This window comes from Geodermatophilus nigrescens, from assembly GCF_900129495.1.
Lineage (GTDB): Bacteria > Actinomycetota > Actinomycetes > Mycobacteriales > Geodermatophilaceae > Geodermatophilus > Geodermatophilus nigrescens.
Genome location: NZ_FQVX01000001.1, coordinates 56,047 through 170,666, shown reverse-complemented (window position 1 = coordinate 170,666; position 114,620 = coordinate 56,047). Strand labels below are relative to the sequence as shown.

The 114,620-nt window shown below is 76.9% G+C and carries 102 protein-coding genes and 1 tRNA gene (2 of these 103 only partly in view); 39 read left to right on the top strand and 64 right to left on the bottom strand.

Features of this window, described 5'->3' with window-relative positions; genetic code table 11:
- Positions 1-807: the 3' portion of a glucosyl-3-phosphoglycerate synthase gene (locus BUE37_RS00795; RefSeq protein ID WP_073417950.1), read on the top strand. 162 nt of this gene lie to the left of the window's left edge; the window shows 807 of its 969 coding nt (coding positions 163-969); its start codon lies off the left edge, out of view; the stop codon is at positions 805-807.
- Here the strand turns inward: BUE37_RS00795 and BUE37_RS00790 are convergent.
- Positions 764-3,760: an acetoacetate--CoA ligase gene (locus BUE37_RS00790; RefSeq protein WP_073417948.1), complete on the bottom strand. Its 2,997-nt coding sequence runs from the start codon at positions 3,758-3,760 to the stop codon at positions 764-766. The two genes, BUE37_RS00795 and BUE37_RS00790, sit on opposite strands and share 44 nt — an antisense overlap.
- Positions 3,757-4,443, bottom strand: coding sequence for a 4'-phosphopantetheinyl transferase family protein (locus BUE37_RS00785; RefSeq protein WP_073417946.1), 687 nt, complete (start codon positions 4,441-4,443; stop codon positions 3,757-3,759). The genes BUE37_RS00790 and BUE37_RS00785 overlap by 4 nt, the downstream gene beginning before the upstream one ends.
- Positions 4,444-4,707: 264 nt before the next feature.
- Between BUE37_RS00785 and BUE37_RS00780 the strand changes: the two genes are divergently transcribed.
- Entirely contained in the window at positions 4,708-5,670 is a 963-nt protein-coding gene (locus BUE37_RS00780; protein ID WP_073417944.1) for a glucosyl-3-phosphoglycerate synthase, read from the top strand.
- An 8-nt stretch (positions 5,671-5,678) separates the two neighbouring features.
- Complete coding sequence (locus tag BUE37_RS00775; protein WP_073419424.1) at positions 5,679-6,836, top strand: glycosyltransferase; 1,158 nt, start codon at positions 5,679-5,681, stop codon at positions 6,834-6,836.
- A 13-nt stretch (positions 6,837-6,849) separates the two neighbouring features.
- Here the strand turns inward: BUE37_RS00775 and BUE37_RS00770 are convergent, their stop codons facing one another.
- Positions 6,850-7,800 (bottom strand): Gfo/Idh/MocA family protein, encoded by a 951-nt coding sequence (locus tag BUE37_RS00770; protein ID WP_073417942.1) that lies wholly within the window; start codon positions 7,798-7,800, stop codon positions 6,850-6,852.
- Between the two features lie 29 nt (positions 7,801-7,829).
- Positions 7,830-8,945 carry an NDMA-dependent alcohol dehydrogenase gene (locus BUE37_RS00765; protein WP_073417940.1) on the bottom strand — a complete coding sequence of 372 codons (1,116 nt, stop codon included), beginning with the start codon at positions 8,943-8,945 and terminating at the stop codon, positions 7,830-7,832.
- Positions 8,946-9,200: 255 nt separating this feature from the next.
- Between BUE37_RS00765 and BUE37_RS23555 the strand changes: the two genes are divergently transcribed.
- On the top strand, positions 9,201-9,902 hold the full coding sequence (locus tag BUE37_RS23555; protein WP_073417938.1) for a TetR/AcrR family transcriptional regulator: 702 nt from the start codon (positions 9,201-9,203) through the stop codon (positions 9,900-9,902).
- A gap of 10 nt (positions 9,903-9,912) precedes the next feature.
- Here BUE37_RS23555 and BUE37_RS00755 read toward each other — a convergent pair whose 3' ends face one another.
- From BUE37_RS00755 to BUE37_RS00740, 4 genes are all read right to left on the bottom strand, one after another.
- Complete coding sequence (locus BUE37_RS00755) at positions 9,913-10,509, bottom strand: TetR-like C-terminal domain-containing protein (RefSeq protein WP_073417936.1); 597 nt, start codon at positions 10,507-10,509, stop codon at positions 9,913-9,915.
- Positions 10,510-10,660: 151 nt separating this feature from the next.
- Positions 10,661-10,993 (bottom strand): hypothetical protein, encoded by a 333-nt coding sequence (locus BUE37_RS00750; RefSeq protein WP_073417934.1) that lies wholly within the window; start codon positions 10,991-10,993, stop codon positions 10,661-10,663.
- 28 nt (positions 10,994-11,021) lie between these two features.
- On the bottom strand, positions 11,022-11,912 hold the full coding sequence (locus BUE37_RS00745) for a 1,4-dihydroxy-2-naphthoyl-CoA synthase (protein WP_073417932.1): 891 nt from the start codon (positions 11,910-11,912) through the stop codon (positions 11,022-11,024).
- A gap of 53 nt (positions 11,913-11,965) precedes the next feature.
- Positions 11,966-12,745 carry a hypothetical protein gene (locus BUE37_RS00740; RefSeq protein ID WP_073417930.1) on the bottom strand — a complete coding sequence of 260 codons (780 nt, stop codon included), beginning with the start codon at positions 12,743-12,745 and terminating at the stop codon, positions 11,966-11,968.
- 130 nt (positions 12,746-12,875) lie between these two features.
- On the opposite strand from BUE37_RS00740, the gene BUE37_RS00735 reads away from it, so the two are divergent.
- Positions 12,876-13,679 (top strand): endonuclease/exonuclease/phosphatase family protein, encoded by an 804-nt coding sequence (locus tag BUE37_RS00735; RefSeq protein WP_245794221.1) that lies wholly within the window; start codon positions 12,876-12,878, stop codon positions 13,677-13,679.
- A gap of 4 nt (positions 13,680-13,683) precedes the next feature.
- Here BUE37_RS00735 and BUE37_RS00730 read toward each other — a convergent pair whose 3' ends face one another.
- A complete protein-coding gene (locus tag BUE37_RS00730; protein WP_073417928.1) occupies positions 13,684-14,175 on the bottom strand; it encodes an NUDIX domain-containing protein in 492 nt (163 codons plus the stop codon).
- Between the two features lie 66 nt (positions 14,176-14,241).
- On the opposite strand from BUE37_RS00730, the gene BUE37_RS00725 reads away from it, so the two are divergent.
- The gene (locus BUE37_RS00725; protein WP_073417927.1) at positions 14,242-14,700 is read left to right on the top strand and encodes a MaoC family dehydratase; all 459 of its coding nucleotides are present in this window, start codon (positions 14,242-14,244) and stop codon (positions 14,698-14,700) included.
- Positions 14,700-15,263: an LOG family protein gene (locus tag BUE37_RS00720; RefSeq protein WP_073417924.1), complete on the top strand. Its 564-nt coding sequence runs from the start codon at positions 14,700-14,702 to the stop codon at positions 15,261-15,263. Before BUE37_RS00725 ends, BUE37_RS00720 begins: the two co-directional genes overlap by 1 nt.
- Here the strand turns inward: BUE37_RS00720 and BUE37_RS00715 are convergent.
- Positions 15,260-15,817 (bottom strand): DinB family protein, encoded by a 558-nt coding sequence (locus BUE37_RS00715; protein WP_073419422.1) that lies wholly within the window; start codon positions 15,815-15,817, stop codon positions 15,260-15,262. The two genes, BUE37_RS00720 and BUE37_RS00715, sit on opposite strands and share 4 nt — an antisense overlap.
- A gap of 73 nt (positions 15,818-15,890) precedes the next feature.
- On the opposite strand from BUE37_RS00715, the gene BUE37_RS00710 reads away from it, so the two are divergent.
- Positions 15,891-17,000, top strand: a complete 1,110-nt coding sequence (locus tag BUE37_RS00710; protein WP_083628118.1) for an NAD(P)/FAD-dependent oxidoreductase — start codon at positions 15,891-15,893, stop codon at positions 16,998-17,000.
- A gap of 109 nt (positions 17,001-17,109) precedes the next feature.
- On the opposite strand, the gene BUE37_RS00705 is transcribed toward BUE37_RS00710, so the two are convergent.
- From BUE37_RS00705 to BUE37_RS00665, 9 genes are all read right to left on the bottom strand, one after another.
- Complete coding sequence (locus BUE37_RS00705) at positions 17,110-17,946, bottom strand: substrate-binding periplasmic protein (protein ID WP_175562761.1); 837 nt, start codon at positions 17,944-17,946, stop codon at positions 17,110-17,112.
- Between the two features lie 75 nt (positions 17,947-18,021).
- Positions 18,022-18,678, bottom strand: a complete 657-nt coding sequence (locus BUE37_RS00700; protein WP_073417922.1) for an amino acid ABC transporter permease — start codon at positions 18,676-18,678, stop codon at positions 18,022-18,024.
- Positions 18,675-19,313 (bottom strand): amino acid ABC transporter permease, encoded by a 639-nt coding sequence (locus BUE37_RS00695; protein WP_083628114.1) that lies wholly within the window; start codon positions 19,311-19,313, stop codon positions 18,675-18,677. Before BUE37_RS00695 ends, BUE37_RS00700 begins: the two co-directional genes overlap by 4 nt.
- A complete protein-coding gene (locus BUE37_RS00690) occupies positions 19,313-20,077 on the bottom strand; it encodes an amino acid ABC transporter ATP-binding protein (RefSeq protein ID WP_073417918.1) in 765 nt (254 codons plus the stop codon). The genes BUE37_RS00695 and BUE37_RS00690 overlap by 1 nt, the downstream gene beginning before the upstream one ends.
- Positions 20,074-21,234 (bottom strand): aminotransferase class III-fold pyridoxal phosphate-dependent enzyme, encoded by a 1,161-nt coding sequence (locus BUE37_RS00685; protein ID WP_217651089.1) that lies wholly within the window; start codon positions 21,232-21,234, stop codon positions 20,074-20,076. Before BUE37_RS00685 ends, BUE37_RS00690 begins: the two co-directional genes overlap by 4 nt.
- A gap of 53 nt (positions 21,235-21,287) precedes the next feature.
- Positions 21,288-22,823, bottom strand: coding sequence for an aldehyde dehydrogenase family protein (locus tag BUE37_RS00680; protein ID WP_073417916.1), 1,536 nt, complete (start codon positions 22,821-22,823; stop codon positions 21,288-21,290).
- Positions 22,824-22,854: 31 nt separating this feature from the next.
- Positions 22,855-24,021, bottom strand: coding sequence for an NAD(P)/FAD-dependent oxidoreductase (locus BUE37_RS00675; protein ID WP_281248058.1), 1,167 nt, complete (start codon positions 24,019-24,021; stop codon positions 22,855-22,857).
- Positions 24,022-24,297: 276 nt separating this feature from the next.
- Positions 24,298-25,062, bottom strand: coding sequence for a cache domain-containing protein (locus BUE37_RS00670; RefSeq protein WP_073417912.1), 765 nt, complete (start codon positions 25,060-25,062; stop codon positions 24,298-24,300).
- On the bottom strand, positions 25,059-25,832 hold the full coding sequence (locus tag BUE37_RS00665) for a FadR/GntR family transcriptional regulator (RefSeq protein WP_073417910.1): 774 nt from the start codon (positions 25,830-25,832) through the stop codon (positions 25,059-25,061). The genes BUE37_RS00670 and BUE37_RS00665 overlap by 4 nt, the downstream gene beginning before the upstream one ends.
- An 84-nt stretch (positions 25,833-25,916) precedes the next feature.
- Here BUE37_RS00665 and BUE37_RS00660 point away from each other — a divergent pair, with 84 nt between their 5' ends.
- Positions 25,917-26,816 carry an MBL fold metallo-hydrolase gene (locus BUE37_RS00660; RefSeq protein ID WP_073417908.1) on the top strand — a complete coding sequence of 300 codons (900 nt, stop codon included), beginning with the start codon at positions 25,917-25,919 and terminating at the stop codon, positions 26,814-26,816.
- A 25-nt stretch (positions 26,817-26,841) separates the two neighbouring features.
- Here the strand turns inward: BUE37_RS00660 and BUE37_RS00655 are convergent, their stop codons facing one another.
- The 4 genes from BUE37_RS00655 to BUE37_RS00640 are packed head-to-tail and all read right to left on the bottom strand — an operon-like array spanning position 26,842 to position 29,804.
- Complete coding sequence (locus BUE37_RS00655) at positions 26,842-27,888, bottom strand: GGDEF domain-containing protein (RefSeq protein ID WP_245794220.1); 1,047 nt, start codon at positions 27,886-27,888, stop codon at positions 26,842-26,844.
- A 58-nt stretch (positions 27,889-27,946) separates the two neighbouring features.
- Positions 27,947-28,363 carry an arsenate reductase ArsC gene (locus BUE37_RS00650; protein WP_073417906.1) on the bottom strand — a complete coding sequence of 139 codons (417 nt, stop codon included), beginning with the start codon at positions 28,361-28,363 and terminating at the stop codon, positions 27,947-27,949.
- Positions 28,360-29,469, bottom strand: a complete 1,110-nt coding sequence (arsB, locus tag BUE37_RS00645; RefSeq protein WP_073417904.1) for an ACR3 family arsenite efflux transporter — start codon at positions 29,467-29,469, stop codon at positions 28,360-28,362. The genes BUE37_RS00650 and arsB overlap by 4 nt, the downstream gene beginning before the upstream one ends.
- The gene (locus tag BUE37_RS00640) at positions 29,466-29,804 is read right to left on the bottom strand and encodes an ArsR/SmtB family transcription factor (RefSeq protein WP_245794219.1); all 339 of its coding nucleotides are present in this window, start codon (positions 29,802-29,804) and stop codon (positions 29,466-29,468) included. Before BUE37_RS00640 ends, arsB begins: the two co-directional genes overlap by 4 nt.
- Positions 29,805-29,923: 119 nt before the next feature.
- On the opposite strand from BUE37_RS00640, the gene BUE37_RS00635 reads away from it, so the two are divergent.
- Positions 29,924-30,334: an ArsI/CadI family heavy metal resistance metalloenzyme gene (locus BUE37_RS00635; protein WP_073417900.1), complete on the top strand. Its 411-nt coding sequence runs from the start codon at positions 29,924-29,926 to the stop codon at positions 30,332-30,334.
- Between the two features lie 54 nt (positions 30,335-30,388).
- On the opposite strand, the gene BUE37_RS00630 is transcribed toward BUE37_RS00635, so the two are convergent.
- Together BUE37_RS00630 and BUE37_RS00625 are read right to left on the bottom strand one after the other, a co-directional pair.
- On the bottom strand, positions 30,389-32,914 hold the full coding sequence (locus BUE37_RS00630) for a putative bifunctional diguanylate cyclase/phosphodiesterase (protein ID WP_083628110.1): 2,526 nt from the start codon (positions 32,912-32,914) through the stop codon (positions 30,389-30,391).
- A gap of 90 nt (positions 32,915-33,004) precedes the next feature.
- A tRNA-Ser gene (locus BUE37_RS00625) sits at positions 33,005-33,091 on the bottom strand.
- A 146-nt stretch (positions 33,092-33,237) separates the two neighbouring features.
- Here BUE37_RS00625 and BUE37_RS00620 point away from each other — a divergent pair.
- Positions 33,238-35,043, top strand: a complete 1,806-nt coding sequence (locus BUE37_RS00620) for a helicase-related protein (RefSeq protein WP_083628108.1) — start codon at positions 33,238-33,240, stop codon at positions 35,041-35,043.
- Positions 35,044-35,095: 52 nt separating this feature from the next.
- On the opposite strand, the gene BUE37_RS00615 is transcribed toward BUE37_RS00620, so the two are convergent.
- From BUE37_RS00615 to BUE37_RS00585, 7 genes are all read right to left on the bottom strand, one after another.
- A complete protein-coding gene (locus tag BUE37_RS00615) occupies positions 35,096-35,848 on the bottom strand; it encodes an MIP/aquaporin family protein (protein WP_083628106.1) in 753 nt (250 codons plus the stop codon).
- 97 nt (positions 35,849-35,945) lie between these two features.
- The gene (locus tag BUE37_RS00610; RefSeq protein WP_217651088.1) at positions 35,946-37,043 is read right to left on the bottom strand and encodes an ABC transporter ATP-binding protein; all 1,098 of its coding nucleotides are present in this window, start codon (positions 37,041-37,043) and stop codon (positions 35,946-35,948) included.
- Positions 37,040-38,038: an ABC transporter ATP-binding protein gene (locus BUE37_RS00605; protein ID WP_073417896.1), complete on the bottom strand. Its 999-nt coding sequence runs from the start codon at positions 38,036-38,038 to the stop codon at positions 37,040-37,042. Before BUE37_RS00605 ends, BUE37_RS00610 begins: the two co-directional genes overlap by 4 nt.
- The gene (locus tag BUE37_RS00600; protein ID WP_073417894.1) at positions 38,035-38,976 is read right to left on the bottom strand and encodes an ABC transporter permease; all 942 of its coding nucleotides are present in this window, start codon (positions 38,974-38,976) and stop codon (positions 38,035-38,037) included. Before BUE37_RS00600 ends, BUE37_RS00605 begins: the two co-directional genes overlap by 4 nt.
- The gene (locus tag BUE37_RS00595; protein WP_073419416.1) at positions 38,973-39,914 is read right to left on the bottom strand and encodes an ABC transporter permease subunit; all 942 of its coding nucleotides are present in this window, start codon (positions 39,912-39,914) and stop codon (positions 38,973-38,975) included. The genes BUE37_RS00600 and BUE37_RS00595 overlap by 4 nt, the downstream gene beginning before the upstream one ends.
- Complete coding sequence (locus tag BUE37_RS00590; protein WP_073417892.1) at positions 39,911-41,443, bottom strand: ABC transporter substrate-binding protein; 1,533 nt, start codon at positions 41,441-41,443, stop codon at positions 39,911-39,913. Before BUE37_RS00590 ends, BUE37_RS00595 begins: the two co-directional genes overlap by 4 nt.
- Before the next feature lie 103 nt (positions 41,444-41,546).
- Positions 41,547-42,623, bottom strand: coding sequence for an ABC transporter ATP-binding protein (locus BUE37_RS00585; RefSeq protein ID WP_073417890.1), 1,077 nt, complete (start codon positions 42,621-42,623; stop codon positions 41,547-41,549).
- A gap of 255 nt (positions 42,624-42,878) precedes the next feature.
- Here BUE37_RS00585 and BUE37_RS00580 point away from each other — a divergent pair, with 255 nt between their 5' ends.
- Both BUE37_RS00580 and nagA read left to right on the top strand, forming a co-directional pair.
- Complete coding sequence (locus tag BUE37_RS00580) at positions 42,879-44,339, top strand: glycoside hydrolase family 3 protein (protein ID WP_073417888.1); 1,461 nt, start codon at positions 42,879-42,881, stop codon at positions 44,337-44,339.
- A complete protein-coding gene (gene nagA, locus BUE37_RS00575) occupies positions 44,336-45,466 on the top strand; it encodes an N-acetylglucosamine-6-phosphate deacetylase (protein ID WP_073417887.1) in 1,131 nt (376 codons plus the stop codon). Before BUE37_RS00580 ends, nagA begins: the two co-directional genes overlap by 4 nt.
- Before the next feature lie 10 nt (positions 45,467-45,476).
- On the opposite strand, the gene nagB is transcribed toward nagA, so the two are convergent.
- The 9 genes from nagB to BUE37_RS00530 all read right to left on the bottom strand — a co-directional run bounded on the left by nagB (position 45,477) and on the right by BUE37_RS00530 (position 55,418).
- Positions 45,477-46,259 (bottom strand): glucosamine-6-phosphate deaminase, encoded by a 783-nt coding sequence (gene nagB / locus BUE37_RS00570; protein WP_073417886.1) that lies wholly within the window; start codon positions 46,257-46,259, stop codon positions 45,477-45,479.
- A 19-nt stretch (positions 46,260-46,278) separates the two neighbouring features.
- Positions 46,279-47,244 carry an ROK family protein gene (locus BUE37_RS00565; RefSeq protein WP_073417885.1) on the bottom strand — a complete coding sequence of 322 codons (966 nt, stop codon included), beginning with the start codon at positions 47,242-47,244 and terminating at the stop codon, positions 46,279-46,281.
- On the bottom strand, positions 47,241-48,158 hold the full coding sequence (locus BUE37_RS00560) for a carbohydrate ABC transporter permease (protein ID WP_073417884.1): 918 nt from the start codon (positions 48,156-48,158) through the stop codon (positions 47,241-47,243). The genes BUE37_RS00565 and BUE37_RS00560 overlap by 4 nt, the downstream gene beginning before the upstream one ends.
- Positions 48,155-49,141: a carbohydrate ABC transporter permease gene (locus BUE37_RS00555; protein ID WP_083628104.1), complete on the bottom strand. Its 987-nt coding sequence runs from the start codon at positions 49,139-49,141 to the stop codon at positions 48,155-48,157. The genes BUE37_RS00560 and BUE37_RS00555 overlap by 4 nt, the downstream gene beginning before the upstream one ends.
- 62 nt (positions 49,142-49,203) lie before the next feature.
- Positions 49,204-50,529 carry an extracellular solute-binding protein gene (locus BUE37_RS00550; RefSeq protein WP_073417883.1) on the bottom strand — a complete coding sequence of 442 codons (1,326 nt, stop codon included), beginning with the start codon at positions 50,527-50,529 and terminating at the stop codon, positions 49,204-49,206.
- Positions 50,530-50,594: 65 nt separating this feature from the next.
- Positions 50,595-51,776 (bottom strand): ROK family transcriptional regulator, encoded by a 1,182-nt coding sequence (locus BUE37_RS00545; protein WP_217651087.1) that lies wholly within the window; start codon positions 51,774-51,776, stop codon positions 50,595-50,597.
- Between the two features lie 131 nt (positions 51,777-51,907).
- A complete protein-coding gene (locus BUE37_RS00540; protein ID WP_073417881.1) occupies positions 51,908-52,759 on the bottom strand; it encodes a MaoC family dehydratase in 852 nt (283 codons plus the stop codon).
- Positions 52,759-54,114 (bottom strand): 3-oxoacyl-ACP reductase, encoded by a 1,356-nt coding sequence (locus tag BUE37_RS00535; protein WP_073417880.1) that lies wholly within the window; start codon positions 54,112-54,114, stop codon positions 52,759-52,761. The genes BUE37_RS00540 and BUE37_RS00535 overlap by 1 nt, the downstream gene beginning before the upstream one ends.
- Before the next feature lie 14 nt (positions 54,115-54,128).
- Positions 54,129-55,418 (bottom strand): acetyl-CoA C-acetyltransferase, encoded by a 1,290-nt coding sequence (locus tag BUE37_RS00530; RefSeq protein ID WP_073417879.1) that lies wholly within the window; start codon positions 55,416-55,418, stop codon positions 54,129-54,131.
- Between the two features lie 90 nt (positions 55,419-55,508).
- Between BUE37_RS00530 and BUE37_RS00525 the strand changes: the two genes are divergently transcribed.
- Both BUE37_RS00525 and BUE37_RS00520 read left to right on the top strand, forming a co-directional pair.
- Positions 55,509-56,168 (top strand): TetR family transcriptional regulator, encoded by a 660-nt coding sequence (locus BUE37_RS00525; RefSeq protein ID WP_073417878.1) that lies wholly within the window; start codon positions 55,509-55,511, stop codon positions 56,166-56,168.
- A complete protein-coding gene (locus BUE37_RS00520; protein ID WP_073417876.1) occupies positions 56,165-58,216 on the top strand; it encodes an acyl-CoA dehydrogenase family protein in 2,052 nt (683 codons plus the stop codon). Before BUE37_RS00525 ends, BUE37_RS00520 begins: the two co-directional genes overlap by 4 nt.
- A gap of 54 nt (positions 58,217-58,270) precedes the next feature.
- Here BUE37_RS00520 and BUE37_RS00515 read toward each other — a convergent pair whose 3' ends face one another.
- Positions 58,271-59,197: an ABC transporter substrate-binding protein gene (locus tag BUE37_RS00515; protein ID WP_073417874.1), complete on the bottom strand. Its 927-nt coding sequence runs from the start codon at positions 59,195-59,197 to the stop codon at positions 58,271-58,273.
- A complete protein-coding gene (locus BUE37_RS00510) occupies positions 59,194-61,191 on the bottom strand; it encodes a putative bifunctional diguanylate cyclase/phosphodiesterase (RefSeq protein WP_073417872.1) in 1,998 nt (665 codons plus the stop codon). Before BUE37_RS00510 ends, BUE37_RS00515 begins: the two co-directional genes overlap by 4 nt.
- Before the next feature lie 101 nt (positions 61,192-61,292).
- Between BUE37_RS00510 and BUE37_RS00505 the strand changes: the two genes are divergently transcribed.
- Both BUE37_RS00505 and BUE37_RS00500 read left to right on the top strand, forming a co-directional pair.
- A complete protein-coding gene (locus tag BUE37_RS00505) occupies positions 61,293-62,024 on the top strand; it encodes a trimeric intracellular cation channel family protein (RefSeq protein ID WP_073417870.1) in 732 nt (243 codons plus the stop codon).
- Between the two features lie 27 nt (positions 62,025-62,051).
- Complete coding sequence (locus BUE37_RS00500) at positions 62,052-63,275, top strand: saccharopine dehydrogenase family protein (RefSeq protein ID WP_175562758.1); 1,224 nt, start codon at positions 62,052-62,054, stop codon at positions 63,273-63,275.
- Here the strand turns inward: BUE37_RS00500 and BUE37_RS00495 are convergent.
- On the bottom strand, positions 63,254-65,998 hold the full coding sequence (locus BUE37_RS00495) for a SpoIIE family protein phosphatase (protein WP_073417866.1): 2,745 nt from the start codon (positions 65,996-65,998) through the stop codon (positions 63,254-63,256). The two genes, BUE37_RS00500 and BUE37_RS00495, sit on opposite strands and share 22 nt — an antisense overlap.
- Positions 65,999-66,083: 85 nt before the next feature.
- Between BUE37_RS00495 and BUE37_RS00490 the strand changes: the two genes are divergently transcribed.
- The gene (locus tag BUE37_RS00490; protein ID WP_245794217.1) at positions 66,084-67,259 is read left to right on the top strand and encodes an EAL domain-containing protein; all 1,176 of its coding nucleotides are present in this window, start codon (positions 66,084-66,086) and stop codon (positions 67,257-67,259) included.
- 10 nt (positions 67,260-67,269) lie between these two features.
- Here BUE37_RS00490 and BUE37_RS00485 read toward each other — a convergent pair whose 3' ends face one another.
- Positions 67,270-68,193 (bottom strand): aldo/keto reductase, encoded by a 924-nt coding sequence (locus BUE37_RS00485; protein ID WP_073417865.1) that lies wholly within the window; start codon positions 68,191-68,193, stop codon positions 67,270-67,272.
- 226 nt (positions 68,194-68,419) lie between these two features.
- Between BUE37_RS00485 and BUE37_RS00480 the strand changes: the two genes are divergently transcribed.
- Both BUE37_RS00480 and BUE37_RS00475 read left to right on the top strand, forming a co-directional pair.
- Positions 68,420-68,704, top strand: coding sequence for an HU family DNA-binding protein (locus BUE37_RS00480; protein WP_073417863.1), 285 nt, complete (start codon positions 68,420-68,422; stop codon positions 68,702-68,704).
- Positions 68,705-68,849: 145 nt separating this feature from the next.
- Positions 68,850-70,106, top strand: coding sequence for a serine hydrolase domain-containing protein (locus BUE37_RS00475; protein ID WP_073419412.1), 1,257 nt, complete (start codon positions 68,850-68,852; stop codon positions 70,104-70,106).
- Between the two features lie 74 nt (positions 70,107-70,180).
- Here the strand turns inward: BUE37_RS00475 and BUE37_RS00470 are convergent, their stop codons facing one another.
- A complete protein-coding gene (locus tag BUE37_RS00470; RefSeq protein WP_073417861.1) occupies positions 70,181-70,642 on the bottom strand; it encodes a MaoC family dehydratase in 462 nt (153 codons plus the stop codon).
- Between the two features lie 75 nt (positions 70,643-70,717).
- Between BUE37_RS00470 and folP the strand changes: the two genes are divergently transcribed.
- The 3 genes from folP (at position 70,718) to BUE37_RS00455 (ending at position 73,885) form a co-directional block, all read left to right on the top strand.
- Entirely contained in the window at positions 70,718-71,578 is an 861-nt protein-coding gene (gene folP, locus BUE37_RS00465) for a dihydropteroate synthase (protein ID WP_083628096.1), read from the top strand.
- Between the two features lie 193 nt (positions 71,579-71,771).
- On the top strand, positions 71,772-72,197 hold the full coding sequence (locus tag BUE37_RS00460; RefSeq protein ID WP_073417859.1) for a PaaI family thioesterase: 426 nt from the start codon (positions 71,772-71,774) through the stop codon (positions 72,195-72,197).
- An 89-nt stretch (positions 72,198-72,286) separates the two neighbouring features.
- Positions 72,287-73,885, top strand: a complete 1,599-nt coding sequence (locus BUE37_RS00455; protein ID WP_073417857.1) for a 4-coumarate--CoA ligase family protein — start codon at positions 72,287-72,289, stop codon at positions 73,883-73,885.
- 57 nt (positions 73,886-73,942) lie between these two features.
- Here the strand turns inward: BUE37_RS00455 and BUE37_RS00450 are convergent, their stop codons facing one another.
- Both BUE37_RS00450 and BUE37_RS00445 read right to left on the bottom strand, forming a co-directional pair.
- On the bottom strand, positions 73,943-74,671 hold the full coding sequence (locus BUE37_RS00450) for a hypothetical protein (protein ID WP_073417855.1): 729 nt from the start codon (positions 74,669-74,671) through the stop codon (positions 73,943-73,945).
- A 63-nt stretch (positions 74,672-74,734) separates the two neighbouring features.
- Entirely contained in the window at positions 74,735-75,739 is a 1,005-nt protein-coding gene (locus BUE37_RS00445; RefSeq protein WP_245794216.1) for an AraC family transcriptional regulator, read from the bottom strand.
- 154 nt (positions 75,740-75,893) lie between these two features.
- Between BUE37_RS00445 and BUE37_RS00440 the strand changes: the two genes are divergently transcribed.
- Positions 75,894-76,667 carry an NAD(P)-dependent oxidoreductase gene (locus BUE37_RS00440; RefSeq protein WP_073417853.1) on the top strand — a complete coding sequence of 258 codons (774 nt, stop codon included), beginning with the start codon at positions 75,894-75,896 and terminating at the stop codon, positions 76,665-76,667.
- Positions 76,612-77,604 carry an NAD(P)H-quinone oxidoreductase gene (locus tag BUE37_RS00435; protein ID WP_073417851.1) on the top strand — a complete coding sequence of 331 codons (993 nt, stop codon included), beginning with the start codon at positions 76,612-76,614 and terminating at the stop codon, positions 77,602-77,604. Before BUE37_RS00440 ends, BUE37_RS00435 begins: the two co-directional genes overlap by 56 nt.
- Positions 77,605-77,614: 10 nt before the next feature.
- Here the strand turns inward: BUE37_RS00435 and BUE37_RS00430 are convergent, their stop codons facing one another.
- Positions 77,615-78,838 (bottom strand): cysteine desulfurase-like protein, encoded by a 1,224-nt coding sequence (locus tag BUE37_RS00430; protein ID WP_073417849.1) that lies wholly within the window; start codon positions 78,836-78,838, stop codon positions 77,615-77,617.
- A 112-nt stretch (positions 78,839-78,950) separates the two neighbouring features.
- Between BUE37_RS00430 and BUE37_RS00425 the strand changes: the two genes are divergently transcribed.
- Positions 78,951-79,493 carry a bacterial proteasome activator family protein gene (locus BUE37_RS00425; RefSeq protein ID WP_139252774.1) on the top strand — a complete coding sequence of 181 codons (543 nt, stop codon included), beginning with the start codon at positions 78,951-78,953 and terminating at the stop codon, positions 79,491-79,493.
- A 69-nt stretch (positions 79,494-79,562) separates the two neighbouring features.
- Here the strand turns inward: BUE37_RS00425 and BUE37_RS00420 are convergent, their stop codons facing one another.
- From BUE37_RS00420 to serS, 4 genes are all read right to left on the bottom strand, one after another.
- Positions 79,563-81,182: a methyl-accepting chemotaxis protein gene (locus BUE37_RS00420; RefSeq protein WP_073417845.1), complete on the bottom strand. Its 1,620-nt coding sequence runs from the start codon at positions 81,180-81,182 to the stop codon at positions 79,563-79,565.
- Between the two features lie 85 nt (positions 81,183-81,267).
- Entirely contained in the window at positions 81,268-82,071 is an 804-nt protein-coding gene (locus BUE37_RS00415; protein WP_083628092.1) for an HAD hydrolase family protein, read from the bottom strand.
- Positions 82,064-82,990: an HAD family hydrolase gene (locus BUE37_RS00410; protein ID WP_083628090.1), complete on the bottom strand. Its 927-nt coding sequence runs from the start codon at positions 82,988-82,990 to the stop codon at positions 82,064-82,066. Before BUE37_RS00410 ends, BUE37_RS00415 begins: the two co-directional genes overlap by 8 nt.
- Positions 82,987-84,282: a serine--tRNA ligase gene (serS, locus tag BUE37_RS00405; protein WP_073417841.1), complete on the bottom strand. Its 1,296-nt coding sequence runs from the start codon at positions 84,280-84,282 to the stop codon at positions 82,987-82,989. Before serS ends, BUE37_RS00410 begins: the two co-directional genes overlap by 4 nt.
- Positions 84,283-84,407: 125 nt before the next feature.
- Between serS and BUE37_RS00400 the strand changes: the two genes are divergently transcribed.
- From BUE37_RS00400 to BUE37_RS00380, 5 genes are all read left to right on the top strand, one after another.
- A complete protein-coding gene (locus BUE37_RS00400; protein WP_073417839.1) occupies positions 84,408-85,124 on the top strand; it encodes a hypothetical protein in 717 nt (238 codons plus the stop codon).
- Positions 85,125-85,165: 41 nt separating this feature from the next.
- The gene (locus BUE37_RS00395) at positions 85,166-86,611 is read left to right on the top strand and encodes a GuaB1 family IMP dehydrogenase-related protein (RefSeq protein ID WP_073417838.1); all 1,446 of its coding nucleotides are present in this window, start codon (positions 85,166-85,168) and stop codon (positions 86,609-86,611) included.
- Positions 86,608-86,955, top strand: coding sequence for a metallopeptidase family protein (locus tag BUE37_RS00390; protein WP_073417836.1), 348 nt, complete (start codon positions 86,608-86,610; stop codon positions 86,953-86,955). The genes BUE37_RS00395 and BUE37_RS00390 overlap by 4 nt, the downstream gene beginning before the upstream one ends.
- Positions 86,956-86,976: 21 nt before the next feature.
- Positions 86,977-87,312 carry a GroES family chaperonin gene (locus tag BUE37_RS00385; RefSeq protein WP_244274091.1) on the top strand — a complete coding sequence of 112 codons (336 nt, stop codon included), beginning with the start codon at positions 86,977-86,979 and terminating at the stop codon, positions 87,310-87,312.
- Positions 87,313-87,408: 96 nt separating this feature from the next.
- Positions 87,409-87,921, top strand: a complete 513-nt coding sequence (locus BUE37_RS00380; protein WP_073417834.1) for a DUF6624 domain-containing protein — start codon at positions 87,409-87,411, stop codon at positions 87,919-87,921.
- Between the two features lie 45 nt (positions 87,922-87,966).
- On the opposite strand, the gene BUE37_RS00375 is transcribed toward BUE37_RS00380, so the two are convergent.
- Positions 87,967-88,422 (bottom strand): MarR family winged helix-turn-helix transcriptional regulator, encoded by a 456-nt coding sequence (locus tag BUE37_RS00375; RefSeq protein WP_073417832.1) that lies wholly within the window; start codon positions 88,420-88,422, stop codon positions 87,967-87,969.
- Between the two features lie 59 nt (positions 88,423-88,481).
- Here BUE37_RS00375 and BUE37_RS00370 point away from each other — a divergent pair, with 59 nt between their 5' ends.
- A complete protein-coding gene (locus tag BUE37_RS00370) occupies positions 88,482-90,578 on the top strand; it encodes an MMPL family transporter (RefSeq protein WP_073417830.1) in 2,097 nt (698 codons plus the stop codon).
- A gap of 18 nt (positions 90,579-90,596) precedes the next feature.
- Here the strand turns inward: BUE37_RS00370 and pheA are convergent, their stop codons facing one another.
- Positions 90,597-91,532 (bottom strand): prephenate dehydratase, encoded by a 936-nt coding sequence (pheA, locus tag BUE37_RS00365; RefSeq protein WP_073417828.1) that lies wholly within the window; start codon positions 91,530-91,532, stop codon positions 90,597-90,599.
- Positions 91,533-91,639: 107 nt separating this feature from the next.
- Here pheA and BUE37_RS00360 point away from each other — a divergent pair, with 107 nt between their 5' ends.
- Positions 91,640-93,358: a GGDEF domain-containing protein gene (locus BUE37_RS00360; RefSeq protein ID WP_083628088.1), complete on the top strand. Its 1,719-nt coding sequence runs from the start codon at positions 91,640-91,642 to the stop codon at positions 93,356-93,358.
- 116 nt (positions 93,359-93,474) lie between these two features.
- Positions 93,475-96,084, top strand: coding sequence for a diguanylate cyclase domain-containing protein (locus BUE37_RS00355; RefSeq protein ID WP_245794215.1), 2,610 nt, complete (start codon positions 93,475-93,477; stop codon positions 96,082-96,084).
- A gap of 56 nt (positions 96,085-96,140) precedes the next feature.
- Here BUE37_RS00355 and BUE37_RS00350 read toward each other — a convergent pair whose 3' ends face one another.
- Complete coding sequence (locus BUE37_RS00350) at positions 96,141-97,265, bottom strand: MFS transporter (RefSeq protein WP_073417824.1); 1,125 nt, start codon at positions 97,263-97,265, stop codon at positions 96,141-96,143.
- Between the two features lie 323 nt (positions 97,266-97,588).
- Between BUE37_RS00350 and BUE37_RS00345 the strand changes: the two genes are divergently transcribed.
- Positions 97,589-98,188: a TMEM165/GDT1 family protein gene (locus BUE37_RS00345; protein ID WP_245794214.1), complete on the top strand. Its 600-nt coding sequence runs from the start codon at positions 97,589-97,591 to the stop codon at positions 98,186-98,188.
- A 61-nt stretch (positions 98,189-98,249) separates the two neighbouring features.
- The gene (locus tag BUE37_RS00340; protein WP_073417822.1) at positions 98,250-99,680 is read left to right on the top strand and encodes a diguanylate cyclase domain-containing protein; all 1,431 of its coding nucleotides are present in this window, start codon (positions 98,250-98,252) and stop codon (positions 99,678-99,680) included.
- Here BUE37_RS00340 and BUE37_RS00335 read toward each other — a convergent pair.
- The 4 genes from BUE37_RS00335 to BUE37_RS00320 form a co-directional block, all read right to left on the bottom strand.
- On the bottom strand, positions 99,661-100,470 hold the full coding sequence (locus tag BUE37_RS00335) for a GDSL-type esterase/lipase family protein (protein ID WP_073417820.1): 810 nt from the start codon (positions 100,468-100,470) through the stop codon (positions 99,661-99,663). The two genes, BUE37_RS00340 and BUE37_RS00335, sit on opposite strands and share 20 nt — an antisense overlap.
- Entirely contained in the window at positions 100,467-101,582 is a 1,116-nt protein-coding gene (locus BUE37_RS00330; protein ID WP_073417818.1) for a glycosyltransferase, read from the bottom strand. The genes BUE37_RS00335 and BUE37_RS00330 overlap by 4 nt, the downstream gene beginning before the upstream one ends.
- Entirely contained in the window at positions 101,579-102,712 is a 1,134-nt protein-coding gene (locus tag BUE37_RS00325; RefSeq protein WP_217651086.1) for a glycosyltransferase family 4 protein, read from the bottom strand. Before BUE37_RS00325 ends, BUE37_RS00330 begins: the two co-directional genes overlap by 4 nt.
- Positions 102,713-102,800: 88 nt before the next feature.
- Positions 102,801-103,691, bottom strand: coding sequence for a haloalkane dehalogenase (locus BUE37_RS00320; protein ID WP_073417814.1), 891 nt, complete (start codon positions 103,689-103,691; stop codon positions 102,801-102,803).
- 170 nt (positions 103,692-103,861) lie between these two features.
- Here BUE37_RS00320 and BUE37_RS00315 point away from each other — a divergent pair, with 170 nt between their 5' ends.
- Positions 103,862-104,614, top strand: a complete 753-nt coding sequence (locus BUE37_RS00315) for a MerR family transcriptional regulator (protein WP_073417812.1) — start codon at positions 103,862-103,864, stop codon at positions 104,612-104,614.
- Between the two features lie 40 nt (positions 104,615-104,654).
- On the opposite strand, the gene BUE37_RS00310 is transcribed toward BUE37_RS00315, so the two are convergent.
- Both BUE37_RS00310 and BUE37_RS00305 read right to left on the bottom strand, forming a co-directional pair.
- On the bottom strand, positions 104,655-105,458 hold the full coding sequence (locus tag BUE37_RS00310) for a methyltransferase domain-containing protein (RefSeq protein WP_175562757.1): 804 nt from the start codon (positions 105,456-105,458) through the stop codon (positions 104,655-104,657).
- Between the two features lie 40 nt (positions 105,459-105,498).
- Positions 105,499-107,016: a glycerol-3-phosphate dehydrogenase/oxidase gene (locus BUE37_RS00305; protein ID WP_073417810.1), complete on the bottom strand. Its 1,518-nt coding sequence runs from the start codon at positions 107,014-107,016 to the stop codon at positions 105,499-105,501.
- Positions 107,017-107,054: 38 nt separating this feature from the next.
- Here BUE37_RS00305 and BUE37_RS00300 point away from each other — a divergent pair, with 38 nt between their 5' ends.
- On the top strand, positions 107,055-108,761 hold the full coding sequence (locus BUE37_RS00300) for an FAD-binding oxidoreductase (protein WP_073417808.1): 1,707 nt from the start codon (positions 107,055-107,057) through the stop codon (positions 108,759-108,761).
- A gap of 174 nt (positions 108,762-108,935) precedes the next feature.
- On the opposite strand, the gene BUE37_RS00295 is transcribed toward BUE37_RS00300, so the two are convergent.
- Positions 108,936-110,351 (bottom strand): FAD-binding oxidoreductase, encoded by a 1,416-nt coding sequence (locus BUE37_RS00295; RefSeq protein ID WP_083628084.1) that lies wholly within the window; start codon positions 110,349-110,351, stop codon positions 108,936-108,938.
- A 141-nt stretch (positions 110,352-110,492) separates the two neighbouring features.
- On the opposite strand from BUE37_RS00295, the gene BUE37_RS00290 reads away from it, so the two are divergent.
- Positions 110,493-113,933, top strand: a complete 3,441-nt coding sequence (locus BUE37_RS00290; RefSeq protein WP_073417806.1) for an ATP-binding protein — start codon at positions 110,493-110,495, stop codon at positions 113,931-113,933.
- Here BUE37_RS00290 and BUE37_RS00285 read toward each other — a convergent pair whose 3' ends face one another.
- Positions 113,934-114,620: the 3' portion of an SDR family oxidoreductase gene (locus tag BUE37_RS00285; protein WP_073417804.1), read on the bottom strand. Its footprint extends 81 nt past the window's final position; 687 of the gene's 768 nt are visible here — the last part of the coding sequence; its start codon lies beyond the right edge, outside the window; it ends in the stop codon at positions 113,934-113,936. It lies immediately after the preceding gene.

Genomic DNA, 114,620 nt, shown 5'->3' with positions numbered 1-114,620 from the left:
GTCGCCGACCTGGTCGAGCGCTGGGTGCGGCTCGTACCGCTGGTCGACGAGGTGCTGGTGGTCGACTCCGACTCGGGCGACCGCACCGCCGAGGTGGCCCGCGCCGCCGGGGCCGACGTCGTCGCCGCCGCCGAGGTGCTGCCCGCGCACGGCAGCCGGCCGGGCAAGGGCGAGGCGCTGTGGAAGTCGCTGGCCGCCACCACCGGCGACCTGCTCGTCTTCCTCGACGCCGACCTGCTCGGCGACGTCTCCCACTACGTCCCCGGCCTGCTCACCCCGCTGCTCACCGACCCCCAGGTCGGCTACGTGAAGGGCTGCTACACCCGCCCGCTGGAGGTCGACGGCCGCAGCACCCCGGCCGGCGGCGGGCGGGTCACCGAGCTCACCGCGCGGCCGCTGCTCAACGCGCTGTGGCCCGAGCTCGCCGGGTTCGTGCAGCCGCTGGGCGGGGAGTACGCCGGCCGCCGCGCGGCCCTGGAGCAGGTGCCGTTCGTCTCCGGCTACGGCGTGGAGGTGGGCCTGCTCGTCGACCTGCTCGGGCTGCTCGGCCTGAACGGGCTGGCGCAGGTCGACCTCGGCGTGCGCCGGCACACCTCCCAGGACCAGGAGGCGCTCGGGCGGATGGCCGGTCAGGTGGTGTCGGCGGTGCTCGCCCGCGGCGGGGCCGGCTCGGCGGCCGGCCTGCTCACCCAGTTCCGCAGCGACGGCGCCGGCTTCGTCCCGGTCAGCACGGGCGTCGGGGTCGACGAGCGCCCGCCGATGGTCACCGTCGGCGAGTACCTCGCCGAGCGCGCCGGGGCCATGTGACGCCGGCTCCTCCGCCGGCTCCCTCGATCGCCGCCGACACCCGCGCCCCCAGAGTCGCCGCGTACCGGCCGGCCAGCAGGTCGTTGTGCGTGCCCGGCACCGGCACCACCCGCAAGTCGGGCAGGTGCCGCCGCCAGACCGCCATCTGGTGGGCGAGCACCGGCACGCGCCGGCGGATCCGGAAGTAGGTCACCGGCCCGGCGTGGTCGGGCAGCGGGAACGCCTCGTACAGCGCGGCGGAGTCGCGCAGCACCCGGCGGTCGGCCGGCAGCTCCGCGCTGCGCCGGTCGGCCAGCGCCGTGCGCACGCTCTCGTCGCTGAGGCCGGGGACGACGAGGGCCAGCGCGCCGGCCACCTTGCGGGCCAGCCTCCGCCCGCGGCCGAGCTCGGCGTAGGGCGGGCGGCAGTCGAACAGGCCGAGGAAGTCGACGTCCCGCCCCGCCGCGGTGAGCCGCCGGGCGACCTCGAGGGCCACGACGCCGCCGAAGGAGTACCCGGCCAGCCGCACGGGGCCCGCGGGCGCCCGGGCGGTCACCGACGCGACGTGGCGCGCGGCGAGCTCGTCGACGGAGAACCGCGACCCGTCCGGCCGCGCGAGCGGGCCGACCAGCCCGACGACCTCGCCGGGCACCGTCAGCTCGGCGACCAGGGCGTGCCAGCTGTCGAGGTCGCCGTGCGCGCCGTGCACCAGGAACAGCGGCGGCGCGGCCGGGTCGCCGTCGCGCAGCGTGCGGGTGTCGGGCTCGGCGCCGTCGCGCCCGGTGAGCAGCGCGGCCAGCGCCCCGACCGTGGACGCCTCGGCGAGGTCGGCGATCTCCACCGGGCGGCCGAGCTCCTGGCGCAGCCGGCGCAGCAGCGTCATCGACTGCCGGGACGTGCCGCCGAGGTCGGCGAAGGCGACGCCGTCCGGCACGGGCCGGCCGAGCACCTCCGCGAACACCCGGGCGACGACGGCCTCGACGCCCTCCCCCTCCGGGACCGGCGCGGCGGGCTCCTGGGCCCGGGCCGCCGCGCGGATGGCGTCGAGGCAGGCCGGGTTGCGCAGCGACTGCAGGTTGGCCGCCGGCCGCCCGTCGAGGGCGTCTCGGGCGGCGCGCTCGGAGGGCTTGCCGTTGTGCGTGCGCGGCACCTCGGGCACGGCGAGGACGACGGCGGGCACGTGCGCGGGCGAGGCCTCCCGGCGCAGCGTCGCGCGGATCCGCCCGGCCAGCTCCTCGTCGAGCCGCAGCCCCGGCGCGAGGACGACGAGCAGCACCAGCCGGCTGCTGCCCCGCGCCCGCGTGTCGCGCTGCTCGAGCGCCATCGCGTCGACGACGCCCGGGATGCGCCGCACGACCGCGTAGATCTCCGACGGGCCGATGCGGACGCCGTCGACGTTGAGCACGCCGTCGGAGCGGCCCAGCACCCGGGCGGTGCCGTCGGGGTGCACCTCCACCCGGTCACCGTGGGTCCAGACGCCGGGGTGCTGCGCGAAGTAGGCCCGCTCGTAGCGCTCGCCGTCGGGGTCGTCGAGCACGCCGACCGGCCGCGAGGGGAACGGGTTGCGGCAGACCAGCTCGCCCTCCCGGCCCAGCACCGGGCGGCCGTCCTCGTCGACCGCGGCGACGTCGAGGCCGAGGCTCAGCGCCTGCGAGCGGCCGCGGACCACCGGCAGCTCCGGGTGGCCGAGGACGAAGCAGCCGACGATGTCGGTGCCGCCGGAGATCGACTGCAGCGGCACGTCGCCGACCGCGTCGCGCACCCAGTCGAACTGCCACTCGTGCAGCACCGCGCCGGTGGACATGACCGCGCGCAGCCGGGAGAGGTCGGCGGCATCGCGCGGGCGGAAGCCGGCGTCCTGGCACATCTGCAGGTACGCCGGGCTGGTGCCGAGGACGGTGACGCCGTGCCGGGCGGCCAGCGCCCACAGCGTGTCCGGGCCGGTGACCGGGCCGTCGTAGAGGACGACGTGCGCGCCGACGGCCAGGGCCGACAGCTGCCAGTTCCACATCATCCAGGCGGTCGTGGTGTGGAAGTAGAGCGTGTCCGCCGGCGTCAGGTCGCCGTGCAGCCGGTGCTCCTTGACGTGCTCGAGCAGCGCGCCGCCGGCGCCGTGCACCAGCGCCTTGGGCGGCCCGGTGGTGCCCGACGTGCTCATGACCCACAGCGGGTGGTCGAAGGGCAGCCGCGGCCAGTCCGGCACGCGCACCGGGTCGGGCAGCGCGGCGACGTCGTCGGCCAGGCGGGCGACGGTCACGCCGGGGCCGAGGTCGGGCGGCGGGGCGTCGTCGAGGAGCAGCACCAGCCGCAGCGAGGGGAGCTGCGCGGTGAGCTCGGCGAGGGCGGCCTCGGCCTCACCCCGCCCACCCAGGTCCCGCCGGTCCACGAGCAGGGTGCCCGGGCGCAGCTGGCCGAAGCGGCCGAGCAGGGTGGGCACGCCCATGTCGGGCGTGGCGGTGGCCAGCGTCGCGCCGAGCGCGGCGACGGCGAGGGCCGCGACGAGCACCGGCGCGGAGTTGGCGCCCACGGCCGCGACGCGGCCGCCGGTCCGGACGCCTCGGGCGGCCAGCGCGGCCGAGGCCCGCTCGACCGCATCGCGCAGCTCCGCCCGGGTCAGGACCTCCGCCGGGCGGCCGGCGTGCACCGCGGTGAGCGCGGGCGCGCCCTCGTCGACCCCGGGCAGCGGCCGCAGCAGGTTCTCCGCGTAGTTGAGGCAGACGCCGGGGAAGAAGCGCGCCGTGCGGACGTCGGCGCCGGTGCGCACCGGCTCGGCGACGCCCTCCCAGGCGAGGCCCGACCAGTCGAGCAGGGCGCGCCAGAACAGGTCCGGCTCGTCGACCGAGAGGCGGTGCAGCTCTGGGGCGGCCGAGAGGTCGCGGCCGGTGCGGCGCTCGAGCAGCGCGCGGAACGCGGCGAGCTGGGGCCGGCGCCCGGACCCGGCACGGACCGCGGTGCGGGGGGCGACGGCGGTCACCGGAGGCGCTCCGGCGTCAGCGGGCGCACGCGCACCCGCGCCGGGTCCCAGCGGCGGTCGAGCGCGGCGGTGGCCACCCAGCCGGCGGGCACGGGCAGCGGCGCGAGCCACCAGGAGCCGAGACGGCCCCGGCCACCGGCGGGGGTGACGACCGTGCGCGGGTCCCGCCGCAGCCCGGTCCCCTCCGCCTTCAGCACCGCCTCCTTGGCCGTCCAGGCCCGGGTGCGCTCGATGCCCTCACCCGTGCCCTCACCCGCGCGCCCGGCGAGCCGGGCGAGCTCGGGGGCGGCCAGCCACTCGTCGCCCTCGGGACCGGGGCCGGCGGGCTCCAGGTCGATGCCGAGGCCGGCGCGCGGGGCCACGGCGACGAGCGCGAGGCCGCCGGCGGTGGAGCAGCTGACGCCCGGCCCGCGGCGGGCGGACCGGACCAGCGGCCGGCCCCCACGGACCTCGAGGGGGACGTCGGCCGGCGCCAGCCGGAGCAGGTCGCCGAGGACGGTGCGCAGCACGGCGCGCACGAGCACCCGGCGACGGCGGACCGCGGCGACGCCCCGGTCGGCCGCGGCGCGCTCCCCGGGCGTGAGCCGCGCGGCCGCGGCGTCCTCGTCCCAGCGGTCGTCGGTGAGGTCGACCGACCAGACGCGCAGAGGGGCGGACAGTGGGGCGCACAGGGACGTCGGCACCGCTCCTCCTCCCGGTCGTGGCCCGGCCACAGGTGCCCGGTCGGGATCTCGACGGACCGACGGTACGTCACGCTGCGTAGCCGTTCCAGGGGAACGACGCGTGAACGCCCAGGTGCGTCGCGGCGTGACGCTGCGCAGCGTGACCGCTTCGGAGACGGACCGCAATGGGCGTTGACGACCCCACGGACGTCCGGAGTCGTGCATCCTGTCGCGACGGGGGTCCCGTGCCGGCAGAAGAGCCGGCCCACGACCATGGGGAGCGGCATGCGCCCTGACGTCTCCCGCTGGCTGCGCCGGCGGACCTTCAGCGCGGCCACGTGGTGCGCCGCCGAGCTCGCCGAGGCCAAGTCGGCCCGGGGCTCCACCGTCAGCGTCGTACTGCCGGCGCTCGACGAGGAGCCCACCGTCGGGACGATCGTCGGCACGATCCGGCGGGCCCTGGTGGAGGAGGCCCCGCTGGTCGACGAGGTGGTCGTCGTCGACAGCGGGTCGGTCGACCGCACCGCCGCGGTCGCCGCCGAGGCCGGGGCCACCGTCGTCGACACCGCCACCGTGCTGTCGGCCCACGGGCGGGTGCCGGGCAAGGGCGAGGCGCTGTGGAAGGGGCTGCACGCCACGAGCGGCGATCTCGTCGTCTTCGTCGACGCCGACCTCGTCGGGTTCGACCCGCAGTTCGTCGTCGGGCTGCTCGGCCCGCTGCTCACCGACCCGGCGATCGGCTACGTCAAGGCGCTCTACGACCGGCCGCTGCACACGCCCGAGGGCATCGTCCCCTCCGGCGGCGGGCGGGTCACCGAGCTGCTCGCCCGGCCGCTGCTCAACGCCTGGTGGCCGGAGCTCGCGGGCTTCGTGCAGCCGCTGTCCGGGGAGTACGCCGGCCGCCGGGAGCTGCTCGAGCGGGTGCCGTTCGTCTCCGGCTACGGCGTCGAGTTCGGCCTGCTCGTGGACCTCGCGGGGCTGGCCGGCGTCGACGCGCTCGCCCAGGTGGACGTCGGCACCCGCCGGCACAGCCACCAGTCCGACGCGGCGCTCGGGCGGATGGCGGGGCAGATCCTGTCCACCGCGATCGCCCGCCGGCCGGGCGCCGGGCGGCCGTCGTCGGAGCTGCTGCAGTTCCTCCGCACCGCCGACGGCGTGGAGGCGGTGAGCTGGGACGTCGGGGTGAGCGAGCGGCCGCCGATGCGCACGGTCCGCGCGGCCGCCGGCGAGCCCGGGCCCCTGTCGTGAGGGTGCTCATGGACGCCGGCCCGTGGCTGCCGGTGCCGCCGCCGGGCTACGGCGGGCTGGAGAACGTCGTCGCCACGCTCACCACCGCGCTGCGCGAGCGCGGGCACACCGTCGTGCTGGCCGCCTCCGGCGACTCCCCGCTCCCGGTCGACGGCCTGGTCAGCGCCTTCCCCACCGGCCGGTTCGAGCGCCTGGGCCTGCCGTACCCGCAGGTGGTGGGCGACGCGCACGCCCACGCGCTCGCCGTCGCCGAGGCGGTGGCGGCGGAGCCGTTCGACGTCGTGCACACCCACCTCGAGGTGGTCGGCCCCGCGGTGCTCGGCGCCCTCGGCCCGGCCGCCCCGCCCGTGCTCGCCACGCTGCACTGGGACCTGCGCCGCAACGCCTCGTTCTACGAGCGCTTCGACGGCCGCGGCCGGGTGTTCTTCGCCGGGGTGTCCGACAGCCAGGTGGCCCGCGGGCCCGACGCGCTGCGGCGCCAGACGCTGGCCGCGGTGCCGCTGGCCGTCCCGGTGGACGGCCCGCCGCCGCTACCCCGGGAGGACCGCGACGACGCCGTGCTCGTGCTCGCCCGCATCTGCGAGCTCAAGGGCACCGACACCGCGGTGCGCGCGTGCGCCGCCGCCGGGGTCCCGGTGGTGCTGGCCGGCCCGGTGGGGCCCTTCGCCGGCCCGGCCGAGCTCAACGCCGCGGTGGCCACGCCCGGCCACCCGGGGCTCGGCCACCCCGACGTCGCGTGGTTCCTCCGGGAGGTCGCGCCGCAGCTCGACGGCGGGCGCGCGAGGTGGGTGGGCAGCGTCGCCGGCGCGGGGAAGGACGCGCTGCTGCGCCGGGCGCGGGCGCTGTTGACGCCGGTGCGGTGGGACGAGCCGGGCGGCACCGCGGTGTGCGAGGCGCTGGCCGCCGGCACACCGGTGGTCGCCAGACCGCGCGGCTGCCTGCCCTCGCTGGTCGACGACGGCCGCACCGGCCTGCTCGCCGCCGACGAGGCCGGCCTCGCCGCCGCCCTGCGCCGGGTGGGCGCGATCGACCCGGCGGCGTGCGCGGCCGAGGCACGCCGGCGCTTCGCCCCGGCGGTGATGGCGGCGGCCTACGAGGAGCTCTACGCCGAGGTGGTCGCGCGCGCGGCCGCGGCGGCTCCCCTGCAGCCCTTGGGGAGCCATTAGCGCTACAAGGGCCCTATCCGGGGCGGACGGGGGCGCCGGTGCGGGCCGACTCGGCCACCGCGACAGCGACGCGGTGGGTGCGCAGCGCCTCGGCGTAGTCGACCAGCCCGTCGGCGCGCGGCCCGCCGGTGAGCAGGTCGACGAAGGCCCGGTCGACGGCGAGGCGCGCGTCCACCGCGGGCTCCCGGCGGTCCGCGCCCTCCGCGGTGGTCACCGTCAGCGCCGTCTCGGTCAGCTCCACCGCGGCGCCGGCGCAGGAGAGCTCGAGGCCGGCGCGGGTCTTGGCCGGCTGCGCGCAGGCGGCGGCGAGGGTGCCGACCGCGCCGGAGGCGAACCGCAGCACCGCCGCGGTGGCGTCGTCGACGTCGCGGCCGGGGTCCGACGACGGCGCGCGCACCGCCTGCACCTCGGCGACCTCCCCGGCGAGCAGCCGGGCGAGGTCGAGCACGTGGGTGGCCTGCTCGACCACCTGGCCGCCGGAGCGGTCGGCCCGCGACCACCACGCCGGCGGCGGCACCTTGTCCAGCCACGTGGCCGACACCAGCCGGGGCGGGTGCGCGGCGCAGACCTCCCGGGCGGCGGCCACGGTGTCGAGGTGGCGCCAGTGGTAGCCGGTCGCCGTCGGCACGCCCGCGGCCGCGACGGCGGCGGCCACCTCCTCGGCGACGGCGAGCCCGGCGCCCAGCGGCTTCTCCACGAACAGCGGCAGCCCGGCGCGCACCACGGCGAGCTCGAGCTCGCCGTGCGCGAACGGCGGGACGCACAGCCACACGGCGTCGAGACGGGAGCGCAGCAGCTCGTCCGGCTCGAGCGCCGGCACGCCGAGCTCGCCGGCCAGCGCCCGCGCCGCGGCCGGGACGGCGTCGGCCACCCCGACCAGCTCCACGTCGTCCAGTCCGGTCAGCGTGCGGCCGTGCCGCGCGCCCACGCCACCGGCTCCCACCAGTCCCACCCTCAGGGCCACGCCGGGCACCTGCCCCGGCGCGGCGGGCGTCAACCCCCGTGGACCAGCAGCCCCCGCACCGTCTCGCCGGCCGCCTGGTCGCGGTAGCCCTGGTTCAGCTCCTCGAGGGCGTACCGGCGGGTGACCAACGAGTCGAGCTCGAGCCGGCCCTCCTCGGCCAGGCGCGCCAGCATCGGGATGTCGCGGAACGGGTTGCACGAGCCGAACAGCGAGCCCTGCACGCGGTGCTCGAACACGGTGGTCATCTGCCCGTTGAGGTCCACGTGGCCCTCGCGCGGGTGGTCGGCCAGCGCCGTGAGCACCAGCGTGCCGCCCTTGCCCAGGCACGCCGACGCGCCCGCCATCACGCCGGGCGACATCTTCCCGACGGTCACGACGACGACGTCCGCGCCGGTGCCCCGCGAGAGGTGCCGGGCCAGCTGCGCGGCCTCGGCGGCGTCGGCGACGGTGTGCGTGGCGCCCAGGGTCTGCGCGAACTCCCGCTTCATCGCCACCGGGTCGACGCCGATGACGTGCGCCGCGCCGGCGTGCCGCGCGCCCTGCACGGCGTTGACGCCGACCCCGCCGAGGCCGACGACCACGACGACGTCGCCGGGGCGGGTGCCGCCGGAGTAGACCGCCGAGCCCCAGCCGGTGGGCACGCTGCAGGCGAGCAGGGCGGCGGTGTCCAGCGGCAGGTGCGGGTCGATGCGCACGCAGGAGAACTCGCTGAGCACGGTGTGCCGGGCGAACGCGCCGACGATGCAGAAGCCGCCGAGCGGCTCGCCGTCGAGCCGGAAGGGGTAGGTGCCGGTGGGCAGCTGCCCGATGGCGATGGTGGCGCCGGCGTCGCAGATGTTGGAGCGGCCGGTCGCGCAGTACCGGCAGTGCCCGCAGGCAGGCAGGAAGCTGGTGACGACGTGGTCGCCCGGCGCCACGCCCGTGACGCCCGGGCCGACGGCCAGGACGACGCCGGAGCCCTCGTGGCCGCCGACGATCGGGTAGCGCCCGCCGGGGTTGGCGTGGCGCAGGTGCTCGTCGGAGTGGCACAGGCCGGCGTAGGCCATCTCGACCAGAACCTCGCCCGGCCCGGGGTCCACGACCTCGAGGTCGACGATCTCGTACTCGGTGCCCGCCTCGCGCAGCACCGCTCCCCTGGTCCTCACCGGCGTCGGTCCTCCTCGAACCCGGCGGCGTCCCCGTCGGCGCCGTCCGGCGACCAGCCAACCCCACCGGCCCGGCACGGCCGACGGCGGGGTGGCACCGGGTGCCAGGCCCGTCGGCCTGCGGGACCGGGCGGTCCGGGGCAGGATCGTCCGGATGCCCGAGCACACCCCTGTCGCCGCGCCGGCATGCCCCGTCCGGCTGATGTCGTTCCGGATGGGACCGGAGTCGCAACGCTGCGTTGCTAGCCTCGAACCGTGAGTGAGCAGTCCCTGCGTGCGCGGAAGAAGGCACTGACCCGGGCGCACGTCCTCGCGACCGCTCAGCGCCTGTTCGCCGAGCGCGGGTTCGACGCCGTCACCATCGCCGACGTCGCGGCGGCCGCGGACGTGGCCGTGCAGACGGTGTTCAACCACTTCGCGACCAAGGAGGAGCTCTACTGGTCCGGGCGCGCCCCCTGGGTGACCGGACCGGCCGACGCCGTCCGCGAGCGGCCCGCCGGGGTGACCCCGCTGGGCGCCCTCTGCCGCCACCTGGTGGAGTCGATGGCCGGCTTCGCCCAGCGCCTCGGTGAGCCCGAGGGCCGCTGCGCCGTCGCCGCCCTCGACCGCTCGCCGGCACTGCAGGCCGCCGAGCGCGAGCTGCACCACGAGGCCGAGCGCCTGCTCGCGGACGCGCTCGAGGAGGCCCTCACGGAGGAGCCGCCCGCCGGCCTCACCACGCCCCCACGCCTGGCCGCCCGGCTGGTGGCGGCCACCTGGCTGTCGGTCACCCGGTCGCTGGTCCTCACGCTGCGCGACCCGCTGCCCGAGCCCGCGGATGTGCCCGTCCTCGTCGCGGAGGTGCGGGCGACGACGGGCCGGCTGCTGTCCCGCATGCAGGCCGACCTCGAGGACGCGGGCGTGGCCGGCCCCGGGACCGCGGCCGGCGCCGTCCCGGGGACGCTGCGGGCGGTCTGACCCGGCGCCCTCAGCTCGCGACCCGCTCCACGGCAGGCGCCACGATCGGCAGCAGGACGTCGTCGACGACCTGCTCCACGTGCTCGGCCACCAGCGCGCCGTCGCCGGCCACGGTGAGCCGCTGCCACCAGAACGCCTCGAGCACCGAGCGCAGCAGGGCCAGCCGCTCGGCCGGCACCTCCTCGCCCCGCGCCGACCAGCGGTCGCCGAGCGTCTCGACGGCGTCGGTGAGCGGGTGCACGAGGGCCGCGTCGAGCCCGGCGCGCAGGTCCTCGTCGTGCCGGGCGGCGCCGACCAGGCTGGCCACGGCGCGCTCCTCGCGCGACAGCGGCCGGCGCCAGGAGGCGACCAGCGCGGCCAGGTCGGCACGGGGCGAGCCCTCGTCCTGCGGCGCCGTCACCAGCGTGAAGCGGCTGACCGCCGACCGGGCGAGCGCGGACATCGACGGCCAGCGCCGGTAGATGCCGGCCTTGCCCGCCCGCGCGCGGGCCGCGACGCGGTCGCTGTTGAGCCGGCCCCAGCCCTCCTCCGCGAGGATGTCGACGGCGACCGCGACCAGCTGCTCGGACAGCTCGGCGCTCAGCGGTCGTCCGGGCGTGCCGCTCACGAGCGGGTCCGTTCGCACGTCATCAGGTTGTGCACCGCCTCATACTGGCCTGTCGGTGGAGTCACCACAACGACCGGGGTGCCGAGTCACCCGACCGGTCCCCCGCAACCCCTCCTGCCGGAACGGCGGGTTGCGCGGGGCCCGTGGGAGGTCAGGCGCCGGCCGCCGACTCGACGTGGACCTGCAGGAACGCGCCGTCGTCGCTGACCCAGCCCCGGCCGCGGGCGGACTCGACCATGCCGTCCCAGCGCTGCGCCCAGTCGGCGACGTCGGCGTCCGGCTCGGCCGCGGCGCGCAGGGCCGCGGCGTCGAGGACGCCGGTGTCGGCGTCCTGCATCCGGCCCAGGCCCGCGTCGCGCAGCGCCTGGTCGGCCTCCTCGTCGGTGACCTGGCCCAGGGCCAGGTGCAACCGCGTGAGGTCGTCGGTGTCGACGACCCGCACCTCGGGGCGCTCGTCGGCGCCGCCCACCACCTCGACGATCACAGGTCCTCCGCTCACACGTGCCAGGGGCTCATACATGCCAGGGAAACCGGGAGAAGTCGGGGTCGCGCTTCTCCAGGAAGGCGTCGCGGCCCTCGACGGCCTCCTCGGCCGCGTAGGCCAGCCGGGTCGTCTCCCCGGCGAACAACTGCTGGCCGACGAGGCCGTCGTCGATCAGGTTGAACGAGTACTTGAGCATCCGCTGGGCGGTGGGGCTCTTGGCGACGATCCGCCGTCCCCAGTCCAGCGCGGTGCGCTCCAGCTCGGCGTGCGGGACGACGCGGTTGACCATGCCCATGGCGTGCGCGTCGGCCGCCGAGTACTCCTCGCCGAGGAAGAAGACCTCGCGGGCGAACTTCTGGCCGACCTGCCGGGCGAGGTAGGCGGAGCCGAATCCGCCGTCGAAGCTGCCGACGTCGGCGTCGGTCTGCTTGAACCGGGCGTGCTCGGCGCTGGCCAGGGTGAGGTCGCTGACCACGTGCAGGCTGTGCCCGCCGCCGGCGGCCCACCCGGGGACGACGCAGACGACGACCTTCGGCATGAACCGGATCAGCCGCTGGGCCTCCAGCACGTGCAGCCGGCCGCTCGACCGGCCCACCTCGTGCTCGTAGCCGTGGCGCCCGCGCACCCGCTGGTCACCGCCGGAGCAGAACGCCCACCCGCCGTCCTTCGGGCTCGGCCCGTTGCCGGTGAGCAGCACGCAGCCGACGTCGGTGGACAGCCGTGCGTGCTCGAGCGCGGTGATGAGCTCATCGACCGTCTGCGGGCGGAAGGCGTTGCGCACCTCGGGCCGGTCGAAGGCGATCCGGACGACGCCGGCGTCGACGGCGCGGTGGTAGGTGATGTCACCGAAGTCAAACCCGTCGACCGGCTGCCACGCGGCGCTGTCGAAGATCTCCGAGACGTCGTCGCGGGCACTCATGCCCCGAACCTAGCGGCGTCCGGGACGCCGGGCCGCCGGAGGCGGGCCCGCGGTCAGCCGCCGCCGGGCAGGACCCCGGTGACGCCGCCGACGACACCGCCGACCGTGCCGCCGACCGTGCCGGTCACGTCCTCGACGACCCCGCCGACGGTGCCGGAGACGTCCTCGACGAGCTCCCCGACCGGCTCGGTCACCGGCGCGAGCGGGGCCGGCGGCGCGGGCACGGGGGCCGGCGCGGGCGCCGGGACGGGGGCGGGCGCCGGGGCCGGCGCCTGGGGAGCGGGCGCGGCCGGGGCCGCGGGTGCGCCGCCGGCCGGGGTGCCGGGGGTCGGCGTCCCGGGTGCCGGTGCGGGGGCGGCGGGCGCCGCCGGGGCCGCGGCCGGCGCGGGGGCGGCGGACGCGGCGGACGCGGCGGCGCCGCCGAGGTCGAAGAGCCCGGCCGACGCGGAGGCCGCCCGGCCGCCGGCGCCCTGCGAGGACGACGCCGTGGTGCCGAAGCCGGGGAAGAGGGAGCCGTCGGGCGTGCCGGGGACGCCGAAGGACGGCGTGAGCCGCGTGTAGCCGGGTGCCGCGCCCGCCGTGCCGTCGGCGATGTAGACGCCGGAGCCGTCCGCGCCGCTTCCTCCGGCGGCGCCCGCGGCGTCGGCGCCGGCGGTGGCCATGAGCGGGGCGACGACGAGGCCGGTGACGGCGAAGGACATGAGCACCCGCCAGGTGAGGCGCTGCGCGGCGGTCTCGGAGGCGGGTGCAGCGGCGCGCGCCGGGGCCTCGCCGTCCGGGTCCGGCCGTCCGGTCGTCGCGACGACGTCGGTCGCACGGTGCCGCGCGCTCATCGGCCGTTCCTCTCCGTCGAGGTGGGTGAGACTGGCCTCACACCGCCGGTACAACGAGGTACCAGCCGCGGGGTTGCGCGTCCACCGCGGGACCGCGCACGGGTGACCGTCCCCGGCTAGCGTCGCCCCCGTGCCCGACGGCGCCGCCCTGCGCGTGGGCACCCTCAACCTGGCCTCCGGCCGCGGCCCCGCCGGCCGCGTGCTCTCCCCCGCCGGCCTCGCCGCCGCGGTGGCCGATCTCGACGTCGACGTGCTCGCCGTCCAGGAGGTCGACGGCGGCCAGCACCGCTCGGACGGCACCGACCAGGCCGCCGTCGTCGCCGGGGCGCTGGGCGCCGCCGACTGGCGGGCCGCCGCGACGCTGCACGGCACCCCGAGCCCGTTCCGCGGCACGTGGACCGCCGCGGAGCCCTCGCTGCGCGGGCCCGGTGACGCGGTGGACGGGCCCGTGTACGGCGTGGCGCTGGTGTCCCGCCGTCCCGTGCGGGAGTGGGCGGTGCTCGGGCTGGGCGCCGGCCGTGCCCGGCTGCCGCTGCGCGCGCCCGACCCCGCCACCGGCCGGGTGCGCACCTGGTGGGTGCCCGACGAGCCGCGCATCGCCGTCGCCGCCTGCCTCGACGGGCTCACCGTCGTCGGCACGCACCTGTCCTTCTCCCCGCCCACCGCGGTGCGCCAGCTGCGCCGGCTGCGGCGGTGGGCGGCGGCGCTGCCCGGGCCGGTCGTCGTCGCCGGCGACCTGAACCTGCCCGGCGGGGTGCCGGCCCGGCTGCTCGGCGCCACCCGGCTGGTCAGCGGCCCGAGCTTCCCCGCGCACGAGCCGCGCATCCAGCTCGACCACCTGCTCGCCCTGGGCCCGGTGCCGGCGCGGGACGCCGCGGTCCGCGTGCTGGGGGTCGGCGACCACCGCGCGCTGACGGTGACGCTCGGCGCCTGACCCCTCAGGCCGCGGGGGTGTCCGCCAGCAGGGGGCGCAGCCGGTCCAGGGAGCCCGCCAGCCCCGGGTGCAGCGTCACCTGGTGCAACCCGGCCAGCGGCACCCAGGCGACGCCGGTGCTCTCGCCGTCGAGCCGCAGCCGCGCGGGGTCGAGCTCGCCGGCCGGGCGGGCCAGCACGGTGGTGTAGGCCCAGCCGCCGTGGTCGTCGACCGAGCGGGCGCCCAGGACCAGCGCGCTGGCCGGCAGCCCCAGCTCCTCCTCCACCTCGCGCAGCGCGCCCTGCTCGGGGCTCTCGCCGAGGTGCAGCGCGCCGCCGGGCGTCCCCCACGTGCCGCCGTGGTGCGACCACAGCGCCCGGTGCTGGAGCAGCAGCTCGGGGCCGCCCGCGCCGTAGCGGTGCACCAGCAGGCCCGCCGCCCCCGCGCGGCCCCAGTGCCGGTGGCCGAGCGAGCAGGTGGTCCAGCCGTCGGTCGGCGTCAGCCCGCTGCTCCCCACGCGACCAGTGAACCGCACTGGCAGGATCCGGCGCGGACGCCGCCACCGACGACGGGAGCACGCACGATGACCACCACGACCACGATGGCCGAGCTGCCCGGCCTGGTCGGCACCGAGCTCGGCACCAGCGAGTGGTTCGAGGTGACGCAGGAGCACGTCGACACGTTCGCCGAGGCCACCGGCGACCACCAGTGGATCCACGTCGACGTCGAGCGGGCGAAGGCCGAGAGCCCCTTCGGCGGGCCGATCGCCCACGGCTACCTCACGTTGTCGCTGCTGGCCTCCCTGTCCGGGCAGGTGCTGGTGGTCACCGACACGGCGATGGGCGTGAACTACGGCCTGAACAAGGTCCGTTTCCCCGCCCCCGTGCCGGTCGGCTCGCGGGTCCGGCTCAGCGCCGGTCTCAAGGACGTGCAGGAGGTCGCCGGCGGGCTGCAGCTGACCCTCGCGGCGGTCATCGAGCGCGAGGGCGGCGACAAGCCGGTCTGCATCGCCGAGCCGGTCTTCCGCTACTACGGCGCCTGATGCGGGTCGCGGTCTTCACCGGCAGCCGGCCCGGGCCGGAGCCGCACCGCGCGGCCGCCGCGGCTCTGGGCGCCGACCTGGCCGCGGCCGGGGTGGGCGTCGTCTACGGCGGCGGGCACGTCGGGCTCATGGGCACGGTGGCCGACGCCGCGCTGGCCGCCGGCGGCGAGGTGGTCGGGGTGATCCCGCAGCACCTGGTCGACGACGAGCTGGCGCACCCCGGCCTGCCGCGCCTCGACGTCGTCGGGTCGATGCACGAGCGCAAGGCGCGGATGACCGAGCTCGCCGACGCCTTCGTCGCGCTGCCCGGGGCCGCCGGCACCCTCGAGGAGCTGTTCGAGGCCTGGACCTGGGGGATGCTCGGCCTGCACGCCAAGCCCGTGGCGCTGCTCGACGTCGACGGGTTCTGGCAGCCGCTGCTCGCCCAGCTGCGCCGCATGGCCGACGACGGCTACCTGGAGCAGCGCCGGCTCGACGCACTCGGCGTGGTCGGCGACGCGGCGGGCCTGCTGGCCTTCGTCGAGGGCTACGAGCACCCGCCGCGGAAGTGGGCCGCCCGCTAGCGCCAGCCCGGCGCGGCGATGCCCTGCGCCTCGGCCTCGAGCTGCCAGGCGCCCTTGCCGTCGATCGACTCGCGGATGACGTCGGCGTGCCCGGCGTGGCGGGCCTGCTCCTCGATCTGGTGCAGCAGCAGCCACCGCACGCTGAGGACGGTGCCCGGCGGCAGCCACTGCGCCACGCCGTCGGGGACCTCGACGACGCGGTCGAGGTCGCGCTCGGCGCGCACGACCTCCTCGGTCTCCCGCGCCACCTCGGCCATGCGGTCGAGCAGCACCTCGACGGTCTCGCCCGGCCCCACGGTGAAGCCCGCCATCCACTCGGCCTGCGGATCGGTCTCCACCGCGTGCGGGCGGCGGCCGATGCGCCCGGCCACGTTCACCCGCTCCCCCTGCGTCACGTGCTTGACCAGCGCCGACAGTGACAGCTCGCTCGCGCTGGGCCGCGCCCGCGCCTGCTCCTCGGTCAGGCCCAGCAGGGCGTTGCGCAGCCCGGCGCGCTGGTTCTCCAGCATCCGCAGCAGCAGGTCCCGCTCGTCCGGTGCGCTCACGGCCGCCATCCTCCGCCGCGGGGGCGCGGTCCCGACAGCCCCCGGCTGGCCGCGCGGCGCGGGCCTGCCTAGCGTCGCGGGCGTGGAGCGCTGGGACGTCGTCGTGGCCGGCGGCGGCCCGGCGGGGGCGGCCGCCGCGCTCGCCGCGCTCGGCACGGGCGCCTCGGTGCTGGTGCTCGACCGGGCGGACTTCCCCCGCGACAAGGTCTGCGGCGACGGCGTCGCCCCCGAGGCGCTCGACGTGCTCGCGGGCCTCGGCGTCGACGTCGCCGCACTGACCGCGGGCTACGCCCCCGTGCCGCGGCTGTCGCTGCGCTCCCCCGGTGGCGCGGCGGTGGAGCGCGACACGCACCGGCCGTCGTCGGTGGTGCCGCGGGAGGTGTTCGACGCCCGGCTGCTCGCCGCCGCGCTCGACCGCGGCGCCGCGTTCCGCCGGCACGCCGTCCGCCGGGTCACGCCCGGCCCGGACGGGGTGGACGTCGACGGGGTGCTCACCGCCGGGGTGCTGGTGGGCGCCGACGGCGCGGAGTCGGTGGTGCGCCGGTCGCTGGGGCTGGGCCGCAACCGCGACGACCGGCTGGCGGTGGCGCTGCGCGGCTACGCGCCGGAGCTGCCCGGTCAGGCCGGCACGCAGGTGCTGGTGACCACCGAGCAGCGCTGGCCGGCCTACGCGTGGTCGTTCCCCCTCGGTGACGGGCGGGCCAACGTCGGCTACGGCGAGCTGGTCAGCGGCGGGGCGAACCGTGCCGCGCTGGTGGAGGGCCTGCACCGGCTGCTGCCCGGGGTGCAGCCGGAGGGGCTGCGCGCGCACCGGCTGCCGCTGTCGACCGGCCGCCCGCGCCAGCCCGACGGCCGGGTCCTGCTCGCCGGGGACGCCGCCTCGCTGGTCAACCCGATGACCGGCGAGGGGATCTTCTACGCGGTGCTGTCCGGCGTGCTCGCCGGGCGGGCGGCCGCGGCCGGGGCGGGCGCGGGTGCGCTGCACCGGCGGGCGCTGCGCCGGCGGCTGGGCGCGCACCACCGGTCGGCGTCGGCGGCGTCGTGGATCAGCCGGTGGCCGGTGGTCATGGACGCCGCCTTCCGCGCCGCGGCGGCCGACCAGCGAGTGTTCGACGACGTCGTCGCGCTCGGCCTCGCCGACGGCCGGCTCACCGCCCGCACCCTCGCCGCGGCGGCCCGCTCCCTGCGCTGAGGGGCCTCCGGAGCGCTGTCGGCCCGCCGTCCGCGCGCGGAGGCGGGACGGCGCGGGCCCGCGGCCGGGGGTCGCCCGGCCACGGGCCCGCGGACGCGGCTGCCGGGGGTCAGATCAGCCGCGCGTCCCCGACCTCGGCCGCCGACGCGGGGAGGCCGTTGTCCTCGAGGATGGTCACGAGCGAGCCGTCCTCGCGCATGGCCCCGATGTGCTCGTCCACGGCGGTGGCCAGGGCGTCGTTGCTCGGGTCGAGCAGCAGGCTCGTCTGCGAGGGCTCCTCGGTGGCCGGCACCCGCGGGTCGCTCTCGAGGACCTCGATCGCGAAGTCGGTGTCCTCGGTCGACTGGGCGGCGGCGCCGTAGCCGTCGAGGCCGATGTCGAGGCGGCCGGCGGTCAGGTCCTGCGCCAGGCTCAGCGAGTCGGGGTAGGTGCGCAGGTCGTCACCGAGTAGTTCGCGCAGCGCGTCCACCCACAGATAGCCCTCGACGGTGCCGACCTGCTTGCCGACCAGGTCGTCGACGGTGGAGACGCCGTCGGCGGACATGACGGTGAGCTCGTCGAGGTAGACCGGGGCGCTCAGCGTGACGACCTCGCCGCGGGCGGCCGTGCGGTAGAAGCCGCCGACGGCGACGTCGACCCGGCCGGTCTCCACGGCCGGGACCGCGGTGGCGTAGGTGTAGGCCTCGTACTCGATCGTCAGGCACTCGTCGGCGGCGATCTGCTTGAGGATGTCGCTGTCGATGCCCTCGGCCTGGCCGCCCTCCTCGAAGGAGTACGGCGGGGTGTTGGTCAGGGCGACGGTGAGCACGCCCTCGCTGACCGTCTCGAACTCGTGGGCGGGCTCGCAGTCGGCCGCCACCTCGCTGGTCGAGTCCGACCCGCAGCCCACGAGGGCCACGGCGGAACCGAGGGCGAGGACGGCGGCGCTCAGGCGGTGCGTCTTCACGGTGATCTCCTCAGGACGAACTGGCCCGACGGCGGGGCGCCGTCGCGCTGGGTGCGGGTGGAGCGGGTGGTGCCGTCAGAGGTGGCGGGACAGCCGCCGTTCGGTGCGGTTGGTCAGCAGCCCGGCCGGGATGGTCACGGCCAGGTAGAGCAGGCCGGCGAGGACGAGGACGTCGAGGTAGCGGAAGGTGGCCGCACCGATCGAGTAGGCCTGGCTGAGCAGCTCGACGACCGAGATCGTGAAGGTCAGCGAGGTGGCCTGGAAGATCAGGATGGCGAAGCCCATGAGCGACGGGAGCGCGATCCGGACGCCCTGCGGCACGACGACGAAGCGCAGCGTGTCGCGGTGGGACATCCCGAGCGCGCCGGCCGCCTCGGTCTCGCCGGCCGGCACCGCCTGCAGGCCGCCGCGCAGGATCTCGCTGGTGTAGCCGGCGGTGGTGAGCGACAGGGCCGCCACCGCCGAGACGAAGGCCGTCAGCGACAGCCCCGCCGACGGCAGCCCGTAGTAGACGAACTGCAGCATCACCAGCGCCGGCGTCCCGCGCCCGATCTCGACCAGCGCGATCGCGGCCCAGCGCACCGCGCGGGTGCGTGAGGAGCTGAGCAGCGCGAGCACCAGCCCCAGGGGGATGCCCAGCAGCAGGCTGGCCGCGGTGAGCTCGACGCTGGTGACCAGCCCCTCCAGCAGACGGGGCAGCCACTCGCCCCACGAGGTGAGCAGCCCGGTCATCGCGCGACCCTCGCCCGCAGCCGGGCGTCCAGGCCCCGCGACAGCCAGGCCAGCGGCGCGCTGAGGAGGATGTACACCGCGGCGGCGACGAAGAACGGGGTGAGCCCGGCGCCCGTCGAGCGGGCGCTCTGCGTGGCCCGGAACAGGATCTCGCTGACCCCGATCGCCGAGACGATCGTGGAGTCCTTGAGCAGGCTGATCGCGTAGGTCGTCACGGCCGGCAGCGAGACCCGGAACGCCTGCGGCGCGACGACGCGGACGAGGGTGTCCGTGCCGCCCATGCCGAGCGCCGAGGCGGCCTCCCACTGGCCGGCGTGCACCGCCGACAGCCCGCCGCGGTAGATCTCGGCCAGGTAGCCGGCGGAGATGACGCCCAGCCCGATGATCCCGGCCTCGATCGGCTCGAGCCTGATCAGGTCGCGGCCCAGGCCGAAGAAGATGAGGAACAGCCAGACGACCGGCGGGATGCCGCGCACGACGTCGATGACGACGCGGCCGAGCCAGCGCAGCGGGACGACCCGGGAGCGCCGGGCCGCCGCGAGCGGCACCGCCAGCACCGCGCCGAGGGCCAGCGCGGCGACCGTGACCAGCAGGGTGACCGGCACCCCGAGCAGCACCGCCTCGAGGACCTCCATCAGCGGTCGACCACCGCGCTGAGGAAGCGGCGGGCGCGCTCGGTGGACGGGCTGCGCAGCACCTGCTCCGGGGTGCCCTCCTCGAGGACCGCGCCGTCGGCCATGACCACGACGCGGTCGGCGACGTCGGCGGCGAAGTGGATCTCGTGGGTGACCACGACCATCGTCATGCCGTCGGCGGCGAGCTCCCGCATGACCGCGAGCACCTCGAGGCCCAGCTCCGGGTCGAGCGCGGAGGTCGGCTCGTCGAAGAGCATCACCTCGGGGTCGAGGGCCAGGGCGCGGGCGATGGCCACCCGCTGCTGCTGGCCGCCGGAGCAGCGGGAGGGGTAGGTGTCGGCCTTGGCGGCCAGGCCCACCCGCTCGAGCAGCTGCCGGGACCGCGCGTCGGCCTCGGCGCGGCTGCGGCCGAGCACCCGCTCCTGCGGCAGCGACACGTTGCGCAGCACGGTCATGTGCGGGAACAGGTTGAACGACTGGAAGACCATGCCGACGCTGCGCCGCAGGGCGGCGAGGTCGCGGCCGGCCACCCCGGCGCCCGGCTCGACGGCGCGGCCGACCACCTCGACCCGGCCGGAGTCGGCCCGCTCGAGCAGGTTGATGCAGCGCAGCAGGGTGCTCTTGCCCGAGCCGCTGGGTCCGATGATCGCGACGACCTCGCCGCGGGCCACCGTCAGCGACACGTCCCTCACGACGACGAGGTCGCCGAACTGCTTGTGGATCCGGTCGAGCACGACGGCCGGCTCCTGCGCGACGGCGCTCACGCGGCTCCCTCCACGGCGGACAGGACGGCGTCGCGGACGGCGTCCACGTCGTCGTCGGTCATCGGGGTCGACAGGGCGAGCAGGCCGTTGGTGCCGGCCAGCACGCCGCGCTCGTACAGCCGCCACCAGGTGGCGCCGGGGTCGGGCAGCAGCAGGCGCACCAGCGAGCCCGAGCCGCTCACCGGGACCCCGCGTCCGGCCAGCTCCCCGCGCAGCCGGTCGCCGCGGGCGTTGAGCGCGGCCACCTCCGCCGCCCCGAACAGCCGCAGCGCGGCGGTGCCGGTGCGCATGGTCACCGGGTTGGCGCTGAAGGTGCCGCCCCAGCTGACCGGGCCGTCGGTGAGCGGGCTGAACGAGTCGAGCACCTCGGCCCGCCCGCCGACGCCGCCGACCGGGAAGCCGCCGCCGACGACCTTCCCGACGGTGACCAGGTCGGGCTCGAGGCCGTAGCGGGTGTGCAGCCCGCCGACCTCCAGCCGCAGGGTGATGACCTCGTCGACGACGAGCAGCGCGCCGGCGCGGCGGGTGAGGTCGGCGGCCTGCTCGACGAAGGCCGGGTCGGCCGGGCGCAGGCCCGCCCGGTTGGGCATGAGGTCGAGCAGGACGGCCGCGACCTCGCTCCCCCGGCTGCGCAGCAGGTCGGCGAGGGCGCCGGCGTCGCCCTGCGGGAGGGTGACCACCGAGTCGGCGACGCTGCCCGGGACGCCGGGGGCGGCCGGGTCGACGACGGCGTCGTAGGTGCCGTGGTAACTGCCGGCGAAGCGGACCACCAGGTCGCGGCCGGTGGCCGCCCGGGCGCCCCGCAGCGCCATCATCACGGCCTCGGTCCCGGAGTTGCAGAACCGCCAGCTCGGCAGCCCGGTCCGCTCGCGCAGCAGCTCGGCGCACACCACCTCGGACTCCGTCGGCAGCCCGAACGCCGAGCCCGCCGCCACCGCCTCGGTGGCCACCGCGACCAGCTCCGGGTGCGCGTGACCGTGGATGAGCGCCGTGTAGTTGTTGTTGCAGTCGACGACCCGGTGGCCGGTGGCGTCGGTGACGACACAGCCGGCGCCGGACACCGCGTACGGCGGGTGCGGCGGCACGAACAGCGTGCTGCGGGTGTTGCCGCCCGGCATGACGCGGCGGGCGCGGTCCCGGAGCTCGGCGACCGTCACGGTGCCTCCTCGGTCGGTGGGGTGGGTGGGGTGGGCCGGTGGGGTGGGGCCGGTCAGCCGGCGACGGTGCGCGACTGCTCGCGCATGAAGCCGGGCAGGTACCAGGGGCCGAGGCCGCCCTTGCCGGACGAGCCGCTGGCCTTCCAGCCGCAGAAGGACTGGATGCCGGGCCAGGCGCCGGTGGTCGCGCCGGCGCGGCGGTTGACGTAGACGACGCCGGCCTCGATCTCGTCGAGGAAGCGCTCCGTCTCCTCCTCGTCGCCGGTGAAGACCCCCGCCGACAGGCCGTAGTCGACGGCGTTGGCCTCCGCGATCGCCGCGTCGAAGCCGTCCACCGCGGTGACGGTGACGAACGGCGCGAACAGCTCCTCGCGGGTCAGCGGGTGGCCCGGCGGCAGGTCGGTGACGACGACCGGCCGGTAGAAGTTGCCGTCGAGCTCCGCGGCCCGCCCGCCGGTGACCACCCGGCCGTCGCGGGCGGCGGCGGCCAGGGCGTCGTCGATGCGGCGGCTGACGGCGTCGTCGGCGACCGGGCCCATGCCGGTACGCGGGTCGGCCGGGTCGCCGACGACGATCGCCTCGGCCGCGGCGGCCAGCTTCTCGAGCAGCTCGTCGGCGACGCTGCGGTCGACCACCACCCGGCGGCAGGCGCTGCACTTCTGGCCCGACAGTCCGAAGGCGGAGCGGGCGATGCCGTGGGCGGCGTCGTCGAGGTCGGCGGTGGCGGTGACGATCGCGGGGTTGCTGCCGCCCATCTCGGCGAGCACCGGGCGGGCGTACGCGCCCTGGCCCAGCTCGCGCACCAGCTGCCAGCCGACGGCGGCCGAGCCCGTGAAGGCGATCCCGTCGACGGCGGCGCCGGCCAGCGCGCGGCCGGTGTCCGCGCCGCCGTGCACCACGTTCAGCACACCGGCCGGCAGCGCCGCGCCGAGCAGCTCCCACGCCAGCGCCGTGGAGCGCGGCGTCTTGTCCGAGGGCTTGGCCACGACGGTGTTGCCGGTGACCAGCGCGGCCGCCGCCATGTTGACGGCGAGGGCGACCGGGAAGTTGAACGGCGCGATGACGGCGAAGACGCCGAAGGGGCGCAGCACGTCGGTGTTGCGCTCGCCGGGACCCGACCGCAGCGGGGTGACGAAGCCGTCGTTGCGCTCCATCTCGGCGCAGTAGTGCTCGACGAGGTCGACGGCCTCCTGCGCCTCGGCCAGCGCCTCGAGCCGGGTCTTGCCGGTCTCGGCGGAGACGACGCCGGCGATCTCCACGGCGCGGTCGGCGAACCCGGCCTTCGCCGCGCGCAGGGCGGCGATCCGGTCGGCCGGGGACGTCGTCCGCCAGCCCCGGGCGGCGGCGCGGGCGGCGGCCACGGCGTCGGCCACCACGGCGTCGTCGGCGGTGCGGGCGGTCGAGACCACGGTCCCGGGGGCGCACGGGTCCTCGCGGGTGAAGGTCTCCCCGCGCCCGTCGGGCCGCCCGCCGATGACGTGGTCGAGCACGTCGGCGCCCTTCCGCGCCTCGGCGAGGGCGGCCTCGAAGCGCGCGTCGAGCGCGGCGTCGCCGAGGTCGGTCGATCCGTAGTCGAGCCTGGTGGTCACCGGGGACTCCTCAGTCGTCGGGTCGGGTCGGTCAGGGGGTCTGCGCGGAGGCGGGGCCGGCGGGGGCGCCGTCGGCGATGCGGGCCGGGTCCCAGCCCGGGTCGGTCGCGGCGAACGTGGGGTCGGCGGCGCCGGTGAGCGCCTCGGCGGCGACGCGGCCGATGGCCGGGGCGAGCTGGATGCCGTTGCCGCCGCCGCCCACCGCGCAGACGACGTCGGCGCGGGCGGGGTGACGCCCGACGATCGGCCGGTGGTCGGGCGTCATCGGGTAGATGCCGGTCCAGCTGCGCCCGATGCCGGCGCCGTCGGTGTCGGCGAGGCGCTCGCCCATGCGCTCGACGAGCTCCTCGAGGAAGGCGTCGTCGACCCGGCCCAGCGGCACGTCGGGCGACACCGACTCGGCGACGGCCTCCTCCACGTGCAGGCCGGCGACGAGCTGGTCGGCGCGCTCGGAGCGGAAGTAGACGCCGGCCTGGCCGGAGCCGGGCACGTAGTCCATGACGAAGGGCAGCAGCGGGGTGAGCGGCGCGGCCAGCTCGACGGTCACCGCCCCGTGCAGCTGCGGCACCAGGGGCACCGGCGCGCCGAGCAGGTCGCCGACCACCCCGGCCCACGGCCCCGCGGCGTTGACGACGACGTCGGCCTCGACCGGCTCGCGGCCGGTGACCAGGCGCCAGCCGCCGCCGGGCAGGGACTCCGCGCCGACGAGCGGGGTGCCGGGGAGCACCCGGCCGCCGCGCTCGCGGACCAGCCGGGCGGCCAGCGTGCAGTACTCGTAGCCGTCGATGTGGCCGTCGGAGGGCCCGTACAGTCCGCCGGTGAGGTCGTCGACCACCAGCTGCGGCCAGCGCCGCGCGATCTCGGCGGCGTCGAGCACCTCGGCGTCGGGGACGCCGGCCTCGCGCTGCCGCCGCACGCTGCGCTCGTAGTCGGCGAGGTCGGCGCCGTCGTGGGCGGTGCGCAGGTAGCCGCCGCGGACGAACGTCAGCCCGTGGTCGCGCTCGACCGCGTCGTAGTACCGGCGGCCGTGCGCCCGGACGGCGATGTCGGGCACCTCGACGTACTGCGTCTCGACCATGCCGACCGACAGCCCGGAGGACCCGTCGCCGGGGTGGCGGGCGTCGAGGACGACGACGTCGCGCACGCCGAGCGCCTGGAGCTCCAGGGCGGTGGTCACCCCACACACCCCGGCTCCCACGACGGCGACCCGGACATCCCCCACGACGGCTCCCTGCTGTTGGTGGACGGCACTCCACGGACGGCGACCGGCCGGAGCCGGACGTCGTCTGGAGGCGGTGGACGGACCGCTGCGGAGGGTCCGGCAGGTGGCTCCCGCGGGCCCCCGCACGCCCTCCCGGGCGGCGCGGTGGCGAAAACCTACAGTCCTGACGTTTTAGAGGTCAACGGCTGTTCTGGCGGTCGTTGCCGAGTCGTTGCGCGAGGCCCGCCGGGACCCGGCGGGCGGGGTGCCGGGTCAGGCGGGGGCGTCGGCCCCGGGGAGCAGCACCAGCGACCAGCCGCGGGCGCCGGCCGGGACCGCGGTGCCGGCCGGCGCGCCCGCGGCGGCGCGCGAGCGCGGAGTCAGCCGCAGGCCGGTGCTGAGGTCGGGCGCGGTCGAGGCGACGACGCGGCCGTCGGCGTTCACCAGGACGGCGTCCTGCGGCAGCTCGTCGAGCGCGTCGGTGAGCTCGCCGACGAAGCGGGCGGTGGCGACGTCGAGCGCCACGACCCCGATCGCCCGGCCACCGGCCCGCAGCGGCAGGCCCGCGGTGATCGTGAGGTCGTCGGTGCCCCACGCGTCGATGTAGGGGCCCGCGACGACGAACCCGCCGGTGGTGCGGGGTACCGAGAACCACTCGGCGTCCCGGTAGTCGTAGAAGGCGTCGGAGGTGGGGTTGAGGTCGTGCCGCTTCTCGCTCACCACGCCGTTGCGGCTGACCCACCAGACCATCGCGAAGGCCTCCCCCGCCTCCGCCGGGCTCTGCGCCACGCACCCGACGCCGGCCACCGACGGCGCCGCGCCGAGCGCCGCGGTGCAGTGCGGCGCCGCGACCTCGCGCAGCAGCGCGGTCAGCTCCCGGTAGCCGAGCGCGGGCACGTCGGCGCCGGCGGCGGCCAGGCCGGCCTCGACCGGCTCCCGCACCCCCTCCAGCAGGGCGGCCAGGCCGTCGAGGTGGGTGCGGACCCGCGTGACGGCCCGCGCCACCGCGGTCCCCTGGTCGACGTCGTCCTGCGTCACCGCGCCTCCCTCCCCGTCCCGGTGCCCGGCGCCGCCGTCCGGCTCCGCAGCCGGGACAGTCTGCGCGCGGTGTCGCTGGTCAGCTCGGTCACGACGCGGCGCGCCCGCTCCGCCTCGCCGGCGCGGACGCAGTCGGCGACCTCGGCCAGCCGCGTCCCGCCCTCGCGCCGGACGTCGGGGTCGGCGTACACGAGCGCGAGCATGGGGGCGTAGGTGACCTGCAGGTTGATCGCCTCGGTGCTCAGCCGGCGCGACTGGGCCGCGGCCGCCAGCGCGATGTGGAACCGGGCGTCGAACCGGCGGGCGGTCGCCTCGTCCTCGGCGGCGGCCAGGCTGCCGGCCAGCGAGCCGAGGTGGCCGACGTCCTGGTCGGAGGCGCGCTCGGCGGCCAGCTCGGCGGAGGCGCCGGCGACGGCGGCCCGCCAGTCGGAGAGGTCGCGGAACTCCGGCGGGGGCATCGACGCCAGCAGCGCCGACGCGTGCGCGACGTGCAGCGACTCGGGCACCCGGACGAAGCTGCCGCCGCCGCGCCCGCGCCGGGTCTCGACGATGCCCTCCTCGCGCAGCGCCGCGAGCGCCTCCCGCAGGGTCCCCGGCGCGACGTTGAACTGGGCGGCGAGCTCGACCTCGGAGGGCAGCTGGGCGCCGTCGGCGAGCACACCGAGGGCGACGGCCGTGCGCAGCCGGTTGACCACCGCCTCGGTGCGACCGGGCGTGTCGAGCGGGCCGAAGAGCACGTCGCGGGTGAGCGTCGAGAGCACGTCGCGCATCCCGTCCCCTCCTCCGCCGCCGTCGGGCGGCACTCTACGAGCCGCCGTCGCCCCCGCCGTTCCGCGCCGTGCCAGGGTGGGCGCGTGGGCAGCCGCGACGACGACCTCCGCTACGGCGGCATCACGCTCCTCGCCTCCGCCGAGGGCGGCCGCTACCCGTGCGGCAACTCGCTGCTGGTCGCGGGCACCGAGGCGACGGCGCTCGTGGACCCGTCGATCGAGGTCGGCCGCCGCGGTCGCGCCGTCGGGCCGGTCGACCTGGCGTTCGTCAGCCACGGGCACGAGGACCACGTCGCGGGCCTGCACGTCTTCCCCGAGGTGCCGGCGCACGCGCACCCGGCCGACGCCCCCGCGGTGCGTGAGACCGAGGCGCTGCTCGCCGGCTTCGGGATGGACGACGCGGCCGCCGACGTCTTCCGCGAGGAGCTGCGCACGGACTTCGGCATCACCGGGCACGCCGACGTCCGGGAGGTGACCGACGGCGACGTGATCGACCTCGGCGGGCGCACGCTGACCGTCGTCCACCTGCCCGGGCACACCGCCGGGCACTGCGGGCTGCTCGTGGAGCCCGACGGCTTCCTGTTCATCGGCGACATCGACCTCACCGGCTTCGGCCCGTACTACGGCGACGTGAGCAGCGACCTCGACGCGCTGGAGGCCTCCTTCGACCGGCTCCGCGGCATCGAGGCCCGCTGGTACGGCACCGCGCACCAGAAGGGCGTCGTCGAGGGGCGGGAGGCGTTCCTCGCCGCGCTCGACACCTACGCGGGCGTCGTCGCCCGCCGCGACGAGACGCTGCTCGGCCTGCTCGCCGAGCGGCCGCGCACGGTGGCCGAGGTGGTCGAGCACCGACTGGTGTACCGCCCGCACGTGCAGCTGCCGTTCGTGCCGACGGTGGAGCGGCGCACCGCCGAGCAGCACCTGGCCCGGCTGGAGCGCGCCGGGGTGGTGCGCGCCGAGGGCGGCACCTGGGCGATCAGCTAGGCGGGGCGACTCAGACCGGGGCGACTCAGACCGGGGCGACCTCGACGCGGCCGCGGCCGCCGCGCTTGGCGCGGTAGAGGGCGCGGTCGGCGGCGGCGTAGAACTCGCGCATCCCGGGCGCCCGGCCGCCGGAGTGCGCCACGCCCACGCTCACCGACATGGCCAGCAGGCTCCCGTCGGGCAGCGTCAGCGGCGTCGACAGCACGCTCTCCAGCAGCGCCCCGGCGCGGTCGACCGCGACGTCGGCGCTGCAGCCGGGCAGCAGCACGGCGAGCTCGTCGCCGCCGAGCCGGGACAGCACGGCGTCGCCGGCGCGGATCTGCCGGCGGATGATCCCGGCGAGGTGGACCAGCGCGTCGTCGCCCACCGGGTGCCCGTGCACGTCGTTGATCTGCTTGAACGAGTCGACGTCGAGCAGCATGAGCGCGGTGCCCTCGGCCGGGCCCGCGCGGCGGCCGTCGAGCGCGACGGCGAGGGCGTCGTCGAAGACGCGGCGGTTGACCAGGCCGGTGAGGGTGTCCACGGTGGCCTGCTGCTCCAGCGCCTCGACCAGCCGCTCCTGCACCGACCCGGCCCGCTCGAGCATCGAGGCCACGACCGCGAGGACGACGCCCGTCAGCAGCACGTCGGACAGCGCGGTCTCCAGCGGCACCAGCAGCGGCACGACGACGGCGTTGGCGACGACCGCGGCGGCGGTGACGACGGCGACCGCGGTCCGGCGCAGGTGCGAGGCGGCCCACAGCACCGGGAAGGCGAGGAACGCCTGCGCGCCGGCCGAGGTGTCCTCGGTGATCCAGTTGAGCACGCAGACCATCGCCACCCCGGCGATCCCCACGGCGACGAAGACGCCGGCCCGGTCGAGCCGGCCGGGCTCGGTGCGGCGCACGACGGCGGCGAGGACGACGAGGAACGCGACGCCCGCCCAGGTGGCCCCGACGGTCACGGCGCTCGCCGCGTTGGCGCCGAAGGTGCTGACCACGGCCAGTACGCCGGCGGACACGGCGATCATCAGCACGAGCGACCGCGCGGCGGCGCGCGGCTGCCGTGCGCGCAGTCCCCGGGCGATGGCCACACCTGGTCTTCGGCAGGTGGGGCCGCCGTCCTGAGCCGGGCCACCCCGAGGGGGGAGGTCAGTCCCGCGCGGGAGCGGGGACCTCCAGCTCGGCGAGCAGCCCGCGGACCCGGCGCTCGACCTCGTCGCGGATCGGCCGGACCGCCTCGACCCCCTGGCCGGCGGGGTCGTCGAGCGCCCAGTCGAGGTAGCGCTTGCCCGGGAAGACCGGGCAGGCGTCCCCGCAGCCCATCGTGACGACGACGTCGGAGGCCTCGACGGCGTCGGTGGTGAGGACCCGGGGGCGCTGGTCGGTGATGTCGATGCCGGCCTCGGCCATCGCCTCCACCGCGGCGGGGTTGATCCGGTCGCCGGGCATCGAGCCGGCCGAGCGGACCTCGACGGCGTCGCCGGCGAGGTGCCGCAGCCAGCCGGCGGCCATCTGCGAGCGGCCGGCGTTGTGCACGCAGACGAACAGGACGCTGGGACGGGTCACGGGGTGCTCCTGACGGGGACGGTCGGGTCGCCGGGGAACCAGCGGGCGGCCCACAGCGAGACGTACACGAGCGCGACGAGGACGGGCACCTCGACGAGCGGGCCGACGACGCCGGCCAGGGCCTGCCCGCTGGTGACGCCGAAGGTGCCGATGGCGACGGCGATGGCCAGCTCGAAGTTGTTGCCGGCCGCGGTGAAGGCCAGCGTGGCCGTCCTCGCATAGCCGAGGCGCAGCCGCATCCCGAGCAGGAACGACCCGCCGAACAGGAGGACGAAGTAGGCCAGCAGCGGCAGCGCGATGCGGGCGACGTCCCAGGGGCGCGACGCGATGGCGTCGCCCTGCAGCGCGAACAGCACGACGATGGTGAACAGCAGGCCGTAGAGCGCCACCGGGCCGATCCGCGGCAGGAAGCGCTGCTCGTACCAGGCGCGGCCGCGGGCCCGCTCCCCCAGCACGCGGGTGAGCGCACCGGCGGCCAGCGGGACGCCCAGGAAGACCAGGACCGACACCACGATCGCCGCGACCGAGAACTCCGCCGACGTGGTGGGCAGGCCGAGCCATCCGGGCAGCACCTGCAGGTAGAACCAGCCGAGCGCGCCGAAGGCGACCACCTGGAACACCGCGTTGACGGCGACCAGCACGGCGGCGGCCTCGCGGTCGCCGCAGGACAGGTCGTTCCAGATCAGCACCATGGCGATGCAGCGGGCGAGGCCCACGACCACCAGGCCGGTGCGGTACTCGGGCAGGTCGGGCAGCAGCAGCCAGGCCAGCGCGAACATGACGGCCGGGCCGACCAGCCAGTTGAGCACCAGGCTCGCGGCGAGCAGCCGCCGGTCGCCGGCGACCCGGCCGAGCTCGGTGTACCGGACCTTCGCCAGCACCGGGTACATCATCAGCAGCAGGCCTGCGGCGATCGGCAGGCTGACCCCGCCGACCTCGACGGCCGCCAGGGCGTCGTCGAACCCGGGCACCAGGCGGCCGAGCAGCAGGCCGGCGGCCATGGCGGCGAGGATCCAGACGGGCAGGAACCGGTCGAGGACCGACAGCCGCCGGAGCACCGGCGCCTCCGGCCCCGCGACCGGGGCCTCGCGGACGGCGTCGCTCACGCGGGGACCGCGGCGGCGTCGAACAGGCCGGCGACGGCGGCCAGCGCCTCCCGGCGGACGGCGTAGTACACCCACACGCCCCGCTTCTCGCGGTCGAGCAGGCCCGCGGTGTGCAGCACCTTGAGGTGGTGGCTGATCGTGGCCTGGGTCAGGTCGAAGGCGGCGTTGAGGTCGCAGACGCAGGCCTCGCCGGTGTCGCTGCCGGCGATGAGGCTCACCAGCCGCAGGCGCACCGGGTCGGCCAGCGCCTTGAGCAGCCCGGCCACCTCCTCCGCGCGCTCGGCGGACATGGCGGTGCCCGTCAGGGGCGTGCAGCAGGCAGCCGGGTCGCTCACGGGTCCTCCATCGACGTCGGTCACTTCGACGACCATCGTATTGACAGATCTCGATGTCAAGGCGCACGGTGGCCCGGACATCGACGAGCGTCGATGTCTCCCCACCTGAGGAGGTCCCCGTGTCCCGGATCCAGCTCGCCCTGCGCGTCGCCGACCTCGACGCCGCCGTCGACTTCTACGGCCGCCTGTTCGGCACGCCGCCGGCCAAGCGCCGCCCGGGCTACGCCAACTTCGCCGTCGCCGAGCCGCCGCTCAAGCTCGTCCTGCTGGAGGGCGAGGGCGGGGAGCCCACCCGGCTCGACCACCTGGGCGTGGAGGTGGCGGACACGGCGGAGGTCACGGCCGCCACCGGCCGGCTCGCCGACGCCGGCCTCGCCACGCGCACCGAGGAGCAGACCACCTGCTGCTACGCGGTCCAGGACAAGGTGTGGGTGACCGCGCCCGGCGGCGAGCCGTGGGAGGTCTACACCGTCACCGCCGACGCCCGGCCCGACCTGGAGGGCGCGACGACGACCTCGTCCTGCTGCTGAGTCCTGCTGCTGAGTCCCGCTGCCGGGTCCCGCTGCCGGGTCCCGTCGCGGAGCTCAGCCGCCCGCCTCGGCGGCCGCCGTCCGCAGCGCCCCGCGCACCCGGTCGGCGAGGCCGGCCGGGCAGCCCGGGTCGACGACGACGTCGTCGGCACCCGCGGCGAGCAGCCGCGCCCGGGTGGCCCGGTCGGCCCGCGCGCACAGCACCAGGACGGCGGCACCGCCCGGGGGCCGCAGCGCGGCCGACCGGGCGAGCGCGTCCTCGCCGCGGGCGGTGACCAGCACGACGGCGTCCGGCGGCTCGCCCGGCCCGGCCACGGCGAGGCCGGCGCGCACCAGGGCGCCGCGCACCGCCCGCCCGAGGGCGTCCTCGCCGGCGACGAGCTGCACGGTGGCCCGCCCGGACCGGCCGGGGCAGCCGGCGGCGGCCCGCACCGCGGCGCCGGCCGCGGCCACCGCGTCGTCGAGCGCGTCCAGCGGCACCGGGCGGGCCAGGTGGTGGCCCTGCAGGTGGTCCACGCCCAGCTCCAGCAGCCTGGTCGCCTGGTCCCGGGTCTCCACGCCCTCGGCGGTGACCTCGAGGCCGAGGTCGTGGGCGAGGGTGACCATCGCGGTGAGGATCGCGGCGTCCCCCGGGCCGGCGCCCATCTGCTGGACGAAGGTGCGGTCGACCTTGACGCCGTCGACGGGCAGGTCCTGCAGCCGGCCGAGGGAGGAGTAGCCGGTGCCGAAGTCGTCGATGGCCACCCGGATGCCCGCGGCGCGCAGCTCGGCGAGCTGGCCGACCACCCGCGGGCCGGCCTCGAGGAACAGCGTCTCGGTCACCTCCAGCAGCAGCTGCCGCGGGCCGACGCCGGTGCGCGCCAGGATGCCGAGCACCGTCGTCGCGAAGTCCGGCTCGCGCAGCTGCACCGGCGAGACGTTGACCGCCACCGAGCGGCCCGGGTCGGCCGCCAGCCACGGGGCGAGCCCCCGGCAGGCGGCCCGCAGCACCTGCTGGCCGAGGGTGCGCACCAGGCCGCTGCGCTCGGCGACCGGGAGGAAGTCGGCCGGCAGCGCCAGCCCGGACGGGCGCGGCCAGCGGACCAGCGCCTCGACCCGGGTGGCCGCGCGGGCGGTCACGTCGACCAGCGGCTGCAGGTGTACGACGAGCTCGTCGCGGTCGAGCGCCTGGCGCAGCCCGTTCTCGACGTCGGCGCGGGCGAGCACCGCCGTGGACATCGTCGGGTCGAACACCTCGTAGCGGCCCTTGCCGGCGCGCTTGGCCGCGTACATCGCGATGTCTGCCTGCTGCAGCAGCACGTCGGCGGGGACGGGCTCGCCGCCGGCCACCCGGGCCAGGCCGATGCTGCCGGTGGGCACGAGCTGCCGGTCGCCGAACCGCACCGGGGTGTCCAGCGCCGCCCCGATCCGCCGGGCCACCTGCTCGCCGTGCGCGGCCTCGGCCAGCACGACGGCGAACTCGTCGCCGCCCAGGCGGGCCACGGTGTCCTCCGGGCGCACGCAGCGGGTCAGCCGCCCGGCGACCTCGACGAGCAGCCGGTCACCGACCTGGTGGCCGAGCACGTCGTTGACGTCCTTGAAGTCGTCGAGGTCGACCAGCAGCACGCTGACCCCGGCCGGGGAGCGGGCGTCCAGGGCGTGCTGCAGCCGGTCGGCGAACAGCGCCCGGTTGGCCAGGCCGGTGAGCGGGTCGGTGAAGGCCAGCCGGCGCAGCTGCTCGGCGCGGGCGGCCAGCTCGGCCGTGGCGCGGGCGGCGGCCAGCTCGGCGAGCTTGCGCTCGGTGACGTCGGTGGCGGTGCCGTGCAGGCGCACCTCGGCGCCGTCGTCGTCGCGGACGACGGCGGCCCGGCAGCTCACCCAGCCGACGCTGCCGTCGGCGCGCAGCACCCGGTGCTCGAGCGCGTAGTCCTCCCGGCCGGCCCGGACGTCGGCGAGCATCTGCAGCAGCTCGTCGCGGTCGTCGGGGTGCACCCGCGCCAGGTAGCCCTCGACCGTGGGCTCCAGCGCGGCCGGCGGGATGCCGAAGATGCGGAACATGTCGTCGGACCAGACGACGACGTCGCTGCGCACGTCCCAGTCCCACCGGCCCAGGCGGGCCACCCTCTGGGCCTCCAGCAGCCGCCGCTCGCTCTCCTGCAGGCGGGCCTCGATCGCCACCCGCTCGGTGACGTCCTGCGCGGTGCCCACGAGCAGCAGCGGGCTGCCGTCCTCGCCGCGGGTCACCGAGCCGCGCGCCCGCACCCAGATGACCTCGCCGTCGCCGCACACGACCCGGTGGTCGAGGTCGAAGACCCCGCCGTCGGTGAGCGCGGCGAGGATCGCCCGCTCGGCCCGCGGGCGGTCGTCGGGGTGGACCATCTCCAGGCAGGTGGCGAAGGTCGGCGTGACCGAGGGGTCGAGGCGGTAGACGGCGCGGAGCTCGTCGCTGAACAGGACGGCGCCGGTGCGGACGTCCCACTCCCAGCTGCCGAGCGCGGCCAGCCGCTGGGCCTCGGCCAGCCAGCGGCGGCTGCGCTCCAGCGCCGCGGCGTCGTCCTCCCGCGCCTGCGTGCCGGCGTCCGGCACCGCTGCCCCGCTCATCGCACTCCCCGGCCCGCGGGGCTCGGTTCCCCCGCGGAGGGGCACACGCTAGGCGATGGACGGCGCACGGAGGGGAACCGGCGGCGCGAGCGGAGGGCGTGGGATTCGAACCCACGATGGGTGTGACCCCATAGCGGTTTTCAAGACCGCCGCCATCGGCCTCTAGGCGAGCCCTCCCAGCCGTCCGAGGCTAACGCGCACCCGCGCGACGGGCGCGGGCATGTCCGCGGCGCCCGCGGTGTTGTCCGGGAGTTGCCCCGCGAACGACCCGAGGACCCCTCCTGACCGACACCGCTCCCCAGCCGTCCACCACCCGCCGCCGGGTGCGGCGCCCCGACGCCGACCGCCCGCCCGTCCGGACCGCGTACGACGCGTACGACGCCGGCGACCGCGCCGCCGCCCGCGCCGCCGAGCGTGCCGCCGAGCGGGAGGCCGCCCGCGCCGAGCGGGCCGCCCAGCAGCGCTGGGTCGAGGCCACCGCGCCGGACCTCCCCGTGCGCGCCACCCTGCCGCAGCGCGTGGTGTTCCACCTGGGCCCCACCAACTCCGGCAAGACGTACGAGTCGCTGCAGGCGCTGGCCGCCGGCGGGTCCGGTGTCTACGCCGCGCCGCTGCGCCAGCTGGCGCACGAGGCCTACGCCAAGCTCTCCGCGCTGCTGCCCGAGGGCACCGTCGGCCTGTCCACCGGCGAGGAGGAGATCGACCCGGGCGCGCCCGTCCTGTGCTGCACCGTCGAGAAGGCCCCGATGGCCGGCGAGATGCTCGTGCTCGACGAGTCGCACTGGGTCGCCGACCCCGACCGCGGCCACACCTGGGCGCGGCTCCTGCTCACCGGCGCGTACCGGGAGATGCACCTGATCGCCGCCGCCGAGGCGCACCCGCTGCTCGCGCCGCTGGTCGCCGACGCCGACGACGTCGAGGTCGTGCACCACCGGCGGCTGTCGCGGCTCGACGTCCTGCGCGCCCCGGTCCGCACCACCGGCGTCCGGCCGCAGACGCTCGTCGTCGCCTTCTCCCGCAAGACCGTCTACGCCGTCGCCGCCGAACTCGACCGGCACCGGCCCGGCAAGGTCGGCGTCCTCTACGGCGCGCTGCCGCCGGCCACCCGCCGCGAGGTCATCGAGCGGTTCACCACCGGTGAGCTCGACGTCCTGGTGACCACCGACGTCATCGGCCACGGCATCAACGTGCCGGCCACCACCGTGCTGTTCGCCGAGACGACGAAGTTCGACGGCACCGAGCTGCGGCCGCTGCGCAGCTGGGAGGCCGCGCAGATCGCGGGGCGCGCCGGCCGCTACGGCCTCACCGGGCACGGCACCGTCGGGATCCTCACCGGCGTGCGCGGCCTGAAGCCGTCGGCCGCGCTGGTGTCCCTCGGCGCCGAGGTGGCCCGCGGCGACCGACCGAGCGACCTGCCCGGGCGCATGCCGCGGCTGCGACCCGAGCTCGACGACCTCGGGGCGCTCGAGCCCGTCGACCTGCCCGAGGCGCTGGTCCGCTGGCAGGCGTGGGCCCGCGCGGCCACCCGCGACCAGGCCGTCGCGCCCGACGACGTCACCGTCCTCGTGCTGCGGGTGCAGGCGCTGCTGCCCCTGCTGCGCGGCCCGCTCGGCGCGGCCGGCGACCTGCACACCGTCTGGCGGCTGGTCCGCCTGCCCATCGACTACGAGCCGCCGCGGCGCACCCGCTGGCTGCTGCTCGCCCGCGCGGCCCTGCGGCACGCCGTCGGCCTGCCGGTCCGGCCGGAGGTCGTGCTGCCCGACGTGCCGGTCGGCGGCAGCGTCGAGGAGTTCGAGCAGGCCGCCGCGGCCGCCCGCGACGCCCAGACGCTGCTGCGCCAGTTCCCGGGCGTCGCCGGGCTGGACGGCGACGACGCCGCCTGGGTCGAGGAGGAGTGCGCGGAGGCCATCAGCGAGCTGCTGCCCGACGCCATCGCGGTCAGCCGGTCGTCGGCGTGCGTGGAGTGCGGGACGCCGATCGCGCCGTGGTTCTCCATCTGCCGCCCGTGCAGCGCCCCGCGCGGCCGCGGCTCCGACGGGCATCCCCGCGCCGGCGGCCGGGACTCCCGGCGGGCGCCCCGCTCGGGCTCCCGGCAGGGCCGGCGGCCCACCCGCAGCGGCCGCGGCTGACCCGCCTGACCTCGGGCCGCGGCTGCTCCCAGGGGCGGCCGCGGCCGGGCGGTCAGGCCTCCGGCGGCTCGCCGCGGGAGAGCAGCCGGTCGTACACGAGTGCGGCGAGGACGCCTCCCACCACCGGGGCCAGCAGGTAGATCCACAGCGGCCCGACCTGGCCGGCCAGCAGGTTGGGGCCGAAGGCGCGGGCGGGGTTCACCGCGCCGCCGGTGAGCCCGCCGACGGCGAAGATGCCGGCCGCCAGGGCGAACCCGACGGCGACCGGGGCGATCGCGGACTCGGCGCGGTCGTCGGTGGCCACCGACACCACGACCAGCACCAGCACGAACGTCACCAGCGCCTCGGCCAGGAACGCCTGGCCGGCCGAGACGCCCTCCTGCGGCGTCGTGGCGCCGAGCAGTCCCTCCTCGCGCGCCGCGCTGCCGTAGACCGCCCACGTGGCGGCCGCGCCGAGAAGACCGCCGAGCAGCTGCGCGACGACGTAGACCCCGGCGGCCGGCCACGGGAAGCGCCGCGTCGCGGCCAGCCCCAGCGTCACCGCGGGGTTGAGGTGACAGCCCGAGACGTGCCCGAGGGCCGCGGCCAGCGCCACCAGCGTCACCCCGAAGGCCAGCACCACGCCGACCAGCTCGAAGAGGCTGTTGCCGGTGGCCGGGCCCGCGACCACGGTGCTCGTCCCGACGAACACCAGGATCGCCGTCCCGATCACCTCGGTGAGCGCCGCGCGCCCCAGCCGGTCCCCGATCCTGCTGCCGTAGAGGCCGGTGGACCCGACCCTCGAGGTCGTCCTGCTCGACGCCATCCCGCTCCCCGTTCCCGGCGGCGCCCCCGCGCCGCCTGATCCGGGGGCCACTAGCCGGGTGGCCTGATCGGCAAACGGACGGTCGCGTACCGGCAGGTCAGCGCGCCGGGTCCCCGGCGCCGGCCGGGGCGGCGGGGTCCTCCCGCCGCACGGGCGTCCCGACGACACCGTGCAGGTGGCAGGCGGCCACGTGCCCGGGCGCGGAGCCCACCGCCTGCAGGGCCGGGTCGACGTCGGGGCAGGGCTCGAACACGTCGGGGCAGCGGGTCCGGAACCGGCAGCCGCTGGGCACCCGGGCCGGCGAGGGGACGTCGCCGCGCAGCACGATCCGCTGCCGAGAGCGCTCCAGCGCCGGGTGCGGCAGCGGCACCGCCGACAGCAGCGCCCGCGTGTAGGGCATCTGCGGCTCCGCGGCGACGGCGGTCGCCGGCCCCACCTCGACCACCCGGCCCAGGTACATGACCGCGATCCGGTCGGAGACGTGCCGCACCGCCGACAGGTCGTGGGAGATGAACAGCAGCGTGAGACCGAGCTGCCGCTGCAGCCGGCGCAGCAGGTTGAGCACCTGCGCCTGGATGCTGACGTCGAGGGAGGCGATCGCCTCGTCGCAGACCAGGAAGTCCGGCTCCCCGGCCAGCGCCCGGGCGATGCCGACCCGCTGCCGCTGGCCGCCGGAGAACTCGTGCGGGTACCGGGAGGCGACGGCGGGGTCGAGCCCGACCAGCTCCAGCAGCTCCCGCACCCGCGCGGCGCGGGCCTGCCGGCCGGGGTGCAGGCGGTGCACCTCCAGCGGCTCGGACACCGTCTGGGCCACCGTGCGCCGCGGGTCCAGCGAGGCGAACGGGTCCTGGAAGACCATCCCCGCCCGCCGCCGCAGGTCGCGCAGCTGCCGGCGGCCCATCGCGGTGACGTCGAGGCCGTCGAAGGTGACCGTGCCGCCGGTGGGCGGGACCAGCCGCAGCAGCGCGTTGCCCAGCGTGGACTTGCCGCAGCCGGACTCCCCCACCAGGCCGAGCGTCTCGCCGCGGTAGACGTCGAGGTCGACGCCGTCGACGGCGCGCAGCGCGCCCGTCGTCCGCCGCAGCGGGCCGCCCGACCGGACCGGGAAGTGCACCTCCAGCCCCCGGGCGGAGACCAGGACGTCGCGCCGCCCCTGCCCCGGCGCGGACCCCTTGTCCAGGAAGACCGAGCTCACCGCGCGCTCCCCTCCGTGCACCAGGTGGCCGCGCGGTGCGGCAGCCCCTTCGACAACCCGGCGCCGACCACCTGCAGCGGCGGCTGCTCGGTCTCGCAGCGGGCGTCGCCGCGCACCGGGCAGCGCGGCCAGAAGACGCAGCCGCCCGGCAGGTCGGTGGGCGCCGGCGGCGTGCCGGGGATGGTGGCGAGGTCGCCGCCGTCGCCGGCCAGGTCCGGCAGCGCCCCGAGCAGGCCGCGCGTGTAGGGGTGCGCGGGCCGCTCCAGGACGTCGTCGACCGTGCCGTCCTCCACGCAGCGCCCGCCGTACATGACCAGCACCCGGTCGGCGATGCCGGCGACGACGCCGAGGTCGTGGGTGATCCAGATGACGCCGGTGCCGTGGTCGGCCTGCAGCGACTCGACCAGGTCGAGGATCTGCGCCTGCACCGTGACGTCGAGCGCGGTGGTGGCCTCGTCGGCGATGAGCAGCGCGGGGCTGTTGGCGAGCGCGATCGCGATGACCACCCGCTGCCGCATCCCGCCGGACAGCTCGTGCGGATAGCGGTCGAGCGCGCCCTGCGGGTCGGGCAGACCCACCTCCGCCAGCAGCCCGGCCGCCCGCTCGCGCGCCGCGGCCTTCGACACCTCGCCGTGCGCGCGGATCCCCTCGACCAGCTGCCGGCCGACGGTCAGCACGGGGTTGAGCGAGGTCATCGGGTCCTGGAAGACCATGCCGACGCCGGGGCCGCGCACCTGCCGCAGCCGCTCGGGCGACATGGTGAGCAGGTCCTCGCCGTCCAGGCGCGCGCTGCCGGTCACCGTCGCCACCCGCTCGGGGAGGAGGCCGAGCAGCGCCAGCACGGAGACGCTCTTGCCGCTGCCGGACTCCCCGACGACGGCGACCGTCTCGCCGCGGCCCACCGTGTAGCTCAGCCCGTTGACCACCGCGGCCGGGCCGCGCGGGGTGCGCAGCCGCACGCGGAGGTCCTCGACCTCCAGGAGGGGGGCGGTCACCGTCCACCTCCGGCCATGAGGGTGCGCTGGCGCGGGTCGAGGACGTCGCGCAGGCCGTCGCCGAGCAGGTTGAAGCACAGCACGGTCAGGAAGATCGCCATCCCGGGGAAGAAGGCCAGCCACCAGGCGATGTCGATGAACCCGCGGCCCTCGGCGAGCATCAGCCCCCAGGAGGGGTTCGGCGGCTGGGTGCCCAGGCCGAGGAAGGACAGCGCCGCCTCCGCCAGCACGGCGAACGCGAGGCTGATCGAGGTCTGCACGATGATCGGCGGAGCGGCGTTGGGCAGCACGTGCCGGGTGAGCAGCCGCCAGTCCGAGGCGCCCACCGAGCGCGACGCCCGCACGTAGACCTCCTCGCGCACGCCGAGGACGCTCGCCCGCGTCACCCGGGCGAAGACCGGGACGTAGACGATCCCGATGGCCAGCGCGGTGTTGCCCGCCCCCGGCCCGCGGACGGCGAGCACCGCGATCGCCAGCAGGACGGCGGGGAAGGCGAAGAGGACGTCCATGAACCGCATGAGGACGTCGTCCACCCAGCGGCCGTAGAAGCCGGCCAGCAGCCCGACGAGCGCGCCGACGACGAGCGCGAACGCGACGGCGAGGAACCCGACGCGCAGCGAGACACCGGCCCCGAGGACCACCCGGCTCAGGATGTCGCGGCCGAGGTCGTCGGTGCCGAAGGGGTGCGCCCAGCTCGGCGCCTGCAGCCGGTCGTCGACCGAGATCTCGTTCGGCCCGTCGGGCGCGACGGTCTCGTCGAACACCGCCATGAGCACGAGCAGCACGAGGACGGCGGCCGCGATCGCCGCCGTCGGGTTGCGGGCGAGCAGGCCGAGGGTCTCCCGCCACCGCGGCCGGGGTGCCCGCTGCGTGGACCGGACGCCGGCGTCGGTGGCGGTCGGGGAGGCTGCCGGCTCGGGCAGCGGGGCGCCGGTCACCTGCGGATCCTCGGGTCGATCGCTGTGTACAGGAGGTCCACCACCAGGTTGATCACCAGGAAGGTCACGGCGAACAGCAGGATCGCGCCCTGCAGCACCGGGTAGTCGCGGGCCTGGACGGCCTGCAGCGCGAGCTGCCCCAGCCCCGGCCAGGAGAAGACGATCTCCACCACGACGACGCCGGAGAGCAGGTAGGCCAACTGCACGCCGGTGACCGTGACCAGCGGCAGCAGCGCGTTGCGCAGCACGTGCCAGGTGAACACCTGCCGCCGCGGCAGCCCCTTGGCCTGGGCGGTCCGCACGTGGTCGGCGCCGAGCGCCTCGAGCACGCTCGACCGGACGAACCGGGTGATCACCGAGCCGGACACCACCCCGGTGACGACGGCCGGCAGCAGCAGCCGCTGCGCCCAGCCGGCCGGGTCCTCGGTCAGCCCGACGTAGCCGCCCGAGGGCAGCCAGCCCAGCGTCCCGGCGAAGACCAGGATCAGCACGATCGCCATCCAGAACTCCGGCACCGAGATGCCGATCTGGCTGAGCACGGTGGCCACCCGGTCGACGAGCGAGCGGGGCCGCAGCGCCGAGATCGTGCCGAGCGGCACCGCGATGAGCAGCGCCACGAGGATCGAGGCGAGCGCCAGCGTGAGCGTGGCCGGCAGCCGCTCGGCGATCAGCGAGGTGACGGTCTCGCCGCTGCGGAAGCTGACCCCGAGGTCGCCGGTGACGGCCCGGCCCGCCCAGGTGAGGTACTGCTGCACCAGGGGCTGGTCGAGCCCGGACCGGGCCAGCAGCGCGTCGTAGGTCTCCTGGTCGAACCGGGTGCCCAGGGCCAGCCGGATCGGGTCGCCGGGCACCAGCTGGACCAGGGCGAAGACGACGACGCTCACCCCCGCCAGGACGACCAGCGCCTGGCCGACCCGGCGGAGGAGGTAGCCGCTCAGGGCAGCTCCACCGTCGCGAAGTCGATCGCCTTGTCCGCGCGGATCCGGTAGCCCTGCAGCCCCGGCGCCCAGGCCTGCACGACGTCGGGGTTGTAGAGGTACAGGTAGGAGACGTCGTCGACGATGATCTGCGCCGCCTGGTCGTAGAGCTGCTTGCGCGCGTCCTCGTCGGTCTCCACCGCGCCCTGCTGCAGCAGCTGGTCGACCTGCGGGTTGCTGTAGCCCTGGTAGTTGTTCGGGCCGTCGGTCTGGTGCTGCTCCTGGTAGTAGGCCGCCGGGTCGAGGTTGCCGAGCCAGCCGAGGTAGAAGGCGTCGAAGTCGCCCTGGCCCTGTCGGTCGAGCCAGGTGGCGAAGTCCAGCGTCTCGATCTCGACGGTCACGCCGATCTCCTCGAGCTGGCTGGCGATGACCTGCGCGGCGGTGACGGTCTCGGGGAACTCGTCGGTGACCATCAGGCCCATCGTCAGCGGCGTCTGCACGCCGGCCTGCGACAGCAGCTGCCGGGCCTGGTCGACGTCGCGCTCGAACGGTGCGTAGTCGAGGTGGAAGAAGCTGTCCTCGGGGATCGCCGTCTGGTTGGCCTGCGCGGCGCCGAACCAGGCCGCCTCGGCGACGGCCTCGCGGTCGACGGCCAGGGAGATCGCCCGCCGGACGTCGCGGTTGTCGAACGGCGGCCGAGCGTAGTTCATCGACAGGTACCAGTAGTCGACGCTGGGCGTCGTCTGCAGCTCGACGCTGTCGTCGTCGGCCAGCGACTCGATCTGCTGCGGCGGCACGTTGTCGGTCCACTGCACCTCGCCGTTCTGCAGCGCGGTGAGCGCCGCGGCCGGCTCGGTGATGTAGCGGAACTCGACGCCGCCCACGCTCGGGGCGCCGCCCCAGTGGTCCTCGTACGCGGTGAGCACGGTGCTGCTCGCGTCGGAGCTCTCGAGGCGGAAGGGCCCGGTGCCGTTGGCCTCGGTGACGAGGTCGATGTCCTCGGCGGCGTTCTCGGGCAGGATCGCCATGCCCTTGAACGCCCCGATCCGCTCCAGCAGGTTCGGCGTGGGCTGGCTGAGCGTCAGGACGACGGTCCGCGGGTCGGGGGCCTCGACGCCGGTGACGGTCGCGAAGCGGTAGGAGTTCTGCAGCTCCTCGTCGATGATCCGCCGGTAGGAGTAGACGACGTCGGCGGAGTCGAACTCGCTGCCGTCGTGGAACGTGACGCCCTCGCGGAGGGTGAACGTCCAGGTCAGGCCGTCCTCGCTGGTCTCCCAGCTCTCCGCCAGGCTCGGCTCCATCGTCAGGTCCTCGGCGTTCGGGACCACGAGGGTGTCGTAGACGTTCTCGAGCACCTGGAAACTCGGGTAGGCCGTCGTCTGGTGCGGGTCGAGCTGGTCGGGCTGGGCCGCGACCGCGGCGACGAGGGTGCCGCCCTCGCCGCCGCTCCCCCCGCCACCGCCTCCGGTGTCGACGCTCTCCCCGCCCCCGCAGGCGGACAGCAGCAGGGCCGCGGCCGCGGCGAGGGGCAGGAGCCGGTTCGTGCGCACGGGGACCTCCGGAGCTCGTCGGCGTCGTCCTCCCGACCCTGGCCCCGACCGCGCGGCCCCGCGAACCGAAACGGTGATCGTTACGTTTCCGCCACCCGGCTGCTCAGCCGGCGATGCGCTCCCCGTCGCCGGCGCGGAACAGGTGCACCGAGCCCGGCCGCGGGGCCACCCGGACGACGTCGCCCTTCTGCGGCGGGCGGCGGCCGTCGACGCGGGCGGTGACGACGTGCGTCTCGCCGCCGAGCCGCGCGCGGCCGTAGACGTAGGCGTCGGCGCCGAGCTCCTCCACGACGTCGACCTCCACCGCCAGCCCCTCGCCCGCGAGCTCGAGGTCCTCCGGGCGCACCCCGAGCACCACCTCGGCCGCGTCGACCGAGCCGAGCGCCTCGCGGGCCACCGGCACGAGCTGGTCGCCGAGGCGCACCCCGCCGTCGGCCACGGGGAGGGTGAACAGGTTCATCGCGGGCGAGCCGATGAAGCCGGCGACGAAGACGTTGCGCGGGCGGTCGTAGAGCTCGCGCGGGCGGCCGGCCTGCATGAGGAGGCCGTCCTTGAGCACCGCGACCCGGTCGCCCATGGTCATCGCCTCGGTCTGGTCGTGGGTGACGTAGACCGTGGTGACGCCGAGCCGGCGCTGCAGCGAGGCGATCTGGGTGCGGGTCTGCACGCGCAGCTTGGCGTCGAGGTTCGACAGCGGCTCGTCCATGAGGAAGACCTGCGGCCGCCGCACGATGGCCCGGCCCATGGCCACCCGCTGCCGCTGCCCGCCGGACAGCGCCTTGGGCCGCCGGTCGAGGTACTGCTCGAGGTCGAGCATCCGGGCCGCCTCGGCCACCCGCTCCCGGATCTCCCCCTTGGGCACGCCGGCGATCTTGAGCGCGAAGCCCATGTTGTCGCCGACGGTCATGTGGGGGTACAGCGCGTAGTTCTGGAACACCATCGCCACGTCGCGGTCCTTGGGCGCCGCCTCGGTGACGTCGCGGCCGCCGATGAGGATCCGGCCGGCGTCGACCCGCTCCAGGCCGGCGAGCATCCGCAGCGACGTGGACTTGCCGCAGCCGGACGGCCCGACGAGGACGAGGAACTCGCCGTCGGCGACCTCGAGGTCGAGCGCGTCGACGGCGAGGCGGTCGGCCCCGTCGTAGACGCACGTCGCGGAGTCGTAGGTGACGGTCGCCATCGCGAGGCCTCCGGGGGCGGGAACGGGCACGGGAAGCCATTCCCCGCGCACACCGGGACGGCGCCCGGCACGTCGCGACAGTAGTGCAGCCGGGCGCGCCGGAAAAGGGCCCGGCGGGCCGCCCGCCACCATTTCCGCGAGCGCACCGGAATGGCGCCGCTGGCCCCGCCCCACCCGTCGCCGATAGGCTGCGTGCGCGCCATTCCCGGACCGCCCGGGGACCGTTCCCGGCGCACCTCGGAGAACGGCGGGACGATGCCGGAACTGCACGACCTGGTCGACGCCTGCCTCGTGCCCGGGTTCGCGGGCGACACCGTCCCCGGCTGGCTCCGCGCGGCGCTGGAGCGCGGGATGGCCGGCGTCTGCGTCTACGGCGCCAACCTCACCGGCGGGCCCGCGCAGCCGGCGCCCGAGCGGGTGCGGGCCATCAGCGACGCCGTCCACGCGGCCGCCCCCGACGCGCTGGTCACCCTCGACGAGGAGGGCGGCGACGTCACCCGGCTGGACTACCTGGTCGGCAGCGGCTACCCGGGCAACCTGGCGCTCGGCGTCGTCGACGACGTCGAGCTCACCCGCGCGGTCGCCGCGGCCGTCGGCGCCGACCTGCGGGCCGCCGGGGTCGACGTCGACCTCGCGCCGTCGGTCGACGTCAACAGCGACCCCCGCAACCCGGTGATCGGCGTGCGCTCCTTCGGTGCCGACCCGGCGCTGGTCGCCCGGCACGGCGCGGCGTTCGTGGCCGGGCTGCAGGCCGCGGGCGTCGCCGCCTGCGCCAAGCACTTCCCCGGCCACGGGGCCACCACCGTCGACTCGCACCTCGGCCTGCCGGTGGTCGACGTCGACCCGGCGATCGCGCGGGCCCGCGAGCTACCGCCGTTCGCCGCCGCGGTCGCCGCCGGCGCCGACCTGGTGATGACCTCGCACGTGGTCTTCCCCGCCGTCGACGGGCAGCCGGCCACGCTGAGCCGCCGCTGGCTGGTCGACGTGCTGCGCGGCGAGCTCGGCTTCGACGGCGTGGTGGTCACCGACGCGCTCGACATGGCGGGCGTGCGGGCCGCGCACGGCATCGCCGGGGCGGGCGCGCTGTCGCTGGCGGCGGGCGCGGACCTGCTGCTGGTCGGCGCCGAGGACGGCGAGGAGCACTGCGCGGCCCTCCGCCGGGCGGTGACCGAGGCGGTCCGCGCGGGCACGCTGCCCGAGGAGCGGCTGCACGAGGCGGCCGGGCGGGTGCGGGCGCTGCGGGCCCGCCAGGCGGCGCGCGTCGCCGGCCCGGCGCCGGACGGCGACCCCGGCGCGGCCGCCGCCCGCCGGGCGCTGCGCTGCCGCGACGTGGTCCCGCTGGCCGCGCCGGCGGTGGTCGTGGAGGTGCGCGGGGAGGCGAACATGGCCGTCGGCGACGCCCGGTGGGACCTCGCCGGGCCGCTGGCCCGGCGGGGCCTGCTCGCCGAGGCGCTGACCGTGCGCGACGGCGACCCGGGCGCCGCCGCGGTGGTGGCACGGGCGCAGGGCCGGCCGCTGGTGGTCGCCGTCCGCGACGCGTACCGGCACCCCACCGAGCGCGCCTGGCTGGCCGGCCTGCTCGCGCACCGGCCCGACGCCGTCGTCGTGGCGCTCGGCATGCCCGACGACGCCGCCCTCACCCCCGGCCCGGCGGTCGTCACGCACGGCGCCGCGCGGGTGCTCACCGAGGCCGCCGCCGGGGTGCTGGCCGGATGACCACGCTGGTCCGGGGCGCGCGGCTGGTCGACGCGGGCGGCGCCGTCGATGGCGGCTGGCTGCTCCTCGACGGCGCGACGATCGCCGCCACCGGCACCGGTCCCCCGCCGCCGGCCGACGACACGGTCGAGCTCCCGGGCGCCGACCTGGTCCCCGGCTTCGTCGACCTGCACGCCCACGGCGGCGGCGGGGCGGCCTTCGACGACGGCCCCGACGCGGTCCGCGCCGCGCTCGCGGCGCACCGGGCGGCGGGCACCACGCGGTCGGTGGTGAGCCTGGTCGCCGCCCCGCTGGAGGAGCTCGAGGCGTCGCTGGCCGGCGTCGCCGACCTCGCCGCCGAGGACCCCACCGTGCTCGGCGCGCACCTCGAGGGCCCGTTCCTGGCGCCGGCCCGCTGCGGCGCGCACGACCCGCGTCACCTGCGCGCGCCCGCGCCGGACGACGTCGCCCGGCTGCTCGCCGCCGCCCGGGGCGCGCTGCGCCAGGTCACCGTCGCGCCCGAGCTGCCCGGCGCCCTGGAGGCCGTCCGCGCGTTCAGCGCCGCCGGGGTCGTCGTCGCGGTCGGGCACACCGAGGCCGACGCCGCGCTCACCGCCGCGGCCGTCGACGCCGGCGCCCGGCTGCTCACCCACGCGCTCAACGCCATGCCCGGCCTGCACCACCGGGAGCCGGGCCCGGTGGGCGCCGCGCTGGCCGACCCGCGGGTCACCCTCGAACTGGTCCTCGACGGCGTGCACGTGCACCCCGTCGTCGCGGCGCTGCTGGTGGCCGGGGCGCCCGGCCGGGTCGCGCTGGTCACCGACGCGATGGCCGCGGCCGGCGGACCCGACGGCGCGCACCGCATCGGCGCCCTCGACGTCACCGTCCGCGGCGGCCGGGCCGTGCTCGCCGGCACCGGCACGATCGCCGGCTCGACGCTCACCCAGGACGCGGCGCTGCGGAACGCGCTCGCCGCCGGCATCGGCCTGGTGCCGGCGGTGGCGGCGCTGACCAGCGTGCCGGCCCGCGCGCTGGGCCTGGGCGACCGGCTCGGGCGGCTGGCGCCCGGGTTCGCCGCCGACGTCGTCGCCCTCGATCCGGACCGGTCCGTCACGGCGGTCTGGGCGGCCGGCACGCGCGTGCGCTGAGCCCCTGCCGTCAGGGACGCTGCCAGGCAGGCTTGGCCGCGTACACCTCCCGGTAGTGCCCGAGCAGCGTCAGCCCCGCGGCCGCCGCCTCGTCGACGACGACGGTCGCCCGCGGGTGCAGCTGCAGCGCCGAGCCGGGGCACATGCTGGTCAGCGGCCCCTCGACGGCGGCCGCCACCGCGTCGGCCTTCGCCTCCCCCTGCGCCACCAGCAGCAGCCGGCGGGCCTCGAGGATGGTGCCCAGCCCCTGGGTGAGGCAGTGCAGCGGCACCTCCTCCGGCGAGGCGAAGAAGCGGGCGTTGTCGGCCCGGGTGCGGGCGGTGAGCGTCTTGATCCGGGTGCGCGACCCGAACGACGACGTGGGCTCGTTGAAGCCGACGTGCCCGTTGGCGCCGATGCCCAGCAGCTGCACGTCGATCCCGCCGGCGTCCGCGATCGCCCGCTCGTAGGCCTCCGCGGCGGCCTCCAGGTCGGCCGCCCGGCCGTCGGGCACGTGCACCCGCGCGGGGTCCAGCCGCAGCGGCCCGGTGACGTCGCGGGCGACCACCGCCGCGTAGGACTCCGGGTGCCCGTCCGGCAGGCCCACGTACTCGTCGAGGGCGAAGGCGGTGACGCCGGACAGGTCCAGGTCGCCGGCGGTGACCCGGCGGGCCAGCTCGGCGTAGACGCCCACCGGCGAGGAGCCGGTCGCCACCCCGAGCACCGCGTCCGGGCGCCGCCGCACGACGTCGGCGACGACGTCGGCGGCCACCCGGGCGACGTCGTCGGGCCCCGGCAGCACGATCACCTCCACGTGCCCGCCTCCCCGGCGCTCACAGGGCGAGCGGCTCGGCGAGCCGCGGGCCGGCCGCCTCCCGGGCGGTCAGCGCGGCCCCGACCGGGGCCACCGGCACCCCGCGCGGGACCACCTGCACCCGCGCCGGCATGCCCAGGCTGCGCAGGAACGGCGACCCGTCGGCCTGCCGCTCCAGCCGGTCGCGCACCGCGGCGACCAGCGGCTCCCCCACCTCGGCCACACCACCGCCGAGCACCACGTGCTCGACGTCGCAGGTGAGCACCAGCAGGCGCACGGCGGCCGCCACCGCGCCGGCGAACCGGTCGCGGACGCGCACCGCCGCGGCGTCCCCCGCCCCCGCGGCGGCGAAGACGGCAGCCGCGGCGGGCACCCCGTCCGGCGCCGGCCAGGCGGCGTCGAGCGCCGAGCCGGAGGCGTAGAGCTCCAGGCAGCCGCGCTGGCCGCACGGGCAGGGCGGGCCGTGCGGGTCGAGCGGCACGTGGCCGATCTCCCCCGCCCCGCCGCCGTGCCCGCGCCGCAGCCCGCCGCCCAGCAGCAGGCCGGCGGCCACGCCGGTGCCCAGGCCCAGCAGCGCGAGGTCGCCGCGCAGCCCCAGCACCCGGGCGGCCCCGACGGCGGCCACGTTGAGGTCGTTCTCCACCGTCACCGGCACCCCGCCGAGGCGGGCGGACAGCAGCGGCGCCAGGGCCACGCCGCGGTCGTCGATGCCGAGGTTGACCGCGTGCGACACCTCCCCCGACACGGGGTCGACCAGCCCCGGGACGCCGGCGCCGACGGCCGCGAGCGCGCCCACGCCGGGGCCGGCGTCGGCGCACAGCCGCTCCACCACCTCGGCGGCCGCGGCCACCACGCCCTCGGTGCCGCGGCGGGTGGGCACCCGCACGCTGCCCCGGACGGTCCCGGCGCCGTCGACCAGCACGCCGAGGACCTTGGTGCCCCCGATGTCCAGACCCGCCGACCAGCTCCCCGCGGTCCCGGTCACCCCTTCACCGCCCCGGCCACCAGACCGGCGCTCATCCGCTTCTGCACGAGCAGGAAGAAGCCGATGACCGGCACGGCGATGAGCGTCGACCCGGCCATGACCACGCCCCAGTCGGTGGCCCGGTTGGCCTCGACCAGGCCCTGCAGCCACAGCGGCAGGGTCCGCTCGCCCGGCTCGGTCATGACGACCAGCGCGAGCGTGTACTCGTTCCACGCCTGCAGGAACCCGTAGACGCCGGAGGCGACGAGGCCGGGTGCGAGCAGCGGGAAGGTGATGCGGAAGAAGGCGCGGGTGCGCGACAGCCCGTCGACCATCGCCGCCTCCTCCAGTTCCAGCGGGACGCCGTTCACGAATCCGCGCAGCATCCACACGGTGAACGGCAGAATGGCGGCCACGTAGACGATGGACAGCCCCAGGACGGAATTCACCAGCCCCCATCCGTCGAGCACGGCGTACTGCGAGATGAACAGTCCCTCCGCGGGGATCATCTGCACCACGAGAATGGTCACGATGAACGACTTCCGGCCGCGGAAACGGAATCGGCTGATCGCGAGTGCGGCGACGAACGCGAACAGCACCGCGCCGGCCAGGGTGATGGCCGTGACCGCCAGCGAGACGCGGAACGAGGCGTAGAAGGACTCGTCGGTCAGCACCTGCCGGAAGTTGGCCAGCGTCCCGTCGACGGGGACGAAGGTCGGTTCTGGCCGCTGCAGCCGCGCCGTCGGCAGGAAGGCGCTGCTGACCATCCAGTAGATGGGGAAGGCCCAGACGAGCGCGACGACGACGGCGAGGCCGCCGAGCAGCCAGCGCGCGGCGCGGGTGCGCGGGCGGACCCGCCGCCGCGGGCGGGGCGCGGGCCGGGCGCCGCGGGCGGCCGGCGGGACGGCGACCGCCGGCGGGACGGCGGCGCTCACAGCTCCTCCTCCCGCAGCATGCGGCGGATGTAGAAGCCGGTGAGGCACAGGGTGAGGACGAGCATGACCGTGGCCATGGCGCCGGCCATCGAGAACTCCCGGGACAGCGAGTAGACGTAGGTGCCGAGCAGGTGGGTCTCCCGGGTCGGGGCGCCGGCCTTCTGCAGCACGTGGATCTGGGTGAAGACCCGCAGGTCCCAGATGACCTGCAGCAGGGCGGCGATGAGCAGCACGGGCTTGATCAGGGGCACCGACAGGTGGCGGAAGCGCTGCCAGGCGCCGGCGCCGTCGAGCTGGGCGGCCTCCACGCACTCGGCCGGGACCTGCAGCAGGGCGGCGTAGGTGGTGAAGACGACGAACGGCACGCTCATCCAGACCACGATCACCGTGGCGACGAGGTAGAAGGACGCCGGCTCGATGATCCAGGAGTGGCCGCGGAACTCGGCGAGCCCGAGCGGGCCGGCGAGCACCCAGTTGACGACGCCGTACTGGGAGTCGAACAGCCACTGCCAGACGGTGAGGGTGGCCAGCACCGGCGTGCCCCAGGCCAGCAGCATGCCGACCTGCAGGGTGATCCGGGCGGCGCGGCCGACCTTGCTCATCAGCACCGCGAGCCCGACGCCGACGGCCATGGTGAGCCCGGCGTTGACCAGGCAGAACGCCACCGACCGGCCGATGACGCCCCAGACGTAGGGGTCGCTCAGCAGCTCCGTGTAGTTGCGCAGGCCCACCCACTCGGCGGGCCGGCCGAACTGCTGCGCCAGGCCGTACTCCTGGAAGGAGAGCAGGAACTGGCGGACCAGCGGGTAGCCGAGACCGACGGCGATCGGCACGAGCGCCGGGACGAGCAGCAGGTAGGGGTTGAGGCGCGCCCGCCAGGGGGCCCGCCGGGGGACCCGGCGGGGCGGCGCCGGGGCGGGGCCGGGGGGCGCGGGGTCGCGCGGGGGCGCCGCCGTCTCCGGCGGCAGGGGTGGTGCGGCCATGGGGGCGCTCCGGGCGTCCGGGACCGGGGAGGGCGCGGGCCGCGCCCTCCCCGGTCGGGCGGTCAGTTGAGCGTCTCCTCGAGGAGCCGGTCGGCCTCGGCGGCGGCCTGCGCGACGTCGGTCCCGCTGGCGATCTGCTGGAAGAAGTCCTCCAGGATGCGGGCGCCCTCGACGTCGGCCCACCGCTCGGCGGCCGGCGTCAGCTTCGCGTCGACCGCCGCGGCGAGCGCGGCCTGCGCGTACGGGTCGTCCCCGAGGGCGCCGGCGTACTGGCTGTTGCCGGGGATGAGCCCGTTCTCGGCCAGCATCGTCTGGAACTCCTCGGAGTAGATGATCCGCAGCAGGTCGCGGGCCTCCTCCTGGTGCTGGGACATCGTCGGGACGGCGATGTTCGAGCCGCCGGCGAAGACCGTGGCCGGGGTGCCGGGCTGCGCGCCGGGCAGCGGGAAGACGCCGGTGCGCTCCTCGTTGCAGGCCTGCTGCTCGGCGAGCAGCGCCTCGGCCTCGGGCGAGGTGTCGTCGGGGTCGACGCCCTTGTCGCACTCGGGCAGGGCGATGCTCCACCGGGCCCAGGTGGGCGCGGAGAACATGGCGGCCTGGCCGTTGTTGAACGCGACCCACGGCTCGTTGGAGTCGGCGTCGCGCGGCGCGCGGGTGGCGTTGGTGAACAGGTCCTGGACCTCGGTGAGCGCCGCCTGCGACTCGGGGCTCGACAGCGCGCCGACCCAGCGGTCGCCCTCCTGCACCGCGAGCTCGCCGCCGCCGGTGAACAGCCAGGCGATGCCGTTGTACCAGTCCTGCCCGGGGAACCAGAACCCGCTGAAGTCCTGCGCCGGGTTGGCCTGCTGCAGCGCGATGGCCGCGGTGCGGAACTCCGCGAGGGTCTGCGGCACGGCCACGCCGGCCTGCTCGAAGAGGTCCTTGCGGTAGAAGACCGCGCGGGCGCCCGAGTAGTAGGGCACCGCGTACAGCGTGTCGTCGACGGTGCCGGCCTCGACGAAGCCGGGCAGCAGGTCGTCGCCGCCGAGCTCGTCGTACATGTCCGACAGGTCGCTGAAGGCGCCGGCGTAGGTGAACGTCGGGCTCTGCGTGTTGCCGATCTCGACCAGGTCGGGCGTCTGGTCCTCGCTGGCCAGCGCCGTCTGCAGGCGCGGCACGAGGCCGCTCCAGTCCTGCTCCTCGATGACCAGCGTCATGCCCTCGTGGTCGGCCTCGAAGGTCTCGACGAGGTAGTCGCGCAGCTCCTGCGGGGTGTCCGTGCCGTTGAGCCAGAGCCGGACCTCGGTGTCCCCGGACGCCTCCGCCGTCGAGCCTCCGCCACAGGCGGAGACGGCGAGCAGCGAGGCGACCGCAGCGGCGGCCAGCCCGCCGGTGCGTACTCTTCTCATGTTGGGGTTCCTCCTCGTTCGCGCGGGTTGGGTCCTCCGACGTGCACCTGGCCGGCTCGGGGTGGTCACGTCACCCCGAGCTGGCCGGACAGCACGAGCACGGCCGCCCCGGAGAGGGCGCCGTCCTCGTCGAGCGAGGTCATCCGCAGCTGCACCGTGCCGCTGATGACCGGCATGGTCCGCTCGCGGAGGGCGGCCAGGGCCGCCTCCCGCAGGGGGCCGTCCAGGAGCTCCCGCGGGCCGCGCAGCACGACCTCCGGGAGGTTGAGCGCGCTCACCACGGGGGCGAGCACGATGCCGAGCCGCCGGCCCACCTGGGCCAGCGCCGCGGCGGCGTCGGCCGGGGCCAGGCCCTCGACGCGACGACGGAGAGCGGGGACCGAGAGCACGGTCTCCAGGCAGCCGGTGCGCCCGCAGGCGCAGGGCGCGGGCCGGCCGAGCGGGGCGCCGTCGACGTCGTCCCGCTCGTCGACGGCGGTGACGTGGCCGAGCTCACCGGCCGCGTGGGAGTCGCCGTGCACCAGCGCCCCGTCGAGGACGATGCCGGCGCCGACGCCCCCGCCGACGGTGAGCACCATGAGCCCGCCGCCGGTGGCGTCGCCGTAGGTGAACTCGCCCAGCGCCGCGGTGTTGGCGTCGTTGGCCACGTGCACCGGCAGGCCGAGCTCCTCGGTGAGCCGGGCGGCCAGCGGCAGGTCGTACCAGCCGCGGTTGGGGGCCTGCACGACGCAGCCGGCGGGGGTGATGACGCCGGGCGAGCCGACGCCGACCCCCAGGACCGGCAGCGGGGACGCCTCGGCGAGCTCCCGGCACAGCGCCGTGAGCGCCTCGACGGCGGCGGCGCCGGTGAGGCCCCGCACGGACGCCGACCGGCGCTCGCGGACGGTGCCGGACAGCTCCAGCACCGCGCCGTGCATGCGCTCGTCGTCGGCGAGGTCGACCGCGACGATGGAGAACGCGTCGGTGCGCAGGCCGACCAGGGTGGCCGGCTTGCCCACCCGCGCCTCGGCGCGGACGCCGAGCTCGGAGACCAGGCCCTCGGCGAGCAGCGAGGAGACGAGGTCGGAGACGGTCACCCGGGTCAACCCGGTCGCGCGGGCGAGGTCCGCGCGCGACCGGGGACCCGAGTGGAACAGGTGCTGCAGCACCATCGAGCGGTGGTGCGCCCGGGCGTGCTCGGGCAGCACCTTGCGCGTCGGGCGCAGCGGACGGCGACGCGGGACGGGCGGCGCTGCGTCGGCGGTCACATTTGTCAGGAAAGGTTACTTACATATCCCGTGTCAAGGGGGTGGCGCCCCGGAGACCGGACGGTGACCTGGCCGCCGACGGAGGGAGCCGCCGCCCCGGGGAGGGGACGGCGGCTCCGGGAGCACGGATGTCAGCGCGGCCGGACGGTGCCGGCCAGGTGCTCGCCGCCCCTCACGTCCCGCACGGCCACGTCCCAGCCGCCGCCGGCCGGCGACGTGGCCAGCCGCACCGTCGACGGCAGCAGCAGCGGCCTGCGGAAGGCGACGTCGTACACGAACGCGTCGGGCAGCCGCCCGGCCAGCGCCCCGAGCACCCGCGCCGCGGTCCACGTGCCGTGCGCGATGGCGCGGGGGAAGCCGAACGCCCGCGCGGGGAGCCGCCCCAGGTGGATCGGGTTCACGTCGCCGGAGACCCGGGCGTAGCGCCGGCCGGCGTCGGCGGGCACCCGCCAGGTGGCCACGGCGCGCGGCAGGTCCCCGACGGGCACCTCGACGTCGGACGCCGGCGCGCCCTCCGGCGCACGGGCCCCGCGGGCGAGGTAGGTGGAGCGCGACCGCCACACCTCCGCGCCGCCGGCCGACACGCTCGCGCACAGGTCGACGGTCGCGCCGCTGCGGTGCGCGGCGAGCCGCTCGGCCCACACCTCGAGGTCCAGCGGGGCGTCCGCGCCGAACGGGGCGAGCACCTCGACGGTGTTGCGCACGTGCACCAGCCCGGGCAGCGCCAGCGGGAACGCGCGGTCGGCCATCAGCGCCATCTGCAGCGGGAACGCCAGCACGTGCGGGTAGGTCGCCGGCAGCACGTCGGCGAGCGGCAGCCGGCACACCCGCGCGTAGGCGGCCAGGTGCGGGCGGTCGACGGCGACGCCGGTGCGCGCCGGCCGGGTGGCCGGCAGGTCGCCGCCGCGGCCCCACGCCGTCAGGGCGGCCCGGGCGTAGAGCGCGCCCAGGTCCGGCGCGGCGTCGAGCACGGTGGCCGCCATCAGGCCCCCAGCATCGACTGGCCGCACACCCGCACGACCTGGCCGTTCACGCCGGCAGTGCCGGGCTGCGCCAGCCAGGCGATCGTCTCGGCCACGTCGACCGGCAGCCCGCCCTGCTGCAGCGAGTTGATCCGGGCGCCGACCTCGCGGGTGCCGAAGGGCATCCTCGCCGTCATCTCGGTGACGATGAACCCGGGCGCGACCGCGTTGATCGTGGCGCCGCGCTCGGCGAAGGCGGGCGCCCAGGCACGCACCATGCCGATGACGCCGGCTTTGCTCGCCGCGTAGTTCGTCTGGCCGCGGTTGCCCGCGATGCCCGACTGCGAGCTCACCGCCACCACGCGGGCGCCGGGCCGCAGCACGCCGTCGGCGTCGAGCAGCGCCTGGGTGAGGTCGAGCTGGGCCTGCAGGTTGACCGCCATGACCGCGTCCCACCGGGCGGCGTCCATGTTGACCAGCAGCTTGTCGCGGGTGATGCCGGCGTTGTGCACGACGACGTCGACCCCGCCGTGCCGCTCGCGCAGGTGCGTGACCAGCCGCTGGGCGGCATCGGGCGCGGTGATGTCGAGCTGGAACGCCGTCCCGCCGACCTCGTTGGCCACGGCGGCGAGCGCCTCGCCCGCCGCGGGCACGTCGACGGCCACGACGTGCGCGCCGTCGCGGGCCACGACGCGGGCGATCGCGGCGCCGATGCCGCGCGCGGCGCCGGTCACGACGGCGACCTTGCCGGCGAGCGGGCGCTCGTCGTCGCCCTCATCGTCGCCCGCGCCGGGGACGTCGGCCGGCGACACGGTGAGCACCTGGCCGTCGACGTAGGCCGACCGCCCGGACAGGAAGAACAGCACCGGGCTCGCGACCGACGCCTCGGCGCCCTCGGGCACGTACACGAGGTTCGCGGTGGAGCCCGCGCGCAGTTCCTTGGCCAGCGAGCGGACCAGGCCCTCGAGCGCCTGCCGGGCCGCGGCCTGGGCCGGGGACCTGGCGTCGGCGGGCGGGTCGGCGAGCACGAGCACCCGGCCCGTGGGCCGCAGCCGCCTCACCGCGGGGGCGAGCAGGTCGCGCGCCGCGGCGAGCTGCGCCGGGCCGGTGACGCCGGTGGCGTCGAGGACCACGGCCGCGGGCCGCTCGGGGCCGTCGGCGGACGGCGGGAGGACGACGACGCCGGCGTCGCGGAGGACGGCGGTGAGCGTCTCCCGGAGGCGCCCCTCCCCCGCCGAGCCGACGACGGCCGGGCCGGGCAGCACCGGCTGACCCGGCTCGTACCGGCGCAGCACGGCCGGCCGGGGCAGGCCCAACTGCTGGACGAGGGAGGACCCGACGCCGGAGTTGGCGAAGGACGTGTACCAGTCGCTCACGGGGTGCAGCTCCTTCAGGACTCGAGGATCGCGACGACGCCCTGGCCGCCGGCCGCGCAGACGGAGATCAGCCCGCGCCTGCCGGGACCGGCCTCGTGCAGCTGCTTGGCCAGCGAGGCGACGATCCGGCCGCCGGTCGCGGCGAACGGGTGCCCGGCCGCGAGCGAGGAGCCGTTGACGTTCAGCTTCGACCGGTCGATCGGCCCGAGCGGGGCGTCGAGGCCGAGGCGCTCCTTGCAGAACGCCGGGTCCTCCCACGCCTTGAGGGTGGCGAGCACGGTGGACGCGAAGGCCTCGTGGATCTCGTAGAAGTCGAAGTCCTGCAGCGTCAGCCCGTTGCGGGCGAGCAGCACCGGCACGGCGTAGGCCGGCGCCATCAGCAGGCCCTCGCCGCCGTGGACGTAGTCGACGGCGGCGGTCTGGGCGTCGACGAGGTGGGCGAGCACCGGCAGGCCGTGCTCGGCGGCCCACTCGTCGGAGGAGAGCAGGACGGCCGACGCGCCGTCGGACAGCGGCGTGGAGTTGCCGGCGGTCATCGTGGCCGCGGGGTCGTCCGTGCCGAAGACCGGCTTCAGCCTCGCCAGCTTCTCGACGGTCGTGTCCGGCCGCAGGTTCTGGTCGCGGGTGAGGCCCAGGTAGGGCGTGACCAGGTCGTCGAGGAAGCCGCGCTCGTAGGCGGCGGCGAGGTTGCGGTGCGAGCGGACGGTCAGCTCGTCCTGCTCCTCCCGGCCGATCCCCCACTCCCGGGCGGTGATCGCCTGGTGCTCGCCCATCGCGAGGCCGGTGCGCGGCTCGGCGTTGCGCGGGATCTCCGGGACCAGCGAGCCGGGACGGATGCGACCGAGCGCCTTGAGCCGCTGCCCGAGGGTCTTGGCGTTGTTCAGGGCGATGAGCGCGCGGCGCAGGTCGTCGCCGACGGCGAGCGGGGCGTCCGACGTCGTGTCGACGCCGCCGGCGATGCCGGACTCGATCTGCCCGAGGGCGATCTTGTTGGCGACCAGCACGGTCGCCTCGAGGCCGGTGCCGCAGGCCTGCTGCACGTCGTAGGCGGGGGTGGCGGCCGACAGCCGCGACCCGAGGACCGACTCGCGGGTCAGGTTGAAGTCGCGCGCGTGCTTGAGGACGGCGCCGGCGACGACCTCGCCGACCTGCCGGCCCTGGAGGCCGAAGCGGGCGACCAGGCCGTCGAGGGTCGCGGTGAGCATGTCCTGGTTGGAGGCCTGCGCGTAGGCGGAGTTCGACCGTGCGAAGGGGATGCGGTTGCCGCCGAGGACGGCGGCCCGGCGGGGCTGGGTCGGGCTCATCGGTGACCTCCAGGGGTCCCTGGTGCGCCGTTCGCACGCGGACGGCTGACGGAGTGGCCGGTACCGACGGTACACGGTACTGTCGGTTACATGAAAGCCGAGCCGACGTCGCGGCGCGACCGCCGGGACTCGCGGTGGGACGAGCACCGCCGCGCCCGCCGCGAGCAGCTCGTCGACGCCACCGTCGCCGCGGTGGGCAGGTACGGCGCGGGCGTCGGCATGGACGAGATCGCCGCCGAGGCCGGCACCAGCAAGACCGTCGTCTACCGGCACTTCGCCGACCGGAGCGAGCTCTACGTCGCCGTCTGCAACCGGGTCGCGGCGCAGCTGACCGAGAAGCTCCGCGCGGCGATGACCAGCACCGACCACCCGCGCCGGATGGTGGCCGCCGCCGTCGAGACCTACCTGGCGTTCCTGGAGGCCGACCCGGAGCTGTACCGCTTCGTCGTCGCCCACCCGCTGCTGGACCGGCCGGTCGACGCCGACCCGGTCAGCACGCTGTCCGACCTCGTGGGCGACCAGGCCGCCGCGCTGGTCGCCGTCGCGCTGGAGCAGGCCGGTCGCGACCCGGCCGCCGCCGCCCCCTGGGGCCACGGCCTCGTGGGCCTCGTGCGCGCCGCCGCCGACTGGTGGCTGCGCGCCGAGCGACCGATGCCGCGCGCCGCCCTCGCCGACCACCTCACCGACCTCGCCTGGGCCGGGCTCTCGAGCCTCGACCCGGCCGGACCGACCCCCGAGGAGACGAAGTGACCTCCACCCTCCCCCGCACCGTGGACCCGGCGCGCCTGCAGGAGGTGCTCGACGGGCGGTGGGCGCACGTCCGCCGCGACGCCCGCGAGCAACTCGGCGACCCGAAGTACGCGCCGGTCTACGGCGAGTCGGTGCAGGAGGCCCGCGAGCGGATCACCCGGCTGGCCGGCGAGCTGGCCGCCACCGGCCGCGTCGGGCTGGGCTTCCCCAAGCAGTACGGCGGCGAGGCCGACGCCGGCGGCTCGGTGACCTCCATCGAGATGCTGGCCTACGGCGACCTGTCGCTGATGGTCAAGGCCGGCGTCCAGTGGGGCCTGTTCGGCGGCGCCGTCCAGCTCCTCGGCACCGAGCGCCACCACGACGCGTACCTGCCCGACATCATGAGCTTCGCCCTGCCCGGCTGCTTCGCCATGACCGAGACCGGCCACGGCTCCGACGTGCAGCAGCTGCGCACCACCTGCACGTACGACCCCGAGACGCGGACCTTCGACCTGCACACCCCGCACGAGGCCGCCCGCAAGGACTACATCGGCAACGCCGCGAAGGACGGGCGGATGGCCGTCGTCTTCGCGCAGCTGGTCACCCAGGGACGGAAGCAGGGCGTGCACGCCTGGCTGGTGCCGATCCGCGACGCGGACGGCAACGCGATGCCCGGCGTCACCATCGGCGACGACGGCCCCAAGGCCGGGCTGCTCGGCGTCGACAACGGCCGGCTGTCCTTCGACCACGTCCGCGTGCCGCGGGAGATGCTGCTCGACCGCTACGGCCAGGTGGCAGAGGACGGCACCTACAGCAGCTCGATCGCCAACGAGACCCGCCGTTTCTTCACCATGCTCGGCACGCTGGTGCGCGGCCGGGTGAGCGTCGGCGGCTCGGCCGGCTCGGCCACCCGGATGGCCCTCGACATCGCCGTCCGCTACGGCGAGGTGCGCCGCCAGTTCGCCGCCCCGGGCCGCGACCGGGAGATCGTGCTCAACGACTACCTGGTCCACCAGCGCAAGCTGCTCCCCGCGCTGGCCACCTCCTACGCCCTGGCCTTCGCCCAGGAGGAGCTGGTCGGCACCATGCACGACCTGCACACGGCGGTGCACGAGCACGGCGAGGAGGTCGACGAGGCCGCCCAGCGCGAGCTCGAGTCGCGCGCCGCCGGCCTCAAGGCCGCCACCACCTGGCACGCCACCCGCACCATCCAGACGTGCCGCGAGGCGCTCGGCGGCGCCGGCTACCTGGCGGAGAACCGGCTGCCGCAGCTCAAGGCCGACACCGACGTCTTCACCACGTTCGAGGGCGACAACACCGTCCTGCTGCAGCTGGTCGCCAAGGGCCTGCTCACCGGCTACCGCGACGCGTTCGGCTCCCTCGACGGCTGGGGCCGGGTGGCGTTCGTCGCCGACATGGTCCGCGAGACGGTGCTGGAGCGGACGGCGGCCCGCGGGCTCATCGCCCGGCTCGTCGACGCCGTCCCCGGCCGCGACGAGGACGTGCCGCTGCGCGACCGCGGCTGGCAGCTGCGGATGTTCGAGTTCCGCGAGCGACACACCCTCGAGGGCGCCATCCGCCGGCTGCGCCGGAACGCCGCGACCGACGGCATGGAGCCCTTCACGGTGTTCAACAGCGTCCAGGACCACGTGCTGCGGACGGCGTCCACGCACATCGACCGCGTCGTCCTCGAGGCGTTCGTCGCGGGCATCGAGCGCACGACCGACCCCGCCGCGCGGGCCCTGCTCGAGGTCCTGTGCGACCTCTACGCGCTGTCGACCATCGAGGCCGACAAGGGCTGGTTCCTCGAGCACGGCCAGCTCACCCCGGCCCGGTCCAAGGCGCTGACCGGCACGGTGAACGCCCTGCTCGGCGAGCTGCGGCCGCACGCGGTCACGCTCGTCGACGGCTTCGGGATCCCGCACGCGTGGAAGAACGCGGCGGTCCTCGAGGAGGAGGCCGCCCGCCAGGAGGCCATGGCCGCGGAGGACGCGCGGCTCACCACCGAGGCGGGCTCGGCCGCGCCGGACGACACGGCCGTCGCGCTGGACGTGCCGCCGGGGCAGTGACCCGGCGGGCAGTGTGGGTCAGGCGGGCAGTGTGGGTCAGGCGGGCAGTGTGGGTCAGGCGGGCAGGGCGCCGTTGACGGTCACCGCGGCGACGGCGCCGTGCCCGACCTCCCAGCGGTCGAGCAGCTCCTGGTAGACGCCGTCGTCGACCAGGCGCTGCAGGGCCTCGGTGACGACGTCGCGCAGCTCCGTGCGCTCCGGGGCGACGGCGATGCCGTAGAGGCCCGGCTCGTACTGGGTGTCGGAGACGAGCTGGTAGCTGTTCTGCGTCCGCGGGTCGGTGGTCACGAAGACCGCCGGCGGGTAGTCGGCGAGCACGGCGTCGGCCCGGCCGGTGCGCAGCTCGAGCAGGGCGTCGTCGTTGGTGGGCAGCTCGTGGACGTCGATGCGCAGCGCGCACGACGCCTGCGCCCGCTCCAGCAGCCCGACCTGCACCGTGCCGGCCTCGACGGCGACGCTGCGGCCGCACAGCCCGGCGAGGTCGTGGACGCCGAGCGGGTTGCCCCGGGCGACGACGATCGAGGAGCCGGCGCGGAAGTAGTTGACGAAGTCGGCCTGCTGCTCGCGCTCGGCGGTGTCGGTGACCGCGCTCATCACCAGGTCGAAGCGGCCGGCGCCGAGCTCGTCGAGCAGCCCGTCGAACGGCGAGGCCTCGAAGTGCACCTCGACCCCGAGCAGGTCGCCCAGTGCGGCGCCGAGGTCGGGCTCGAAGCCGACGATCGTGCGCCCGTCCGGGCCGAACGAGGACGCCGGCGGGTAGGACGGGTCGTTGGCCACGGTCAGCACGCCGGCCTCCCGCACGTCGTCGGGCAGCGCGGCGTGCAGCGCCTCGTCCACGGCGACGTCGGCGGTGGGGCCCGCGGCGGCCGCGGCCTCCTCCCCCGCGCCGCACCCGGTGGTGAGCAGGACGGCGACGGCGAGGACGGCGCCGGGGACGGCGCGGCGGGTGCGGGTGCGGGTGCGGGTGCGGGTGCGGGTCACGCGAGGACCTCCACGGAGGGCGCGGACACCCCTGCGGCCGCGCGCGAGAGCTCCGGCCACGGGCGCGGCCGGGAGAACAACCAGCCCTGGGCGCGGTCGCAGCCGACCGCCCGGAGCCAGGCCGCGACCTCGGGCGTCTCCACGCCCTCGGCGCAGACCGACAGACCCAGGCCGTGCGCGAGCTCCACCAGGGCCCGCACGACGGCGGCGTCCTCGGCGGAGACGTCGACACCGGTGACGAAGGCCCGGTCGGCCTTCACCTCGGTGAGGGTGAGCGAGCGCAGGTGCGACAGGCTCGCGAAGCCGACGCCGAAGTCGTCCAGCGCGGCGCCGAACCCGGCCGCGGTGAGCTCGGCCAGGCACGCCGCGGCGGCGGCCAGGTCGGCCGGCAGCGCGGTCTCGGTGACCTCCAGGTGCAGCCGCGACGGCGCCACCCCGGCCTCGGCGGCCAGCCGCGCCACCGTGGCCGCGAAGCCCGGCGTCTCGAGGTTGCGCACCGAGACGTTGACCGAGACGGTCCAGTCCTCGCCGGCCGCCGTCCACGCGGCGCAGTCGGCGAGCGCCCGGCGCAGCACCCACCCGGTGAGCGCGCCCATGACGCCGGACTGCTCGAGGGCCGGCAGGAAGTCCCCGGGGCCGATGAGCCCGCGCACCGGGTGCTGCCAGCGCAGCAGCGCCTCGACGCCGACGGTCCGGCCGGAGGCCAGGTCCACCTGCGGCTGGTAGTGCAGGCGCAGGTCGCCGTCCTCCAGGGCGCGGCGGACGTCGTGCTGCAGCGACGGCGAGTGCGCGGTCGGCGCGGCGGCGCGCGGGTCGAAGACGACGACGCCGGTCGCGCCGCGCTTGCCCTGGTACATGGCGGCGTCGGCGCAGGTCATCAGCGTCTCGACGTCGGTGGCGTCGGCCGGGAAGACGGCGATCCCGCAGCTGGCCTCGACCGCGAGCGGCACGCCCTCGACGACCGTCTCGGCCGCGAGCGCGTCGCTCACCCGCAGCACGAGGTCGCGGGCGGCGGCGCCGTCGTCCATGCCGGGCAGCAGCAGGCCGAACTCGTCCCCGCCGAGGCGCGCGACGGTGTCCTCCCCGCGGACGGTCGCGGCCAGGCGCCGGCCGACCTCGACGAGCAGCTGGTCGCCGGCGTGGTGGCCGAGGGTGTCGTTGACCTCCTTGAACCGGTCGAGGTCGACCAGGACGACGGCACCCGGCGCGCCGCGCTCCAGCTCCGCGGCCACCCGGCGGGCGAACAGCTCGCGGTTGGCCAGGCCGGTCAGCGGGTCGTGCAGCGCGTCGTGCTCGGCCTGCGCGGCCTGGCGGCGCAGCCGGCGCGTGGTCGACCAGGAGATCCCGGCGAGCACCACGTAGAGGACGCCGAGGCCGGCGCCGAGGCGCCAGTGGGTGCGCGTGGTGGCCGCCTCGACCTCGGCGGCGACGGTGTCGTAGGGCAGCAGCAGCTCCAGCACGCCGATCGAGCGGCCCGAGGTGTCGGCCACGATCGGCTGCAGCACCCGGATCATCCGGCCGACCGCGAGGCCGTCGCCGTCGAGCAGGGCCACGTCGGTGCCGCCGGCCGCGGCGGTCGTGAAGGCGGCGCCGGTGGACGGGGCGACGTCCTCCCCGGCGGGGTAGTCGGGCAGGGCCGCCTCGGGGCCGGTGGCGCCGTCGTCGGCGAAGAGCACCACGCCGGTGAAGTCGCGCAGCCGCAGCCGCAGCAGCGACCCGCGGAAGACGGCGAGGTCGGTGGCCATCTGCAGGCGCTCGCGCTCGGCGGCCGTCAGCCCGGTGCCGAGGTCCTGGCCGCGCAGGGCCGGGGCGATCGCCGTCTCCTCGACGACGGCGGCCTGGGCGCGGCCGTACTCCAGGGCGCGGTCGACGGCGTCCTGGCGGGAGCCGCTGGACAGGACGGCGCCCAGCACGACCACCGGCACCAGGCTGGCCGCGGCGTAGGCGGCGAAGAGCCGGGTGCCGGCCGCGGTGGCGCTGCGGGACCGGGTCATGCCTCCTGATCGGCCGGGCGGGCCCGCAGGTCAACCGTGGTCTCACCCGTCGGGGTGGGACGTCCCGGACGGCCGGGTCGGGCGCGGGAGGATGGTCGGCCGTGAGCACCCTCGCGGCGACCGTCGAGACCCTCCGCGTGCCGGCCGCCGTCGACCTCGCCGCGATCGTGGTCGGGGCGCTCACCGGCGGGCTGCTCGCGGCCCGGGAGGGCTTCGCCATCTCCGGCGTGCTGCTGCTCGCCGTCACCGGCGGCCTCGGCGGCGGGCTCATCCGCGACGTGCTGCTGGCGCAGGGGGCGCCGGTGGCGCTGACCAACCGCGCCTACCTGCCCGCCGTCGCGATCACCGCGATGGTGACCTTCTACTTCTCCGGCTGGCTGTCGCGGCTGACGACGCTGCTCGTGGGGCTCGACGCGCTCAGCCTCGGCCTGTTCACCGTCATCGGCGCGCAGAAGGCGCAGCTGGCCGGACTGCCCAGCGCCTCGGTCGTCTTCATCGGCACGCTCACCGCCGTGGGCGGGGCGGTGATCCGCGACATGCTGCTCGCCCAGCGCGCCGACATCGTGCAGCCGGGCCCCTACAACGCCGTCGCCGCGCTGCTGGGCGCCACCCTGCTCACGCTGCTGGCCGGGCCGGCCGGCCTCGACCCGATCCCCGTGGCCCTGCTGGTCATCGTCTTCGTCGCGGCGCTGCGGGTGCTGTCGGTCTGGCGCGGCTGGGCGGCGCCGGTGGCCGTCGACCTCCCCGGGCGCGCCCGCAGCCGGCTGGCCGCGCGGGACCGGTCCGCCCGTCCCGGGGACCGCCGACGCGTCCTCCGCCGCCGGATGCGCTGAGGCGGGGCCGCCCGGAGGATGACCGGCATGTCCGAGCGGGAGCACGACGTCGTCCTCTTCGGTGCCACCGGCTTCGTCGGCCGGCTGGTCGCCGCCTACCTCGCCGAGGCCGCGCCGCCCGACCTGCGGGTGGCGCTGGCCGGCCGGTCACGGGAGAAGCTGACCGCCACCGCGGCGGACCTGCCGGGCGCGGCGCAGCGGTGGCCGCTGCTGGAGGCCGACACCGGCGACGTGGGGTCGCTGGAGCGGCTGGCGGCGTCCACCCGGGTGCTGGTCACGACCGTCGGCCCCTACCAGCGCTACGGCCTGCCGGTGGTCGAGGCGTGCGCCCGCGCCGGCACGCACTACGCCGACCTCACCGGCGAGGTGCTCTTCGTCCGCGAGGCGATCGACCGCTGCGACGCCGTGGCGAGGGAGACCGGGGCCCGGCTCGTGCACGCGGCCGGCTACGACTCCATCCCCTCGGACCTGTCGGTGTTCCTGCTGGCCGAGCGCGCCCGGGCCGACGGCGCCGGCGGGCTCACCGACGTCCGGCTGGTCGCGAGCCTCAAGGGCGGGTTCAGCGGCGGCACGGTCGACTCGATGCGCGCGCAGATCGAGCAGATGGCCACCGACCGCTCGCTGCGCCGGGTCATCGGCGACCCGTACGCCCTCTCCCCCGACCGCGCCGCCGAGCCCGGCACGCGCCAGCCCCCGGACGTCGCCCCGCCCGCACTGGCCGCGGACGGCCGCTGGACCGCGCCCTTCGTCATGGCGCCGTTCAACACCCGGGTCGTGCGGCGCAGCAACGCCCTCCAGGACTGGGCCTACGGGCGCGGCCTGCGCTACGGCGAGTCGATGAGCGCCGGCCGCGGCGTCACCGGCGCCCTGACCGCCGCGGGCATCACCACCGGCCTGGCGGCGGCGTTCGGCGCGATGGCGTTCGGGCCGACGCGGGCGCTGGTCGACCGGGTGCTGCCCGCGCCCGGCACCGGCCCGTCGGAGGCGGCCCGGGAGAAGGGCTTCTTCCGGATGGTCGTCGACGCCGACACCGAGGGCGGGCGGCACTACCGCGCGACGGCGGCGGGTCCCGGCGACCCCGGCTACAAGGCGACGTCGGTGATGCTCGGCCAGGTGGCGCTGGGCCTGGCCCTCGACGGCGACCGGCTGCCCGACCGGGCGGGCTCGCTCACCCCGTCGACGGCACTGGGGGACGTGCTGGTGGAGCGGCTGCGCGTCGCCGGCCACACCTACGACGTGGTCGAGGCCTGACCGACCCGCACGGCCAGGAGGGCGACGTCGTCCTCGGCGCCGGGGAGGAACATCCGCCGCAGGACGACGTCGCACAGCTCGTCCAGCGGCGCCCCGTCGCAGCCGCGCAGCGCGGCGACGAGGTCGGCGGTGCCGGCCTCGAGGTCGCGGTCGCGCCGCTCGACCAGCCCGTCGGTGTACAGCAGCACGGTGCTGCCGGCCGGCAGCTCGGCGACGCGGTCGGTGCGCGGGCGGCCCGGCTCGACACCGAGCAGCAGGTCGGCGGGCTCCGCGGCGAGGACGCGCACGTCCCCGCCGGGGTCGACGACGACCGGCGGCGGGTGCCCGGCGCTCGACCAGTGCAGCACCGCGCCGTCGGGGCCGGGCCGGGACAGGCGGGCCAGCAGCGCGGTCGCCATCGCGCCCACGGCCAGGCCGGAGGCGGCGCGGTCGAGGCGGGTGAGCAGCTCGGCGGGCGTCGCGGCGTCGGCGTAGGCGATGCCGCGGAGCAGGCCGCGCAGCTGTCCCATCGCGGCCGCGGCGTGCCGGTCGTGCCCGACGACGTCGCCGATGGCGAGCACCGTCTCGCCGTCGCCGCCGGGGAACGCGTCGTACCAGTCGCCGCCGATGTCGGCGCCCTCGGACGCCGGGACGTACCGGACGACCACCTCGCAGCCCTCCAGGCGCGGCGGCTCGGTGAGCAGGCTGTGCTGCAGCGCCTCGGCGAGGTCGCGCTGCTGGGCGAACAGCCGCGCCGCCTGCAGGGACAGGCCCACCCGGCGGCCGATCTCCACGGCCGCCTCGACCTCGGCGGGGGTGTGGGCCCCGCGGCCGGCGTCGTTGGCCAGGCCGAGCGCGCCGACGACCTCCCCGCGCGCGAGCAGCGGCACGACGGCGGCCGCGCGGGGCTCCAGCCGGGACAGCGCCTCCCGCGCCGCGGGGTCGGCGAGCGCCGCGGTGATGCGGTCGGCGTCGATCTCGGGCACCACGAGCGGACGGCCGGTGCGCAGCACCACCTGCGCGGCGTGCTCGCTGGTCATGGCGTGCGCCATGGCGCGCACGTAGGCGGCGACGTCCGCCCGCCGCTCGGGGCGGCGGTGGGCGACGGCGGCGTCGTGCAGCCGCCGGTGGTCGTCGGTGACGACGATCCAGCACCAGTCGCCGAGCGCCGGCACGACCAGGTCGGCCAGCCGGTCGAGCTGCTCGGCGGTGTCGAGGCTGCCCGACAGGACCCGGCCGGCGTCGGCGAGCAGCTGCAGCCGCCGGTTGGCCTCGGCCATGGCCGCCACCGCGGCGTCCCGCTCGGCGTCGGCGCGCAGCCGGGAGACGCTCAGCGCGATCTGGGCGGTGAGCGCGTCGAGCAGCTCGGCGTCGTCGTCGTCGAAGACGTGCGCGGTGTCCCAGATGACGACGAAGCTGCCGAGCAGCCGCCCCTCGACCCGCAGCGGAAGCGAGGCCAGCGCGTGCAGGCCGAGCGCCGTGCCCACCTCGGCCATGGCGGGGAAGCGGGCGATCGCGTCGTCGAGGTCGGCGAACAGGAACCGCTCGCCGTGCCGGGCGGTGTACTGCGTGGGGAGGGTGTCGTCGAGCTCGACGACGAGGTCCTGCGGCGCCTCCACGTCGGCCTCGGCGGCGGCCGCGGCGACGGTGTCGGCGAGCCGCCGGCCCAGGTGCAGCCGCAGCGCGCCGTCGGCGTCGAAGGCGGCCAGCGCGCTGGAGGAGGCGCCGAGCACCCGTGCGCCGCGCAGGGTGATCTCGGCCAGCTCCGACAGCGCGGTGGCGTTGGCCAGCTGGGCGGCCACCTCCGCCACGGCCGCGGCCCGCTGCGTCGCGGCCATGCGCCGGGCGGCCTCCTCGCGGGCGTCGGTGACGTCGACGACGGTGCCGAGCACCCGGACGGCGCTGCCCTGGGCGTCGCGGACGACGCGGCCGCGGGACACCGTCCACCGGGTGCTGCCGTCGGCGTGCAGGACCCGGGCCTCCGCCACGTACTCCCCGGAGCCGGCCAGCGCGTCGGCCATCGCCCGGCGCACGGCGTCCCGGTCGTCGGGGTGCAGCCTCGCCGCGATCATGGCGTCGACGTCGGTGATCTCCAGCGGGCCCTCGAGGCCGTGCAGTGCCGCGCCGCGCTCGTCCCAGTGCAGGACGCCGGTGCGCAGGTCCTGCTCCCAGATGCCGACCGAGCTGGCCTCGAGCGCGACCTCCAGCCGGGTCCGCGAGGCGCCGATGACCGAGCGGGCGGCGGAGAGCTCGAGCTCGGCGACGACCGAGGCGGCGAGGTGCTCGAGCAGCTCGCCCTCGTCGGCGTGCCACTCCCGCGGCGCGGGGTCGTAGACGGCGAGGACGCCCACGACCAGCCCGGACGCCGCGACCAGCGGCGTGCCGAGGTAGGCGACCACCTGCCCGGAGGTGACCGCCGGCAGGTCCGCCAGCGACGGGTCGAGCCGGGCGTCGGGCACCACCAGCGGCCGGGCGTCCGCGACGACCCTCGCCGACAGGGCGCCGGTCAGCAGCGCCCGGCCGCCGACGACGCCCGGGGGCAGGCCGTGCCCACCGACGACGGTGTCCTGGTCGGTGAAGAGCGTGACCTTGGCGTGTCCGGCCGCGAGCAGCCGCGCGGCGAGCGCCGACAGCCGGTCGTAGGCGGCCGGGCCCGACACCTCGAGGAAGAGGCGGCGCGCGGCGGCGACGCGGTGGGCGTCCCGCAGGGCACCGGCAGGGGTCGGGGACGGAGGAACGGTCACGGTTCCTCCTCGAGCGCACCCGGCCCCGGCGGCCGCGCCCGACCATGGTGCCACGGGGCACCCCCTGAACAGACGGAACCGTCCGGTGACGGAAGTGTCACCCCGCCGGGTGACGGCCGGCGCCGGCGGCCTGCACCCCTCGCCGCCGGACGCCGATCCCCCCTCCATGACGGCGATGCTCACCCGCCGGCTGCCGGACTGCCGTCCGCTGCTGGCCGACCCGGACGACCTCACGCTCGTCTTCCAGCCCATCGTCGACCTCGCCCGCGCCCGCGTCGCGGGGTACGAGGCACTGGCCCGCTTCCCCGGCACCGCCGGGCCCGACGTGTGGTTCGCCGCCGCCGAGGACTCCGGCGTGGCCGCCGAGCTGCACGCGCTGGCCGTGCGGAAGGCGCTCGACGCCGTCCCGGCGCTGCCCGCGGACACCTTCCTCACGGTCAACGTCGGCCCGCACCTGCTCGGCTCGGCCCCCGTCCAGGCCGCGCTGGCGAGCCGGCCGGACCTGCGCGGTGTCGTCGTCGAGCTGACCGAGCACGTGCCCGTGCCCGACCTCGGGGCGCTGCGGGTGCAGGTGGCCGCGCTGCGGGCCCGCGGCGCGGTGGTCGCGCTCGACGACACGGGCTCCGGCTGGTCGGGGCTGCGCCAGCTGGCCGCGCTGCGCCCGCAGCTCGTCAAGCTCGACCGCTCGCTGGTCAGCGGCGCGGACGCGGACCCGGTGCGCCTGGCGCTGGCCGAGACCGTGGGCGCCTTCACCGCCCGCATCGACGCCCTGCTCGTCGCCGAGGGCATCGAGACGCGCGGCGAGCTGGCCGCCTTCGCCCGGCTCGGCGTCCCGCTCGCCCAGGGCTGGCTGCTCGGCCGCCCCGCGCCGGGCTTCGCCCCGCTGGACCCCGACGTCGCCGCGCTGGTGCGCAGCAGCACCGCCCGCGCCCGCTCCGCGCACACCGTCGCCGGCCTGGTGCGCCCCGTCCGCCAGGTGGACGCGGGCGACCCGCTGCCCGGCGTCCCGCCCGTCGCGCTCGTGGCGCCCGACGGCGCACCGCTGGCACTGCGGCTGTCCGACCCGCGGACGGGCTCGGTGCACACCGCGCCGGTCTCGCTGTGCGCCGCCCCGGGCGACGCCGTCGTCGCCACGCTGCAGCGCGCGCTCACCCGTCCGCCGGCGCACCGCTTCGACCCGGTCGTGTGCACCGGGCCCGACGGCGCGGTCCTCGGGCTGCTGCGGGTGGAGGACCTGGCCTCGGCCGCCGCCGTCCGCTGACGCGGGCGGGCTACCCGGCGGAGGCGGTGAGCGCCGCGCGCTCGTCGTCGGTGAGCACGAGGTCCTGCATGGGCAGCAGGTCGGCGAGCTGGTCGACGTCGCGGCCGCTGGCGATCGGCGCGGTGACGGTGGGCTGGTCGGCGAGCCAGCGCAGCGCCACCGCGGCCTGGCCCACCCCGTGCGCGGAGGCCACCTCGGCCAGGGCCGCGAGCACCCGGTCGCCGCGCTCCCCCACGTAGGCCTGCGCGCCCTGCGCCCGCGGCGAGTCGACCCGCTCGCCGGCGCGGTACTTGCCGGTCAGGAAGCCCTTGGCCAGCGCGAAGTAGGGCAGGCAGCCCAGGCCGTTGGTCGCGACGACGTCGCGCAGCCCGTCCTCGTAGGCCGGGCGCTCGACCAGGTTGTAGTGCGGCTGCAGCGCCACGTAGCGGGCGAGTCCGAGCCGCTCGGAGGTCTCCAGGGCCTCCGTCAGCCGCGCCGGCGAGTAGTTCGACGCCGCGACGTGGCGCACCTTGCCCTCGCGCACCAGCTCGTCGAAGGCGGTGAGCGTCTCCTCGAGGGGCGTCGTCGCGTCGTCGTAGTGGGCGTAGTAGAGGTCGATCCGGTCGGTCCGCAGGTTGCGCAGGCTCCGCTCGGCGGCCGCCTTCACCTCGCGGGACGACAGCGGGTGCTCCTTCTGCCCCGGCGAGGCCTTGGTGGCCACCACCATCCGGTCGCGCAGCCCGCGCTCGGCCATCCAGCCGCCGAGGATCTGCTCGGAGCGGCCGTCGCCGTACATCTCCGCGGTGTCGACGAACGGGCTCTGCGTGCTGGGCACGGCGTCGACGAAGCGGTCGAGCACCGCGTGCGACGTCGCCTCGTCGGCCGTCCAGCCGAAGACGTTGCCGCCCAGGCACAGGTCGCTGACGGTCAGGTCGGTCCCGGGGAGCTGCGGCACGCGCCCACGCTATGCCGGGGGCCGCGACCCCGCCCCCGGGACGGGTGGGACCCGCGGGTCCGTAGGGTCGGCACCAGGCCCGTGGACTGGCCAGATGTCCGGTCGGCGTGTCACGGTGCCCCGGGCCGGACCCCGCAGGGGGAACGGTCCGTCCCGGGCGACCGCCCGGGACCCCCATCCTGCGGCCGCCGAGACCGCGCGGCCGCGACGTCCGAGAGGAACCTCTGTGAACAAGGCCGAACTCGTCACCGCCATCTCCAAGCGCGCCGACGTCCCCAGCGCGACCGTCGACGCCGTCCTGTCCGGGCTCCAGGAGGAGCTCGTCGAGGCGATCACCCGCGGCGAGAAGGTCGCCGTCTCCGGGCTGCTGACCGTCGAGCGGACCCAGCGCTCCGCCCGCACCGGCCGCAACCCGCAGACCGGCGAGTCCATCGAGATCCCCGCCGCCAACACGGTCAAGGTCACCGCCGGCTCGAACCTGAAGAAGGCCGCCTCCAACGTCCCGGTGTGATCCGCCGGGCCCCGGCGACGCGCCGGCCTGACCGGCCGCCCGCCCGGGGTGGCGCCTGCCCCCCTGTGATCCCGCCCACGCCGGGTGGGTCAGGATGCGCAGGCAGGCGCCGCCCGACGGGGACGGCACCGGGACGGAGGCACGCGTGAGCAGCGCACTGACCCTGGACACCGACCCGGCGGAGGTCGGCCTCGACGGCGCCCGGCTCGAGCGCCTCGACCGGCGGCTGGCCCGCTGGGTCGACGGCGGTCAGCTGCCCGGCTTCCTCGTCACGGTGTCCCGGCACGGCCGGCTGGCGCACGTGGGCCGGTACGGCGCGCGCGACGTCGAGAACGGCCGGCCGGTCGAGGAGGACACCCGCTGGCGGATCTTCTCGATGACCAAGCCGGTCACCTCGGTCGCGGCGATGATGCTGTACGAGGAGGGGGCCTTCGAGCTCACCGAGCCGATCGCCCGCTGGCTGCCGGAGTTCGCCGAGACCCGCGTGTACGTGGCCGGGTCGGCGCAGAAGCCGGTCACCCAGCCGCAGGTGGAGCCGATCCGGATCTGGCACCTGCTCACCCACATGTCCGGGCTGACCTACGGGTTCCACCACGCCCACCCCGTCGACGCGATGTACCGGGCGATGGGCCACGAGTGGGGCACCCCGCCCGGCGTCGACTCCGCCGAGGCCTGCCGCCAGTGGGCGTCGGTCCCGCTGGTCTTCCAGCCCGGCTCGGAGTGGAACTACGGCGTCTCCACCGACGTCCTCGGCCGGCTGGTCGAGGTGGTCTCCGGGCAGACGCTCGACGTCTTCTTCCAGGAGCGGGTGTTCGGCCCGCTGGGGATGACCGACACGTCCTTCGGCCTGCGCGAGGGCGACGACGTCGACTCCCTCGCCCGCCTCTACGCCGCCGTCCCGGGGCAGCCGGCCGGCGCGCCGACGTCGTTCGCCCCGATCGACGCCATGGGCGAGGCGGCGCACCGCAAGCCGACGTTCCTGTCCGGCGGCGGCGGGCTGGTCTCGACGGCGGCGGACTACCTGCGCTTCTGCGAGATGCTGCGCCGCGGCGGCTCCTACGACGGCGGCCGGCTGCTCGGCCCGCGCACGCTCGCCCACATGGTGCGCAACCACCTGCCCGGCGACGCCGACCTCGAGACCTTCGGCCGGCCCCTGTTCGCCGAGACGCCGCTGCGCGGGGTGGGCTTCGGGCTGGGCTTCTCGATGGTGCTGGACCCGGCGCGCTACGGCGGCGTCGCGAGCGCCGGCGACTACAGCTGGGGCGGGGCGGCGTCGACGGCGTTCTACGTCGACCCGGTCGAGGACGTCGTCGTCACCTTCTACACGCAGCTGCTGCCCTCGAGCACGCTGCCGATCCGCGCCTACCTGCGCGCGCTGGTCAACCAGGCGATCATCGCCTGACTGACTGAGGCATGGGAAGCAACACCCACGTCCTGGCGCTCAGGACGTGGGAATTGCTTCCCATGCCTGGGCGCCTAGAGGTAGCGGCGGTAGACGACGGTGGCGACCATCGCCGGCTTGGTGCCGCCCTCGATCTCCACGGTGACGTCCATGTTCATCGCGATGCCGCCCTCGAACGGCGTCGCCGACGCGAGGGTGGCGCCCGCGCGCACCCGGCTGCCCACCGGCACCGGCGAGGGGAAGCGCACCTTCTCGGTGCCGTAGTTGACGCCCATCCGGAAGCCGCTGATCTCGACGATCTCCGGCAGCAGCGACGGGATGAGCGACAGCGTCAGGTAGCCGTGCGCGATCGGCCCGCCGAAGGGGCTCTCCCTCTTGGCGCGCTCCACGTCGACGTGGATCCACTGGTGGTCGCCGGTCGCGTCGGCGAACTGCTGCACCTGCTCCTGGGTCACCTGGACCCAGTCGCTGTACCCGAGGTGCTGACCGACGAGCGACTGCACGCCCTCGACGCCGTCCACGGTGGTCTGCGCCATCGCCTGTCCTCCTGTGTCCGCTGGGGGTCTGGTTGGCTGACTCCACCACACCGCTGACGGGGACGGGGGCCACGGGTGCTGCGACTGGGCCGGCTGGACGTGCCCGACGGCGGTCTGGTGGTGATGGCCATCGTCAACCGCACGCCCGACTCGTTCTACGACCGCGGCGCCACCTACGAGCTGGCCGCCGCCGTCGAGCGGGTGGACCGGGTGGTGGCCGAGGGCGCGGACATGGTCGACGTCGGCGGGGTCAAGGCCGCGCCCGGCGAGGAGGTCGACGCCGCCGAGGAGATCCGCCGCACCGCCGACCTGGTGGCCGCCATCCGCGCCGCCCACCCGGCGCTGCCGATCTCGATCGACACGTGGCGCGCCGAGGTGGCCCGCGAGGTGCTCGCCGCGGGCGCCGACGTCGTCAACGACGCGTGGGGCGGCGTGGAGCCGGAGCTGGCCGAGGTGGCCGCGGAGGCCGGTGCCGGGATCGTGTGCACCCACGCCGGCGGGCTGCCGCCGCGCACCCGCCCGCACCGGGTGCGCTACGACGACGTGGTGGCCGACGTCGTCGCGCGGACGACGGCGCTCGCCGAGGCGGCGGTGGCCGCGGGCGTGGAGCGCGAGCGGGTGCTGGTCGACCCGGGCCACGACTTCGGCAAGAACACCCGGCACTCCCTGGAGGCCACCCGGCGGCTGGACGAGCTGGTGGCCACCGGCTGGCCGGTGCTGGTGGCGCTGTCGAACAAGGACTTCGTCGGGGAGACCCTCGACGTCCCGCTGGAGGAGCGGCTCACCGGCACGCTCGCGGCGACGGCGGTGAGCGCGTGGCTGGGCGCCCGGGTGTTCCGCGCCCACGACGTCGCGGCGACCCGGCAGACGCTGGACATGGTGGCGTCCATCCGCGGCGACCGGCCGCCCGCCCGCACCACCCGCGGCCTGGCCTGACCTCGTCGTGTCGTGCCCGACCTCGCGCTACAGCACGAGGGCGGGCACCACGGCCCGCGGTCGGGGCCTGGTCCCCGAGCGGACCCCGCACGATCAGGCGGGCTCACCGTGGCGCGTCCAGGCTCACCGTCGGCGGTGAGCCAGGACGCGGCACGACCAGGCGGCCTGATCGTGCGGGGCTACGGTCGCCGGCATGGCCGCCACGGGGTTCCACACCGCCGACGAGCTCAACGCGCTGCTGCCGGGCACGCTGCCGGGTCTGCTCGGGCTGACCGTCACCGCGCACGAGCCCGGCCGGCTGGAGGCGGCACTCGAGGTCCGCCCCGACCTGCTCGCGCCCAACGGCTACCTGCACGCGGCCACCGTCGTCGCGCTGGCCGACACCGCCTGCGGCCTGGCCACCCGGGCGCTGCTGCCGGAGGGCTCGGCCGGGTTCACCACCATCGAGCTCAAGAGCAACTTCCTCGGCACCGTCCGCGAGGGACAGCTGCGCACGGTCGCCACCAACGCGCACGCCGGCCGCACGACGCAGGTGTGGGACGCCGTCGTCAGCTCGGGCGAGGGCAGGACGCTGGCGCTGTTCCGCTGCACCCAGTCGGTGCTGTGGCCGCGCGGATGAGCGAGGTGACCGGCGGGTAACCCGCGTGTCGCGCGACACACCCGGGGTGTGAGACTGGCGCCACTGCCGCACCCCCGAGGAGGAGCACCGTGGCTCTGGCCAGTCGTTACCCCGACGTCGAGATCCCCGACCAGTCGGTCCCCGAGTTCGTCCTCGCCGGCGGGGCCTCGCGCCCCGACGCGCCCGCGCTCGTCGACGGCCTGACCGGCGACTCGATCAGCCACGGGCAGCTGGCCACCTACGTCGACCGCGTGGCCGCCGCGCTCGCCTCCCGCGGGCTGCGCAAGGGCGACGTCGTCGCCGTCCTGTGCCCCAACACCATGTGGTACCCGGTCGTCTTCCACGGCATCGCCCGCGCCGGCCTGGTGATGAGCCCGATCAACTCGCTCTACACCGCCCACGAGGTGGCCTTCCAGCTCAAGGACTCCGGCGCGAAGGTGCTGGTCACCGTCTCGCCGTTCCTCGACCGCGCGCTCGAGGCCACCGAGCAGACGCCGGTCGACGAGGTCATCGTCATGGACGGCGCCGAGGGACACGCCTCGCTGCTCGACCTGATCACCAGCGACGCCCCGTCGGTCGACGTCGACATCGACCCGGCGGCCGACCTGGTCACGCTGCCCTACTCCAGCGGCACCACGGGGCTGCCCAAGGGCGTCATGCTCACCCACCGCAACCTGGTGGCCAACGTGAGCCAGTCCCGGCCGCTGGTGGAGCTGGTCGAGGGCGACGAGCGGATCATCGCCGTCCTGCCGTTCTTCCACATCTACGGCCTGACCGTGCTCATGAACCAGGGCCTGCAGTGGGGCGGCACGGTGGTCACGCTGCCGCGCTTCGACCTCGAGCAGTTCCTGCGCACGATCCAGGACCAGAAGATCACCCGCGCGTTCGTCGCGCCGCCCATCGTGCTGGCGCTGGCCAAGCACCCGATGGTCGACCAGTTCGACCTCTCGTCGCTGCGCAGCATCACCTCCGGCGCCGCGCCGCTGGACGAGGCGCTGGCCCAGGCCGCCCAGGACCGGCTGCGCAAGGGCGCGGCCGACGGCGTCGTCGTCGCCCAGGGCTACGGCATGACCGAGCTGTCGCCGGTCTCGCACACCACGCCGGACGCCAACCGGCTGCCCGAGGGCGTCAGCTCGGTGCCGAAGGGCTCGGTCGGCCTCGCCCTGCCGAACACCGAGTGCCGGCTGGTCGACCCCTCGACCGGCCAGGACGCCGCCCCCGGCGAGCGCGGTGAGCTGTGGGTGCGCGGGCCGCAGGTGATGAAGGGCTACCTCAACAACCCGACGGCGACCGCCGACACCCTCGACGCCGAGGGCTGGCTGCACACCGGCGACGTGGCGATCGTCGACGAGAACGGCTGCTACACGGTCGTCGACCGGGTCAAGGAGCTGATCAAGTACAAGGGCTACCAGGTGGCCCCGGCCGAGCTCGAGGCCGTGCTCATCAACAACCCGGCCATCGCCGACGCCGCGGTCATCGGCGTCAAGGACGAGGAGAGCGGCGAGGAACTGCCCAAGGCCTTCGTCGTGCGGGCGCCCGGCGCGGAGATCTCCGAGCAGGAGGTCATGGACTACGCCGCCGAGCGGCTCGCCCCGCACAAGAAGATCCGCGCGGTGGAGTTCATCGAGCAGGTGCCCAAGTCCGCAGCGGGCAAGATCCTGCGCAAGGACCTCAAGGCCCGCGCCTGAGACCGGCGGGAGGCCGGTTCCCCTCCGGGGGAGCCGGCCTCCCGTCGTCCGCGCAGGTCACCACGGGAGGCCGAGGACGGCGTCGCGCATCCGGCCGTGCCGCGCACCCGCGAAGCGCAGCACCAGCCGCGCCGACCGGGACGCCGTCCGCAGCACCGTCACGCGCTCGGCGGGGTGGCAGACGTCGAGCAGCCACGGCAGCGTGAACGCGTCCTGGCCGGCGGGGAGCAGGCGCCGGGCGGTCCGCACGGCGCGGTCGCGCTCGGCCGCGGGGACGTGCGCGTCCACCAGCGGCAGGACGCCCGCCTCCTCGGCGTCGAGCCGGTCGTCGACCAGGGCGGCGAGCTCGGTCAGGGCGACGGCGAGCAGCGGGGCCCCGGCGCTCGCGTCGCGGGCGAAGACGAGCAGCGCCCGGCGGGCCCGGGCGAGCGAGGCGTCGAGGGCGGCGTCGGAGGCCGTGCCGGCGTCGGAGGCCGTGCCTGTGTCGGAGGCCGCGCCGCGGTCGTCCCCGGCGCCGGGCAGCACCGCGCGGGACACCGCGGCCTCGAGTTCCCGGCGCAGCGCGGCGTGCGCGCGGACCTCGACCAGCACGCCCGCCGTCCAGCGCACCAGCTCGCGCTGCCGGGCGGGGTCGCACGGGTCGTCGAGGGCGACGCCGGTGACCGCCCGGCCGGCCATCCGCAGGCCCGAGCGCAGGGCCCGGTGCAGGAGCGCGTGGTCGGTCAGCTCGGTCACCGCGCCGCGGGAGGCGGAGGCGGTCCGGGTCGGCGGCAGCGTCGTCGTCATGACCGGGACGGTGCCGCCCGGCTCCTGCAGGCAGCTTGCGGGCCGCTTGGAGCGGCCCGGCGGCTACCGCGCGGACTGCCCGGCCATGGTCGGGGGGACGCCGACGATGCGCTTGTACGCGCGGGAGAACGCGGCCTCCGACTCGTAGCCCAGGCGCCCGGCCAGCTCACCCACCTGCGCCCCCTCCGCGAGCGCCACGGTGGCCAGGTGCATCCGCCACCGCGCCAGGTAGCGCATCACCGGCTCGCCGGCCAGCTCGGTGAACCGGGCGGCGAACGACGAGCGCGACATGCGGGCCTCCCGCGCCAGCCGGGTGAGCGTCCACGCCGCCCCGGGCTCGCGGTGCAGCAGCGCCACGGCCTGGCCCACCTGCGGGTCGCGCAGCGCCCGCAGCCACCCGGGGCCGGTGGCCGCGGTGTCCAGCCACGTCCGGACGGCCTGCAGCACGACGACGTCGGCCAGCCGGGTGATCACCGCCTCCGCGCCCGGGCGGTCCTCGGCGGCCTCGTCGGAGATCACCTGCAGCAGCAGCGGCAGCCACCCGCCGCGGCGCGGGTCTCGACCGTCGACCACGAGCACCGGCGGCAGCAGGTCCAGCAGGTGCGCCGCACCCGGCCGGGCCGGCTCGACGACGCCGCACACCATCCCGGCCGCCGCGCCGCCGCCGTCGAGCCGCAGCACCGAGTAGTGCTCCCCCACCTGCTGCTGCGGCAGGAGGTCGGCCCGCCCGGCGACCGGCGCCCCCACCGCGCTGCGCAGCAGGTGGCCGCGGCCGTGCGGGACCAGGGCCAGGTCGCCGACGCCGAGGGTCAGCTGCTCGCCGCCGACCTCGAGCACGACGGTGCCCCGGGTGACGACGTGGAAGGCCATGCAGCCCGGGAAGGCGGGCATCTCCACGCCCCAGGGCGCCGTCGCCTCCGACCGGCAGTAGAAGGTGCCGTGGATGCGCAGGTCGGCGAGCAGGTCGCCGACCGGGTCGACCGGTGTCCACGGCCGGGCCGCGTCCGCGCCGGTCGGCACCCCGACCGGCGTGCTCACCCGGACCCCGACGTCGCCGCTCCCGTCCACGGCGCCAGCCTGCTGCGTCCCGTACCGGGCGTCCAGGGTCGCCGGACGAACGGGCACGGACGGCGGACGCGCGGTCATGGGCCGCCGCGGCGCGGTCGGCCAGCCTCGTTCCCGACCGGCCGACGGGGCCGGCGGGACCGGGAGGAGCAGGGACGTGCGCGTGCTGGTGGTGGGTGCGACGGGTGGATCGGGACGGGCGGCGGTCGAGGCGCTGACCGCGCGGGGACACGAGGTGACGGCGTTCGCGCGGCGGGCGGGGGCCGCCTTCCGGGAGGACGCTTCCCGGGGGGACACGGCGGTGCGGACGGTGGACGGCGACGCGACCCGGCCGGCCGACGTCGGCCGGGCCGTGCGGGGGCAGGACGCCGTCGTGGTGGCGCTGGGGATCAGCGAGCACCCGCTCGTGGTGCGGCTGCGGGGAAGCCGGGGCACGCCGATGGACGTGCGCTCGCGCGGGACGGCGGCGCTGGTCGCGGCCATGCGCGAGCACGGCGTGCCGCGGCTGGTGGTGCAGTCCTCCTACGGCGTCGGGGAGACGCGGGACCGGCTGCCGCTGTCGTCGAAGCTGGTGTTCGCGCTGCTGCTGCGGCCGCAGATCGTCGACCACGAGCGGCAGGAGCGGGTCGTCCGCGACAGCGGCCTGGACTGGACGATCGTCCAGCCGGTGTACCTGACCGACGGGGACGAGGCAGCCGCGACGTCCCCGGCCGGCGACGTCCAGGGGATGCACGTCTCGCGGCGGGCGGTCGGCGGCGTGCTGGCCGACCTCGCCACCCGGGCCGGCGACGCGGGCGGGCGCTGCCTGGCCGTGTCGGGCGCGGCTGCGCCTGCCGCGGGAGACCCGGCCCCGTCGCCCCTCCTAGGGTCGGGGCATGCGAGCGGTGACCACGAGCGGACCCGGCGGACCCGAGGTGCTCGGCTGGGGTGAGGTGCCCGACCCGGTGGCCGGCCCGGGCGAGGTGGTCGTCGACGTGGCCGCCACCGCGGTCAACCGGGCCGACCTCCTCCAGCGGGCCGGCAACTACCCGCCGCCGCGGGGCGCCAGCGAGGTCCTCGGCCTGGAGTGCAGCGGCATCGTCAGCGAGGTCGGCGAGGGCGTGACCGGCTGGTCGGTGGGCGCCGAGGTGTGCGCGCTGCTGGCCGGCGGCGGCTACGCCGAGCGGGTCGCCGTCCCGGCGGTGCAGCTGCTCCCCCGCCCGGCCGGCGTCGAGCTGGCCACCGCGGCCGCGCTCCCGGAGGTCACCTGCACCGTCTGGTCGAACGTCTTCCAGCTCGCCGGCCTGCGGCGCGGGGAGACGTTCCTCGTCCACGGCGGGTCCAGCGGCATCGGCACGATGGCCATCCAGCTCGCCGCCCGGGCCGGCGCGCGGGTGGTCACCACCGCCGGCACGGAGGCCAAGCGGGCCGCCTGCCGGGAGCTCGGCGCCGACGTGACCATCGACTACCGCGAGGAGGACTTCGTCGAGCGGGTCCGCGAGGTCACCGGCGGGGCGGGCGCCGACGTCGTCCTGGACAACATGGGCGCGAAGTACCTGGCCCGCAACGTCGACGCCCTCGCCGTCGGCGGGCGGCTGGTGGTCATCGGCATGCAGGGCGGGACGAAGGCCGAGCTCGACCTCGGCAAGCTCCTGGCCAAGCGGGCGTCGGTGGCCGCGACGGCGCTGCGCTCCCGCCCGAGCACCGGGCCCGGCGGCAAGGACGCGATCGTCGCGGCGGTGCGGGCCGAGGTGTGGCCCGACGTCGAGCGGGGCGTGGTGCGGCCGATCGTCGACCGGCGGCTGCCGATGTCCCGCGCGGCCGAGGCGCACCGCGTGGTGGAGGCCAGCGAGCACGTCGGGAAGGTGCTGCTGCTCCCCGACGCCTGACGGCCCGCGGTCAGAGGGCCCGCAGCGCCGCCACCGAGTCGATCACGTAGCCGACCTCCTCGGCGGTGTTGTAGTGGGCGAGGCCCAGCCGGACGGCGCCGCCGAGCTCGTTGACGCCGAGCGCGTCGAACAGCTCGCGGGCGTAGAAGTCGCCGTCCCAGGCGCAGATGCCGCGGCGGGACAGCTCCGCGGCCACCTGCCGCGGGCGCATGCCGGGGACGGTGAACGACAGCGTCGGCGTCGTGTGCTCCGGGAAGCCGACCACCTGCACGTGCCGCATGGCCCGCAGCGCCTGGTCCAGCCACTCGAACAGGCTGCCCTCGTAGGCCGCGACCGCGGTCATCGAGGCGTGCAGCCGGTCGCGGCGGCTGCCGGTGGCGTCCTCGCACAGGCCGGCCAGGTGGTCGACGGCGGCGGTCACCCCGGCGTAGAGCTCGAAGGGCGGCGTGCCGGTCTCCAGCCGGTCGGGCACCCGGTCGGGGGTGGGCACCAGCCGGTCGGGGTCGAGCTCGGCGAGCAGCGCCGGGTCGGCCACCACGGCACCCACGTGCGGGCCGCACCAGGTGTAGGCGGAGACGGCGACGAAGTCCGCGCCGAGCGCCGTCTTGTCGAGGTAGACGTGCGGCGCGGCCTGGACGGCGTCGACGTAGACCAGCGCGCCCACCGCGTGGGCGCGGGCGGAGATGGCGGCGACGTCGGGCCGGGTGCCGATCGCGTTGCTCGCCGCGGTGACCGCCACCAGCCGGGTGCGCGAGGTGATCAGCTCGTCGTACTGCCAGGCGGGCAGCTCGCCGGTCTCGATGTCCACCTCGGCCCAGCGCACCACCGCGCCGGCGCGCTCGGCCATCGTCACCCAGGGCCGGATGTTCGCGTCGTGGTCGAGGCGGCTGACCACCACCTCGTCGCCGTAGCGCCAGGTGCGCGACAGGGCGCGGGCGAAGGCGTAGGTCAGCGACGTCGTGTTCGGGCCGAGGACGACGCCGGAGGACAGGCCGCCGACGAGGTCGGCCACGGCCGCCCGGGCGCTGGACACCAGGCTCTCGGTGCGCGCCGAGGCGGGGAACACCCCGCCGCGGTTGGCCACCGGCACCCGCATGGCCGAGGAGACCGCGTGCACGACGCTCTCGGGCATCAGCGTGCCGGCGGGCGCGTCGGTGTGCACGAAGCCGTCGGAGAGCCCCGGGAACTGGCCGCGGACGCGCGCGACGTCCAGCCTGTGTTCCCCCGGGTGCATGCGGGCGACCCTAGTTGCCCTCCCCACCCGCCCGCCGTTGTCCTCCCCACCCGCCCGCCCCGCCGCACCGGCCCGCGTATGGCCCGGGACCGGGCGGGGCAGGATGGAGGGCATGACGGCACTCGGGAACGGCAGCGAACGTCCGCAGCAGGTGCTGGTCGTCGGCCCCGACGGCCGGCCGGTGGGCGCGATGCCGGTGCCCGCGGCGGGCCAGGAGGACGGCGACGGGCACCCCGGCCTCGGCGACATGGTGGAGCAGCCGGCCAAGGTCATGCGGATCGGCACGATGATCAAGCAGCTGCTCGAGGAGGTGCGGGCGGCGCCTCTCGACGACGCCAGCCGCACCCGCCTGCGCGACATCCACGCCTCCTCGATCCGCGAGCTCGAGCAGGGCCTCGCGCCCGAGCTCTCCGAGGAGCTGCGGCGGATCACCTCGCCGTTCAGCGACGAGTCGACGCCGTCGGACGCCGAGCTGCGCATCGCCCAGGCCCAGCTGGTCGGGTGGCTCGAGGGCGTCTTTCAGGGCATCCAGACGGCGCTGTTCGCCCAGCAGATGGCCGCCCGCGCGCAGCTGGAGGAGATCCGGCGCGGGCGGGCGCTGCCGGGCGGCCCGAGCGCGGCCGAGCCCCGCCCCGGCGGGGGCCAGTACCTGTAGACGACGACGGCCCGGTCCCGCCATCCGCGCACGGACGGCGGGACCAGGCCGCTGTGTCGGTGGCCGGGATCAGACGGTGAAGCGGCGGACGGCGTCCTGCAGCTCGCCGCTCATGCGGGCGAGCTCGGCGGCGGCCTGGCGGGCGTCGCCGACGCGGGCGTTGGTCTGCTGCGTCCCGTCGGCCAGGCCGGTGATCGCCGCGGCGATCTGACGGGTGCCGCCGGCGGCCTCGGCCACGTTGCGGTTCATCTCGTTGGTGGTCGCCGTCTGCTCCTCGACCGCGGCCGCGATGGTGGCCTGGAAGTCGTTGATCTCGCCGATCACCGAGCTGATCCGGCTGATCGCGTCCACGGCGCCCGCGGTGTCGGCCTGGATGGCCTCCACGCGGCGGGAGATGTCCTCGGTGGCGCGGGCGGTCTCCTGCGCGAGCTCCTTGACCTCGCTGGCCACGACGGCGAAGCCCTTGCCGGCCTCCCCGGCGCGCGCCGCCTCGATGGTGGCGTTGAGGGCCAGCAGGTTGGTCTGCTCGGCGATGCCGTTGATCAGCTTCACGACGGTGGCGATCTCCTGCGACGAGTCGCCGAGCTTGCCCACGGTGCGGGTGGTGTTCTCCGCGACGCCCACGGCCTGGCCGGCCACGCGGGCGGCCTCGGTGGCGTTGTGCGCGATCTCGCGGATCGCCGTCTCCATCTGCGAGGAGCCGGTGGCCACGGTGTCGACGCTCGCGGCGACCTCGCCGGCCGAGGCGACGACGACGTCGGTCTGGTCGGAGGCGGCGCGGGAGAACTCGGCGATGCTGCCGGCCGCGGTGTCGAGCTGCGTGGAGGCGCCCTGCAGGCGGTCGGCGGACTCGCGGACCAGGGTCAGCACGCCGCCGAGGCTGTCGAGGGTCTCGTCGAGCGAGCGGGCGACCTCGCCGAGCTCGCCGCCGCCGGTGGCACCGGCGCGCACCCGCAGGTCACCGGCGGCGACCTTGCCGAGCACCTCGCGGATCCGCTGCACCGGGCCGGTGACGCTGCGCGCCACGAGGACGGCGAGCACGACGGCGACCACCAGGCCGAGGACGACCACGACGATCGTCAGGGTGCGGGCCGAGGCGTAGGCGTCGCGCGCCTCGGCGACGGTCTGCTCGGCGTCCGCGGCGGCCGAGGTGGTGGCCGCGGCCAGCGACTCCTCGATGACCGTCTCGTCCTGCGTCATGGTCTGCAGCAGCGGGAGGGCGTTCGGCGAGCCGAGCGGCAGGGCCTGCAGCTGCGCCAGCGCGGTCAGGTAGGTCTCCGACGCGGCCCGGAACTCGGTGAAGGCGGCGCGGGCGTCGTCGGACAGCGGCATGCCGTCGACGGCCTCCGCGTGCGCGGCCATGGCCTCCGCGGCCTCGGCGGCGTCGCGCTGCGCGTCCTGGATGCTGGCCGGCGGCAGGGTCGGGATCGCGGCGCGCGCGGTCTGGGCGGCCAGCTCCCACCAGTCCACCTGCAGGGTCCGCAGCCCGTCGAGCGGGGCGGCGCCCTCGCTGTAGACCTGGTCGGCCTTGTCGGCGAGCACCGCCATGCGCGCGATGCCGAACAGGCCGACGCCCAGGGTGGTCAGCGCGACCACGAGGATGGCGCCGAGCATCCGCGTGTGCAGGCTCCAGCCGGAGGAGGAGTCGGCGGGCACCGCTGCAGCGGCGCGGGGCGGGGTCTGGCTCATCGATCGCCTTCCGTGGCCGGGGTTCCGGTCGGCGTGGTGCCGTCCGGGAACCACATCGGCAGGCGCCGGGCGGTCTTGAGCCGGGTCAGAGTGAGGCGAGGAAGGCCGCGACGCCGTCGTCGTCGTTCGTGCCGGTGACGTCGGTGGCCGCCGCCAGCAGGTCCGGGTGGGCGTGCGCCATCGCCACCGCCCGCCCGCCGGCCTCGCGCACCCAGTCGAAGGCGGCGATGTCGTTGGGCATGTCGCCGAAGACGACGACGTCCTCCGGGCCGACGCCGTGGCGGGCGGCGACCTTGGCGATGCCGGTGGCCTTGGTGACCCCGCTGGCGGAGATCTCGGCGAGCGCGTCCGAGGAGGAGTTGGTGACCGTCGCCCGGTCCCCCACCACCCGCTCGACGAGCCGCATGAACTCGTCGCGGGGCAGGTCCTCGTGCCGGGCCAGCAGCTTGGCCGCGGGGGCGGAGACGATCTCCTCGAGCGTCGCCTCGGCCACGCCGGGCGCGTCGAGGTCCCACCGCGGCCGGTAGACCGGCTCGTGCCGGAACTCCAGGCCGTACTCGACGGCGAACCAGGTGCCCGGCTGCTCGGCGCGCAGGCCGGCGGTCACGTCGGCGAGGACGGCCGGCGGCAGCGCGTCCTCCTCGAGGATCTCGAAGCGGCCGAGGTCGAGCAGCACCGCGCCGTTGCAGCAGACGGCGGTGCCGGTGCGCACGACCTCCCGGATCCGGCGCATCCACCGCGGCGGGCGGCCGGTGGCCAGCACCAGCGGGACGCCGTCGTCCGCCCAGCGCCGGAGCTCGGCGACGGTGGCCTCGCCGACGGTGTCGTCGGAGTGCAGCAGCGTGCCGTCCATGTCGCTGGCGATCAGCCGCGGTCGCCAGTCAGACACCGGCCAGCACCGCCTCGAGGTAGCGGGCCACGCCGTCGGCGTCGTGGCCGCTGGTCAGCCCGCCGGCGGCGGCCCGCACGGCGGGGTGGGCGTTGGCGACGGCGACCGCGCGCCCGCCGGCGTCCGTGACCGCGCCGATCATCGGCAGGTCGTTGGGCATGTCGCCGAAGACGAGCACGTCGCCGAACCCGACGCCGTACCGGTCGAGGGCGACGGCGAGGCCGGTGGCCTTGGTGATGCCGGGCGGGAGGACCTCGATGAACCCGAGGCCCGCGTGGGTGACCTCGGCGTCGGCCGGGTCGGTGACCCGGCGGGCGCGGGCGAGCAGCTCGTCCTGGCCCAGCGTGGAGGAGCGCAGGAACACCTTGAGCACCGCGCCCTCGGGGATGACCGCGTGCCGGGGCAGCAGGTGCGCGGGTTCGGGGTAGGGCCACTCGAACCCGTGCTGCACCCGCAGCGGCGCGAGCGCCTCGCCCTGCTCGGCGGCGTCCTCGACGGCCAGGATCAGGTCGCCGGCGGCGTCCTCGATGCGGGCGATGACCGCCTCCGCCTGCTCGCGCGGCAGGCCGACGGTGCGCAGCACCTCGTCGCGCTCGAGGTCGACGACGAAGCCGCCCTGCGCGAGCACCGCGATGCCGCGCCCGGCCAGCGCGGTGCGCACGCTGTCGAGCAGCCGCGGGCCGCGGCCGGTGACGCCGACGACGGGGACGCCGGCCGCCCAGCAGGCCTCCAGCGCGGCGCGGGTGCGCGGGCTGACCACGCCCTCGGAGGACAGCAGGGTGCCGTCGAGGTCGGTGGCGACCAGCTTCGGCCGCCAGTCGCCGAGCTCCCCGAGCAGGTCGCCGAGGTCCACGACCCGGGTGGCGTCCGGGGAGGGCACGTGCCCGGAGAGGACCGCCCGGGGCGCGGTCCCGCTCATGCGGTGGGCACCGGGGCGGCCAGCGTCATGCCGGGGGTGAGGACCTCGTGCCCGCCCAGCCACGGGCGCAGCGCCGCGGGCACGTGCACCGAGCCGTCGGCCCGCTGGTGCACCTCGAGCAGGCAGGCGATGGTGCGGGCGATCGCGCACAGCGTGCCGTTGAGCGTGGCCGCCGGCTGCGGCCTCCCGTCCTCGTCGCGGTACCGGATCGCCAGCCGGCGGGCCTGATAGGTGGTGCAGTCCGACGTCGACGTCAGCTCGCGGTAGGTGCCCTGCGACGGGAACCACGCCTCGATGTCGTACTTGCGGGCGGCGCTGGTGCCGAGGTCGCCGGCGGCGATGTCGACCACCCGGTAGGGCAGCTCGAGGGCCTGGAGGAACTCCTCCTCCCAGGCCAGCAGCCGCAGGTGCTCCGCGGCCGCCTCGTCGGGCCGGCAGAAGCTGAACATCTCGACCTTGTCGAACCAGTGCACGCGGATGATGCCGCGGGTGTCCTTGCCGTAGGAGCCGGCCTCGCGGCGGAAGCAGGACGACCAGCCGGCGTAGCGGCGCGGCCCGGCCGACAGGTCGAGCACCTCGTCGGCGTGCATGCCGGCCAGCGCCACCTCGGAGGTGCCCACGAGGTACAGGTCGTCGCGCTCGACGCGGTAGACCTCCTCGTCGTGCTCGCCGAGGAAGCCGGTGCCCTCCATCGCCTCGGGCTTGACCAGGGCCGGGGCGACGACGGGGACGAACCCGGCGGCCACCGCGCGGGTGATCGCGAGCTGCGCCAGCGCGAACTCCAGCAGCGCGCCCGGGCCGGTGAGGAAGTAGAAGCGGGCGCCGGAGACCTTCGCGCCGCGCTCCATGTCGATCGCGCCGAGCGCCTCGCCGATCTGCAGGTGGTCGCGCACCTCGAAGTCGTAGGCCGGGACCTCGCCGACGGTGCGCAGGGTGACGGCGTCGTCCTCGCCGCCGGGCGGGACGTCGTCGTGCACGACGTTCGGGATGGCCAGGTGCACCGCGCGCAGCGCCGCGTCGGCCGCGCGCTGGGCCTCCTCGGCCTCCTTGACCTGCGCGGCCAGCGCCTTCGCCCGCTCCAGGACGGCGGGGCGCTCCTCCTTCGACGCGCCGCGCACGGCCTGCGAGGCGGTCTTCTGCTCGGCGCGGAGGTCGTCTGCGCGCTTGACGGCGGCGCGGCGGGCCTCGTCGGCGGACAGCAGCTCGTCGACCCGGGACTCGTCGGCGCCGCGGGCGCGCTGGCTGGCACGGACGACGTCGGGGTGCTCGCGCACCAGGCGCAGGTCGATCACGGGGTCGATCGTAGGTGGGTGGCGCCCGTGGCCCCCTCGCCCACGGGGGTGCACTCCGGCGCGCGACCGCATCCGGGCGCGTCCCGGGAGGCGAAGTCCGGGCACCCGACCGCGAGGAGGACGCCGTGACCACCCCCGCACCGGGCAGCCGTGCGCGCTGGCTGCTGCTGGCGACCGCGGTCGGTCAGGCCGTGAGCCCCGCGCTGGCGGGGTTCGACCAGGGGTCCGGCAGCGACCCGGTGATCGTGCCGCCGGGGCCCTTCTTCGCCATCTGGGGTCCGGTGGTCCTCGGCTGCCTGGCCGCCGCCGTGTACGGGTTCCCCCTGCGCCGGGCCACCGCCGATCCGTGGCGCCGGGTGCAGGTCCCCCTGTCGGTGGCGCAGGTGGGGTTCGTCGTCTGGCTCGTGGCCGCGGCCCGGCTGCCGGTGCTCACCGTCCCGGTCTTCGCCGGGATGCTGGCCGCCCTGCTGGTGTGCCTGCGCGTCCTCGTCCGGACACCCGCCGACCGGGCCACCCGCCTGCTGCTGACCGGCAGCGTCGGCCTCTACGCCGGGTGGGCCAGCGCGGCCGTGTGGGTGAACGCGGCTACCGTCCTCCCCGGCCGGCTGACCGTCGGCACCCTGGTGCCCGCGTTGCTGGTCGCCGGCGCCGCCCTGACCGCCGCCGTCCTGGCCTGGCTGCTGCACGGCCAGCCCGCGTTCGTCCTGGCCGCCGGCTGGGTCCTGGTCGGCGCGCTCGTCTCCAGCCTCGGCGCGGGGGCGACCGCCCTCGTGCTGGTGGCCGGCGCCGGGCTGGCCGTCGTCGGCGTGTCGGCGGCACTGGGAGCCCGGCGCACCGCGTGAGGACCGGCGGCCGCGCCGTCCCGTGCGGGACACTCGGGGGCATGCGGTTCCTGAACGGCCAGCGCCCGGCGACCGACCTCACCTACGCCGACGTCTTCATGGTGCCGGGCCACAGCACCGTGGGCTCGCGCCTGGAGGTGGACCTGACCACCCCGGACCGGGTGGGCACCACCATCCCGGTCGTCGTGGCGAACATGACCGCCATCAGCGGCCGGCGGATGGCCGAGACCATCGCCCGCCGCGGCGGCCTGGCGGTGCTGCCGCAGGACATCCCGGTCGACGTCGTCGCCGAGGTCGTGTCGTGGGTGCACGCCCGGCACCCGGTCTACGACACCGCGATCACGCTGGCGCCGTCGTCGACGGTCGGTGAGGCGCTGTCGCTGATGACCAAGCGTGCGCACGGGATCGTCGTCGTGGTCGAGGGCCGGGGCGAGGACGTGGTGCCGGTCGGCGTGGTCACCGACGGCGCCTGCCGCGGGGTGGACCGCTTCAGCCAGCTCTCCCAGGTCATGGCCGAGCACCCGCTCACCGTCCCGGCCGGCACCGACCTGCCCAAGGTCTTCGACGTGCTCTCCGGCGAGCGGGTCAGCGCCGCTCCGGTGGTCGAGGGCGACCGGCTGGTCGGCGTCGTCACCCGCAAGGGCGCGCTGCGCTCCACCCTCTACACGCCCGCGGTCAACGGCGAGGGGCAGCTGCTCACCTCGGCCGCGGTCGGCATCAACGGCGACGTCGCCGGCAAGGCGACGGCGCTGCTGGCCGCCGGGGTCGACGTGCTCGTCGTCGACACCGCGCACGGCCACCAGGAGAAGGCGGTCGAGGCGGTGCGCGCGGTGCGGTCGGTGGCCGGGTCCGTGCCGGTGGTGGCCGGGAACGTGGTCACCGCCGAGGGCACCCGCGACCTGGTCGAGGCCGGCGCCGACGTCGTCAAGGTCGGCGTCGGGCCCGGTGCCATGTGCACCACGCGGATGATGACCGGCGTCGGCCGGCCGCAGTTCTCCGCCGTCGAGGAGTGCGCCGCCGAGGCCCGCCGGCTCGGGAAGCACGTGTGGGCCGACGGCGGCGTGCGCCACCCGCGCGACGTCGCCCTCGCCCTGGCCGCCGGCGCGGCCAACGTGATGGTCGGCTCCTGGTTCGCCGGCACCTACGAGAGCGCCGGCGACATCCACGACGACGGCAGCGGCCGGCTGTACAAGGAGTCCTTCGGGATGGCCTCGGCCCGGGCGGTCAAGGCCCGCACGGCGCAGCAGAGCGGCTTCGAGCGGGCCCGCGCCGGCCTGTTCGAGGAGGGCATCTCGTCCTCCCGCATGTACCTCGACCCGGCCCGGCCCGGCGTCGAGGACCTCGTCGACGGCATCGTCGCCGGGGTGCGCTCGTCGTGCACCTACGCCGGCGCCCGGACCATCGACGAGCTGCACGAGCGCGCGGTGCTGGGGGTGCAGAGCGCGGCCGGCTACGACGAGGGCCGCCCGCTGCCCACCAGCTGGTGAGGCCGCTCCCGCGCGAGGTCTTCGAGTCGCTGGTCGCCGACGCCCTCGACGCCGTCCCCGCCGAGCTCATGGCGCTGCTCGACAACGTCGTCGTCCTCGTGGAGGACCGCAACGAGGACGAGCCGGACCTGCTCGGGCTCTACGAGGGCCACGCGCTGACCGAGCGCGGCTGGCAGTACGGCGGCGACCTGCCCGACCGGATCATGATCTACCGCGAGGCCATCTGCGACGTCTGCGAGACCGCCGAGGAGGTGGTCGAGGAGGTGACGGTGACCGTCGTGCACGAGATCGCGCACCACTTCGGCATCGGCGAGCAGCGGCTGCACGAGCTCGGCTGGGGATAGCGCCCGCGTACCGTGACCGCCGTGCCATCCGACGTCGCCAGGGGCAGCGGGCTGCCGATCAAGATGCTGCACGACCGGGTCCTGGTCGCCCTGCGCCGGGAGGACGGCGAGCGCCGCTCCACCGGCGGCATCCTCATCCCGGCGACCGCCCAGGTGGCCAAGCGGCTGGTGTGGGGCGAGGCCCGCGGCGTCGGCGCGAGCGTGCGCCAGGTGAAGGTCGGCGACCAGGTGCTGTTCTCCCCCGAGGACCAGCACGAGGTCGAGGTGCACGGCGAGGAGCTGGTCATCCTGCGCGAGCGCGACGTGCACGCCGTCGCCGCCGAGCGGATCGAGGAGTCCACCGGCCTCTACCTCTGACGCCGTGGCCCTGACGCCCTAGTTCTGACGCCGTGTGCACGCAGCGCGGCGACCGGGCAGGCTGCGGCGCGGTACGTGCACACGGGGAGGCTCCGGATGGACGACGAGGCCCTGCGCGCCGAACTCGAGGCGATGGCGGGCGAGCAGCGGGAGCTGATGGCCCGCACCGGCGGCGGCGCGGTGGAGCAGGCGCCGGTGGAGGCCCGGCGCGAGCGGCGCGCGGTCTTCGTGCGGCACGCCGACCGGCTCGAGCAGCTGCTCGCCGGCGGCTGGCCCACCGCGGACCGGGTCGGGGAGGTCGCCGCGCGCGGCGCCTGGCTGGTCGCCCAGCACGCCGACACCCAGCTGTCGGTGCAGCGCCTGGCCCTGCGGCTGCTGCGCGAGGCGGTGGAGCACGGGCGGGCGCCGGCCCAGCAGCTCGCGATGCTCGACGACCGGGTCGCCGTCACCGAGGGCCGGCACCAGACCTACGGGACGCAGGTGGCCGACGTCGTCGACGGGCGGCCGGTGCTGTGGCCGGTGGCCGACCCCGACCGGCTCGACGACCGGCGCGCGACCGTGGGCCTCGAGCCGCTCGCCGTCCACCTGGCCCGCTACGTCCAGGCATAGGAAGCGACACGCACGTCTGGGCGTCAGGGACGTGCGTATCGCTTCCTATGCCTCGTGGGCGACCACGACGTCGGTCATGCCCGCGAGGAAGCGGCGGACGACGGCGAGGTCGTCGTCGGTGTAGCCCTCCATCGCGGCGAGCAGGCCCCGCTGCAGCCCGCCGAAGTAGGCGCCGCCGGCGGCCATCGTCGGCTCGGTCATCTCCAGGACGACGCGACGGCGGTCGGCGGGGTCGCGCACCCGGCGCACGTGCCCGGCCCGCTCCAGCCGGTCGACCAGCGCGGTCACCGACGCCGAGCTCAGCCGCACGGCCGCGCCCAGCCCGCCGGCGGTGAGCGGCTCGCCGCGGCGCGCGGCGTCCATGATCGCGATGACCGCGCGGACGTCGGTGCGGCCGAGCCCGTGCGCCTCGGCGAACCGCTCCCCCACCGCGTCGAGCTCGACGGTGAGCCGGCGCAGCAGCAGCGCGACGTCGACACGCTGGTCCACGTTGCGGGTCATCCCCTCACCCCCGTAATCTCTCGATCATCGAGATGATCGGTCGTCGAGAGGACCCCATCATGGCCCGCCGGGTCCGCTGGCTGCTCCCCCTGGTCGTCCTCCTCGCCTGGCTGGGGGCCGCGGCGCCGCTCGGCTCGCTCAGCGGGCAGCTGACCGGGCTGCAGGAGAACGACAACGCCGCCTTCCTCCCCGACAGCGCGGAGTCCACCCGGGTCGCGGAGCTGGCGCAGGCGTTCAGCCCCACCGAGGCCATCCCGGCGATCCTGCTGTGGGAGGGCGACGGCCCTCTCGACCAGGCGACGCTGGCGTCGGTCGGGCAGGCGCTCGAGGAGGCCGCCGCCGTCGCGGACGAGGCCGGCGCCCTGGCCGGGCAGCCCTCCCCGCCGATCCCGTCGGAGGACGGCGAGGCGGTGCAGGCCGTGCTGCCCCTGAGCCCTGAGCTCGGTGACGAGATCGTCGCCGTCGTCGAGGACCTGCGCGCCGCCGTCGAGGTCGAGGGCACCGACAGCTTCGTCACCGGGCCCGGCGGCATCTTCGCCGACTTCGCCAACGGCTTCGCCGGCATCGACGGCCTGCTGCTGGCCGCGGCCTTCGGCGTCGTGCTGCTCATCCTGCTCGTCGTCTACCGCAGCCCGATCCTGCCGTTCCTGGTCATCGGCACCGCGGGCCTGGCGCTCACCGCCGGCAACGCCGTCGCCTACCTGCTGGCCCGCGAGGGCTGGATCACCGTGAACGGGCAGAGCCAGGGCATCGCCTCGATCCTCGTGGTCGGCGCGGCCACCGACTACGGGCTGCTGCTGGTCGCCCGGTTCCGCGAGGAGCTGCAGCGCGAGGAGAGCCGCTTCGTCGCGATCCGCACCGCGCTGCGCCGCTCCTGGGAGCCGATCGTCGCCTCCGGCGCGACCGTCGTCCTCGGCGTGCTGTGCCTGCTGTTCTCCGACCTGGCCTCCAACCGCGGGCTCGGGCCGATCTCGGCGGTGAGCGTGGCCCTCGCCGTCGTCGCGGCGCTGAGCTTCCTGCCCGCGGCACTCGCGCTGCTCGGCCGCGCGGCGTTCTGGCCGTTCCGCCCGCACGTCGGGCAGCAGCCCCGGCAGGGCCGCGGCTGGCCGCGGGTCGCCGCGCTCGTCGGCCGCCGGCCGCGCCGGGTGCTCGCCGCGAGCGTCCTGGCGCTGGTCGCCGCGGCGGTGTTCGCCCCGAGCTACGACGCCTCGGGCATCACCTTCAGCGACGCGATCCGGGGCGAGTCGAACGCCGTGGACGGGCAGGAGGCCCTGGCCCGCCACTTCGACGCCGGCTCCGGCAGCCCGACCGTCGTGGTGACGCCGGAGGACAGCTGGCAGGAGGTGGCCGAGACCGCCGCGGCGGCCGAGGGCGTGGCGTCGGTCGTGCCGTTCACCGGCGGCCCGCCCGGCGGCGACCCGGTCGTGGCCGACGGGCTGGTGCGCCTCGACGTCACCCTCGCCGTCGCCGCCGACAGCACCGAGGCCTTCGACGTCGTCTCCGGCTTGCGGGAGACGCTCGACGACGCCGACCCCGGGGCGCTGGTCGGCGGGGACACCGCGAGCAACCTCGACGCCCGCGAGACCGCCGGCCGCGACCTGCGGGTCATCGTGCCGAGCGTGCTGGTGGTCATCACGATCGTCCTGGCCCTGCTGCTGCGGTCGCTCGTGGCGCCACTGCTGCTCATGGCCACGGTGGTGCTCAGCGTGGCGGCGACGGTCGGCGTCGCGGCGCTGCTGTTCGACGGCGTCTTCGGCTTCCCCGGCAGCGACCCCGGCATCCTGCTCATCGGGTTCGTGTTCCTCGTCGCCCTGGGGATCGACTACAACATCTTCCTCATGACGCGGGCCCGGGAGGAGTCCGTGCGGCACGGCACCCGCGACGGCGTGCTGCGGGCGCTGGCGGTCACCGGCGGGGTCATCACCTCGGCCGGGCTGGTGCTGGCCGCGACGTTCGGGGCGCTGTCGGTGCTGCCGCTGCTGTTCCTGACGCAGCTGGCCTTCCTGGTGGGCTTCGGCGTGCTGCTGGACACCTTCGTCGTCCGCTCGCTGGTGGTGCCGGCCGCGGTGGCGCTGCTCGGCGACCGCACGTGGTGGCCGAGCCGGCTGTCCCGCCGGCGCGACCCGGAGCCCGAGCGGGAGCTGGAACCCGCCTGAGGTCCGCGGAGGTCGGCCTCAGACCTCGCCGGCGCGCAGCCGCGCCAGCCACGAGCCGGCCTCGGTGAACGCGGCGTCGGCCGCCTCGCCGGGGACCGGCCGGTTGGTGCGGCCGTCGGCGCGCGGGTACGAGCCGAGGAAGCGCACGTCCTCGCTCACCCGGTGCAGCGCGGCCAGGGCCTCGCCCACCCGCGCCTCGGCCACGTGCCCCTCGCAGTCGAGGGAGAAGGAGTAGACCCACAGCCGGTCGCGGATGGGCCGGGACTCGATCCGGGTCAGGCTGATGCCGCGGACGGTGAACTCGCGCAGCACGTCGAGCAGCGCGCCGGTGCGGTCGGCGACGACCACCACGAGCGAGGTCTTGTCGTTGCCGGTGGGCTCGGGCAGCGCGCCCGGCCGGGACACCAGGACGAAGCGGGTGACGGCGCCGGGGTGGTCGGCGACGTCCTCGGCCAGCGGCACCAGCCCGTAGCGCTCGGCGGCGATCGGCGCGCAGACCGCGGCGTCGTACTCGCCGTCGGCGACCGCGCGGGCGGCGACCGCGGTGGAGGAGGCGGGCAGCGCGGGGACGTCGGGCAGCAGCCCGGCCACCGTGCGCGCGGTCTGCGCGAGGGCGTGCGGGTGGCTGACGACGGTCCGCACGTCGGCGAGGGCGGTGCCCGGACGGGCGGCGAGGACGAAGGCCACGGTGAGGAAGACCTCGCGCACGACCACCAGCGGGTCGCCGTCGGCCAGGCCGTCCATGGTGGTCGGGACCGAGCCCTCGACCGAGTTCTCGAACGGCACCAGGGCGGCGTCCGCCTCGCCCGCCCGGACGGCGGCCAGCGCCGCCGGGACGCTGGCGACGGGCTGCCGCACCCCCTCGCCGGGGGGTACGGCGCTGCTGAGCGCCGCCTCGGCGAAGGTACCCTCGGGCCCGAGATAGGCGAACCGCGTCGGAGGCGTCTGGAGCACCCGACGAGGGTAGTGCGGTCGGGCAGGGGTCGAGATCCCGTCCGGGGGGAACTGCCTCGCCGTCGGCCAGGCGTGGCCGGACGACCGGCGACGAGGAGGAGGGAAGCGTGACCCCCGGCTCCCCTCCCGTCACTGACGGTCACCTGGAGGCTGCGCTGCGGCTCCTGCTGGCCGCCGACCGGCGCGACGACGACGCGGCCTTCCGCGCCGGGCTCGACGACGCCGAGCCCGCGCTGGCCGCCGCCGCGGAGCCCCGCTGGGCCGCCTGGCGCGCGGCGCTGGCCGCCCGCCGCGCCCTGCTCGACGGCGACCGCGACGCCGCCGCGGACGGGGTGACCGCGGCCCGCAAGGCGCTCGGCGCCTGCGCCCCCTCGGCGTCCACGGCGCTGGTGCTGGCCTACCTGGCGCACGTGGAGGCCACCGCCGACCGCCTCGACGCGGCGATGCTGCTCGCCGTCGACGCCAGCCTGCTGACCGAGCAGCTCGCGCCCGCCGAGCCCGCCGCGGGCACCCCCTCACCCGAGGTGGTCCAGGCGCACCTGTGGCTCTCGCTCACCCTCACCGCGCTCGACCTCGAGGAGCTCGCCGTCGCACAGGCGGAGCGGGGCTGCGCGGTGGCGGAGCGGCTGCCCGACCTCGGCGAGCGCTGGCAGCTGCTGCGGCTGTGCGCCCAGCAGCGGGTCGAGCTCGCCCAGACGCTGCGCCGCCGCGGGCAGGCCGCCCGCGCCCGCGAGCTGGCCGGCGCCGCGATCGCCGCCGCCTCCGACGCCCGCGCGCTGGCGGTCGAGCCCGACCCCGACGACTCCGACCAGCTCGACGTCGTCCAGGCCTGGGCCCTGTCCTGCCACGGCGAGCCCGACGACGCGCTGGGCCCGCTGCGGTCGGTGCACCGGCGGGTGCACCGCAGCGGCAGCACCTGGCTGCGCGGCTACGCCGACCTGGCCCTGGCCCGGCTGCTCACCCGGCTGTCGCAGGAGCACAGCGGCGGCGGGGGCGGCGAGGAGGCCGCCGGCCTGCTGGTCGACGCCGCGGGCGCCTTCGCCGCCACCGCCGACCGGCGCCGCTACCGGCAGTGCCTGCTCGAGCTCGGCCAGGCCACCGCCGCGATGGGCCGGCCCGCCGAGGCCCTGTACTGGCTCGACGCCTACCGCTCCGACACCGGCCGCGCGCACGCCCGCAGCCGGGAGCTGTGGGCGGAGATGTTCGTCCGCCGCAGCCGGCTGCGCGAGGCCGAGCGGCAGGCCGCGGTGCTGCGCCGGCACGCGCTGGAGGACCCGCTCACGGGCCTGGGCAACCGGCGCAGCGCCGAGCGCCGGCTGGCCGGGCTGCGGCTGGGCGCCGAGCCGCTGTCGCTGGCCGTCGTCGACGTCGACCGGTTCAAGGAGGTCAACGACGACACCTCGCACACCCACGGCGACGAGGTGCTGCGCCGGGTCGCCGCGCTGCTGCGCGAGCACAGCCGGGCCGGCGACGAGGTGTACCGGTGGGCCGGCGACGAGTTCCTCGTCGTGCTCCCCGCGGCCACCCAGGGGCAGGCGCTGGCCGCCGTGGAGCGGCTGCGGGCCGCCGTGGCCGAGGCGGACTGGGCCGACCTGCCGCTGAGCGAGCCGATCACCGTGAGCATCGGGGTGGCCACCGCCCCGGCCGCCGCCGACGACCGGTCCGTGCCGGTCGGCTGGCGGTCGCTGTTCGACACCGCCGACCTGCACCTGTTCTCCGCCAAGCGCGGCGGGCGCAACCGGGTGCGGGCGCCGGGACTCGTCGACGGTGACGGCGGGGCCGGCACCGCGGCCGGGGACCAGGCCCCGCCGGAGGCCGCGCCGTGACCGGCGCCCGGCCCAGCTGGGACGGCAGTGACGGAACGGGCGACGGGACCTCCGCCACACGACGCGCCCGCGCCGGGATGCCCGGATCCGGCCCCGACGGCGTGCACAGTGCCCTGGTGCCACCGGGAGCCCTGCACCACCGGGTGACCGCCGCCCTCGCCAACTGGCAGCTCGACGACGCCGAGCGCCTGCTGTCGGTCGTCGACTCCTCGACGCCCTACGCAGCCCCCGCCGAGGCCGGCGCCCCCGGGTCCGACGACCGCGACGACGCGCCCACCCTCGGCCGAGCCTGGGCCGACACCCTGCGCGCCGAGCTGCTGGTGCGCCGGCTGCGCGTGGCCGGCTTCACGCTGGTCGGCGAGCCGCTCGACGCTCCCGAGGCCACCGAGTCCCTCGACCTGCACGCCGGCGTCGCCGGGCTGCTCGACGGCGGCGACGGCGACCCGCGGTCGGCCTCGGCCGCGCACGCCGCCGAGGCGATCGCCCTCGTGCGCTCGGCCAAGGCCGCCTTCGACGCCAGCGACGACGAGCTGCAGCGCGCCGCGGGCCTCGCCCGGCACGCCCGCATCGAGCTGCTGTCCCGCCGGATCGACGCGGCGATGGACGAGGCGGTCGAGGCGGCCAGCCTGCTCGACCCCGCGCTGCCCCCGAGCGCCCTGCTCGTCGACACCCTGGGCACCCTCGCCGGCGTCCTGGCCGACCTCGAGCTGATGCCGCTGGCCCTGGACTACCAGCGCCGCGCGCTGGAGACCGCCGCCGCGGCCGCCGACGCGGGCGTGCTCGACGCCGGCGTCGACCCCGACGTGCTCGCCGCCCGCGCGGCCACCTGCCTCGGTGAGCTGTGCGCGGAGCTGGGCGAGGCGCTGCTCGACGACGGCGACCCCGACGCCGCGCTGCCGCGGTTCGCCGAGGCGCGCGGGCTGGCCGAGCGGGCGCTGGCCCAGCTGCCACCCGACGCCGAGGGCGTCGTGGCCGCGCAGGTGGTGCACGGCTGGGCGCTGGTCGGCCTGGGCGAGCACGCCGCGGCCACCGGCCCGCTGCGCGCCGCCGTCCGCACCACCAGCGCCCGCGGCGACCGCGCGCTGCTGGCCTCCGCGCTGCTGGCGCTGGGCCGCGCGCTGCGCCGCCAGGACGACGGCCGCGGCGCCGACCAGCAGCTGGCCAAGGCGCTGGCGCTGGCCACCGAGCACGGCCTGCCCCGGCTGCGGCGGTCGGCGCTGCGCGAGCTGTGCACGCTGCACGCCGAGCTCGACGACGCCGGCCGGGCGCTGCCCTACCTGCAGGCCTACCTCGCCGACGAGCTCGACCGGGTCGACGAGCGGCGCACCCGCTGGGTGGAGCTGTTCGGCCGGCGCAAGAGCCTGCTGGAGAACGAGCGCGCCGCCGGGCAGCTGCGCCGGCAGGCCTACGAGGACCCGCTCACCCACCTGCCGAACCGGCGCTACGCCGAGGCCCGCCTCGACGGGCTGCTCGGCGCCGGCACCACGCCCGCGCTGGCCGTCGTCGACGTCGACCGGTTCAAGGCCATCAACGACGCCGTCGGCCACCCCGGCGGCGACGCGGTGCTGCGGGCGGTCGCCGAGCTGCTCATCGCCGGCTGCCGCGACACCGACGAGGTGTGCCGGTGGGCCGGCGACGAGTTCGTCGTCCTGCTGCCCGACACCACCGCCGAGCAGGCCGAGCGGGCCCTGGAGCGGGTGCGCCGCGCGGTGGCCGCCCACGACTGGGCCGCGCTGGGCCTGACCCTGCCGGTGACGATCAGCGTGGGCATCGCCTCCGCCACCCGCGGCGACGACCGGCGCACGCTGTTCGCCGCGGCCGACGGCGTCCTCTACGACGCCAAGCGCAGCGGCCGCGACCGCGTCGTCCGCCTCTCGGCGGTCACCCAGACCCGCGCGCCCGACGCCGCCCCGGAGGCCGAGCAGGCGCCGCCCGCCGGGCCCGCGACGGCGTCGGTGCAGGTGCCGCCGGTGCAGACGTCGCCGCTGGACCCCGTCGGCGGCTTCGCCGCGCTGCTCGCGGCGCCCGCCCGGCCGGCCGACCCGCCGCTGTCGCTCGGCGGCCCGGGTGAGCCGGCGCTGGCGCCCGGGCCCGCGGCGCCGCCCGCGCGCCCGGCCGAGCCCGACGTCATCTGGGGCGTGGGCCGCTCCACCGAGCAGGTGCTCGCGCTGGTCCGCGAGACCCGCGACGCGCACCCCGACCGCCCGGCGCTGGTGGTGCGCGCGAGCGCCGACACGCTCGTCGCGCTGGCGTCCGCGCACCCGGGCTCCACAGTCGACGCCGCGGCGATGTCGGCCGCCGTCGGCCCGGTGCCCGAGCCGGTCGGGCGGGTGGGCGTGCTGTGCGCCAGCACCGCCGACGCGTCGGTGGCCGCCGAGGCCGCGTTCGTCGCCCGGGTGACCGGCACCGAGGTCGTGCGGGTCGACGACGTCGGCGGCAGCCGGCTGCGGCCGCTGCTCACCGACCGGACGCTGCTCGACGACGTCGACTGCCTGGTCGTGGTCGCGGGCCTCGACGCCTCGCTGGCCGGCACGGTCGGAGCGATGACGGACGTGCCGATCGTCGCGGTGCCCACCTCGACCGGGCAGCCGGGCTCCTTCGGCGGCTTCGGCTCGCTGCTCACGATGCTCAACTCGGCGTCGCCGGGCGTCGTCGTCAGCAACATCGACAACGGCCACGCCGCCGGCGTCTTCGCCGCCCGCATCGCCCGGAGGACCGGGAGGTAGGGACGGCGGACCGGCCGCGGGGCCGGAGGCTCCCGGCCGGGACGGCGTGGCAGGGCTCAGCGCCGGTCGGGGACGGCACCTGGCCGCGGTGTCGGCCGGAAGGCCGACGATGTGACGGCCGCGACCAACGCGAAGAGGACCGCCACGGCGAGGGCGCCGTCGAGGGCCCAGGCGGCGAACACCAGCAGCGCGCCGAGCTCGATGCCCAGCCCCGCCACCGAGGTGACCGTCGCGCGGACGGCGGCGGGCAGCCGCTCCTGCAGCCGGGCCTCCCCCACGACCAGCACCGCCAGGTACAGGCCGTAGGACACCGCGACGGCGGCGACGGCGGGGAGGCCGTCGGCCAGCGCGCCGGCGGCGAGCAGCACCGCCGAGGCGAGCAGCAGCAGCGGCAACGCCCGCGAGGGCAGCCGCGCCGCCCGGCCGGCGAGCGCCGCGCCCGCGGCACCGGTCAGGGCGACGACGAGGACCGCGGCCGGCACCACCGCCGTCGGCACGCCCTGGTCGCGGGCCATGAGCGGGAAGTACTCCTCGATCGCGTCGAGCGAGCCGAGCAGCGCGACGGCGGCCACCGCGAGCAGCACCCCCGGGCGGCGCAGCGCCGTCCCGACGGCGGTCCGCAGCGGGACCTCCGGCCCGTCGTCGTCGGCGGTGCGCGGCGGCTCGGGGAAGCGTGTGGCGAGCCCGGCGGCGGCCAGGCAGGTGCCGACGCTCACCCAGCCGACCAGCGCGTAGCCGCCGGCCTGCACGAGGAGGCCGGCCAGCACGGCGGTGGGCACCTGCACGAGCAGCTCGGCCGCGGTCATGGCGCCGTTGACCCGGACGTAGGCGTCCTCGGCGCCGGCCGCGGCCAGCCCGTCGTAGACCAGGGCCTCGGCCGCGCCGGACACCAGCGCGCCGCCCACGCCCCAGACGACGAAGCCGGCGGCGAAGCCGGCCAGGCCCGGCGTGACGGTCCACAGCACGAAGCCGACGGCCTCGAGGACGCCGCCGAGCACGAGCGCGCCGCGGCGGGACCAGCGGTCGGCGAGCACGCCGGTGGGCACCTCGGCCACAAGCGCGGTGAGCGACCACAGCGCGAACAGCGCGGAGACCTGCGGCTCGGTCAGCCCGGTGTCCAGGAACAGCAGCGCGTAGAGCGGGTACACCGGGGCGAGGCCGGACAGCGCGGTCCAGGCCACGGCCAGCCGGGCGAGGGCCCGGGCGGCCGGCGGAAGCGGGGCGGGGGACGGGCGTCAACGGAAGGGCACGGCGCGACCGTAACGAGCAGCACACCAGCGCGCACCGGGTTTGTCGCGCCGGCTCGGCTAGGCTCTGCGGCCGAGAAGGGGAGTAGCCCCCCGTCCGCTGGTCGACACGCTGGCACGTCCCCCGGGGGCGGCCCGGTCAGCGGGCCCGTGCGCGAGCGCGGGTGGGCGAGACCTTCGACCGGAGCAGTCGTGTGCGCTGCCGGTCGGAGGCGTGCGCCCCCGCCCGGCGGTGCCGAGCGGAAGAGAGCCAGCCCGTGATCGTCCTGTCCGTCGTCGCGACGGCGTTCGTCCTCGTCCTGCCGGTGGAGCTGCCGGACAAGACGCTGTTCGCCAGCCTGGTGCTCGCCACCCGGTTCCCGCCGCTGCCGGTGTTCGTCGGCGTGGGCACCGCCTTCGGCCTGCAGGTGGCCATCGCGGTGACCGCCGGCAGCCTGCTGTCGCTCCTCCCCCAGGCCCTGGTCAGCGGGGTCGTGGCGGTGCTGTTCCTCGTCGGCGCGGTGCTGCTGTGGCGCAGCGCGGCGGAGGGCCCCGAGGACGGCGGGGAGGCCGCCGACACCCGGGAGCGGACGTCGTTCCTGCGGGCGGCCGCGGTCTCCTTCGGCGTGCTGTTCGCCGCCGAGTGGGGCGACCTGTCGCAGCTGGCCACCGCGGGCCTGGCCGCGCGCCTGGACTCCCCCGTGTCGGTCTTCATCGGGGCGTGGGCGGCGCTGCTCACCGTCTCCGCGCTCGCGGTGTTCCTCGGCAAGGCGCTGGCCGACCGGCTGCCGGTGGCGCTCATCCGCCGCGCGGCCGCGGTGCTGTTCGTCGTCTTCGCCGTCGTGGCCGCCGTGGAGACCGTCCGCGTCCTCACCTGATCGGGGGACGGCGCGGCGGCGGCTCCTGCGGACCGGTCCCGCACCGGCCGTTGTCCCGGTCATGAGCACGACCACGACCCCCGACCGCGCCACCGGCGCCCTCGACCTCGCCGAGCTCGGCCGCGACGCCGAGCTCGCCGCCGTCGTACGGGTGGCCGCCGCGGTCACCGGGGTGCCGTGCGCGACGCTCAACCTGCTCGACGCCTGCGAGCAGCACCAGCTCGTGCCGCACGGCTTCCCGGGCTGCTCCTCGCCGGCCGAGGAGTCGCTGTGCGCGACGATGACCGCCGAGGGCCCGCGCGTGCGGGTGTACGCGGACCTCTCGACCGACCCCCGCTACGCGGACAACCCGTGGGTGGACGGCCGGCGGTCGTCGGTGCGCGCCTACGCGAGCGCGCCGTTGCTCGTCGACGGGCTGGCGGTCGGCACGCTGTGCGTCTTCGACACCGCCCCGCACGCCTTCCCGGCCGACGCCGGCGACCGGCTGGCCGACCTCGCCGGCGTCGTCGTCGCCCTGTTCCAGCGCCGCCGCCAGGCGCGGCAGCTCGCCGTCCTCGCCGCCGCCCGCGCCGCCGACCGCGACCAGGCGCAGGCCGCGGCGTCGCACGCGGCGCGGTCGGAGGCCTTCACGCGGGCGCTGCTCGAGGCGCTGCCGGTCGGGGTCGTGGCCGCGGACGCCGACGGGCGGATCACCCTGTTCAACCGGCTCGGCCGGCAGTGGCACGGCCTGCCCGAGGAGCACGCCGACCAGGTGGCCGGCGCGGAACTCACCGAGGACGTCGTCGAGCGCTTCGGGCTCTGCACCCCCGACGGCCGCCGGCTGGCGCTGGCGGAGGTGCCGCTCGCCCGCGTCTACACCGAGGACCGGGTGCGCGACGCGCACATGGCCATCGACCTGCCCGGGCACCCGCTGCGCGTGCTCCGCGCGTCGGGGACGCGGATCCGCGACGACGCCGGCCGCCCCACCGGCGCGGTCGTGGCGATGATGGACGTGACCGCGCAGGTCGAGCTGGAGGCCCGGCTGCGCGAGGCCGCCCTGCACGACGCCCTCACCGGCCTGCCCAACCGGGCGCTGCTGCTCGACCGCACGGAGCAGGCGCTGCGGGTGCAGGAGCGCGAGGGGCTCCCCGCGGCGGTCCTCTACTGCGACCTCGACGGGTTCAAGCAGGTCAACGACACCCTCGGCCACGCCGCGGGCGACGCCGCGCTGGTGCGGATGGCCGCCGCGCTGACCTCCGTCGTCCGCCCGGGCGACACGGTGGCCCGCATCGGCGGCGACGAGTTCGTCGTCCTGTGCCCCGGCACGGCGACGGAGGCGGCCGCGCGCGGGCTCGCCGAGCGGCTGTCCGCCGCGCTCGCCTCCCCCGCCGACGGCGGCCCGGCGCTGCGCTCGAGCACCGGCCTGGCGCTCTCCCGCGCCGGCGACACCCCCGACACCCTGCTCAGCCGGGCCGACGCCGCGATGTACGCGGTCAAGCGCTCCCGCCGCTGACCCGCGCGGGCCAGACCCCGGGTCCTCCGCCGGGCGCCGGCTCGCCGTCGCGGGCGGAGCCGACGGCCCGGGGGTCGCCCAGCTCGCGGGCGGCGGCCACCAGGCCGGTGAGGTGCGCGGCCACCCACGGCAGCCCGTGACGCGCCGCCCAGGCGAGCTCGCGCGCCGGGCCGGGCGCCGGCGGCAGCGACGGCGCGTCCGGCACGCGGACCGGCAGGCCGGCCGCGGTGAGCAGCGCGCCCGCGACCACGGCGATCCGGGCGTGCAGCGCCGCGGTGGGGTGCAGCCGGTCGACGTCCCAGGCCCGGCGGTCGGTCACGGACGGCACGGCCGCGAGGTCCAGCACCAGCACGCCAGGGCCGGCCGCCGCCGCGTCGACCGCGGCGTTGACCGCGGCCACCCGCCCGCGGACGGCGGCCCGCACCCCCGCCGGCAGCGGCAGCATGCCGCCGGGGTCGTGCAGCCGGCCGAGCACGACGACGGCCCCGGCGGCGCGCAGCCCGGACACGACGGCGGCGAGGTCGTCGGCCAGCGCGGCGGGGTCCAGGTCGGACCGCGAGACGTCGTTGAGCCCGGCCAGCACGGTGGCCACGTCGGGCGCCCCGGCGACGGCGGCGGCCAGCTGGACGGCGCGCACGTCGCGGACGCGGGCGCCGGCCCGCGCCAGCAGGGTCAGCCGGGCGCCCGGGACGGCGGCGGCGAGCACCGACGGCCAGGTGCGGGCGGCCGGCACCCGCACGCCCACGCCCTCACCGCAGCTGGTGCTGTCGCCGAGCGCCGCGATCCTCATGCCGCCCGCTCCCGCGCCGCGAGGCCGTGCGCGGCGAGGAACCCCGCGACCGTCGCCGTCCACGGGAACCGCTCCGCGCGCCGCCGGGCACGCTCGCGGCGTGCACCGGGGTTCACCGCGAGCAGCGCCTCGACGGCGTCGGCCAGCGCGGCCGCGGTGCCGGCGGCGGCCATCCCGGCCGGCCCGGCCACCGACGGCAGTGCGGAGTCCGCGGACACCACGACCGGCGTGCCGCAGGCCAGCGCCTCCAGCGCGGCCAGGCCGAACGTCTCCACGGGGCCGGGCGCGAGCACGACGTCGGCGGCGCCGAGCAGGCCCGCCAGCGCGGCCCGGTCCGGCACGTGCCCGAGGAACCAGACGGGCAGGCCCGCGGCGCGGCGGGCCAGCGCCCCGCGCGCGGGCCCGTCGCCGGCGACCAGCAGCCGCACCGGCAGGCCGCGGCGGGCGAGCTCCGCGGTGGCGGCGACGGCGAGGTCGGGGCGCTTCTCCCGCGACAGCCGGGTGGCGGTCACCAGCAGCACCCCGCCGTCGCGACGGTGGCCGGCGTCGGCGCGGGCGGGCGTGAAGGTGCCGAGGTCGACGCCGAGCGGCACCACGGTCACCGGCGCCCCGACCCGTCGGTACTCCTCGGCCGCCCAGTCGGTCGTGCAGACGACGCGGCCGGCGGCGGCCAGCGCGGCGTTGGCGCGGTCGGCGAGCCGGTCGGCCGCCCGTGGCACGCCGGGTGCGGCCGGCAGCCACTGCCGCAGCCACCGGTCGAGCCGCTCGTGGCTGACCACCAGCGCCGGGACCCCGCGGTCCCGGGACCAGCCGGCCACCGCGCGCAGGGTGGTGCGGTCGTGCAGCTCGACGCGGTCGGGCGCCAGGTCCGCCAGCGCCGCGAGCACCGGCGCCGGGCGCAGCAGCCGGTACCCGGTGCCCGGGAGCGGGACGCCGGGCAGCTGCACCCGCCGTCCCCAGGCGGTGTCCTCGGTCGCCGCGCGCGGGCCGGGCACCACCTGCACCACCTCGTGGCCGGCGGCCGCGTAGCCGGCGGCGAGGGAGGCGAGGGCGGTGCGCAGGCCACCGGAGGTGGGGGTGACGAAGTTGGCCACCTGCACGACCCGGCTCACGCGACGCGCTCCGGGGCGGCGGGCGCGGCGGCGCGGCCGGCGAGCGCGTCGGTGTAGTGGCCGAGCAGCTGGTCGCCGAGGGAGTCCCAGGTGCGGCCGCGCACGCTCGCCCGCGCGGCGCGGGACATCCAGGCGCGGGTGTCCGGCTCGGCCACCAGCCGGGCCACCTGCGCGCGGAGGTCGGCCGCCGACCCGGGGGTGAAGAACAGGCCGGTCCGGCCGGCGGTGACGACGTCGAGCGGCCCGCCGGCGGCCGGGGCGACCACCGGGACGCCGCTGGCCAGCGCCTCCTGCGCCGCCTGGCAGAAGGTCTCCGACGAGCCGGGGTGGACGAAGACGTCGAGGGAGGCGGTCCAGGCGCCGAGCTCGGCGCCGCCGCGGAAGCCCGCGAACACCGCGCCGGGCAGCGCCCGCTGCAGCCGCTCGCGCTGCGGGCCGTCGCCGACGAGCACGAGCCGGACGCCGGGGACCCGGTCCAGGCCCGCGAGCAGGTGCAGCTCCTTCTCGGCGGCCAGCCGGCCCACGTAGCCGACGACGACCTCCCCGCCGGGCGCGAGGCGGGCGTGTAGCGCGGGGTCGCGGCGGGCGGGCGAGAAGGCGGCGGAGTCGACGCCGCGGGCCCACAGCCGCACGCGCGGCACGCCCCGGGCGCGCAGCTCGTCGGCCACCGGGTGGCTGGGGACCAGGGTCGCCGCGGCGCCGGCGTACACCGGCCGCAGGCCCGCCCACACCATCCGGCCGACGCCGGGCAGGCCGTAGCGGGCGGCGAAGCCGACCAGGTCGGTCTGGTGGACGGCCACGACCGGGACGTCGAGGCGGCGGGCGACCCGCGCGGCCGAGGCGCCGAGCGCCGCCGGGCTCGCGAGGTGGACGACGTCGGGGGCGAACTCGCGCAGGACCCGCCCGAGCCCCGGCCACGGGCGGCCGACGCGGAAGCCCGCGTAGCGCGGGAGCGCCACCGACGGGGACCGGACGACGGTCGCGCCGGCGTACTCCCCGGGGCCCGGGCCGGGCGCGACGACGAGCACCTGCACGCCGTGCCGCCGCATCTGCTCGCAGACGCGCAGGACGCTGTTGGTGACGCCGTTGACCTGCGGGAGGAAGGACTCGGTGACCACTGCCACGCGCACGCCGCCAGCGTGGGCGGCGCAGGGAGAGCGGAGGTCGACGGCGCGGCCCGCTCCCGGTGAACGGTGCGGGAAGAGCGGGCGACCCGGCTCAGGCCAGGGTCGGGATCCAGTCGGCCAGGGCCCGCCCGATCGCGTGCGGGGAGTCCTCGGGCACGAAGTGCGAGCCCGGCACGGTCACCTCTGAGACCGAGGGCCACTTGCGGACCAGCGCGCGCTGCCGGCCGACCAGGATGGAGCCTGGCTCGGCGTCCAGGAACAGCTTGGGGACGGCGCTGCCGCGCAACCAGACGCCGTACCGCGCGACGACGTCGCGGACCAGCGGCGGCACGTTGTCCAGCGGGATCTGCCGGGGCCACTCGAGGGTGGGCCAGCGGTCCTCGCGCTCGCGGAAGGGCGCCCGGTACCGCTCGTGCGCTTCGGGACTGAGACCCCGCAGCGTGGAGGCCGGCAGGATCCGCTCGACGAAGACGTTCTTGTCCAGCACCACGGTCTCGCCGTCGTCGCCGCGCATGGTGCGGAAGATGCCGCGCGCGTCGGGCGGCCAGTCCGCCCAGGTCATCGGGGTGACGATCGCCTCGGTGAACGCCAGCCCGCGCACCTGCTCGGGGTGCCGGCGGGCCCAGTCGAAGCCCAGCGCCGAGCCCCAGTCGTGCAGCACGAAGGTGACCCGCCGGTGCACGCCGACGGCGTCGAGGAACTCCTCGAGGTGCTGCGCGTGGGTGGCGAAGGAGTAGGTGCCGCGCCGCGGGTCGGGCAGCTTGCCCGACTCCCCCATGCCGACCAGGTCCGGCGCGATGCACCGGCCCAGGTGGCGCACGTGCGGGATGACGTTGCGCCACAGGTAGGACGACGTCGGGTTGCCGTGCAGGAAGACGACCGGATCCCCCTCCCCGACGTCCACGTACGCCATCTCCGTGCCGCGGACGGTCACCCGCTGCCGGGGGAAGGGGTCCTCGGGGGAGACGTCCTCAGCGGCCACCCGGGCATCCTCGCCCAGCCGCCGCCCCGCCGCCGTCCGGAGGACGGCGTCCGACGATCGCGCTCGGCCCTGACGCGACGATCGCGCTCGGCCCTGATGCGACGATCGCGCTTGACCCTGACGCGACGTCAGGCTGTGCACTCGTCGCCGTCAGGGAGGAGGGACCCGGGATGAACGTGGGCGAGGTGGCGGCGCTGGCCGGCGTCACGGTGCGCACGCTGCACCACTACGACCGGATCGGCCTGCTGTCGCCGTCGGGACGCACCGCGGCCGGCTACCGCCGCTACTCGGCGGCGGACCTCGACCGGCTGCACCAGGTGCTGCTCTACCGCGAGCTCGGGTTCCCCCTCGAGGAGGTCGCGGCGCTGCTCGACGACCCGTCCGCCGACCCCGCGGCGCACCTGCGCCGGCAGCACCGGCTGCTGCGGGACCGGCTGGAGCGGACGCGGGCGATGGTCGCGGCCGTCGAGAAGGAGATGGAGGCGAGGCAGATGGGGATCGCACTGACCCCCGAGGAGCGGTTCGAGGTGTTCGGCGAGCACGACCCGGAGCGGTACGAGGCCGAGGTGCAGGAGCGGTGGGGCGACACCGACGCCTACCGCGAGTCCTCGCGGCGCACCGCGGCCTACACCAAGGAGGACTGGGTCCGGATCAAGGCCGAGGGCGAGGACCTCAACGGGCGGATGGCGCGGGCACTGCGGGACGGCGTCGCGCCGGACTCGGCGCCGGGCATGGACCTCGCCGAGGAGGCGCGGCAGCAGATCTGCCGGTGGTTCTACGACTGCCCGCCGGAGATGCACGCGGCGCTCGGCCGGATGTACGTCGAGGACGAGCGGTTCACCGCCACCTACGAGGCCGTGGCGCCGGGCCTGGCGCAGTGGGTGAGCACCGCCGTCCAGGCCAACGCCGCCCGGCAGGGCTGACCCCCGGGAGCGGGGACGGCCGTCCCCGCTCCCGGGGAGCTCACACGCGGACGAGCAGCTCGCCGTGCAGCATGCCGAGCCAGCCGTCGTCCGCGGCGGCCCAGCGCAGCCACGCGGCGGCGAGCTCGCCGAGCTCGTCCCGCGTGGCCAGGCCGTACGCCACGGCCTGCTCCGCGAACGCCGACGCCGTCGCGCGGCCGGCCCAGGAGCGGCCCCACCACTCCCGCTCGGCCGCCGACGCGTAGCACCACGACGACGCCGACGCGGTGACGTCGCGCAGACCCGCGGCGTGCGCCCAGGACAGCAGCCGCCGGCCGGCGTCGGGCTCGGCGTCGTTGGCGCGGGCCACGCGGCCGTACAGCTCCAGCCACCGGTCCAGGCCGGGGTCGGCGGGGTACCAGGTGGTGGCGGCGTAGTCGACGTCGCGGACCGCGAGCAGCCCGCCGGGCCGGCACACCCGCGCCATCTCGCGCAGCGCCGCCACCGGGTCGGTCAGGTGCTGGAGCACCTGGTGGGCGTGCACGACGTCGACCGAGTCGTCGGGCAGGTCGAGCGCGTATCCGTCGCCGACGGCGAAGGTCACCGCCACGCCCTCGCGGGCCGCGAGCGCCCGCGCCTCGTCCAGCGGGTCGGCCGAGACGTCGAGGCCGAGCACCCGGCCCGGCGCCACCCGGCGGGCGAGGTCGACGGTGATCGTGCCCGGCCCGCACCCGACGTCGAGCAGGTCGAGGCCGGGTCGCAGGTACGGGAGCAGGTACGCCGCCGAGTTCTCCGCGGTGCGCCACCGGTGCGACTGCAGCACGGGCTCGGCGTGGCCGTGCGTGTAGGTGTCCACGCCGGCCATCCTGCTCCCGCCGTCCCACTCTGCGAAACGACGATCCCGGTCAGTGGGACAGGGCGTCCTCGGCGGCCGCCACGGCGCGCTCGCGGTCGGCCGGCACCAGGCCCAGGCGCACCCGGCGGTCGAGCAGGTCGGCGACCGTCCGCGCCCCCTCGGCCAGCGCCCCGAAGCGCAGCTCCCCCACCGTCTCCGGCCGGCCCTCGACCACCGGCCCGGCGCCGAGCGCGGCCACCCGCGGCGCCTCGGTGCCGTAGCGGGCCACCAGCCGGGCGGGCGCGGCCACCCGCGCCAGCTCCGCCGGCGACGCGGCGCCCACCAGCGGCAGGCGCGCGGTCGGCGAGCGGCGGGCGCCCCGGCCCAGCCGCGCGACGACGGCGTCGACCGCCTCCTCCGCCATCGCCCGGTACGTGGTGAGCTTGCCGCCGACCAGGGAGAGGACCGGTCCGTCCTCCCGCAGCAGGTGCCGGCGGGAGAGGTCGGCGGTGGCGTCGCCGGGGCCCGTCCCGGCCGACTCCGGCAGCACCAGCGGCCGCAGTCCCGAGTAGGCCCCGACGACGTCGTCGCGGGTCAGCGGCACCGCGAGCACCCGGTTCACCGTGCCGAGGAGCTGGTCCACCTCGGCGTCGGACGGCAGCGGGTCGCCGTCGGGGACCGGGCCGTCGACCGGCTCGTCGGTGAGGCCCAGGTACACCAGCCCGCCCGGCTGCGGCAGCGCGAAAACGTACCGGGACCGGGAGCCCGGCAGCGGCACGGTGAGGGCGGCGAGCGGGTCGCCGAGCCGGCCGGCGCGGACCACCAGGTGCGAGCCGCGGGAGGGCGACAGCCGGATCCCCGGCGCGAGCGCCTGCGCCCACACGCCGGTCGCGTTGACCACGGCGCCGGCCCGCAGCGTCACCGGCGTCCCGTCGACGACGGCGGACACCTCGCGCCCGTCGACGCCGGTGACCCGCGCGCCGGTGAGCACCCGCGCGCCGTGCGCGGCGGCCGTTCGGGCCAGCGCCACGACCAGCCTGGCGTCGTCGGACAGCTGCCCGTCCCAGAAGACGGCGCCGCCGCGGCCGGGCACGACGGCGGGTGTCAGCCGCGCGACCTCGGCCGCGCCCACCCGCCGGGTCCCCGGCAGCGAGCCCGGGCCGCCCCGCACCGAGCGGCGCACCGCGTCGCCGAGCCGGCCGCCGAGCGCCCCGACGGCGCTGACGTCGCGGCCGGCGGCGTCGGGCACGAGGAACGGCAGCGCCCGCACCAGGTGCGGCGCGGTGGTGCGCATGAGGACGGCGCGCTCGCGGGCGCTCTCCCGCGCCAGGCCGATCTCGCCGTGCGCGAGGTACCGGAGCCCGCCGTGCACGAGCTTGCTCGACCAGCGGCTGGTGCCCGCGGCGAGGTCGGCCCGCTCCAGCAGCGCCACCGACAGGCCGCGCGCCGCGGCGTCGAGGGCCACGCCGGCGCCGGTCACTCCCCCGCCGACGACCACGACGTCGACGTCGGTGCTGGTCAGCGCCTCGAGGTCGGCCGCGCGGCGGGCCGGGGTGAGGTCGGGACCGTGCGGGGCCGGGCCGGTCACGTGCGGGGTCCCGGGCGGAGCACCGGCAGACTGTAGCCGTGCCCGAGCAGCCGGAGATGACCATCCAGGGATGGGGGCCCGGCAGCTCCCGCGTGGCCACCGTGGCCGACGCCGGGGAGGGAGCGGAGGAGACCGGCGGCGGGCTGGAGCTCACCCGCGACCCGGAGCTGCCGCTGCCGAAGGCGGCCCGCCGGCACCTGGCCCGGGAGCTGGGCTGGACGCCGCGCGCCACCCCGCCGGTCGCCGTCGGCGAGATCCGGCTGGCGCCGTCCCGGCTGCCCGACGACGTGCGGGCCGCGCTGGCGGGCCTGCTCGGCGAGGAGCACGTGCGCACCGACCGCGAGTCGCGGCTGCGCCGCGCGGGCGGCAAGAGCTACCTGGACCTGCTGCGCCGCCGCGGGGGCGACGCCTCCGACGCCCCCGACGCCGTCGCGCTGCCCGGGAGCACCGCCGAGACCGCGGTGCTGCTGGCGCTGTGCAGCGAGCGCGACGTCGTCGTCGTGCCGTTCGGCGGCGGCACGAGCGTGGTCGGCGGGCTGGCCGGCGTCGACCCCGACGACCGCCCGTCGCTGTCGGTCGACCTGTCCCGGATGGCCTCGGTGTCCGACGTCGACGTGGCGTCCTCCCTGGTCACCGTGGGCCCGGGCATGCGCGGGCCGGCCCTGGAGGAGGCGCTGGCGGAGCACGGGCTGACGCTCGGGCACCTGCCGCAGAGCTTCGAGTTCGCCACGGTCGGCGGCTACGCGGCGACCCGCTCGGCCGGGCAGGCGTCCACCGGCGTGGGCCGCTTCGACGACCTCGTGGCCGGCCTGACCCTCGCCACCCCGTCGGGCGTCCTGGAGCTCGGGCACCCGCCGGCGTCGGCGGCCGGACCCGACCTGCTGGGCCTCGCGCTCGGGTCGGAGGGCGCGCTCGGCGTGATCACCGAGGTACGGCTGCGGGTGCGCCCCCGCCCGCGGACCGCCGTCTACGAGGGCTGGTCGTTCCGCACCTGGGAGGACGGGCTGGCCGGCCTGCAGCGGCTGGCCCGGCACGACCTGCTGCCCGACGTCGTCCGGCTGTCCGACCCCGAGGAGACCCGGGCCAACCTGCTCAACGCCGGCGGCGCCGGGGCGCGGCTGCTGCGCGGCGCGCTGCGGGCCCGCGGCCGCGCCGAGGGGTGCCTGCTGGTCGTCGGCTGGGAGGGGCTGCCGCCGCTGGTGCGCGCCCGCCGGCGCGCGGCGGTCGGGGTGCTGCGCGAGCACGGCGCGGCCCGCGTGGGCCGGCGGGTGGGCGAGTCGTGGCGCCGGCACCGCTTCGCCGCGCCCTACCTGCGCGACCGGCTCATGGACGCGGGGCTCCTGGTGGAGACGCTGGAGACGGCGGCCACCTGGAGCGCGCTGCCCGCGGTGTACGACGCCGTCCGGCGGGCGCTGCGCGAGTCGCTCGGCGCGCCGGGGCGGCAGCCGCTGGTGATGAGCCACGTCTCGCACGGCTACGCCACCGGCGCGTCCCTCTACGTCACCGTGCTCGCCGACCGCGACGACGGCCTGCCGCTGCAGCAGTGGCTCGGCGCCAAGCGGGCGGCCACCGACGCGCTGCTGGCCGCCGGCGGCACGCTCACCCACCACCACGCCGTCGGGGCCGACCACCGCCCCTGGCTGGAGCGGGAGGTCGGCCCCCTCGGCGTCGACGTGCTGCGCGCGGTCAAGCAGCGGCTGGACCCGCGCGGCGTCTGCAACCCCGGCGTCCTGCTGCCGGACTGACCCCGCACGATCAGCCGGGCTCACCGCAGCGCGTCCTGGCTCACCGCCGGAGGTGAGCCAGGACGCAGCACGATCAGGTCACCTGGTCATGCGGGCGGGGTCCAGCCCGGCGGCGGCACCGACGGCGGGATCCCGCCGCGGCGGCGCAGCGACCGGGGCAGCCGGGGCGCGCGCTCAGGCACCGGAGCCCCCGCGCAGGGCGTGCCCCCCGGAGAAGACGTCCCCCGGGTCGACCGCGCGCTTGACGGCGAGCAGCCGCTCCCCCGTCTCCGCGTCCCACGCCGCCAGCACGCCGGCCGGACCGTCGACGTCGCCGATGAAGTTGAGCAGCGCGCCGGGCGCCGTCCACGGCCCGAGCGCGGCCAGCACGCCCCGGCCCACCATCGGCACCACCTCGGTCAGCCCCGGCACCATCGGGCCGATCACGAACGCCGACCACGGCGCCCCGCGCCCGGACACCGCGCTCGGCGCCTCGCCCGGCCGGCCGAGCGCCCCGCCGAGCTGGCGCACCTCGACCATCGCCAGCGGCACCTCGACCTGCGGGCCCGCCGCGACGAGCAGCGCGTCGACCGTCTCCTCCGTCAGGTCCGACAGCAGCACGCCCTTCTCCCAGCCGGGCATCGGGTCGGTCGGGTCCATGTGGACGGCGTCCAGCGCGGTCGGCGGCAGCGGCTCGATGCCGCCGAGCAGGACCTCGCCGGTGCCGCGCATCGGCTCGACGAGGGCCGCGGCGGCCGCGGGGTCGTCACCGGCGTACAGGAAGCGCAGGTGCACCACCGTCTGCCCGCGCAGCGGCGGCGGCAGGAACTCCAGGGGCGGCAGCCGCAGCACGGCCACCGACGTGCTCGCCTCCTCCGGCAGGGTCGGCGCCCAGGTGCGGAAGGCGTGCAGGACCGAGGCGGCGTCGCGGCCGGCGAAGAACAGGCCGCCGCCGACCAGCGCCGGCACCGCGTACAGCCGGAACTCCAGCGCGGTCACGATGCCGAAGCTGCCCTTGCCGCCCCGCACCGCCCAGAACAGCTCCGGGTCGGACTCGGCGGTGACGGTGCGCAGCTCGCCGTCGGCGGTGACCATCTCGATCTCCAGCACGGAGTCGGCGGCGGCGCCGAAACGGCGGCCGAGCGGGCCGATGCCCCCGCCGAGGGTGTAGCCGACGACGCCGACGTCGGACGACGAGCCGCAGAGCCCGACCAGGCCGTGCGGCGCGGCGGCCGCGAGCACCGTGGCCCACTTGACCCCGGCCTCGACGCGCGCGGTCCGCCGCTCGGGGTCGACCCGTACGCCCTGCATGCGCGAGGTGGTCACCAGCACGGCGCCGTCGGCGTTGCGGACCGGCCCGTGCCCGGTGGCCTGGACGGCGACCGGCAGGCCGTGCGCGGTGGCGAACCGGACGGCGGCCACGACGTCGGCGGCGCACACCGCCCCGACGGCCACCGCGGGCGTGTGGGTGACCGCGGTGTTCCAGGTGGCCACCTCCGCGGCCAGCCCCTCGTCGCCAGCGGCGAGGACGGGGCCGCGGACCTCCAGGCGGAGGTCGTCGACGGCGGTGGGCGGCGGGAGCGGGCGGGAGGCGACCTCGGGCAGGGTCATGGCGGGTTCCTCGGGGGTCCGGAGCAGCGGGGGTCGGGTCGGGGACGACCCTGGCGACGCCGCCTTGACCGCCACTTGCGCGCGACTTGAGAGGAGCGGACCCCTCCCGTTCCGGCTCCGAACCTGGGACGATCCCGCGTCGTGCGGTACCGCGTCCTCGGCCCCCTCGAGGTCACCGGTCCCGACGGGCGGCCGGTCGACGTGGGCGGCGCCAAGCCCCGGGCGCTGCTGGCGCTGCTGCTCGCCGAGGCCGGGCGGGTGGTCGCCGTCGACCGCATCGTCGAGGCGCTCTGGGGAGAGCAGCCGCCGCCCACCGTGACCGGCACCCTGCAGGCCTACGTCTCCCACCTGCGGCGGGTGCTCGAGCCCGAGCGGGGGCCGCGCGAGCCGGCGAAGGTGCTGCTCACCCGCGCGCCGGGCTACCGGATCGACGTCGGCCCCGAGGACCTCGACAGCCTGCGCTTCGCCCGGCTCGTCGAGGACGGCGACCGCGCCGCCGACACCGACCCGGCCGCCGCCGTCGCCGCGCTCGAGCGGGCGCTGGACCTCTGGCGCGGCGAGCCGCTGCCGGAGCTGGGCGAGGGCCCCGGCGCGGCCGACCGGCACCGGCTGACCGAGCTGCACGTCCGCGCGCGGGAGCGCCGCTGCGACGCCCTGCTCGCCGCCGGCCGCGCCGACGCCGCCGTCAGCGACCTCGAGCGCCTGGTCGCCGAGCACCCGCTGCGCGAGCGGCTGTGGGCCCGGCTGGTCACCGCCCTGTACGCCGCCGACCGGCAGGCCGACGCCCTCGACGCGCTGCGGCGCTGCACCGAGCTGCTGCGCGAGGAGCTCGGCATCGACCCCGGCCCCGAGCTGCGCGAGCTCGAGCGGGCCGTGCTGCGGCAGGACCCGGCCCTCGCCCGCCGCGCCCGCCCCGCGCTCACCGTCGTGCCCCCGCCGCCGCCCGCGCCGGCCCCGCTGGCTCCCCCGGCCGACGACGGGCTGGTCGGCCGGCAGGAGGAGCTGGCGCGGCTGCGCGCGGTCGCCGAGTCCGCCGCGGCCGGGCGCCCCGCCGTCGTCGTGCTGGGCGGCGAGGCGGGCATCGGCAAGACCCGGCTGGCCGAGGCGGTCGCCGCGATGAGCCGGGCCGCGGGGTGGGCGGTGGCCGAGAGCCGCTGCGCCGACGACGCCGGCGCGCCCCCGCTGTGGCCGTGGACCCAGGTGCTCGAGCAGCTGGACCAGGAGCCGCCGGACCCGACCGACGGCGACGACGACGCCGACGCCGCCCGGTTCCGGCTGTTCCAGGCGCTGCGCGCGCGGCTGGCGGCGGCCGCCGCGGCCCGCCCGGTGCTCGTCGTCCTCGACGACCTGCAGGGCGCCGACGCCACCTCGGTGCAGCTGCTCGGCCTGCTGGCCCGCCACCTGCCGCGGGTGCCGCTGCTGGTCGTGGTGACCGTGCGCAGCGTCGGGGAGGACCTGCCCGAGGCGGTCACCGACTGCCTGGCCCGGCTGGCCCGCGAGCCCGCCGCCACCACCCTCGCGCTCGGCGGCCTGGCCCCCGACGACGTCGCCTCGCTGCTCACCGCGCAGCTCGGCCGCGCCGGCGACGCCCGCCTCGCCGCCACCGTGCACGACCGCACCGCGGGCAACCCGTTCTTCGTCGTCGAGCTGACCCGGTGGATGCGCGGCGCCCGCGACCTCTCGCTGGCCCGCGTCCCGGTGCCGCCGTCGGTGGTCGAGGTGCTGCGCACCCGGCTGTCGCGGCTGCCCGCCGGTGCCCGGCCGGTGCTCGAGCTGGCCGCGGTCGCCGGGCGCGAGGTGACGCTGGACCTGCTGCGCGCCGCCGGGGAGGACGCCGAGGCCGCGCTCGCCGCGCTGGACGCCGCGGCCGCCGTCGGCCTGGTCGGCGAGGGGTCCGCGCCGTGGAGCTGGCGGTTCACCCACGCGCTGGTGCAGGAGGTGCTCGCCGACGACCTGCCGGCGCTGCGCCGCGCCCAGCTGCACGCCCGGCTGGGGGCCGCCCTGGAGCAGCGGGCGCCCGGCGGCCGGGCCGACGACGCGCTGGCCGAGCGGCTGGCGCACCACTTCGTCGAGGCCGCGCCCGTCGTCGGGCCGGCGTCCGGGCTGCGCTGGTCGTCGGTGGCGGCCGGGATCGCGCGGGCCCGGCTGGCCGACGGCGAGGCCGCGCTGCACACGCGCCGGGCGCTGCGGTTGCTCGACCCCTCGGCGCCCGACGCCACCCGCACCCGGCACGACCTGCTCACCGCGCTCGGCAACGACCTGCTGCGCAGCGGCCAGCGCACCGAGGCCCACGAGGTGGTGGGCGAGGCGCTGGCGCTGGCCCGCGAGCTCGGCGACCGGCGCTGCATGCTCGAGTCGGCCGCGGTCTGGGGCGAGGTCACGCTGTGGAACTGGCGCCCGCACGGCGTCGTCGACGGCGAGATGGTGGCACTGCTGGAGGACCTGCTCGAGCACTCCGACGAGATCGCGCCGGAGGCCACCGACGCCGAGCGGGACCGGCTGACCGCCCGCCTGCTCGGCACCCTCGGCGTGGAGCTCGCCTTCAGCGAGGACCTGCAGCGCGGCGTGCGGTACGCCGAGCGGGCGGTGACCCTGGCCCGCGGCGTCGGCGACCCGGAGCTGCTGGGCCGGACGCTGAACAACTTCTCGCTCGCGGTGTGGGGCCGCCCCGGCGCCGCCGAGCTGCGGCTGGCCGCCACCGATGAGGCGCTGGCCCTGGCCGGCCGGGGGCTGCCGCGGCGCACCGAGTTCTACGCCCGGCTGCACCGCGCGGCGATCCGGCTGCACCTCACCGACCGCGCCGGCTTCGAGGCCGACCTGGAGGCCGGGCGCCGGCTGGCGTTCTCGCTGTCGGGGCCCGAGGTGCGCCCGCACGTGCTGTGGCAGCAGGCCGGCGCCTCGTGGCTCGCCGGCGACGCCGCGCGCGCCGAGGAGCTGACGACCGAGGCGCACGAGCTCTACCGCCGGGTGACGCCGCACTCGCGGCACGCCTACGCCGCGCACCAGTTCGCGCTGCGCCGGGGCGACGGCCGGCTGCCCGAGGCGATCGGCCTGCTCGTGGAAACCGGCGACGAGGGCAACCCGCTGCTGCAGCTCATGGCCGTGGTGGCCGCCGCGGAGTCCGGCGACCTGGTCGAGGCCCGGCGGCTGCGCGCCCGCTGGGGCCGCACCCAGATCCGCGACTGGGCCAGCGACGTCGCCACGCTGCTGCAGGCCGAGGCCGCGCTGCACCTCGGCGACGAGGCCGAGATCACCATGGCCACCGTCGCGCTGCTGCCCTTCCGCGGCCGGCAGGCGGTGCTCGGGACGCCGGCGTTCAGCCTCGGCGCCTACGACGAGCTGCTCGGCCGGATCGCCGAGCAGACCGGCGACACCGTGGCCGCGCGCGACTGGTGGACCGGCGCCCGCGAGCAGGGCCGCCGGGTCGGCTCGCCGCACCAGGTGGCGCTGGCGGAGTCGCACCTGGAGCGGGTGCCGGCCGAGGGCGCGCACCGGCCGCCGCGGCGCCGCCGGACCGACCGGACGGCTCCCCCGCTCCCCCGCGCGGCCCGGGACGAACCGGCGCGGGGGCGCCCGGCCTGATCAGAGGGTGGTCGCGCGGCCGCCGTCGACGGGGAGGACGGCGCCGGTCACGTACGCCCCGGCCCGGCTGGCCAGGTAGACGACGACGCCGGCCATGTCGTCGGGTCGCCCGATGCGGCCCAGCGGCGAGCTGGCGGCGATCTCGTCGCCGCGGGCGGCCAGCGTCGCGGCCATCATCTTCGACTCGAACGGGCCCGGGGCGACGGCGTTGACGGTGATCCGCCGCGGCCCGAGCTCCTTGGCCAGGTGCCGGGTGAGCTGGTGCACCGCGGCCTTGCTGGAGGAGTACGAGTAGGTCGGCAGCACCGGCACGTGCAGCCCGTCGATGCTGCCGACGTTGACCACGCGGGCCGGGTCGTCGTCGGTGGCCGCGGCCTCCAGCAGCGGCAGCATCGCCCGGGTGAGGAAGAACGGCGCCTTCACGTTGAGGTCGAGGACCTTGTCCCACGCCGAGGCGGGGAAGGTCTCCAGCGGCTCGCCCCAGGTGGCGCCGGCGTTGTTGACCAGCACGTGCACCCGCTCCTCGCGCCGACCGACCTCCTCGGCCAGCCGGACGCACTCGGCCTCGGTGCTGATGTCGGCGGGGATCGACTCGACCCGCCCGAACGCCGACAGCTCGGCCACCGCCTCGTCGCCGGCCTCCGGCTTGCGGGAGCTGACGTAGACCGACGCGCCCGCCTGGAGCAG

What these genes read in the sequence shown, in the direction of transcription:
- BUE37_RS00780 (WP_073417944.1), top strand. Translation starts at nt 4,708, where the DNA reads ATGCGCCCTGACGTCTCCCGCTGGCTGCGCCGGCGGACCTTCAGCGCG.
- BUE37_RS00775 (WP_073419424.1), top strand. Translation starts at nt 5,679, where the DNA reads ATGGACGCCGGCCCGTGGCTGCCGGTGCCGCCGCCGGGCTACGGCGGG.
- BUE37_RS00745 (WP_073417932.1), bottom strand. Translation starts at nt 11,912, where the DNA reads ATGAGTGCCCGCGACGACGTCTCGGAGATCTTCGACAGCGCCGCGTGG.
- BUE37_RS00740 (WP_073417930.1), bottom strand. Translation starts at nt 12,745, where the DNA reads ATGAGCGCGCGGCACCGTGCGACCGACGTCGTCGCGACGACCGGACGG.
- BUE37_RS00725 (WP_073417927.1), top strand. Translation starts at nt 14,242, where the DNA reads ATGACCACCACGACCACGATGGCCGAGCTGCCCGGCCTGGTCGGCACC.
- BUE37_RS00720 (WP_073417924.1), top strand. Translation starts at nt 14,700, where the DNA reads ATGCGGGTCGCGGTCTTCACCGGCAGCCGGCCCGGGCCGGAGCCGCAC.
- BUE37_RS00715 (WP_073419422.1), bottom strand. Translation starts at nt 15,817, where the DNA reads ATGGCGGCCGTGAGCGCACCGGACGAGCGGGACCTGCTGCTGCGGATG.
- BUE37_RS00700 (WP_073417922.1), bottom strand. Translation starts at nt 18,678, where the DNA reads ATGACCGGGCTGCTCACCTCGTGGGGCGAGTGGCTGCCCCGTCTGCTG.
- BUE37_RS00695 (WP_083628114.1), bottom strand. Translation starts at nt 19,313, where the DNA reads ATGGAGGTCCTCGAGGCGGTGCTGCTCGGGGTGCCGGTCACCCTGCTG.
- BUE37_RS00665 (WP_073417910.1), bottom strand. Translation starts at nt 25,832, where the DNA reads ATGCGCGACGTGCTCTCGACGCTCACCCGCGACGTGCTCTTCGGCCCG.
- BUE37_RS00630 (WP_083628110.1), bottom strand. Translation starts at nt 32,914, where the DNA reads ATGAGCGGGGCAGCGGTGCCGGACGCCGGCACGCAGGCGCGGGAGGAC.
- BUE37_RS00615 (WP_083628106.1), bottom strand. Translation starts at nt 35,848, where the DNA reads ATGGCGTCGAGCAGGACGACCTCGAGGGTCGGGTCCACCGGCCTCTAC.
- BUE37_RS00585 (WP_073417890.1), bottom strand. Translation starts at nt 42,623, where the DNA reads ATGGCGACCGTCACCTACGACTCCGCGACGTGCGTCTACGACGGGGCC.
- BUE37_RS00580 (WP_073417888.1), top strand. Translation starts at nt 42,879, where the DNA reads ATGCCGGAACTGCACGACCTGGTCGACGCCTGCCTCGTGCCCGGGTTC.
- nagA (WP_073417887.1), top strand. Translation starts at nt 44,336, where the DNA reads ATGACCACGCTGGTCCGGGGCGCGCGGCTGGTCGACGCGGGCGGCGCC.
- BUE37_RS00555 (WP_083628104.1), bottom strand. Translation starts at nt 49,141, where the DNA reads ATGGCCGCACCACCCCTGCCGCCGGAGACGGCGGCGCCCCCGCGCGAC.
- BUE37_RS00550 (WP_073417883.1), bottom strand. Translation starts at nt 50,529, where the DNA reads ATGAGAAGAGTACGCACCGGCGGGCTGGCCGCCGCTGCGGTCGCCTCG.
- BUE37_RS00540 (WP_073417881.1), bottom strand. Translation starts at nt 52,759, where the DNA reads ATGGCGGCCACCGTGCTCGACGCCGCGCCGGACCTGGGCGCGCTCTAC.
- BUE37_RS00530 (WP_073417879.1), bottom strand. Translation starts at nt 55,418, where the DNA reads ATGAGCCCGACCCAGCCCCGCCGGGCCGCCGTCCTCGGCGGCAACCGC.
- BUE37_RS00525 (WP_073417878.1), top strand. Translation starts at nt 55,509, where the DNA reads ATGAAAGCCGAGCCGACGTCGCGGCGCGACCGCCGGGACTCGCGGTGG.
- BUE37_RS00510 (WP_073417872.1), bottom strand. Translation starts at nt 61,191, where the DNA reads ATGACCCGGTCCCGCAGCGCCACCGCGGCCGGCACCCGGCTCTTCGCC.
- BUE37_RS00500 (WP_175562758.1), top strand. Translation starts at nt 62,052, where the DNA reads ATGTCCGAGCGGGAGCACGACGTCGTCCTCTTCGGTGCCACCGGCTTC.
- BUE37_RS00470 (WP_073417861.1), bottom strand. Translation starts at nt 70,642, where the DNA reads ATGGCGCAGACCACCGTGGACGGCGTCGAGGGCGTGCAGTCGCTCGTC.
- BUE37_RS00460 (WP_073417859.1), top strand. Translation starts at nt 71,772, where the DNA reads ATGGCCGCCACGGGGTTCCACACCGCCGACGAGCTCAACGCGCTGCTG.
- BUE37_RS00450 (WP_073417855.1), bottom strand. Translation starts at nt 74,671, where the DNA reads ATGACGACGACGCTGCCGCCGACCCGGACCGCCTCCGCCTCCCGCGGC.
- BUE37_RS00435 (WP_073417851.1), top strand. Translation starts at nt 76,612, where the DNA reads ATGCGAGCGGTGACCACGAGCGGACCCGGCGGACCCGAGGTGCTCGGC.
- BUE37_RS00430 (WP_073417849.1), bottom strand. Translation starts at nt 78,838, where the DNA reads ATGCACCCGGGGGAACACAGGCTGGACGTCGCGCGCGTCCGCGGCCAG.
- BUE37_RS00425 (WP_139252774.1), top strand. Translation starts at nt 78,951, where the DNA reads ATGACGGCACTCGGGAACGGCAGCGAACGTCCGCAGCAGGTGCTGGTC.
- BUE37_RS00420 (WP_073417845.1), bottom strand. Translation starts at nt 81,182, where the DNA reads ATGAGCCAGACCCCGCCCCGCGCCGCTGCAGCGGTGCCCGCCGACTCC.
- BUE37_RS00410 (WP_083628090.1), bottom strand. Translation starts at nt 82,990, where the DNA reads ATGAGCGGGACCGCGCCCCGGGCGGTCCTCTCCGGGCACGTGCCCTCC.
- BUE37_RS00395 (WP_073417838.1), top strand. Translation starts at nt 85,166, where the DNA reads ATGCGGTTCCTGAACGGCCAGCGCCCGGCGACCGACCTCACCTACGCC.
- BUE37_RS00380 (WP_073417834.1), top strand. Translation starts at nt 87,409, where the DNA reads ATGGACGACGAGGCCCTGCGCGCCGAACTCGAGGCGATGGCGGGCGAG.
- BUE37_RS00375 (WP_073417832.1), bottom strand. Translation starts at nt 88,422, where the DNA reads ATGACCCGCAACGTGGACCAGCGTGTCGACGTCGCGCTGCTGCTGCGC.
- BUE37_RS00370 (WP_073417830.1), top strand. Translation starts at nt 88,482, where the DNA reads ATGGCCCGCCGGGTCCGCTGGCTGCTCCCCCTGGTCGTCCTCCTCGCC.
- BUE37_RS00340 (WP_073417822.1), top strand. Translation starts at nt 98,250, where the DNA reads ATGAGCACGACCACGACCCCCGACCGCGCCACCGGCGCCCTCGACCTC.
- BUE37_RS00335 (WP_073417820.1), bottom strand. Translation starts at nt 100,470, where the DNA reads ATGAGGATCGCGGCGCTCGGCGACAGCACCAGCTGCGGTGAGGGCGTG.
- BUE37_RS00315 (WP_073417812.1), top strand. Translation starts at nt 103,862, where the DNA reads ATGAACGTGGGCGAGGTGGCGGCGCTGGCCGGCGTCACGGTGCGCACG.
- BUE37_RS00310 (WP_175562757.1), bottom strand. Translation starts at nt 105,458, where the DNA reads ATGGCCGGCGTGGACACCTACACGCACGGCCACGCCGAGCCCGTGCTG.
- BUE37_RS00295 (WP_083628084.1), bottom strand. Translation starts at nt 110,351, where the DNA reads ATGACCCTGCCCGAGGTCGCCTCCCGCCCGCTCCCGCCGCCCACCGCC.